At 57.4% G+C, this 81,053-nt stretch carries 69 protein-coding genes; 25 read left to right on the top strand and 44 right to left on the bottom strand.

Features of this window, described 5'->3' with window-relative positions; all coding sequences use genetic code 11:
- Positions 1-75: 75 nt before the first annotated feature.
- From HMPREF3143_RS14360 to HMPREF3143_RS14345, 4 genes are all read right to left on the bottom strand, one after another.
- Positions 76-777 (bottom strand): DnaA inactivator Hda, encoded by a 702-nt coding sequence (locus HMPREF3143_RS14360; RefSeq protein WP_166792068.1) that lies wholly within the window; start codon positions 775-777, stop codon positions 76-78.
- Between the two features lie 95 nt (positions 778-872).
- Positions 873-2,162: a uracil permease gene (uraA, locus tag HMPREF3143_RS14355; protein ID WP_023294266.1), complete on the bottom strand. Its 1,290-nt coding sequence runs from the start codon at positions 2,160-2,162 to the stop codon at positions 873-875.
- Between the two features lie 86 nt (positions 2,163-2,248).
- Positions 2,249-2,875, bottom strand: a complete 627-nt coding sequence (upp, locus tag HMPREF3143_RS14350; RefSeq protein ID WP_008501641.1) for a uracil phosphoribosyltransferase — start codon at positions 2,873-2,875, stop codon at positions 2,249-2,251.
- 214 nt (positions 2,876-3,089) lie between these two features.
- Positions 3,090-4,520 (bottom strand): 6-phospho-beta-glucosidase, encoded by a 1,431-nt coding sequence (locus HMPREF3143_RS14345; protein WP_025912791.1) that lies wholly within the window; start codon positions 4,518-4,520, stop codon positions 3,090-3,092.
- Positions 4,521-4,786: 266 nt separating this feature from the next.
- Here HMPREF3143_RS14345 and purM point away from each other — a divergent pair, with 266 nt between their 5' ends.
- The 4 genes from purM to ppx all read left to right on the top strand — a co-directional run bounded on the left by purM (position 4,787) and on the right by ppx (position 10,269).
- Positions 4,787-5,824 (top strand): phosphoribosylformylglycinamidine cyclo-ligase, encoded by a 1,038-nt coding sequence (gene purM, locus HMPREF3143_RS14340; RefSeq protein ID WP_008501643.1) that lies wholly within the window; start codon positions 4,787-4,789, stop codon positions 5,822-5,824.
- Positions 5,821-6,462, top strand: a complete 642-nt coding sequence (gene purN, locus HMPREF3143_RS14335; RefSeq protein ID WP_023344654.1) for a phosphoribosylglycinamide formyltransferase — start codon at positions 5,821-5,823, stop codon at positions 6,460-6,462. Before purM ends, purN begins: the two co-directional genes overlap by 4 nt.
- Positions 6,463-6,666: 204 nt before the next feature.
- A complete protein-coding gene (gene ppk1 / locus HMPREF3143_RS14330) occupies positions 6,667-8,727 on the top strand; it encodes a polyphosphate kinase 1 (RefSeq protein WP_008501645.1) in 2,061 nt (686 codons plus the stop codon).
- Between the two features lie 3 nt (positions 8,728-8,730).
- Entirely contained in the window at positions 8,731-10,269 is a 1,539-nt protein-coding gene (ppx, locus tag HMPREF3143_RS14325) for an exopolyphosphatase (protein ID WP_008501646.1), read from the top strand.
- A gap of 4 nt (positions 10,270-10,273) precedes the next feature.
- On the opposite strand, the gene HMPREF3143_RS14320 is transcribed toward ppx, so the two are convergent.
- A complete protein-coding gene (locus HMPREF3143_RS14320; protein WP_070533469.1) occupies positions 10,274-12,514 on the bottom strand; it encodes an EAL domain-containing protein in 2,241 nt (746 codons plus the stop codon).
- A gap of 352 nt (positions 12,515-12,866) precedes the next feature.
- Here HMPREF3143_RS14320 and HMPREF3143_RS14315 point away from each other — a divergent pair, with 352 nt between their 5' ends.
- Positions 12,867-13,055, top strand: coding sequence for a YfgG family protein (locus HMPREF3143_RS14315; RefSeq protein ID WP_021241815.1), 189 nt, complete (start codon positions 12,867-12,869; stop codon positions 13,053-13,055).
- Here HMPREF3143_RS14315 and HMPREF3143_RS14310 read toward each other — a convergent pair.
- The gene (locus HMPREF3143_RS14310; protein ID WP_023344657.1) at positions 13,052-13,942 is read right to left on the bottom strand and encodes a LysR family transcriptional regulator; all 891 of its coding nucleotides are present in this window, start codon (positions 13,940-13,942) and stop codon (positions 13,052-13,054) included. The genes HMPREF3143_RS14315 and HMPREF3143_RS14310 overlap by 4 nt on opposite strands.
- 97 nt (positions 13,943-14,039) lie before the next feature.
- On the opposite strand from HMPREF3143_RS14310, the gene HMPREF3143_RS14305 reads away from it, so the two are divergent.
- From HMPREF3143_RS14305 to HMPREF3143_RS14295, 3 genes are read left to right on the top strand one after another with little or no spacing between them, the layout of a single operon-like run.
- Complete coding sequence (locus HMPREF3143_RS14305) at positions 14,040-15,269, top strand: MFS transporter (RefSeq protein WP_070533467.1); 1,230 nt, start codon at positions 14,040-14,042, stop codon at positions 15,267-15,269.
- Positions 15,270-15,318: 49 nt separating this feature from the next.
- A complete protein-coding gene (locus tag HMPREF3143_RS14300) occupies positions 15,319-15,786 on the top strand; it encodes a DUF6130 family protein (protein ID WP_070533465.1) in 468 nt (155 codons plus the stop codon).
- 11 nt (positions 15,787-15,797) lie between these two features.
- Positions 15,798-16,541 (top strand): alpha/beta fold hydrolase, encoded by a 744-nt coding sequence (locus HMPREF3143_RS14295; RefSeq protein ID WP_070533463.1) that lies wholly within the window; start codon positions 15,798-15,800, stop codon positions 16,539-16,541.
- A 55-nt stretch (positions 16,542-16,596) separates the two neighbouring features.
- On the opposite strand, the gene iolB is transcribed toward HMPREF3143_RS14295, so the two are convergent.
- The 10 genes from iolB to HMPREF3143_RS14245 all read right to left on the bottom strand — a co-directional run bounded on the left by iolB (position 16,597) and on the right by HMPREF3143_RS14245 (position 29,728).
- Positions 16,597-17,421 (bottom strand): 5-deoxy-glucuronate isomerase, encoded by an 825-nt coding sequence (iolB, locus tag HMPREF3143_RS14290; protein ID WP_044597829.1) that lies wholly within the window; start codon positions 17,419-17,421, stop codon positions 16,597-16,599.
- A gap of 9 nt (positions 17,422-17,430) precedes the next feature.
- Positions 17,431-18,321: a myo-inosose-2 dehydratase gene (gene iolE / locus HMPREF3143_RS14285; RefSeq protein WP_021241820.1), complete on the bottom strand. Its 891-nt coding sequence runs from the start codon at positions 18,319-18,321 to the stop codon at positions 17,431-17,433.
- Positions 18,322-18,332: 11 nt separating this feature from the next.
- Entirely contained in the window at positions 18,333-20,237 is a 1,905-nt protein-coding gene (gene iolC / locus HMPREF3143_RS14280; RefSeq protein ID WP_070533461.1) for a bifunctional 5-dehydro-2-deoxygluconokinase/5-dehydro-2-deoxyphosphogluconate aldolase, read from the bottom strand.
- A gap of 12 nt (positions 20,238-20,249) precedes the next feature.
- Entirely contained in the window at positions 20,250-21,383 is a 1,134-nt protein-coding gene (locus HMPREF3143_RS14275) for a Gfo/Idh/MocA family protein (RefSeq protein WP_070533459.1), read from the bottom strand.
- 8 nt (positions 21,384-21,391) lie between these two features.
- Positions 21,392-22,420: an ABC transporter permease gene (locus tag HMPREF3143_RS14270; protein ID WP_070533456.1), complete on the bottom strand. Its 1,029-nt coding sequence runs from the start codon at positions 22,418-22,420 to the stop codon at positions 21,392-21,394.
- 11 nt (positions 22,421-22,431) lie between these two features.
- Positions 22,432-23,979 (bottom strand): sugar ABC transporter ATP-binding protein, encoded by a 1,548-nt coding sequence (locus tag HMPREF3143_RS14265; protein ID WP_025912800.1) that lies wholly within the window; start codon positions 23,977-23,979, stop codon positions 22,432-22,434.
- 54 nt (positions 23,980-24,033) lie between these two features.
- Entirely contained in the window at positions 24,034-24,963 is a 930-nt protein-coding gene (locus tag HMPREF3143_RS14260; RefSeq protein ID WP_008502118.1) for a sugar ABC transporter substrate-binding protein, read from the bottom strand.
- 31 nt (positions 24,964-24,994) lie between these two features.
- The gene (iolG, locus tag HMPREF3143_RS14255) at positions 24,995-25,981 is read right to left on the bottom strand and encodes an inositol 2-dehydrogenase (RefSeq protein WP_023294280.1); all 987 of its coding nucleotides are present in this window, start codon (positions 25,979-25,981) and stop codon (positions 24,995-24,997) included.
- Positions 25,982-26,285: 304 nt separating this feature from the next.
- Positions 26,286-28,211, bottom strand: a complete 1,926-nt coding sequence (gene iolD, locus HMPREF3143_RS14250; RefSeq protein ID WP_070533454.1) for a 3D-(3,5/4)-trihydroxycyclohexane-1,2-dione acylhydrolase (decyclizing) — start codon at positions 28,209-28,211, stop codon at positions 26,286-26,288.
- 11 nt (positions 28,212-28,222) lie between these two features.
- Positions 28,223-29,728, bottom strand: a complete 1,506-nt coding sequence (locus HMPREF3143_RS14245) for a CoA-acylating methylmalonate-semialdehyde dehydrogenase (RefSeq protein ID WP_070533452.1) — start codon at positions 29,726-29,728, stop codon at positions 28,223-28,225.
- 291 nt (positions 29,729-30,019) lie between these two features.
- Here HMPREF3143_RS14245 and HMPREF3143_RS14240 point away from each other — a divergent pair, with 291 nt between their 5' ends.
- From HMPREF3143_RS14240 to HMPREF3143_RS14235, 3 genes are all read left to right on the top strand, one after another.
- Positions 30,020-30,853: a MurR/RpiR family transcriptional regulator gene (locus HMPREF3143_RS14240; RefSeq protein ID WP_013098260.1), complete on the top strand. Its 834-nt coding sequence runs from the start codon at positions 30,020-30,022 to the stop codon at positions 30,851-30,853.
- 433 nt (positions 30,854-31,286) lie between these two features.
- The gene (locus HMPREF3143_RS24940; protein WP_071882571.1) at positions 31,287-31,802 is read left to right on the top strand and encodes a DUF2778 domain-containing protein; all 516 of its coding nucleotides are present in this window, start codon (positions 31,287-31,289) and stop codon (positions 31,800-31,802) included.
- A 242-nt stretch (positions 31,803-32,044) separates the two neighbouring features.
- Positions 32,045-32,536: an Hcp family type VI secretion system effector gene (locus tag HMPREF3143_RS14235; RefSeq protein WP_044597822.1), complete on the top strand. Its 492-nt coding sequence runs from the start codon at positions 32,045-32,047 to the stop codon at positions 32,534-32,536.
- 267 nt (positions 32,537-32,803) lie between these two features.
- Here the strand turns inward: HMPREF3143_RS14235 and HMPREF3143_RS14230 are convergent, their stop codons facing one another.
- The 4 genes from HMPREF3143_RS14230 to HMPREF3143_RS14215 form a co-directional block, all read right to left on the bottom strand.
- Positions 32,804-33,985: a macro domain-containing protein gene (locus HMPREF3143_RS14230; protein WP_070533450.1), complete on the bottom strand. Its 1,182-nt coding sequence runs from the start codon at positions 33,983-33,985 to the stop codon at positions 32,804-32,806.
- The gene (locus HMPREF3143_RS14225) at positions 33,985-35,328 is read right to left on the bottom strand and encodes a DarT ssDNA thymidine ADP-ribosyltransferase family protein (RefSeq protein ID WP_070533448.1); all 1,344 of its coding nucleotides are present in this window, start codon (positions 35,326-35,328) and stop codon (positions 33,985-33,987) included. Before HMPREF3143_RS14225 ends, HMPREF3143_RS14230 begins: the two co-directional genes overlap by 1 nt.
- Positions 35,329-35,370: 42 nt before the next feature.
- Positions 35,371-35,550, bottom strand: coding sequence for a hypothetical protein (locus HMPREF3143_RS14220; protein ID WP_070533446.1), 180 nt, complete (start codon positions 35,548-35,550; stop codon positions 35,371-35,373).
- Positions 35,551-35,964: 414 nt separating this feature from the next.
- On the bottom strand, positions 35,965-36,339 hold the full coding sequence (locus tag HMPREF3143_RS14215) for a plasmid mobilization protein (RefSeq protein ID WP_070533444.1): 375 nt from the start codon (positions 36,337-36,339) through the stop codon (positions 35,965-35,967).
- Between the two features lie 414 nt (positions 36,340-36,753).
- On the opposite strand from HMPREF3143_RS14215, the gene HMPREF3143_RS14210 reads away from it, so the two are divergent.
- The 7 genes from HMPREF3143_RS14210 to HMPREF3143_RS14180 all read left to right on the top strand — a co-directional run bounded on the left by HMPREF3143_RS14210 (position 36,754) and on the right by HMPREF3143_RS14180 (position 40,721).
- Positions 36,754-36,996 (top strand): TraK family protein, encoded by a 243-nt coding sequence (locus HMPREF3143_RS14210; RefSeq protein WP_016943286.1) that lies wholly within the window; start codon positions 36,754-36,756, stop codon positions 36,994-36,996.
- 82 nt (positions 36,997-37,078) lie between these two features.
- On the top strand, positions 37,079-37,297 hold the full coding sequence (locus HMPREF3143_RS14205) for a TraC family protein (RefSeq protein WP_070533442.1): 219 nt from the start codon (positions 37,079-37,081) through the stop codon (positions 37,295-37,297).
- A gap of 2 nt (positions 37,298-37,299) precedes the next feature.
- Positions 37,300-37,524 (top strand): hypothetical protein, encoded by a 225-nt coding sequence (locus HMPREF3143_RS14200; RefSeq protein WP_070533440.1) that lies wholly within the window; start codon positions 37,300-37,302, stop codon positions 37,522-37,524.
- Positions 37,525-37,793: 269 nt separating this feature from the next.
- Positions 37,794-38,588, top strand: coding sequence for a P-type conjugative transfer protein TrbJ (gene trbJ / locus HMPREF3143_RS14195; RefSeq protein WP_070533438.1), 795 nt, complete (start codon positions 37,794-37,796; stop codon positions 38,586-38,588).
- Positions 38,589-38,590: 2 nt separating this feature from the next.
- Complete coding sequence (locus HMPREF3143_RS14190; RefSeq protein ID WP_032437099.1) at positions 38,591-38,776, top strand: hypothetical protein; 186 nt, start codon at positions 38,591-38,593, stop codon at positions 38,774-38,776.
- A gap of 2 nt (positions 38,777-38,778) precedes the next feature.
- On the top strand, positions 38,779-40,398 hold the full coding sequence (gene trbL, locus HMPREF3143_RS14185) for a P-type conjugative transfer protein TrbL (protein ID WP_070533436.1): 1,620 nt from the start codon (positions 38,779-38,781) through the stop codon (positions 40,396-40,398).
- Positions 40,399-40,400: 2 nt separating this feature from the next.
- A complete protein-coding gene (locus HMPREF3143_RS14180) occupies positions 40,401-40,721 on the top strand; it encodes a hypothetical protein (RefSeq protein WP_016941857.1) in 321 nt (106 codons plus the stop codon).
- Between the two features lie 492 nt (positions 40,722-41,213).
- Here HMPREF3143_RS14180 and HMPREF3143_RS14175 read toward each other — a convergent pair whose 3' ends face one another.
- The 6 genes from HMPREF3143_RS14175 to guaB all read right to left on the bottom strand — a co-directional run bounded on the left by HMPREF3143_RS14175 (position 41,214) and on the right by guaB (position 47,982).
- Positions 41,214-41,966, bottom strand: coding sequence for an ABC transporter ATPase (locus tag HMPREF3143_RS14175; protein ID WP_070533434.1), 753 nt, complete (start codon positions 41,964-41,966; stop codon positions 41,214-41,216).
- Positions 41,953-42,834, bottom strand: a complete 882-nt coding sequence (locus HMPREF3143_RS14170; protein WP_070533432.1) for a helicase RepA family protein — start codon at positions 42,832-42,834, stop codon at positions 41,953-41,955. The genes HMPREF3143_RS14175 and HMPREF3143_RS14170 overlap by 14 nt, the downstream gene beginning before the upstream one ends.
- Positions 42,835-42,837: 3 nt before the next feature.
- The gene (locus HMPREF3143_RS14165; RefSeq protein WP_016941854.1) at positions 42,838-43,068 is read right to left on the bottom strand and encodes a helix-turn-helix transcriptional regulator; all 231 of its coding nucleotides are present in this window, start codon (positions 43,066-43,068) and stop codon (positions 42,838-42,840) included.
- Between the two features lie 285 nt (positions 43,069-43,353).
- Positions 43,354-44,562, bottom strand: a complete 1,209-nt coding sequence (locus tag HMPREF3143_RS14160) for a tyrosine-type recombinase/integrase (protein WP_016941853.1) — start codon at positions 44,560-44,562, stop codon at positions 43,354-43,356.
- A 308-nt stretch (positions 44,563-44,870) separates the two neighbouring features.
- On the bottom strand, positions 44,871-46,448 hold the full coding sequence (gene guaA, locus HMPREF3143_RS14155; protein WP_008502126.1) for a glutamine-hydrolyzing GMP synthase: 1,578 nt from the start codon (positions 46,446-46,448) through the stop codon (positions 44,871-44,873).
- 67 nt (positions 46,449-46,515) lie between these two features.
- The gene (guaB, locus tag HMPREF3143_RS14150) at positions 46,516-47,982 is read right to left on the bottom strand and encodes an IMP dehydrogenase (RefSeq protein ID WP_008502128.1); all 1,467 of its coding nucleotides are present in this window, start codon (positions 47,980-47,982) and stop codon (positions 46,516-46,518) included.
- 158 nt (positions 47,983-48,140) lie between these two features.
- On the opposite strand from guaB, the gene xseA reads away from it, so the two are divergent.
- The 3 genes from xseA to HMPREF3143_RS14135 are packed head-to-tail and all read left to right on the top strand — an operon-like array spanning position 48,141 to position 50,943.
- On the top strand, positions 48,141-49,514 hold the full coding sequence (xseA, locus tag HMPREF3143_RS14145; protein ID WP_070533430.1) for an exodeoxyribonuclease VII large subunit: 1,374 nt from the start codon (positions 48,141-48,143) through the stop codon (positions 49,512-49,514).
- A gap of 58 nt (positions 49,515-49,572) precedes the next feature.
- The gene (locus HMPREF3143_RS14140; RefSeq protein ID WP_070533428.1) at positions 49,573-50,592 is read left to right on the top strand and encodes a M4 family metallopeptidase; all 1,020 of its coding nucleotides are present in this window, start codon (positions 49,573-49,575) and stop codon (positions 50,590-50,592) included.
- Entirely contained in the window at positions 50,593-50,943 is a 351-nt protein-coding gene (locus HMPREF3143_RS14135) for a protealysin inhibitor emfourin (RefSeq protein ID WP_023617312.1), read from the top strand.
- Here HMPREF3143_RS14135 and HMPREF3143_RS14130 read toward each other — a convergent pair.
- The 17 genes from HMPREF3143_RS14130 to HMPREF3143_RS14050 form a co-directional block, all read right to left on the bottom strand.
- A complete protein-coding gene (locus HMPREF3143_RS14130; protein WP_025912814.1) occupies positions 50,940-51,161 on the bottom strand; it encodes a zinc ribbon domain-containing protein in 222 nt (73 codons plus the stop codon). The genes HMPREF3143_RS14135 and HMPREF3143_RS14130 overlap by 4 nt on opposite strands.
- 50 nt (positions 51,162-51,211) lie before the next feature.
- A complete protein-coding gene (locus HMPREF3143_RS14125; RefSeq protein WP_070533426.1) occupies positions 51,212-52,246 on the bottom strand; it encodes a Gfo/Idh/MocA family oxidoreductase in 1,035 nt (344 codons plus the stop codon).
- 57 nt (positions 52,247-52,303) lie between these two features.
- Positions 52,304-53,848 (bottom strand): peptide MFS transporter, encoded by a 1,545-nt coding sequence (locus tag HMPREF3143_RS14120; RefSeq protein ID WP_070533424.1) that lies wholly within the window; start codon positions 53,846-53,848, stop codon positions 52,304-52,306.
- Between the two features lie 300 nt (positions 53,849-54,148).
- Positions 54,149-55,624 (bottom strand): ribosome biogenesis GTPase Der, encoded by a 1,476-nt coding sequence (gene der, locus HMPREF3143_RS14115; RefSeq protein WP_008502134.1) that lies wholly within the window; start codon positions 55,622-55,624, stop codon positions 54,149-54,151.
- A 112-nt stretch (positions 55,625-55,736) separates the two neighbouring features.
- Positions 55,737-56,915 carry an outer membrane protein assembly factor BamB gene (bamB, locus tag HMPREF3143_RS14110; protein ID WP_008502135.1) on the bottom strand — a complete coding sequence of 393 codons (1,179 nt, stop codon included), beginning with the start codon at positions 56,913-56,915 and terminating at the stop codon, positions 55,737-55,739.
- A 10-nt stretch (positions 56,916-56,925) separates the two neighbouring features.
- On the bottom strand, positions 56,926-57,546 hold the full coding sequence (locus tag HMPREF3143_RS14105) for a YfgM family protein (RefSeq protein ID WP_008502136.1): 621 nt from the start codon (positions 57,544-57,546) through the stop codon (positions 56,926-56,928).
- Positions 57,547-57,559: 13 nt separating this feature from the next.
- Positions 57,560-58,834 (bottom strand): histidine--tRNA ligase, encoded by a 1,275-nt coding sequence (gene hisS / locus HMPREF3143_RS14100; protein WP_070533422.1) that lies wholly within the window; start codon positions 58,832-58,834, stop codon positions 57,560-57,562.
- A gap of 80 nt (positions 58,835-58,914) precedes the next feature.
- Positions 58,915-60,033, bottom strand: coding sequence for a flavodoxin-dependent (E)-4-hydroxy-3-methylbut-2-enyl-diphosphate synthase (gene ispG, locus HMPREF3143_RS14095; protein ID WP_008502138.1), 1,119 nt, complete (start codon positions 60,031-60,033; stop codon positions 58,915-58,917).
- A gap of 26 nt (positions 60,034-60,059) precedes the next feature.
- Complete coding sequence (gene rodZ, locus HMPREF3143_RS14090; RefSeq protein ID WP_070533420.1) at positions 60,060-61,076, bottom strand: cytoskeleton protein RodZ; 1,017 nt, start codon at positions 61,074-61,076, stop codon at positions 60,060-60,062.
- A gap of 292 nt (positions 61,077-61,368) precedes the next feature.
- Entirely contained in the window at positions 61,369-62,535 is a 1,167-nt protein-coding gene (locus HMPREF3143_RS14085) for a dual-specificity RNA methyltransferase RlmN (protein WP_014171168.1), read from the bottom strand.
- A 169-nt stretch (positions 62,536-62,704) separates the two neighbouring features.
- On the bottom strand, positions 62,705-63,136 hold the full coding sequence (gene ndk / locus HMPREF3143_RS14080) for a nucleoside-diphosphate kinase (protein WP_003860625.1): 432 nt from the start codon (positions 63,134-63,136) through the stop codon (positions 62,705-62,707).
- Between the two features lie 121 nt (positions 63,137-63,257).
- On the bottom strand, positions 63,258-64,133 hold the full coding sequence (locus tag HMPREF3143_RS14075) for a 4Fe-4S binding protein (protein ID WP_070533418.1): 876 nt from the start codon (positions 64,131-64,133) through the stop codon (positions 63,258-63,260).
- Complete coding sequence (locus tag HMPREF3143_RS14070; protein WP_039266850.1) at positions 64,133-64,921, bottom strand: dimethyl sulfoxide reductase anchor subunit family protein; 789 nt, start codon at positions 64,919-64,921, stop codon at positions 64,133-64,135. Before HMPREF3143_RS14070 ends, HMPREF3143_RS14075 begins: the two co-directional genes overlap by 1 nt.
- On the bottom strand, positions 64,914-65,543 hold the full coding sequence (locus tag HMPREF3143_RS14065) for a DMSO/selenate family reductase complex B subunit (RefSeq protein ID WP_003860631.1): 630 nt from the start codon (positions 65,541-65,543) through the stop codon (positions 64,914-64,916). Before HMPREF3143_RS14065 ends, HMPREF3143_RS14070 begins: the two co-directional genes overlap by 8 nt.
- The gene (locus HMPREF3143_RS14060) at positions 65,540-67,918 is read right to left on the bottom strand and encodes a DMSO/selenate family reductase complex A subunit (RefSeq protein ID WP_070533416.1); all 2,379 of its coding nucleotides are present in this window, start codon (positions 67,916-67,918) and stop codon (positions 65,540-65,542) included. Before HMPREF3143_RS14060 ends, HMPREF3143_RS14065 begins: the two co-directional genes overlap by 4 nt.
- An 86-nt stretch (positions 67,919-68,004) precedes the next feature.
- Positions 68,005-70,332 carry a peptidoglycan glycosyltransferase PbpC gene (pbpC, locus tag HMPREF3143_RS14055; RefSeq protein WP_044597802.1) on the bottom strand — a complete coding sequence of 776 codons (2,328 nt, stop codon included), beginning with the start codon at positions 70,330-70,332 and terminating at the stop codon, positions 68,005-68,007.
- A 1-nt stretch (position 70,333) separates the two neighbouring features.
- On the bottom strand, positions 70,334-75,286 hold the full coding sequence (locus HMPREF3143_RS14050; protein WP_070533414.1) for an alpha-2-macroglobulin family protein: 4,953 nt from the start codon (positions 75,284-75,286) through the stop codon (positions 70,334-70,336).
- A 288-nt stretch (positions 75,287-75,574) separates the two neighbouring features.
- Here HMPREF3143_RS14050 and HMPREF3143_RS14045 point away from each other — a divergent pair, with 288 nt between their 5' ends.
- The 4 genes from HMPREF3143_RS14045 to HMPREF3143_RS14030 all read left to right on the top strand — a co-directional run bounded on the left by HMPREF3143_RS14045 (position 75,575) and on the right by HMPREF3143_RS14030 (position 80,205).
- Positions 75,575-77,119 (top strand): PTS transporter subunit EIIC, encoded by a 1,545-nt coding sequence (locus HMPREF3143_RS14045; RefSeq protein ID WP_070533412.1) that lies wholly within the window; start codon positions 75,575-75,577, stop codon positions 77,117-77,119.
- A 12-nt stretch (positions 77,120-77,131) separates the two neighbouring features.
- Complete coding sequence (locus HMPREF3143_RS14040; protein ID WP_008502148.1) at positions 77,132-78,499, top strand: 6-phospho-alpha-glucosidase; 1,368 nt, start codon at positions 77,132-77,134, stop codon at positions 78,497-78,499.
- Between the two features lie 90 nt (positions 78,500-78,589).
- Positions 78,590-79,435, top strand: a complete 846-nt coding sequence (sseA, locus tag HMPREF3143_RS14035; RefSeq protein WP_070533411.1) for a 3-mercaptopyruvate sulfurtransferase — start codon at positions 78,590-78,592, stop codon at positions 79,433-79,435.
- Entirely contained in the window at positions 79,435-80,205 is a 771-nt protein-coding gene (locus HMPREF3143_RS14030) for a MurR/RpiR family transcriptional regulator (protein ID WP_021241864.1), read from the top strand. Before sseA ends, HMPREF3143_RS14030 begins: the two co-directional genes overlap by 1 nt.
- A 17-nt stretch (positions 80,206-80,222) precedes the next feature.
- On the opposite strand, the gene sseB is transcribed toward HMPREF3143_RS14030, so the two are convergent.
- A complete protein-coding gene (gene sseB / locus HMPREF3143_RS14025) occupies positions 80,223-80,999 on the bottom strand; it encodes an enhanced serine sensitivity protein SseB (protein WP_063452880.1) in 777 nt (258 codons plus the stop codon).
- Positions 81,000-81,053: the final 54 nt, after the last annotated feature.

Raw genomic sequence — 81,053 nt, 5'->3', positions numbered from 1 at the left:
CCGGTGGCGCTGCGCTTACCGGGCCTACGGGTGCCATATGTAGGCCGGGTAAGGCGCAGCCGGCACCCGGCACAACTATAGCTTCAGAATATCTTTCACAAACGGAATGGTCAGCTTGCGCTGGGCGGTAATCGAGGCACGATCGAGCTGATCCAGCGTGTCGAACAGCGTGCGCATTTCGCGGTCCAGCCGCTTCAGCAGGAAACGGCCCACGTCTTCCGGCAGCTCAAACCCACGCTGCTTTGCACGCAGCTGTAGCGCCTGAAGCTTATCTTCATCCGACAGCGGCTGGAGCTTGTAGATTTGTCCCCAGTCCAGGCGAGACGCCAGATCCGGCAGGCCCAGATTCAGCTGTCGTGGTGGGCGATCGCCAGTGATCAGCAGTCGGGTTTTGCCCGATTCCAGAATGCGGTTGTAGAGGTTAAAGATCGCCATTTCCCACGGCTCATCCCCCGCCACGCATTCGATGTTATCGATGCAGACCAGGGAAAGATGTTCCATCCCCTCCAGCACCTCAGGCACGAACCAGGTTCGTTTATCCAGCGGCACATAGCCTACCGCATCACCGCGCGCCGAAAGCTCCGCACAGGCGGCATGCAGCAGATGGCTGCGCCCCGCACCTTCGCGTGACCAGATATAGATGTATCCGCTGTGTTCCTGACGCAGCACGTTTTGCAGTGCAGCCAGTAAAGAGGGGTTATCACCCGGCCAGAAACTTGCAAACGTTTCGTCGTCAGGGAGATAGAGTGGCAGAGAGAGCTGTGCCGGTCCGTTCAGAAGTACCTCAACCAGATCTGACATAAAATCGGCATGGACTTTAACACGGAACCTGCAAGGAGAGAACCGGGCGGATCGTCCGCCCGGTTAAAGGATCACTGTGACGCTTTTTCGCTTTCGTCAGCGTCCAGCACCACCTCTTCCGGGCGGATCACGGAGATCAGCTTGAAAATGAGGCTCAGGCCCACGCCGACGATGGTCGCCAGCGCCATGCCTTTCAGCTCGGCCGCCCCGATGTGCACCTTCGCGCCGCTCACGCCGATAATCAGGATCACCGACGTCAGGATCAGGTTCTGCGCTTTGCTGTAATCCACTTTGGATTCAATCAGCACGCGAATACCGGAGGCACCGATTACCCCGTACAGCAGCAGAGACACGCCGCCCATCACCGGCACCGGGATGATCTGAATCGCTGCCGCCAGCTTGCCGACGCAGGAGAGCAGAATGGCGATGATCGCCGCGCCGCCGATAACCCAGGTACTGTAGACGCGGGTAATCGCCATCACGCCGATATTTTCACCGTAGGTGGTGTTTGGCGTAGATCCAAAGAAACCGGAAATGATGGTGGAGAAACCGTTCGCAAACATGGAACGGTGCAGGCCCGGGTCGCGGATCAGGTCACGTTTGACAATGTTTGCCGTCACCACCAGGTGGCCGACGTGCTCTGCAATCACCACCAGCGCTGCAGGCAGAATGGTGAAAATCGCAAACCATTCGAAGCGCGGCGTATAGAAGGTAGGCAGCGCGAACCAGTGCGCCTGCGCAATCGGGGTGGTATCCACCACGCCCATCATAAAGGAGAGCGCATAGCCCGCCAGCACGCCGATCAGGATCGGGATAATCGCCATAAAGCCGCGGAACAGCACGGAACCAAAGACCGTTACGCCCAGCGTCACCAGCGAGATGATAATGGTTTTGGAATCCGGCGACTGGCCGTCTGCTGGCAGCAGGCCGGCCATGTTCGCCGCCACGCCCGCCAGCTCAAGACCGATGACGGCCACGATGGCGCCCATCGCCGCAGGGGGGAACATCACGTCCAGCCAGCCGGTACCGGCTTTCTTCACGATGAAGGAGACCAGGCAGAACAGCACGCCACACATGATAAAGCCGCCCAGCGCGACCTCATAGCCCAGCGGCAGCAACAATAACACCGGAGAGATAAAGGCGAAGCTCGACCCGAGATATGCCGGGATTTTGCCTTTACAGATAAAGAGATACAGCAGCGTACCGATGCCGTTGAACAGCAGTACGGTAGCCGGGTTAATGTGGAACAGGATTGGCACCAGCACGGTTGCGCCAAACATGGCGAACAGGTGCTGCAAACTAAGCGGGATAGTCTGTAAAAGCGGCGGTCTTTCACTCACCCCGATAGCACGGCGCGTCATAGTGTTTTCCTCTGAGTAGTATCGTTGTTGGTGTTTTATTCAAAAAAAAGCCGACTATCAAAGTCGGCTTATTTATCGTTATTCGATTATTTCGTACCAAAGATCTTATCGCCGGCATCGCCGAGCCCCGGGATGATGTACCCGTGCTCGTTCAGGCCCTGGTCGATAGAGGCGGTATACAGCTCAACGTCCGGGTGCGCTTTTTCCAGTGCCGCGATCCCTTCCGGTGCCGCAACCAGCACCAGCACTTTAATGCTGCTGCAGCCCGCTTTTTTCAGCAGGTCGATAGTGGCAATCATTGAACCGCCGGTTGCCAGCATCGGGTCAACCACCAGCGCCATACGCTCGTCGATGTTGGACACCAGCTTCTGGAAGTAAGGAACTGGCTCGAGGGTTTCTTCGTTACGGTAGATCCCCACCACGCTGATGCGCGCGCTTGGCACATGCTCCAGCACGCCTTCCATCATGCCGAGACCGGCACGCAGGATTGGCACAACGGTAATTTTCTTACCTTTGATCTGCTCAACCTGCACCGGGCCGTTCCAGCCTTCGATGGTGACTTTTTCTGTCTCCAGATCGGAGGTCGCTTCGTAAGTCAGCAGGCTGCCGACTTCAGAGGCCAGTTCGCGAAAACGCTTCGTGCTGATGTCATGCTCACGCATCAGGCCCAACTTGTGTTTAACGAGTGGGTGTTTCACTTCCACAATCTTCATTCTCTTTCTCCTCTGAATGGCATCCGCAAAAAAATCGCGGGATTATACCGCTTTTTTCGGATTGCGCCATACCCATGTTGCTTGACAGGGATCAAGCAAAGACAAAAAACCGGAGACAGGTCTCCGGCTTAAGTGCGAGGTTTTGCCCGGTGGCGCTACGCTTACGCGGGCCTACGTGTAGTGTAGGTCGGGTAAGCGTTGCGCCACCCGACAATTACAGGTTATCGCCGTTGCTCGCAATCACCTGCTTATACCAGTCGAACGACTTTTTCTTGCTGCGGTTCAGCGTGCCGTTGCCTTCATTGTCTTTATCGACAAAGATAAAGCCGTAGCGTTTTTTCATTTCACCGGTACCGGCAGACACCAGGTCGATACAGCCCCACGGGGTATAGCCCATCAGATCGACGCCATCCTCCACCACCGCTTTTTTCATCTCGCGGATGTGGGCGGCCAGGTAGTCAATGCGGTACTGGTCGTTCACCGTGCCGTCGCTCTCCTGCACGTCGATTGCGCCAAAGCCGTTTTCAACGATAAACAGCGGCAGCTGGTAGTGATCCCAGAACCAGTTGAGGGAGTAGCGCAGCCCCACCGGGTCAATCTGCCACCCCCAGTCGGATTTCTGCACGTACGGGTTGGAGACCAGGCTCTTGCTTTCGTCATAGTCCAGCTGCGGGTTGTCCGCCGTCGCCTTGGTGGCGAAGGACATATAATAGCTAAACCCGATGTAATCCACGCAGCCCTGCGTCAGCGCGACTTTATCCTCTTCGGTGATATCCAGCGCGAAGCCGCGACGTTCAAAGTAGTTGAGCAGATGCTGCGGATACTTGCCGCGCACATGGACGTCGGTGAACCAGTAGCGGCGGTGCATGGCGTTCATCGCCATCATCATGTCGTCCGGCGCGCAGGTCAGCGGGTAGATGGGGCACATGGCAATCATGCAGCCGATCTGCAGGGACGGGTTAATCTCGCGCCCCGCCCTCACCGCCAGGGCGCTGGCCACCAGTTCATAGTGCGCGGCCTGGAACATCACCGGCTCACGATCTTCACCCGGCGCGTACTTCAGCCCGGAGTTGGTAAACGGCGCAAAATCTTCATGGAAGTTGGCCTGGTTGTTGATCTCGTTAAAGGTCATCCAGTACTTCACTTTATGCTGATAGCGCTGGAAAACCACTTTCGCAAAACGAACGAAGAAGTCGATCAGCTTACGGTTGCGCCAGCCGCCGTATTCCGTGACCAGGTGGAAAGGCATCTCGAAGTGGGAAAGCGTAATCACCGGTTCGATGCCGTACTTCAGGCACTCGTCGAACAGATCGTCATAGAATTTCAGACCGGCCTCGTTCGGCTCAAGCTCGTCACCTTTCGGAAAGATACGCGTCCAGGCGATGGAGGTACGGAAGCATTTGAACCCCATCTCGGCAAAGAGTTTGATGTCTTCTTTATAGCGGTGGTAGAAATCGATGGCTTCATGGTTAGGGTAATTTTTCCCCTCAAGCACGCCGTTGGTGATTTCGCGCGGTACGCCGTGCGCGCCCGCCGTCATCACATCGGCAACGCTAACGCCCTTGCCGCCCTCTTTCCAGCCGCCCTCAAGCTGATGCGCCGCAACGGCACCACCCCACAGAAAATCTGCTTTAAATCCTGACATTTGCTTTCCCTCATTCTGCGTTATTTTCTGCAAAAACAATTACAGAAACCGGTTTCAGTTCGATGATGTGCAAAGGGGATAGCCGTTGCAAGCAGAACGCCGAAACCGGTTTCATTTTCGTGAACAGAGTCAAGTTTGTCGCCCTGCCTAAGCCAGAGAGAAAAAAAGATCCCCGCACCGAGAATAGGCTCGCAAACGTTTGCCTGGACTGTTAGAATTGCGCCGATTTTTCTTACTAGCTATGCAATCGCGTGGGGACTTGAGCCGTGACCAACAAAACTTCTCTCAGCTACAAAGATGCCGGTGTTGATATTGACGCAGGTAATGCGCTGGTTGACCGAATCAAAGGTGTGGTGAAAAAAACCCGCCGCCCGGAAGTGATGGGTGGTCTGGGTGGATTCGGCGCACTGTGCGCGCTGCCGCAAAAATATCGTGAACCTGTTCTGGTCTCGGGTACTGACGGTGTAGGCACCAAGCTGCGCCTGGCGATGGATTTAAAACGTCACGACACGATCGGTATCGATCTGGTCGCGATGTGTGTGAATGACCTGGTGGTTCAGGGCGCAGAGCCGCTGTTCTTCCTCGATTACTACGCGACCGGCAAACTGGACGTGGATACCGCGGCCAGCGTCATTAACGGTATCGCCGAAGGCTGTCTGCAGTCCGGCTGTGCGCTGGTCGGCGGCGAAACCGCTGAAATGCCGGGTATGTATCACGGCGAAGATTATGACGTCGCGGGCTTCTGCGTCGGCGTAGTAGAAAAATCAGAAATTATCGACGGCAGCAAAGTGGCGGATGGTGACGTGCTGATCGCACTGGCTTCCAGCGGCCCACACTCCAACGGCTACTCTCTGGTGCGTAAAATTCTCGAAGTGAGCGGCTGCGACCCGCTGACCACCGAGCTTGACGGTAAACCGCTGGCAGACCACCTGCTGGCGCCAACCCGCATCTACGTGAAAAACGTGCTGGAACTGATTGAGAACGTTGACGTGCACGCTATCGCCCACCTGACCGGCGGCGGCTTCTGGGAGAACATCCCGCGCGTGCTGCCGGACAACACCCAGGCCGTAATCGACGAATCCTCATGGCAGTGGCCAGCGGTCTTTAACTGGCTGCAGACCGCAGGCAACGTGAGCTCTCACGAAATGTACCGCACCTTTAACTGCGGCGTGGGCATGGTTATCGCCCTGCCGGCAAGCGAAGCGGATAAAGCGGTTAAACTGCTGACCGAAAAAGGTGAAAACGCGTGGAAAATCGGTACGATTAAAGCCTCCGATTCCGAACAGCGTGTGGTCATTGAATGAAAAATATCGTGGTGCTCATTTCCGGCAACGGAAGCAATTTGCAGGCCATCATAGACGCCTGCAAACAGAAGAAAATCAACGGCACCATTCGGGCAGTATTCAGCAACAAGGCCGACGCGTTCGGCCTTGAGCGCGCGCGGGAAGCGAACATTCCCGCGCACGCGCTGGAAGCCAGCCAGTTCGCCGGGCGTGAAGCCTTTGACCGCGAGCTGGTGCAGGAGATTGACGCCTACGCGCCTGACGTGGTGGTGCTGGCGGGCTATATGCGCATCCTGAGCCCGGCTTTTGTCGCACACTACGCCGGACGTCTGCTGAATATTCACCCTTCTCTTCTGCCGAAATATCCCGGCCTGCACACCCATCGTCAGGTTCTGGAAAACGGCGATGAGGAGCACGGCACCTCCGTGCATTTCGTGACCGACGAGCTGGACGGCGGTCCGGTGATCCTGCAGGCCAAAGTCCCGGTCTTTGCCGGCGACAGCGAAGAAGATGTGACCGAACGCGTGCAGACCCAGGAACACGCCATTTACCCGCTGGTGGTAAGCTGGTTTGTCGACGGGCGCCTCGAAATGCGCGACGGCGCTGCCTGGCTGGATGGCGTGAAGTTACCCCCGCAGGGCCATGCGGCGGAAGAGTAGTTTGTTATGTCGGGTGGCGCCGCGCTTACCCGACATCTACCTTGCATTACCCGATATTCCCTTCTCCAACCTTCTAAATTCCCCAACAAAAAAAATAACTGTCATACTTTTCTGGCACTGTTGGACATATCGTGGAAATGCTCGCCATAATAAGGACGAGACGGATTTACCACGTCCTGTGATTGAACTGGAGAGTGAGCTGTAATGGGTCAGGAAAAGTTATATATCGAGAAAGAGCTAAGCTGGTTAGCATTTAACGAACGTGTACTCCAGGAAGCGGCTGACAAAAGTAACCCGCTGATCGAACGCATGCGTTTTTTGGGCATCTATTCCAACAACCTGGATGAGTTCTACAAGGTTCGCTTTGCCGAGCTGAAAAGACGGATCATCATCAGTGAAGAACAGGGCTTAAACTCTCACTCGCGGCATCTGCTGGGCAAAATCCAGTCCCGCGTGTTGAAAGCCGATCAGGAATTTGACGGCCTGTATAACGAACTGCTGCTGGAGATGGCGCGCAATCAAATCTTCCTGATTAACGAACGTCAGCTTTCCGTTAACCAACAAAACTGGCTGCGCCACTATTTTAAACAGTACCTGCGCCAGCACATTACCCCGATTCTCATCAACCGCGAAACCGATCTGGTGCAGTTCCTGAAAGATGACTACACCTATCTGGCCGTAGAAATTATTCGCGGTGAATCCATTCGCTACGCGCTGCTGGAGATCCCGTCCGACAAGGTCCCGCGCTTCGTGAACCTGCCGCCGGAAACCCCGCGCAGACGTAAGCCGATGATCCTGCTGGATAACATCCTGCGCTACTGTCTCGACGACATTTTCAAAGGCTTCTTCGATTACGATGCGTTAAACGCCTACTCGATGAAGATGACCCGTGACGCCGAATATGACCTGGTGCACGAGATGGAGGCCAGCCTGATGGAGCTGATGTCCTCCAGCCTGAAACAACGCCTGACGGCCGAGCCGGTGCGCTTTGTTTATCAGCGCGATATGCCGGACGCCATGGTAGAAATGCTGCGCGAGAAGCTGACCATTTCGCGCTATGACTCCATCGTGCCGGGCGGCCGTTACCACAACTTTAAAGACTTCATTGGCTTCCCGAACGTCGGCAAGGCCAATCTGGTGAACAAGCCGCTGCCGCGCCTGCGCCATCTGTGGTTTGATAAATTCCGCAACGGGTTCGACGCCATTCGCGAGCGCGATGTTCTGCTCTACTATCCGTATCACACGTTTGAACACGTGCTGGAGCTGCTGCGACAGGCCTCGTTCGACCCGAGCGTGCTGGCGATCAAAATCAACATCTACCGCGTGGCAAAAGATTCCCGCATCATCGATGCGATGATCCACGCCGCGCACAACGGCAAAAAAGTGACCGTGGTGGTTGAGCTGCAGGCGCGCTTCGACGAAGAGGCGAACATTCACTGGGCGCGCCGTCTGACGGAAGCGGGCGTGCACGTGATCTTCTCCGCGCCGGGTCTGAAAATTCACGCCAAGCTGTTCCTGATCTCCCGTAAAGAGGGCGACGACGTGGTGCGCTATGCTCACATCGGCACCGGTAACTTCAACGAAAAAACCGCCCGTATTTATACCGACTACTCGCTGCTGACCGCCGATGCGCGCATCACCAACGAGGTACGCCGGGTCTTTAACTTCATTGAGAACCCGTACCGCCCTGTCAGCTTCGACTATCTGCTGGTCTCGCCGCAGAACTCGCGCCGTCTGCTGTACGATATGATTGATAAAGAGATTGCCAATGCCCAGAAAGGGCTGTCGTCCGGCATCACCCTGAAGCTTAACAATCTGGTCGACAAAGGACTGGTGGACAGGCTGTACGCCGCGTCCAGCTCTGGCGTACCGGTTAACCTGCTGATCCGCGGCATGTGCTCGCTGATCCCGGAACTGGAAGGCATCAGCGATAATATTCGGGTGATCAGCATTGTTGACCGTTACCTGGAACACGATCGGGTCTATATTTTCGATAATGCAGGCGACAAACAGGTCTATCTCTCTTCGGCAGACTGGATGACGCGCAATATTGACTACCGAATTGAAGTCGCAACCCCGCTGCTGGATCCGCGTCTGAAACAGCGTATTCTCGACATTATAGAGATCCTGTTCAGCGATACGGTGAAGGCGCGCTATATCGACAAAGAACTCAGTAACCGCTATGTACCGCGCGGCAACCGCCGTAAAGTGCGGTCGCAACTGGCGATTTACGACTATATCAAATCACTCGAGCAACCCGATTAACCTATGCCGATAAATGATAAGACCCCACGCCCGCAGGAATTCGCCGCGGTCGATCTTGGCTCTAACAGTTTCCACATGGTCATCGCCCGTGAGGTGGATGGCGCGCTGCAGATCATCGGTCGTCTGAAGCAGCGCGTACACCTGGCCGATGGCCTTGATGAACGCAGCATGCTCAGCGAAGAGGCGATGGAGCGCGGGTTAAACTGCCTGTCGCTGTTTGCTGAACGCCTGCAGGGCTTCTCGCCCTCCAGCGTATGCATCGTGGGCACCCACACCCTGCGTCAGGCGCTGAACGCGCCAGAGTTTCTCAAGCGGGCCGAAAAGGTGATCCCCTACCCGATTGAGATCATCTCCGGTAACGAGGAAGCGCGTCTGATCTTCATGGGCGTCGAGCACACCCAGCCGGAAAAAGGGCGCAAGCTGGTGATCGACATCGGCGGCGGTTCTACGGAGCTTGTGATCGGCGAAGACTTTGAGCCTCGCCTGGTGGAAAGCCGCCGCATGGGCTGCGTCAGCTTCGCGCAGATGTATTTCCCGGGCGGCACCATCACCCGCGAGAACTTCCAGCGTGCACGTATGGCGGCTGTCCAGAAGCTGGAAAACCTGGCCTGGCAGTACCGCATTCAGGGCTGGAACGTGGCGCTGGGCGCGTCGGGCACCATCAAGGCGGCGCATGAAGTGCTGCTGGCAATGGGTGAAAAAGATGGGTTCATCACGCCCGAACGCCTGACGCTGCTGACCGACGAAGTGCTGAAGCATAAAAGTTTTGACGCCTTAAGCCTGCCGGGGCTTTCCGACGAGCGTAAGGCGGTCTTCGTGCCGGGGCTGGCCATTCTCTGCGGCGTGTTTGATGCGCTGGCCATTAAAGAGCTGCGCCTGTCCGACGGCGCGCTGCGCGAAGGCGTGCTGTACGAAATGGAAGGCCGCTTCCGCCATCAGGATATTCGCAGCCGCACCGCACAAAGCCTTGCCAACCAGTACAACATCGACCGCGAGCAGGCGAAGCGCGTGCTGGACACCACGGTGCAGATGTATGAACAGTGGGAAGAGCAGAATCCGAAGCTGGCGCACCCGCAGCTTGCCGCGCTGCTGAAATGGGCCGCGATGCTGCACGAGGTGGGGCTGAACATCAACCATAGCGGGATGCACCGCCATTCGGCCTATATTTTGCAAAACAGCGATCTGCCAGGCTTCAACCAGGAGCAGCAAACCATGATGGCGACCCTGGTGCGCTATCACCGCAAAGCCATCAAGCTCGACGACCTGCCGCGCTTCACGCTGTTTAAGAAAAAGCAGTTCCTGCCGCTCATTCAGCTGCTGCGTCTGGGCGTGCTGCTCAATAACCAGCGTCAGGCGACCACCACGCCGCCCACGCTGAAGCTGAAAACCGACGACCATCACTGGACGCTGAGCTTCCCGCACGACTGGTTCAGCCAGAACGCGCTGGTCCTGCTGGACCTGGAAAAGGAGCAGCAGTACTGGGAAGCGGTCACCGGCTGGCTGCTCAAAATCGAGGAAGAGAGCGCCGACGTCGCCGCGTAACGGTTCAGGCGTCCGCGCAGGACGCCTCTGTTTCCAGCAGTGACTCAAGCGGTGCCGGTCTGCCAATCAGATAGCCCTGCACATAATCAATACCTAGCGCGTGAACCGCGCTACGTATCTCTTCGGTCTCGACATATTCCGCCACCACCAGCATCTTCTTCATGCGCGCCAGATGGCAGATAGACGCCACAATCTGATAATCCAGGCTGTTGTTGACGATATTGCGGATGAAGTCGCCGTCGATTTTAAGAATATCCGCGTCCACGCTTTTTAGCCGCGCGTAGCTTGCATAGCCGGTACCAAAATCATCAATCGCAATGCGTACCCCCATTTTCTGCAGCTGACTGAGGATATGCAGCGCCTGCTCGGGGTTGCAGAAGTTGCTGCACTCCGTCACTTCAAAGATCAGCTGCCACGGCTCAATAGCGTATTTCGCCAGCACGCGGCTCACCTCAAGCGGGAACTGCACCCGGCACACTGTTGAAGGCGCCAGATTAATAGCAAAGCGCTGGCCGGGCAGTCTTTCCCGATGCGCGGCCAGGAAGCGCAGCGTATGCTCAAGCACCCACAGATCCACCCGGGAGGACAAACCAAACTCCTGCGCGACGGGCAGGAACTGATCGGGGGAGATCAGTATCCCATTGGTATCCGGCATCCGCAGCAGGACTTCGTGATAGCAATCGCCACGCAGGCCGCGAACGGGTTGAACCAGCAGGATGAATTCGTCGTTGTCGAGCGCCTTCTGCAGGCGGCTCATCATCGCGACATTATCCTTCAGGCTGCGCTGCAAATGGACGGCACCGCGCTGCTGAAGATTTTCCGGGTGATTAGAGGAGAGTGACAGATCGGCCACCACCGCCAGCTCCCCCAGCACCAGATAAAGATGGTTAACCGGGGACCGGACATAGCAGTAGCTTACGCCAACCTGCGGCTGCAGCGGCATGCCGTCCCAGACAAAGCGGAACTGCTTGATATGCTCGTCCAGGGCGTCAATCCGCTGCTGGTGCGATTCCGCGTTGAGCCGCACCGCCATGTCATACCCGGTGAGGTGATAGGCCTGCTCATTGGGCTGGAGCGTAGCGTTAACCCACTGCGCCAGCTGCTGTTTGTACTGAATACGCAGCTGCACGCCGTAATTTCGGCCCAAAATTTCCAGCTCCGGAATGCGCAGCAGGCAGAGCGCCGACCACGGATTCTTCGCCAGATCGCGCGACAGCGCCCGCAGGTTAGGCATATGGACAACCGGATCGAGCAGTGCCAGCCTGCGGGCGTGTTTGTTCACTGCGCGCTGCCGGGTCGCCAGCATCGACATATAAATCACCACAAACGAAAAGACCAGGTAACTGGAAGAGGTGATCGCCAGCTGAATATCGTACCCCGCGTTCACTGGGATATAGCGGTAAAAATAGTGAATGGACACCAGCAGTATCGGGGTCCAGATCAGCGAAATCAGCTTATAGCCAAAACGCATCGCGCCCCAGAGCATCACCGGCATCAGCAGCGACAGGGTATAGTTAGTGGTGAAGATGGAGCTGTTTTCATTTATCGGGAGCAGCAGCAGCGACAGCAGCCCGCCAAGCGCAATCGCCCACAGCAAAAACTCCGCGGCCGTCACCTTTTTATCTATCTGGAAACGGATCTGCGAGAGAAGACTTTTGATATACCGCGGATGACGAATCAGGCGGATCAGCAGATAGCTCAACGGCACGCCCGTCAGCCCGCTGACCAGCAGCGCCTGGTAGTTAATGAGCGTACGAATGTTAAGAGGGTTCAACCCCGCGAGGCTCTGGCGACTCTCATACACGCCCAGATACACCGCAAACTGAAACAGCACCAGAAACAGCGTCGCGGGGCAGATGACCTGCCAGAAGATGCGCTGCGCCATCAGCCGGATGTCGCCGTACGCCGTCATATTGCGTCTGGGCGCAAACACCCGGTAGCCGCCCCAGCTGAGGACTAAAGGGACAATAAAATGGAGCACCCCGGCAACCGTTTCGAACATCCCGACCGACGGGTAATAGCGGATAAACAGCGACAACACGATCCCGGGAAGGGCTTCCAGGCCAAAGAACATCATCAGCGAGAGCAAAAAGGAGAGCGGTAAATAATAAAGCGCCGCGATACCGTCCCCCAGCTGCGTGAACGTATTTGCCACGCTCAGCACGGGAAGCAAAACCACCGGTAATAGTAGCGGCAATGCCCACCAACGGTATTTATTGTTTTTCAGAAAAGCGAAAATCTTCATAGATGCCCGGTTAAACCCCTTTTTCTCCAGAGGGAAGATAAAGACAGGCATCCAACCTGACCTGGCGCCACCCCGCGACGTGCAGAGTGAACAGTGTGGAGGAGGGATTTTAAATATCAGAGCCGGGAATCCGTTGACTTAAATCAAACTATTTCACGCAAATAAGCCTTGCAGAAGAATTTTGTGAAATAATTTTCTTCATATTATCAATATGGTAAATGCAATTATTAATTTCAATAACAATAGTTAATGCAAACGTTGACGGTTATTTACACATCACAGAATTGACCCCATCTTCCCGCTGTGCCTTAATATCCTTATCGCCCGGGAGGGCTTATCCAGGAAAAACAGAGTGAGTCAGGTCACGCGTATGCGCAAACGACATCGATTTAACACCCGAATGACCCGCATCATACTGCTTATCAGTTTCCTGTTTTTCTTTGGCCGCTTCGTTTACTCTTCGATTGGCGCCTGGTACCACCATCAGGACAAAACCCAGTCACAGCAATCCAGCCTGACCGTCGACACCGCTGACCGCTAACCCCCCAAAGGATGTTGTACGAGCCGAATAAGGGCCGCGATCCCTTTGCTGAGGATTTTATCCTGCCGCATCACCACCGCCAGCTGCCGCTGCAGCATGGGCGTCAGCGACATCACGCACAGCCCCTCGCGATCGGCATCCTGTTCTACCGCCATTCTCGGTACGATGCTGTAGCCCAGCCCCGCGCGAACCATGCGTTTGATCGCCTCGATGCTGCCAAGCTGCATCACCGGCGCCATCGCTACCCCATGGGCGGCAAACCAGCCATCGATCAGCGCCCGGGTCCCGCTGCCTGTCTCAAAGGCGATCAGCGGCTGGGCATGGAGCGCCTCCGGGGTTAACTCCCTGAAAGCGTCCTGCTGCTCCCTTGAGGCGATAAAGACAAACTCTTCGTCCATCACCGGCATGACGTCCAGCGCTCTGCCGCTCACCGGCAGCGTCACCAGCCCCATATCGAGACGGTTCTCTTCAATGGCCCTGACGATGTCGAGGGTGTTGCCCGTCGTGACTCCCACGCTCAGGAGCGGATAGTCGCGGCGTAGCTGCTCCAGCAGCGGCGGCAGAAGATGAATGCAGGCCGTCGCCCCCGTGCCAAGGGTAATGGTGCCGCTCACGTCGTGGCTAAACGCATTCACGGCCCGGATGGCGTCATCCACCACCTGCTGAATACGCTCCCCGTGCGCCAGCAAGGTTTCTCCGGCAGCCGTCGCCTTAATCCCTCGCCCGGTACGCTCCACCAGCCGCGTTTGCAGAAACTGCTCCAGCTGGCGTATTTGCAGGCTGACGGCGGGCTGGGAGAGGCCCAGAACGTCCGCTGCTGCTGAAAAGCTGCCGCGCTGGTGAACCAGGCGGAAGGTGGCGAGATAGCCCAGATTAAGCGTCGTCATTCAAAGTTTCTCTTATACCGCGCATAAGGTTGCAGCCCTGCCAGCACAATACCGCGCCCGTTATGCTCAGGACAACTGCATAACGGAATGAAAACTCATGGAAACCTCTGCCCTTCCTCGTCGCCTCGCCCTCACCGCCGGGTGTAATCAACTCATCAACTGGGGGATTTCATTTTATATGCTCGGCACCTTTGCGCGGGCCATTTCAGCCGACCGAGGATGGTCGTCACCGCAGATTTACCTCGGCCTGACGCTGGCGATGCTGGTGATGGCGGCGGTATCTCCTTTTGTCGCCCGCCTGCTGGCACGCTTTGGCGGTCAAAAAGTGGTGATGGTCGGAACGCTGCTGATCGCCGCAAGCTGCGCAGAAATGGCGTATACCCGGACGCTTTATGGCTGGTACGGCGCCTGGATTGTCGCCGGCACTGGGATGCGCCTGTCGCTGTACGATGCGCTGTTCGCCGCGCTGGTCAACCTCTACGGGCAGCAGGCGCGAAGAACGATCTCACGCGTCACGCTGGCGGGCGGGCTGGCCTCCGCCGTCTTCTGGCCGCTGGGCGATGGCCTGCTTCACATCATGAGCTGGCAGGACGCGTTACGCATTTATGCCCTGCTTGGCCTGCTGAGCGCAGTACTGATCCGCACGCTTCCCCGGCAGCGGCTGACGGAAAATACGAAGGCCATCGCGCCGCCCCTGCGCAACGAGCGGCGTAACGCCTGGCTTTATGCGGCCTTCATCGCCCTTATCACCTTTGTCTCTAACGGCACCTCCACCCATCTGCCGGAGTTTATTGCCCACTTTGGCCTGCCGGTCGCCATCGGCATGCTGTGGGGGATCGGCCAGACGGGCGCGCGCTCGCTGGAGGTGCTGGCAGGTGGCCGCTTAACCCCCTTCAAACTTACGCTTTTTACCGCTCTTGCTATGCCGCTGTGTTTTCTTGTGGGAATAAGCAGCGCCCTGTTTGTCTGGTGCGCGGCCGGGTTTGTGCTGGGCTACGGCGCCATCAACGGACTGGTCACCATAGTAAAAGCCACGCTGCCACTGGAGCTGTTTAGCGCGGAAAGCTATGCCCGCCGCACGGGCATGCTGCTTATCCCGGGCCAGCTGATGGCCGCAGCCGCACCGTTTGCCTATGCGTGGCTGAACAAAACGCTGGGGATCGCGGGTGCAATGGGAGTGTCGACGGGGTTAACGCTGGTGATTGCCGGGCTGGCGATAGCGATCGTGCGCCGTCCCGGGAGGCAAACTGTATCGCACTGTATCCCGCGCGACGCGCTGACAAACGGGTACAAAACGCCCCCTCCGGCAAATATCTCCGATACATAAAAATGGTTTTCTTTCCCTGTCGTCATTCAGAACCGATGAGGAGAGAACCATGATTCGTCGTTACGCAATTTTACCCCTGCTCGTCCTGGCCTCTGTAACAAATGCCCAGGCCACGCCGCTGGACAACCTGAGCGCCGCGGACGTTAACGGCCCCGCCGCCGTTGCCCCGCTGGCGCAGCCGCAACCGCCTGCAAAACTGATCGTCGATCCGCCGCTTTCCGGGCCGCTGAGTAAAGGCGCGGTGTTTATCCAGTACCGTGCCGAAAACCTGCGCATCGAGCCGGTATTCGGACCTGAAGCGCTCAAGGTCACCCCGCGCATCGGGCACATTCACGTGGTGGTGGATGACGCGCCGTGGCACTGGGCTGACGCCAGCGGAGAGCCGGTGATTCTGGTGGGACTCCCCGCCGGTAAACACAAGGTGACGATTATTCTGGCCGATCCGACGCACAAGCCGCTCGACCACAAAACCATCGAATTCACCGTACCGCCTCATGCGGCGGTCCACCATTTTTAAGGAGTCTGAAGATGAAAGCACTGACTGTACTGACGGCAGGCCTGCTGGCGCTTTCCGCCAGCGCCTCTGCGCAGAGCAAAACCAGCGTCGTGCTGGTGCACGGCGCGTTTGCCGACGGCAGCAGCTGGAATAAGGTGATTACCCTGTTGCAGAAACAGCACGCAGAGGTCATTGCCGTCCAGCTGCCGCTCACGTCGCTTAACGATGACGTTGCGGCCACAAAGCGGGCCATCGCCCGCGCCCAGGGGGATGTCGTGCTGGTGGGTCACTCCTGGGGCGGCACCGTGATTAGCGAAGCGGGCAACGATGCGCGGGTGAAATCGCTGGTGTATGTGGCGGCGTTCGCGCCGGATGCCGGCCAGTCGACGGCGGACCTCGCGGGAAGCTACCCGCCGCCGCCGGGCAGCGCGGCCATCGCCAAAACGGCGGACGGCTATTTATATCTGCCAACGAACGCCGTCAGGAAGGATTTCGCGCCGGACGTGAAGCCCGAGGAACAAACTGCAATCGCGGCCACGCAGGGGCCAATTAAGGCCGATGCGTTTGGTGAAAAGGTGACCCACGCGGCGTGGCATGTTAAGCCGAGCTGGTTTGTGGTCAGCAAAAATGACCGAATGATCAACCCCGATCTTGAACGGGCGATGGCGAAGACGATCCATGCGAAAACCACCGAGGTCTCCGCGAGCCACGTGTCGATGGTGAGCCAGCCGGAGGCTATCGCCCGGACGATTGAGCAGGCGATTGAAGCAAAATAGTATTTTGTAAATTGTAGGCCGGGTAAGCGCAGCGCCACCCGGCAAAAAAATAGCCTCAGTGCCCGCCATCCGCGGGATAATCCCGATTAATCCACGCGTGGTCCTCTTCCCAGGTGAACATCCATTTGCGCACCGGCCCGGCCATCACGTTGAGGTAGTAGCTGTCATACCCGGCCATCGTCGCCACCGGGTGGTATCCCTTCGGCACCATGACCACGTCACGGTTATAGACCGCCATACACTCATCCAGCGCTCTGTCGTCGGTGTAAACCCGCTGCATGCAGAACCCCTGCTCCGGGTTGAGGCGATGGTAGTAGGTCTCCTCCAGGTAAGTCTCCCGGGGCGGGTTATCCGTGTCGTGCTTGTGGCTCGGATACGAGCTGGTGCAGCCCTCGTTGGTCCAGACCTCCACCACCAGCAGGCTGTCGGCGGGCTTATCTTCCGGCAGAATGTTGTGCACGTAGCGCTGGTTGTGGCCCTTGCCGCGCGCTTCAGCGTCGATATCCTGCGGCGCAATCAGCCGCGTCGGATACGTGCCCTTGCCGGGGGCGGCGCAGACCGCCAGCTCGAGCCTCGTCAGCGCCTTCACCTGCACCGTCTCCTGCGGGGTAACGTACACCGCCCACGGCTTGATGCGCTCGAACGGGCTCATCCGCTCGCCGATGTCGTTAAACTGCGCGGAAGGCGTGCTGATGGAGGCGCGCCCGGCGACCAGCACCAGGCAACGCTCTTCGCTGACGGCGGGCAGCGTCAGCTGCTGCCCCTCCTGCAGCTCATACGCCTCAAAGCCGACGTATCCCCACCCTGCGCGTTCCGGCGTGACGGACTGGGTCCGCCCCTCCGCGTTCGGCTGTTGCCAGCGTGATAACAGACGTGACATGTCACCTCCTCAAATCAGTCCGGCGTCGCGCGCCAGACGGCTCAGGTTGTTATACCCCAGACGGGCGTAGGTCAGCGGATGGGCAACCGCCGGGTCCTGCTCCGCCTCCACCACCAGCCAGCCGTGATAGTCCTGCGCCTTCAGCAGCCGCATGATCGGCGGGTAATCCACGCAGCCGTCGCCCGGCACCGTAAACACGCCGCTCAGTACCGCATCAAGGAAGCTGGTTTTACGGTTTTTCACGTCCGCCAGCACGTCGGCACGCACGTCTTTGCAGTGAACGTGGTTGATACGCGACGCCCAGCGCTGCGCCACCGCCAGCGGATCGGCCCCGGCAAAGGTCAGGTGGCCGGTGTCCAGCAGCAACCCAACCTCTTCGCCGGTATGGGTCATCAGGTTGTCCACGTCGTCAGCGGACTCAATCACCGTCCCCATATGGTGGTGATAGGCAATCTGCACGCCCTGCTGTTGCGTATAGCGGGCAAATTCCGTGAGCTTCTCGCCATACTCCTTCCAGCGTGCCTGCGGGAAACGCGGGCGCAGATGTACCGGGGTCTGCTGCTCGCCGTGAATGCAGCCGCTCACTTCCGCAAACACCAGCACCTTTGCCCCCAGCTCGCGCAGCAGCGTCAGGTGGGACTGCACGGCGGCGATCTCCTCCTCCACGCTGCGCTCCAGCAGTCGGCCGGAGTACCAGCCGGAGACCAGCTGCAGGTCATGGCGCTGCAGGATGGGGCCAAGCAGCCGCGCTTCGCGCGGGAATTTATTACCCAGTTCGAAACCGGCAAAACCGGCCTCTTTCCCTTCACTCAGGCAGGTCTCCAGCGGAGTCTCTGCGCCGAGAGAAGGCAGATCGTCGTTCGTCCACGTCAGCGGGTTAATGCCCAGTTGTACACTCATTGTCGTCTCCATTATGCGTGTCCGCGCTCGCGCCACCAGGCGATAAGCTGCAGGTAGTTGTCCCGGATGCGCGCCACCAGCTGCGCATCGTCAATATCGTGCTTCAGCCACGCGCGGGAGGCATCGCCGAACAGCGTGCGCCCTACGGCGAAGCCTTTTACTACCGTCTGCCCCGCTGCGGCCCTGAAGTCGGCACGCAGCTGTTCTGCCGGGGCGTCCAGGCCGAGGATCACCACCCCGCGGCAGTGCGGGTCCCGGCGTTCGATAATCTCGCTCAGCGCCGTCCAGCCCTCGGCGGAAAGCGGCGGCAGCTTCCACCAGTCGGGATAAATGCCAAGGTTGTAGAAGCGGGAGATGGCGCGCAGGTAGAGCTCGTCGCTGCGCGGCATGGTCGCAGGCAGGATCACCTCCAGCAGCAGCTCGTGCCCGGACCGGCAGCAGGCGTGGTACACCTCGGCGATTTTCTGCTCCTGCTCCAGGCGCAGGCCGTGGGCGTCTTCCGGATGGAAAAAGACCAGGCACTTCACCACGTGCTCCTGCGGCCAGCTGATAAGCTGGGTGCCGATGTTGCCGTGCTCCATCTCCAGCGGCCGGGAGCCCGGCAGCTCAATGGGGCGACCAATCCACCACCCCTCGCCGGTGATGGCGTTCAGCGCGTCCTGTCCAAAGGTGCCGTCGCACAGCAGGCCCGCTTTGCCCTCCAGCCCGGCCCGGCTCGCCGCCTCGCGGCTGGCCTGCAGGATCAGCTGCTTGAGCGCCGGAATACGTTTGAGCGACGCGCCGCACTGCAGCGCCATATCCTCAAGCTGGCTGCGGTGGTCGAACGCCATTACGCACAGCTCCGGCCATTCGCGGCGACGGGTGGTCACCCGGTGCAGATGGTTCAGACGCGGGTCGAGATCCGGGCGCGGCACATCCGCAGCGCGAGAGAGATAGTCATCCAGCTCGATTTTGCTCGGCATCGCCGGGGCGCAGCCGTGGCGCGAGACCACCAGCGCGCCGCAGGCGTTGGCATAGCGACACGCCTGCTCCCAGCCCTCGTCGTTCAGGTAGCCGCGCAGCAGGCCGGACATAAACGCATCCCCCGCGCCGAGGACGTTCAGCACCTCCACGCGCACGCCGGTCACCGTCAGGCCGTCGTCCAGCCGGGGCGGAATGGCGTCGGTATAAACCGAGCAGCCGAGGGCGCCGCGCTTGCAGACCAGCGTGGCCTGACTCACCGCACGCACCTGCCCCAGCGCCTGCAGGGTCTCCGTGCTGCCGCCCGCGATATGGAACTCCTCCTCGGTGCCGACAATGACGTCGAAGAGGTGCAGCACCTCCTGCAGCTCGCGGGTAACCTTATCCGCGGCGATAAAGCGCGTTTCGCCGTCGCCTAAGGAGGTCAGCCCCCACAGCACCGGACGGTAGTCGATGTCCAGCACCGTGCGCACGCCGTGACGGCGGGCATAGCCCAGCGCCGTCAGCACCGCATCGCGGGTCTGAAGATGAGAAAGGTGAGTCCCGGTGATGGCAAGACACCGTGCGGAGGCAATGTAGCTTTCGTCCACATCGCTGGCCGTAATGGCCATATCCGCGCAGTTATCGCGATAAAAAATCAGAGGAAAGGTGTCCCGGTCTTTAATGCCGAGTAGCACCAGCGCCGTGAGGCGGTCTTTATCGGTAATCAGATGGCTGGTATCGCAGCCCACCTGATTTAGCTCTTCGCGCAGGAAGCGGCCCATATGTTCATCGCCCACGCGCGCCAGCATTGACGAGCGCAGCCCCTGGCGCGCGGTGCCGTACGCCACGTTGCCGGACGAGCCGCCGAGGTATTTGGCGAAGCTCGACACATCCTCCAGACGGGCACCAATCTGCTGACTGTAGAGGTCTACCGCCACGCGGCCCATGCATATCACATCAAACTGCTTTTCCACGTTGATACCTCATCAGACAATGTCGTTCACGTTCAGCCAGCGGCCTTCCCGGTGCGAGAGCGCGATCGCGTCCAGCACGCGCGACACCTTCCAGCCCTCTTCGAAGTCCGGCCACATCGGCGCGTCGGCGGCAATCCCGTCCACCAGGTCGCGCACCTCCACCGTTTTTTGATCGTTAAAACCAATCCCATGGCCTGCGCCCATGCAGAACGCGGCGTAGTCCGGGTGTGCCGGGCCGACGAGCAGGGTGCGAAACCCCTGACGGTTTACCGGATCGTCATGCAGATAGAGCTTCAGCTCCGCCATGCGCTCCTGGGTGAAGCTGATGGCGCCTTTGGTCCCGGTGATGACGTACGACAGCCCCATCTTGCGGCCGCAGGCGACGCGGGAGGTTTCAATCACGCCCTGCGCACCGCCCGCAAAACGCACCATCGCGTGGGCCTGGTCCTCGTTTTCGACGGCAATCATCTCTGACGATCCGGCCTTGGCCGGGCGTTCAGGGACCACGATCTTCAGGTCGCCGCAGACCTGCTCGATATCCCCCACCAGGTACTGGGCCATGTTGACGATATGCGCCGCGAGGTCGCCCAGCGCCCCCAGCCCGGCGGTCTCTTTGAAGCAGTGCCAGTGAATGGGCGACAGCGGGTCGGCCATATAGTCTTCGTTGTGGGTGCCGTAGAAGTGGATCACCTCGCCAATCTCGCCGCGGGCAATAATCTCCTTCGCCAGCTGCGCCGTCGGGTTCTTCATGTAGTTGAACCCCACCAGCGTTTTCACCCCGGCCCGCTTCGCGGCGTCGACCATCTCGCGCGCGTCATGGGCGTTCAGCGCCAGCGGCTTCTCCGAGTAGACGTGCTTGCCGTGGCGGATCGCCTCCAGCGCCATCTCTTTATGCAGGTGGTTGGGTGAGCAAATATCCACCACGTCAATCGCCGGGTCGGCCACCAGCGCCCGCCAGTCGCCGGTGGAGCGGTTGAAGCCAAACGCCTGCGCGCGCGCTGCCGCCAGCTCCGGCGTGACTTCCGCTACCATCTCGCGCACCAGCCTGCCCCGCAGGTTGAACACCGTCGGAGCCTGGGCATAGGCGATAGCGTGTGCCTTGCCGATATACCCGGTGCCAATCAATCCAATACGAACCTCTTTCATCGTGATCCTCACAGTGCGCCGCGACGGCTCTTGGCGTAGGTGTCGAACGCCACCGCCAGAACGATAATTAACCCGGTGATAATCTGCTGGTAGTAGGCCGAGACGTTCATCAGCACCAGGCCGTTAATCAGAATCCCCATGATGATGGAGCCGATAATGGTGCCGCCGATGCGCCCGTAGCCGCCCATCAGCGAGGTGCCGCCAATCACCACCGAGGCGATGACGCGCAGCTCAAAGGAGATCCCGGCCACCGCCTCGGCGCTCCCCAGACGCGCGCTCAGAATGAAGCCCGCCAGCCCCGCCAGGCAGCCAATCAGCACGTAGACGCTGACCAGCACGCGCTTGACGTTGACCCCCGCCAGGCGCGCCGCCTCCGGGTTGCCGCCGATGGCGTAAACGAAGCGCCCCCAGCGGGTTTTATGCAGCGCCAGATAGCCGCCGAGGGCGACGATGGCGAAGATCCAGATCGGAATGGAGATGCCGAGCAGCTCCCCGCGCCCCCACCAGCGGTAGCCCTGATCGAAACCGGCGATCGGCGCGCCGTCGTTGATCACCAGCGTCAGGCCGCGCCAGATGGTCATCCCGCCGAGGGTGACGATGAACGGCGGCAGGCGCAGGCGGGTCACGCCCAGACCGTGCAGGAAGCCAATCGCCGTGCCCATCGCCAGACAAATCCCCAGCCCAATCAGCCAGCTCATGCCGCCCCAGGCGTTCGGGTCGACGGTGGTGAAGTTGTCGCCCTTAATCACGTACGCCGCGCTCATGGCGCACACCGCCAGAATGGAGCCCACGGAGAGGTCAATCCCGGCGGTCAGGATGACGAAGGTCATCCCCACGGCCATGATCCCGTAGATGGAGACTTCGGTCAGGATGTTGAAAATATTGCGTTCAGAGAAAAAGTTGCTGTTCTGCGACTGGAAGAAGATCAGCAGCAGGATCATGAAAATCAGCACCCCGAAGCGCTCGAAGAAGGCGATGGGATCGATGCGTCCGGCGCGTTTGACCGGGGCCTGCGTTTTAGAAATCATCTGCGTCATGAGAAACTCCGTTATGCCGCGTTCAGGGCATTGTGGTTGATGGCCATCATCGTCATCAGCCGTTCTTCGTTAGCGTCGTCACCGTGGATCTCGCCGGTCACTCGCCCTTCGCTCAGGGTAATGATCCGGTCTGACACCGCCATCACTTCAGGCAGATCGGAGGAGATCACGATCACCGCCACGCCCTTTTTTGCCATGTCAAACAGCACCTGGTGCACTTCCGATTTGGTCCCCACGTCGATGCCGCGCGTCGGCTCGTCGACGATCAGCACCCGCGGGTTGAGCGCCATGCAGCGCGCGAGGATCACTTTTTGCTGGTTACCGCCGGAGAGCTTGCGAACCTCCTGCGCGCTGTTGACCATTTTGATCTGCAGCGCCTTGCGGTAGGACTCGATCAGGTCGTCCTCTTTGCGGGTATTCACGAACCAGCGCCACTGCAGCAGCGAGGAGAGGCAGGAGAGCGACAGGTTGTCGCGAATGGACAGCCCCAGCACCGCCCCCTCTTTTTTGCGGTCTTCCGGCACCAGCGCCACGCCCTGGTCGAGGGCATACAGCGGGTCGCGCGGCTGGTAGGGCACGCCGTCCAGCTCAAAGCTGCCCGAGGTAAACGCGTCTGCGCCAAACAGGCAGCGGGCCACCTCGGTGCGCCCGGCGCCCACCAGTCCGGCAATGCCTAAGACCTCCCCGGCGTGGACGTGGAAGCTGATGTCGTGCAGGGCGATGCCGTGCGGATCCAGCGGCGGCTTTTCGCGGCTCAGCCCCTTCACCGCCAGGCGGACGGGTTTGTCCTCATGATGCGTTTCGCTGGCGGGACGGCGGTTAAAGGCCACGTCGCGCCCGACCATCAGGCGGATCAGCTGTTCGACGTTGGTCTCCGCCACCGCGCCGGTGCCGGTGAAACGGCCGTCCTGGAAAACGGTGAAGCGGTCGCAGAGCTGGAAAACCTCGTGCAGGCGGTGGGTGACATAGATAATGCTCACGCCGCGGTTTTTAAGCTCGCGCACCACGCGGTGCAGGCTTTCCACCTCGCTGTCGCTCAGCGCGGCGGACGGTTCGTCCATAATGATTAGCCGGGCGTTGAGGGTCAGCGCCCGGGCGATCTCCACCATCTGCTGCTGGGCCACGCTCAGACGGGCGACCGGCGTGGTAGGCGCAACGTTCAGCTGCAGATAGTCGAGAATGACCTGCGCCTCCTGGTTTACCGCCTTTTCGTCGACGATCAGGTTACGTTTACGCGGCTCGCGTCCGAGAAACATGTTTTCCGCGACGGTCATGTTGGGCAGCAGGTTGAATTCCTGATAGATGGTGATAATGCCCTTGTTCTGGCGCTCCACCGGGGAGTCGTCCACCGGCAGCGTTTCGCCGTTGAACCAGATATCCCCGCGGGTTTGCGGCTGCGCCCCCGCGAGCGCCTTCAGCAGCGTGGATTTACCCGCCCCGTTTTCCCCCAGCAGGGCGTGGATCTCGCCCGCGCCGACGGTCAGCTGGGCGCTGCTTAACGCCCAGACGCCGGAAAAGCTTTTTGCCAGGTCGGTCACTTTCAGTAAGGGTTGCGACATCGGTCTGCTCCTCCTTTAGAGTGAGCCGCCGCGCCAGCGACGGCTGCGGATAAATCAGTTACCGGCCTCACCGATACGCTCAGCCTGCTGCAGGTTCTCTTTGGTGATCAGCGTCGGCGGGTAGTCGGCCCCGGTGATGGCTTTTTTCTCGCGCACGTTGGCCACCAGCTGGCTCATCGCCGTCTGCACCGCAAAGCCCGGACGCTGGTCCGCCGTCACCGCCAGCCAGCCGTCGCGCACGCGGGCCAGCGCTTCCGGTACCGCGTCAAAGCCGGTGACCAGAATTTCGCCCGGCTTCACGCCCTGGCTCTGCAGGGCTTCGATCGCCCCCAGCGCCATGTCGTCGTTGGCGGAGAGGATCACCTGAGGACGTTTCGGCAGCGAGGGCAGCACGCTTTCCACGATGCGCATCCCTTCAGAACGCATCCAGTTGCCGGTCTGATCGGCGACGATCTTGTACTTATCGCCACCCGCCTTCAGGCTGTCGCGGATCCCTTTGGTGCGTTCGATGTTGGAGGAGGAGCCCGGCTGGCCGGTCAGCAGAATGATTTCCGCCCCGTCGGGAAATTTGGTTTTCACAAAATCGCCAATCGCCTGACCGCCCTTGTAGTTGTTGGCGCCAAAGTGCGGCACCTTCTTCTGGCTGTCGACGGAGCGGTCAAGGGTGACCACCGGCAGCTTCGCATCCTGAATTTCATCCACCGCGCTGGAGACCGCGTTCACGTCGTTCGGGGAGACGATAAAGCCCTGCGCGCCGCGGGTGATGGCGTTTTCCAGGTCAGCCACCTGCTTCGGTGAACTGCCCTGCCCGTCCAGCACCTGAAGCTTCACGCCCATCTCTTTTGCGGCTTTTACCGCCGTGCGCTGCATGTGAACTTCAAACGGCATGGCCAGGTTTGGCGTACTGAACACAATTTGCTCGTTTTCGGCGAGGGCGGCCCCGGACGTCATGGCGATGAGGGCGGCTACGATCAGTTTTTTCATTATTATGTCTCTCTGTGTAGGGTGGTTGTGTTTAGAGGACGATCTCGCGCTGGCTGCGCAGCGATTCCAGCGCTTTATCCGCGAGGTACAGCGCACGTTCACCATCATCGCCGCTGCAGTCAGGCACCGCTTCGCCGCGCAGGACCGCAACAAAGTGTTCCCATTCCGCGGCGTAAGCGGATTTGTAGCGCTGCAGGAAGAAGTGTTCCGGCAGCGCGCTGGTGCAGCCCTGTTTGCCGTAGTGCTGCACCTGGTTTTCAAGAATGTTGCCCGCGCAAAGCAGCCCTTCGGAGCCGTGCAGTTCCAGGCGCTGGTCGTAGCCGTAAGATGAACGGCGGCTGTTAACGATGGTCGCCATCGCGCCGGAGGCATATTTCAGAACGATAAACGCGGTATCGATGTCGCCTGCCTCGCCAATCGCCGGATCGACCAGGTTGCTGCCCTGGGCATACACCGACACCGGCTCTTCGCCCATGATGAAGCGGGCCATGTCAAAATCGTGAATGGTCATATCGCGGAACATGCCGCCGGAGACGCGCACGTACTCCGCGGGCGGCGGAGACGGATCGCGGGAGATGATGAGCAGCGATTCCGGCTTGCCGATTCGCCCGGCCTGCGCGTCGGTTTTCACGCGGCGGAACTGCGGGTCAAAGCGGCGGTTAAAGCCGATAAACAGCGGCACGTCGTACTCTTTGACCACCTTCAGGCAGTCGCGCACGCGGGCGAGGTCGAGGTGTACCGGCTTTTCACAGAAGATGGCCTTGCCGTGGCGGGCGGCCATTTCAATCAGGTCCGCGTGGGTATCGGTGGCAGAGGCGATCAGCACGGCGTGAACGTTAGGGTCGGTCATCGCTTCATCCAGGCTCTGCTGGCGGGCCTGATACTGCGTGGCGAGGCGGGTGGCAAATTCCTGATTCGGGTCAACCACGGACCAGAGCGTGGTCGCGCCGTGGCTGGCGATGTTAGCTGCATGTACCTGGCCAATTCGGCCAGCGCCCAGTAAAGCAATGTTAAACATAACGGCTCCCGGTGTTGGTGAATGCTGTGAACTAACGACTCTATAAATAAAACATTTATTTCATTTTTATAAATAGTGAAAATTATGTTTTTGAGTGCGGGTTAACACTTTTGAGATGAATGAGATAAATTTTGTTATCAATCTCACAACACAGATGAACGTGCGGCAACTCCCCTCACCCCGGCCCTCTCCCTCAGGGAGAGGGAGTAAAAAACCACACCGAGCCGTCCCCTCTCCCTGAGGGAGAGGGTTAGGATGAGGGGAAAACAAAAATGAAATGAAAATTTCGTTACTTCGGGAAAACTCAATACTGACGGGCTTTTTTCACCTGCGACTGCGTTTGCTCCGCGGCCTCACGCACGGCAGACGACTCTGCCACCTGCGCATCACCGGTTCGCCACCATGAGGCGTAGTCGTGGGTCATGGTCTTCGGCAGCACCTTGATGTCCAGCAGCGTCGGGCCAGGATGGGCGCGGGCCGCCTCCAGCGCCGCCAGCAGGCTTTGCTCATCGTTCACCCGCCACGCGCGGCAGCCGTAGCTCTCCGCATTTTGCGCAAAATCGACCTTCACCAGCGGACCGTCAAGCCGTCCGGTTTCCGGGTTGCGATGGCGGTTTTCCGTGCCAAAGCTGCCCATGCCGTGCCCCATCTGCAGGTTGTTAATGCAGCCGAAGCTGGCGTTATCAAACAGCAGAACGGTGACCTTAATGCCCTCCTGAACGGCGGTTTGCAGCTCGGAGTGCAGCATCATGTAGGAGCCATCCCCCACCATGGCGTATACCGGCTGCTGGGGCCGGGCAAGCTTCGCGCCGAGGGCCGCCGCAATCTCATAGCCCATGCAGGAGTAGCCGTACTCCAGGTGATAGCTGTCCGGCGTTTTGACCTGCCAGAGGCGCTGCAAATCGCCCGGCAGCGAACCGGCCGCCCCCACCACGATGGCGTTATCTTCAATATGCTGGTTGATCAGCCCCAGCACCCGCGTCTGGGTCAGGCGGGTGTTGAGCGTCTCGCCGTACTCCGCCAGCTGCGCGTCCAGGTGCCCCGCCACTTCGGGCGCGTCGTCCGGACGCCACTGGCGATCCCACAGGCGACGGCACTCGTCGCGCCAGGCGGATTTCGCCTCAGCGATCGCCTCTCCCCAGCCGCTGCGGTAATCACCAAGCGCGTGGGTCAATGCCTCGAGCCCGGTTTGAGCGTCGGCAATCAGCGCCGTGGCGTCCAGCTTCAGGGCGTCAAACTCGGCCACGTTCAGCAGCAGGAATTCCACGTCCGGATGGGAAAAGAGCGCCTTGGAGCCGGTGGTAAAGTCGGTCAGGCGCGTGCCGATGCCGATCACCAGGTCGGCCTGCGGGGCGAGCTGGTTGGCCGCCATCCCGCCCGTCACCCCTACGCCACCGAGGTTAAGTGGGTGGTCACTTACCAGCGCCCCCTTTCCGGCCTGGGTTTCGGCAAACGGCAGCTGCAGCGTCTCGACAAAGTCGCGAAACGCCTCATGTGCGCCGGAATAGCGCACCCCGCCGCCGCACACCACCAGCGGGCGACGCTTGCGGGCAATCAGCGCCCGCGCCTGCGCCAGACGCTGCGGATCGGGGGGACGACGCTCGATGTGGTGCACGCGACGCGCGAAGAAGCTCAGCGGGTAATCCCACGCTTCCCCCTGCACGTCCTGCGGGAGGCAAATCGTCACCGCACCGGTATCTGCCGGGTCAGTAAGCGTTCGCATCGCGCTGAGCATCGCGCTCATGAGTTGCTCCGGGCGGTTAATGCGGTCCCAGTAGCGGGAGACCGGACGGAAGCAGTCGTTGGTGCTGATGCTCAGATCGTGATACTGCTCGATCTGCTGCAGCACAGGGTCCGGCTGGCGGCTGGCGTAGATATCGCCCGGCAGCAGCAGCAGCGGGATGCGGTTCGCCGTGGCGGTTGCCGCGGCCGTGACCATATTGGCGGCGCCCGGCCCGACGGAGGAGGTGACGGCAAAGATGCGCTGACGGCGGTGCTGTTTGGCAAATCCCGTCGCCATATGGGCGATGCCCTGCTCGTTGCAGCCCTGCATCACCTGCAGATGACCGGGATCCTGCTCCAGCGCCTGGCCGATACCCAGCACGTTGCCGTGCCCAAAGATGGTGGCGACGCCCTCCACGAAGGGCGTCTCGTGGCCATCCACGCTAATGTACTGTTGATTCAGGAACCGGACCAGCGCCTGGGCCATGGTCATACGTTCGGTTTGCATAACGCCTCCTGTCAGCCCAGCGTCGGCATGGAGAACGCAGCGCCTGTCTCCTGCTGCATTTCCGGCCAGCGCGCGGTGATGGTTTTCATTCGGGTGTAGAAGCGCACGCCGTCGTTGCCGTGGACGTTGAGCGCGCCGAAGATGGAACGCTTCCAGCCGCCGAAGCTGTGGAACGCCATCGGCACCGGGATCGGCACGTTGACCCCCACCATGCCCGCCTGCACCTCTTCGCAGAAGCGGCGCGCGCAGCCGCCGTCGCGGGTGAAGATTGCCGAGCCATTACCATATTCATGGCGGTTAATCAGGTCCACCGCGCTGGCGTAATCTGCTACGCGCACCACAGAAAGCACCGGACCAAAAATCTCTTCTTTATAGATGGTCATCTCCGGGGTGACGTTATCGAACAGCGTCGGCCCGACGAAGTAGCCCTGCTCGTGGCCCTTCACGCTGAAGCCGCGACCGTCCACGCGAAGCGTCGCCCCCTGTGCTTCTCCGCTGTCGATGTAGCCCAGCACCTTGCTGCGGTGCAAGGAGGAGATGAGCGGCCCCATTTCGTTTTCCGGCGTCTGGTCGAGCCCCGGCCCGACGCGCAGCGCGGCAATCTGTTTTTCCAGCCGGGCGCAGAGGTCATCGGCGGTGTTATCCCCCACCGCCAGCACCACCGAGAGCGCCCTGCAGCGCTCGCCCGCCGCGCCGTAGGCCGCGCCCATGATGGCGTTGGTCGCCATCTCCATGTCGGCATCCGGCATTAAAATGCAGTGGTTTTTCGCACCGCCAAGCGCCTGGCAGCGCTTACCGTGGGCGGACGCGGTCTGGTAAATGTATTCGGCAATCGGCGTGGAGCCGACAAAGCTCACCGCCTGCACGCGCGGGTCGGTCAGGAGCACGTCAACGGACTCTTTATCGCCCTGCACCACGTTGAAGACGCCGTCCGGCAAGCCGGCCTCTTTCAGCAGCTGCGCCAGCGCGAGCGCGAGCGAAGGGTCTTTTTCCGACGGCTTCAGCACGAAGGTATTCCCGGTCGCCAGCGCAATCGGGAACATCCACATCGGCACCATCGCCGGGAAGTTAAACGGCGTGATCCCGGCGCAGACGCCGAGCGGCTGCATCAGCGAGTGGCTGTCAACGCCGGTCCCGACGTTCGCCGAGTGTTCGCCCTTTTGCAGATGCGGAATACCGCAGGCAAACTCCACCACTTCCAGGCCGCGGGTCAGCTCGCCCACCGCGTCGGAGAAGACCTTGCCGTGCTCTTCGCTGATGAGGCGGGCCAGGCGATCCATGTTCTCTTCCAGCAGCGCCTTGAAGCGGAACATCACGCGCGCGCGCTTAAGCGGAGCATGACGCGCCCACGCCGGAAACGCCTGCTGCGCGGCGGCAATCGCCTGCTCTGTTTCCTGTGCCGTACTCATCACCACCTGGCGGATCTGCTCGCCGGTGGCCGGGTTGAAGATCGCCTGAACGCGCTGGCCTGAACCGGTGACACATTCGCCGTGAATAAAATTCGCTACCGTCTCCATCCTTAACCTCTCGCTGTTGATACGTGACTTGACCTGAACACTGTGTACTGAACACTATATATGAAACAAATATTCCATTTTAAGTTGAAATAAAATAAATGATGATTATTGTGATCAAGGATGGATTTTTATGTTAACAGCCAGCACCACTGACGCCGCGTGCGCTATTAAGGGTTTTCGGGCGAGGAAATGACTGAATCTTCTGTTTCATTTTTGCTGCCAGATGGATGGCCGACATTTAAAAGACGCGGTTTTGCGTTTAGAATCATATGACTGTATTTGGGGGATAACATGACGACAGCAACCAGCCTGAACGAACTGCAGCAGCAAATCCGCGATCGCTACGATAGCCTGAGCAAGAGGCTGCAGCAGGTCTCCCGCTACGTGCTGGACAACACCAACAGCGTGGCCTTTGATACGGTTGCCGTTATTGCCGAGCGCGCCGACGTGCCGCCCTCGACGCTGATCCGCTTTGCCAACGCCTTTGACTTCACCGGCTTCAACGAAATGAAACAGCTGTTTCGCATGAACCTGGTTGAGGAGACCGCCAGCTACAGCGACCGCGCCCGGCTGTTCCGCGAGATGGAGAGCGAGGCCGTGCCGGAAACGCCGCTCGATATCCTGCAGGAGTTTGCCCGTTCAAACGCGCAGGCGCTGCAGCAGCTGGCCGCCCGAGCCGAGCCGGAGATGCTGGAGCGCGCGGTACAGCTGCTGGCCGACGCCGACACCATCTACATCGCCGGACTGCGTCGATCCTTTAGCGTCGCCGCGTACCTCACCTATGCTCTGAGCCATCTGGAGTGCCGCCCTATCCTGCTCGACGGCATGGGCGGGATGCTGCGCGAGCAAATCAGCCGCATTAAGGCACGCGACATCGTGGTGTCGATCAGCTTCTCGCCGTACGCGGAAGAGACGGTGATGGTCAGCGAAACCGCCGCCAGCGTTGGCGCGCGGCAGATTGTGATTACGGACAGCCAGATCAGCCCGCTGGCGACGTTCAGCGATCTCTGCTTTGTGGTGAAAGAGGCGCAGGTGGATGCGTTTCGGTCTCAGTCGGCGACGCTGTGCCTGGTGCAATCGCTGGTGGTGGCGCTGGCGTATAGATTGGGGGAAGGAGAAAAATAAGAATTCATTCGCCATAAAGTCTGCACCGATATTTACATGTGAAGGTTTAATGCCATATTAGCGACGCTAGTTCAATATGGCTTATCCATGACATATCGACATTTGATAATTCCCTGATATGTTTTCTTTAACGAGTGCTTCATTTTTCGGCGACTGTGGGTGATGGCGTTATATAAAGTGTACACGACCGTTTTTTGAGACGGTGGATGTCTTTCACATTTTAATCTGGCCGTTCGCACATTTCGAATAGTCTCTCCCGAAAGGATCCACTCTTCGGTGCAACCATTTATTTGATATAGATCTACTTTGTAAAACGTCACAACCACTTTCGGATCCAATAGATTTAAATAAGCATCTTTTGTATGGTTTACTTTTGATACCTGCACTATTTGCAGATAAGATTAATAAGTATCCATACAAGAAAGGATGACTCATGGCTTTACATGGAAAGTTTACAATAAATGATGCAGACTACTCGCCACTTGCATTTGATGGTATTGGTGTATTTATGGCATTTTCTGGTAACGGTGCATACAGGAACAAAGGAGCTTGTGGAATTATTCCAAACGTTGGACCGTTACCAAAAGGTAAATATTATATAGTAGACAGGCCTAAAGGGAGTATGGCTAACAGGTTTAGAGCCTGGGGAGTCGATACATATAAAAGCATTTTTAGTTATCATGTTGACCATTCTGAATGGTTTGCTTTGTTTCGCGATGATGGAAATGTAGATGATTCGACATTTTACGAAAGCGTAGCCAGAGGCGGATTCAGGCTACATCCTGGTCAGGTTTCAGAAGGGTGTATAACTTTACCAAGCCAATCAGATTACAATAGATTAAGAGACGCACTATTAAGAACAAAAAAAGAAAAGATCAAAGGCATTGATTTAGAATCCTATGGAACAATTGAGGTGATTATTGGTGGTTATCAGAAAACTTGCCATTAGAACGACTCTTTTCATCGGAATATTCGCTATCGTGTCATGGTTAGATGTTGGTTACTTAACTGAACACCCATTAATAAGTAACGAAACAGCTATTAGAATTTCCTATTTGTTAAGCAACAACCCAGCACCCGAAGATATTTACTACAGTTATGATTATGCATTAATTGCATTTAACGTACTTATCTCTCTCTTCTTAAACATTGTAACAATGAAGTTATTTAAATTAACAAGGAGTAAATAAAATGCCTATCCCTCCCTATCTGTGGCTTAAAGATGACGGCGGTGCATCAATCAAAGGTTCTGTAGATGTTCAGGATCGTGAAGGCTCTATCGAGGTAATCAGTATGGGTCATGGTGTTAATCTTCCCGTTGATACAGCCAATGGAAAGATAACCGGAACACGTCAACATTCAGCTTTTAATTTTGAAAAAGAAATTGATAGTTCCAGTCCCTATCTCTACAAAGCAGCAGCCACTGGACAAACATTAAAAAGTGCAGAAGTACGGTTTTATCATATCAATGATGCTGGCCAGGAGGTGTGCTATTACACCGTATTAATGGAAAATGTAAAAATAACGGGTGTTAATTGTGGTGTGCCCAACGTTAAACTATCAGGTAATGATAAGTTAAATCATATGGAATCCATCTCAATGCAATATGAAAAAATCACATGGCGTATTGTGGATGGAAATATCCAATTCTCTGATTCGTGGTACGAGAGGCCAACTGCATAAATTTCTGTCACATTCTGTGCCACATTGCCTTCCAGAAGCTATGCTCTTCGTTGCTAACCACTTCAAGAGTATCAAAAACAAAAAAGCCCGCAGTGACGCGGGCTTAGCTCTATTTTACTGCTTTTAAGTGCAGACTATTGCCAGACGCGAAATCATTCCCACTCAATTATTACAACCCATAAAAAACCAATAAAAATCAGCGATTTATTAATCACGCACCATAAAGTACCATGACCGATACCATGCTAGAATTTGGCTAAGCTGAGATCAAGCAGAGTTCGCCCCCCCCTCCTCAACCGCATCAGACTTGTGAATATTATCCGCGAAAATGCTTGTTAGGGGCATATCAAAGTCAAATCCTTTTGCCCGAATGTCTAATACCGCCTTTATATCCTCTGGTGAGCTGATTTCAGAAACGTAGTAATACGCATCTACAGATATCCGTTTGAGTTGACTCTTATATTTTTCCAACCAAGCAAGCTTGCTAGCGAAAAACACTACCTTCTCAGAAAGACACATCCTCGCAAAAACAGAAGGTATAAATTCTTTCTTATCGAAGGCAACTACTGGATTACCAATCGAGAGAAGATTAGGATTTTCTTTACGCTTTGATAATGATACTTTTTTTATGGACTCGTAGATTCCGGATGGTAGAACACACCCGCAAATTAAACCTTGGGTCGAAAGTTCAAGCGCGAGTTTTTTTTCAAAGGCTGTCCCTCCCAACAAAATACTGCACTTCTCGAGAACGCAAAATTCAATAAACTTCCGTATAGCATTTATCTCGCTTAAGTCAGGCTTGCTGCTGCACACAACTGAAAAATCGTATCTAAATTTATTTTGCTGTTTTGGATAGTAATATACATCCTTCTTGGTGTAGATGCGCAACTTTTCCGGGTATGCGTCCGACGCATATTTAACAACCCCAGCCCCAACCGAACCAAGCAGTTGCTCATAGTCTGGCTCCGAAGCTTTGACATTGCCCGCTTTCACTGAATCGAAAGGCTCAAAGACATATATATGCGCTGGAGAGTTTTTTAGCTTCTCAGCAATCATGGATCGGACCCTGTCCCAGTCCAAACCACCATGACCACAGCCTAGGGCCGGAAGAGTTACTACTTTTCCACTCTTATCTTCAAGATACTTAGAAAGCCATTCCAACCCATCATCAATATAATGATACTCAGATGGATTCTTCCAATGATTTTTTGTTGGAAAATTTATGATCTCGATGTCTTTCGAGATCATATCCTTTTGCAACCAAACGGAAGGCAGGCCGGGGCGAATAATGCCCGAACGACACTTTTCAGCATAGTCATCGAACATTTCAGGAAATCTTTTCTTAAATGCGAGCGCCACACCTGCACCCATCACACCAACACAGTTGACTGTATTGATCATAATATCCGCATCAAAATCGAAAAAATCTCCGGAAACAAACTCTATCATTAAATATTACCTTGCAATTTTTGAAGAGCCTCAACTCTGAGGGCATCGATTCCAGCAGAGACTTGCATCAACCAAATTTGATTTAACGCACCAATATCAGCCTTGCTCAAAGCCACCAACATAGTGATATCTTCAGGACAAGTAATTATATCGAACAACTGACTTTTGTCCCGACCTTTAGCAACGATCTCACCCAGTAGGTCATCATACGTCACCAGCATTATAATTTTTCGGACTATATCTGGTGGCAGAATAGGCAGATCCTCAGTCAAAATTCTTTTCAACATAGGCAGGGATTTTTTGGGATGTTCACCATCAGCCTTATTCATAAAGCTATTGGGCCAGCGTGTTTTGGGCCCTTTGCCTATATCGTGGAGATAAGCTGCAAGCTCCAAGACTTCACGATGGATTGGGTCCAACTGAATATATTCGGGTGAGTTCAACACCAGACCCGCAACACGTCGAGAATGAGCGCCAACATCTTCGCGATGTGGCCCGTAGTTCGCGCCGAGACCATCGATATCTCCTAGCTCTCTGATGGCCCCGAAGTTAGCGCGAATAGCACGCAATGCGTCACTTAAGGTCTGGAATCTCGGCATCACCTGACGCTGAAATGAGACCACATGAGAAACAGCCTCATCTACAAAACGCTTGAGGAAAAAAGGCCCTGTAACCAAAGAAGCATTCCAATTACCAGGCTCTAGATAATAATGCTCCCCTCCCGCCTCAACAATGTTCGGCGGAACAACCCCTTTGTTCTGAAAAATTTGTCTAACACAGTCAGATACGCTGCGATTAAATGTAACTATCTGATTAATTTCAGACAATGGGACATGATCTGGTAACAAAAGCTCTGCCATTTTGCGGTGCTTCTGAGCATCGTCGTCATATCCCCACCGACCGTTATCGATAGTTTGCCAATCTAGTTGGTCGAGCTGATCAGACTGATGATTTCCAGAAAAGAAAGCTGGGGGAACGTCCGTATTTGCAGACGCGTTTGTGTAATAGGCCCCAGCTCTTGTTTCCATGAGCAAAACCGACACGGAAAGGTAAATGATGAACTGCTGATCTACGTTCTTCTTATAGAGCACCGCCTGCTGCATAGGCGTTTTCTTTGCGAAATAGAATGGTACATAATCATGAACACACCGCCCGTTGGCTCCAGGCACCTGCATAAGCGCCCGACGCCTCTGTATTCCTTCCTCAGCGACGTTAACGTGCAGAATGCCGCGAGCAATTTTCTGATTGGTCGAAAAAATACCGTGATCAATTATTGATTCGAGATTTTGTATCGATGTGAAATGATATGCATTGCGAGCCCTATGGTGTACAGGAACTGCCATGTTTCCCCCCTTGATTAAACTATTGATAGAACAATACTAAAATCATTGTCCTTGATATTTTTCTGGAATTATTATGAGCTGCCGACGCAGAATATCAATCTCTCCTTGTTCTCCGTCACGCAAAACATCCTCAGCAAGTTTGATCGCGTATTCTGGATCAGAGTCAAACGCCTCCGCCATAACTTCATCGTGGCCTCGATCTCTCTTATCTTGTTTTTTCATTTAAGCCTCGACAATGCTTACCGATTCGCATTTTGAGTTGTGCAATCCAAGTCTATACCAAATCACATGATTTGCTTCTCGATCTCCATCACCAAGCGGTACAGGCAATCATTCGTGCTCGGGCTTCAACCACCACAAATCTTGCCCTGAAAGCCTCACGGCTCACCTTGACCACAGCCGTCATCCGCCTCATCAGTTCCAACACCGATGAATCGAGGTCGCAGCACTGCGTGCCTCAACATAGGTGTGCTGCCAACCAATGCTTCCGTAGATCCGTGCAACATGCTGCAGAACGAACCTTCGATGCGTTGGCTAGCCACCTATCAATCCAACATCAGGCGCTCGATTAGATGCATCGATACGGCATAACTGTGAAGCTGAACTTTGCTCTGTCTTAGATGACACGTTCAGCAGTCATCTTACGACGCGTGGCATGATGGAAAGCACCTCGCTCTGCAATTTGTGAAATTCATTCATCATCGCTTCCACATCCATTGGACTTGCGCCTTGTCCACGCTTCTCCGCGAGCCAAAGTTTCAGCAGTCCGGCCACCCGGCCAGGGTCGCCATTGCCCTTGGCCAAGTCGGCAACTGCTAGCAAGTCAACCATGGATCGAATATGGCTGTTACGACCGACAGCCGGCAGGTAGGCGGACAACGACAAACCGGACTGAGCAGCCCGGTCGGCCAGCTCGGCCTTTTCGTCGTTGTTCACCCATACCTCTATTCGTTGGCCTCGGGGTCGGGTTCCTCGGCCCTTCCCTTTCGGTTTCTGTTCTTCGTCACTCATCAGTGCCCCTTTTCCATCGCGCCCGATGGCGCGGATTGGTGTCGTTGTCTTGCCCGGCTTGCGCCTCCTTTTGGTGCCCGTGGCTCCTTTGTCGCGGCAGCGACTGTCAGCCTCGCAGAGCAGGATGCCGTCGAGCCGCAGGCGAGTAAGGGGCGGTGGTGGAGGCCCTAGCTGCGTAGCAGCGTAGGCCTACAACACACATCTTGCCGTACTGCTCAGTGCAATTTTAGGCAATTTAACGCTAATGGCCAGCTTCGCTAACATCAGTTGCGTTCATTTTCCTATAATTGCGCTAGTTTTCCTTAAATCGCGCAACGTCGCGTTATTACGAGCGCAGAATTGCGTAAAATTGCGCTAATTTTCTTTGCTTGGATATACTGGTTTGGACCGAACGTCGAGAACGGAGAAAGGCACATGACCGACCATCAAAATGCAAATACTGAACGTCGCCCTCAACGCCGTGGCCGCGCATCGTTCGTAGCGGTACTGGATGAGGTGCGGAAGGAGCACGAACGCGGGGTACCGCTGGTATGGATTTATGAGGCATTCGCGGACCGGCTCGAAATGGGATACACCCAGTTCACCAAATACGTCACACGATACATCAAGCAAGGTCAGCCAATCCTCGCTCCCTACAAGCACGACGGGAAGCGATGATCCTGTTATGGCCAAACATGCCGACGGTCGTTAGAATGCAATTACATTCAACGGCGTAAAGCCAAAATGGCACCAAAGAGGAATGGATAAATTGGCCAGAAAGACACTTTTAGAGCGGCGAGCTGATGCGCTTTCGGAGCTTGAAACGGCAAAGGCAAGGCTGGCAAAACTTGACAATGAAGCAGCAGAAAGAATCGGAAGAATTGCAATAAAGTCAGGATTGGTTAATCTTGAGCTTACGGACGATCAAGTCCGAGAGGAATTCGACAAAATCGTGGAAAGGATCAGCAAGGGGAATTGATCATGAAGACAGCTCACCGCATCAGCGCATTGGCCAATCAACTCAACGAACTGCAAGCCTGCCTCGGTCGAGCCAGTGGACGGCCTAGCAAGAGCGTTATGGAAGCCCAGCGCATAGCGGCCGAGCTGGCTTCTTCACTCGAAGATTGGCACCTTGAAACGCTACACATCCCTGAACCGGAGCGTGACCTTTATCGCGCACAGAATCCCTATTACGCTACCCACTGACGCCGCGCACCGCCTTATCAAAAGCTCACTTCGGTGGGCTTTTTTTTGTCCGCAAAACGTATCAAACCGGACAGCCGAGCCCCTTTCACGCGTCAAGAAAAACGCGATCAAAATCATAGTGTTGAGAAACAATCTCTTGAAGATTGACGGACGGTTTACGGACATAAATCATTGAATTTTATGCGGATACCAGATTATCCGCATATTTAAAACTGCCCCATATCGGTCAATAATCAAACCTCGACATGTGACAAAACGAGGTATTCGGTATGGAAATTGAATCGCAAAAATCGCCGATTTCGTCAGCTCGAAAATTCGGTCGAGGCGCGGCGCTAGCTCTGGCAATGGCAAGCACAGGCCTTGGTGTAAGTCTCTACCTGGCACCTGCCCCGGCTTACGCCATCTACTGCTCGAACTGCTCGACGTTCTATCAGCAGATGTTCGAGTACGCCGAAGCGGTCAACACGCAGCTGAACACTGCCCAGCAACTGGCAACGCAGATTCAGCAGTATCAAAACATGGTCACGCAGGGTCTGAGTTTGCCCAACTCCATGTTCGGCAGTATCGCGGCCGACCTGCAAAGCGTGGCGAATATCTACACGAAGTCGCAGGCCTTGGGCCGCCAAATCCAGAACATGGATTCGCAGTTCAACACGCAGTTTCCCGGCTTCGAGTCCTACCTGAATCAAGCCGCGAACTCGGCGGAAGCCCCGGCGCGGGATCGTTATCAGAAGTGGTCAGAGCAGGGGCGCGACAACGTGAAGGCGGCGATGGAAGCGGCGAACCTCAATACCGGCACTTTCGAGTCTGAGGACGCGCAGCTTGCCCGCATGGTTTCCCGTTCGCAGTCGGCCGCTGGCCGGATGCAGGCGATTCAGGCGGGCAACGAAATAGCCTCGCAGAACGTGCAGCAACTGCAAAAGCTGCGCGATCTGGTAGCCACGCAAATCAACATGCAGGGCAACTACATGGCCCAGCAAGGCGACCGGAGGGCCGCTAGCGAAGCCGCCGAACAACAATTCGAAGCTCGGAAGAATAACTGGGGACCTTCGGAGGACTTCTAATCATGTTGATATCTAAGACTTTTATCGCTGTGCTGTGCATCGCTTCTGCTCTTGGTGGTGCTGTTGTGTCCGGTGTCTTTGTTTCCGTCAGCACCAATTGCGCGACTGCTGAACGGCCTATGCCGACAGATGCCGATAAAAACTTCGAAGCCCGGAAAAACAACTGGGGTCCATCTGAGGATTTCTAACTATGCAACGTTCAGCACTACTCGCACTCATCGGTGCGGTGCTCTTGCTTTCGGCCGGCACTGCTGCGGCAGCAGGAGATATAACTCAAGGCAATGAAATGAATGGGCTTTTGCGGATGCTCTATGACGCCGCAAGTGAATGGTCGCCACGACTACAGGGCTATGCACTCACATTGCTGGCTTCCCTTGCACTAATCCAATTGGTGTGGACGTTCATGCCTTTAGTCATGAAACAAGCTGACTTCGGCGAAATCGTCGGCGAGTTGATCCGCTTCTTCATGGCTATCGGCTTTTTCTACGCGATCATTGAGAATTCCGTTCCTTGGGCGACAGCTGTAGTAGACAGTTTTCGCGAAGCAGCGGGCACGGCTAGCGGTTTGGGCCGTGCGCTTCAGCCGGGCGATATGTTCGCGGTCGCCGTCGATTTCTCGCGCACCATCGTAGAGGGAATCTCAGTTTTCTCTCCGGGTAAAGCGGTCCTCATCGCGCTTGTTGGCTGTTTGGTTTTACTGTGCTTCGCCTTCATCGCGGCATTCATGTTTGTGACGCTTGTAGAGTCATACGTCATCATCAACGCCTCCGTGCTGTTCTTCGGCTTTGGTGGTTCGCAATGGACACGCGACTTTGCAATTGCTCCGCTCCGCTTCGTTATCGCAGTAGGTGCCAAGCTGTTCGTCCTAACGTTGATCGTAGGAATTATCGTCACGTCGGCGAAGTCTTGGTTAGCAGCGTATACCAACGACGAAGCGTCTCTGATGACATTGGCGGGCTTGGCTCTGGTATGCGCATACCTGACTAAGACTATTCCCGAATTGATCGGCGGGATGATTAGCGGCACGTCGATGGGCGGCGGATCAGCCATTGGTGGCATGGCGGCTGCCGGTGCGGCCGGTGCGGCGGCGGCGATCGCAACCATCGCCACGGCCGGTGCGGCGGCTCCGGCTGCTGCCGGTGCTCTTGGCGCGGCCGGGAGTGGTAGTGCAGCGGGGGCAGGTGCGGCGGGTGCCGGTGGGCTTGGCGGCGGCGGTCTGGCGGCCGCGATCAATTCCAGCTTTGCCGGTGGTAGTGCGCCCGCCGCAGCCGCATCAGGTGGCGGGGCGGCCTCTGGCCTCGGCGCAAGCACTGGCGGTCAAGCGGCGGCCAAGGGCGCGTCGTCGGCAGGTGCCAGAGTGGGCGGCAGCGGCGCACCACAAACGCCGGGCGCAGCGCCACAGCAGCCTAACAGCGGCGTACAGCAGGCCGCCAAGCAGGCCGGGAAGTCCGCGCAGGTCAATGACGACAAAGACCCGCAAGCGACACCAAAAGGGGGAGTTGTCAGCTCCGGCAACGCACTTTCCCAAGCGGCCAATGGTGGCGCAAAGATGCTCGGCGTGATGGCCTCGATGGCAGTGCCGGGCATGGAGAACGCGCACGGCTTGTCTCTTGGCGCAGGATCTGCGCCACCTGTTCCCGACGATACCAGTTCGGCCACTCCAGCCAATGGAGCGGAATCTGCCGCGGAACCTACACAAGCGGAATTTAACGTCATCCGTCCGGCCTCGGACAACAGCTCTACTCCCGACCGCCTCGCCTCGCTCAACGTGCCGGGCATGACCTCGAATAACGACCAACCGGAGAAATAACCATGATGGACATTCTGATGTTCGCTGGATTCGTAGTACTCGCCTCGACTTTCGCCATCGGCATGTGGGCGCTCGGCCGGTGGCTGCGTAGCAAGGGCTACGGACCACAGCTCGATAGGCTGGATCGCCAATACACGGCCTTGCAGCTTCGAGTAAGCCCGCTCGCCTTGTCGGCTTCCTACCGCATGTTTTCCGGGGCGCAGGCTCTGAATCGACTACCTTTGCTGGGCAGCAAGAATAACGCCGCCTTGAACCAGCAAGTTTTGATGGCCATCCAAGCCGCGCAGGAAGCCCAGAGGCAAGAGAAGCGCGACAATCGCTGATCGCTGGCCAGCCTCACAGACAACCCCGCCTAAGTGCGGGGTTTTGTTTGCCTGCCGCGCTCCCTCCGTCTATTACACACCCTGTAAGGCCCTGTGCTGCGCTCTGAGCAATTTTCTCGGATAGCCGCACCCAAACCCCATCACCGCACCCTTAAAAAGCGTTTTTGGCGGCTCCTACGGCCTTCTGGTGGGGCGCGATGGGTCATTCGCCCCCAAGCCTTTCCTTTTGGTGTCTATTCAGATGCCGCAGACGGCACGATGCACCAGGTGCTCGAGGTGGTGTGTGTTCGACGGAGCGAACCGCCCTTCCTTTGGTGTCTAACGGCCGTAGGCCGACTGGCAAGGCCGAACCGCGCCAAAGCGCGGGCTGTGCCGCGCAGGAACTGAATATCCTGAATATCCTGATAACTCCGGGCGGGTGTGCCACGTTTCGGGCGGCTGTGCCACGCTACCGGGCGGCTGTGCCACGCCATCGGGCGGGTGTGCCACGCTTCAGGTGTTGCAAGCGCCGTTTTTCTTGATGCGGTCGCCGTCGAGCACAAGCCCAATTTCCCGTAACTCTTGAGTCTCCTCCTTGAGCCTTCGTCTCGCATCGCGCATGGCTTGGCTTGAGGCCTGTCCGGCAACCGCCACGATAACGGTGTCAAGATACCAACCGCCTGTCGGTTCTACTTTGTGGCTCAAAACGTGCCGCGCTACCGCTTGGCTAATGCCATGCTGCAGGCGGGCAATGGGGGCTGGGTCGTAGTACAGACTCAAGTCATGCTCAAGCAGCATCACCAGCGCTACGCCAAGGCGCACCCGCCATAGATTCCGTTCTCCCCCCGTTAGGGGATCAGGCCGTGTCATGGGCGATGGGATAACGTGATCAATCAATCCCCCGATTATTGGGAAATCGAATTGTGGCGTCTCAATTGTGATCGTCGCCGCTCGCAGCTCGGCCAACAGCTTTTCGATCTGCGCAAAGCTGTAGCGGCTGTCGGAAAGTGTTTTTCTCACCCGAGCGGGGTCTACCAGAAGCTCTACGCCACCATCAGAGACAGGGCGCCGACGTTCTGCGCAGTACAGGACCGCTTCCACAATATCGGCGTGCCTCTGGCCTAGCCTGCCTGCCACGCGGCAGCGGCCAAATGATGTATCTGTCCAATCACCTTCGCGCAATCGCGGGCGCTGGCTAGGCTGATAGAGCATTACCCGCGCCTGTGCGCTAGTACTGGTGGGGGTCACGGCATTACCACCGCTCATCGTCGCCTCCATTGACGATGTGCAGAGTGCTCTCCTTCTTCGTCGTCGCTAAGAGTTCCACTGGCACAAGGACGCCGCCGTCGTGGCGCTTGTACCATTGATCGAGCGGGGTGGCGTCGTAGTTCTGTTTGCTAACACCAAAGCGAACAAAAAAGCCTCTTCGTTCGTTGCCGATGGGCTGACGGTCATAGGCGCGGTCGCTGAGGCTCTTGGCCTCGTCCGCGGTCATCTTAGCGACGAAGCCGCACCAGCGGGCATTGTCGATTAAGGCGGATGCTCCTCGTGCTGCCTGCTGTTGATCCGTCTGCCCATCGCGGGCGCTGCCCTTGCTGACATGATGCAGGTACAGGACGGACGCCCCAGTGCTTACCGCGACGTACTCCAGCGTGGCGACAAGTCGTGCCATGTCGCCGTTGCTATTCTCGTCCCGATCGTGAATCCGGCTCAGGGTGTCCAGTACGATCAACCGGGCACCGGCGCAAAATTCAATGATGCGGACAAGGTGCCGCTCATCCATCACGTTCAAGCGCTTACCCATGATCGGCTCAAGGGTGAGGTTCTCCGCGATGGCTTCACGTGCCTGCTGATTCAGGTGCTGACCGATGGCATGGATACGGCGCTCCAGTGCGACTTCTGGGTCTTCCCCAGCGAAATAGACCACACGGCCAGCGCACGCGGGGGCAAGCCCTACAAGATCGCCACCGGCAACGCTGCACGCGATGGCCATTGCGGCTTCCAGCGCCCAGAAGCTCTTGCCTGTGGCTCCGGGAGCCACTAACGCTCCTACTGTCTTTGCGAGGAAGCCCGGCCAAATAAAGTCTAGTGTGGGCGGTTCGTTCTCGAACGCTGCCCGTAAGTCAATCGCCACAATTCAGGCCCCCATTCCGGGACGAGGGGCCGAGCCGGAATGTTTGCACGCATCAATCCATGCCTCGACCTCGGCTAAATCCCACACGACCTTGCGACTACTAAGTGCGATGCGCTGAGGGAATTTTCCCTGCTTTTCAAAGTTGTAGATCGTGCGCTCGCACAGTGGAATCATCTCCAGCAGCTGCTTTTTGCTAATGAGAACTTTACTCGCTCTCCTTAATTCTCTTTCCACACCGAATACCTCGTTTTGTCATCGTCCGAGGTTTAATTATTGCTACACAATGCCGGTGTTTTCCAGCATTAATGGGCTATTTTCTCGTTTAAAATCAATGTGTTAACCGTCCGACAAACGTATAGTTTCGGGACAGAGATATTCGCCCAATCTCTTGTTTTTCAGGAAGTTTTCTTAAGGAAATTTAGGAGAGAAAGACTGTCCAACAAACGTCTATTTCGGGACAAAAAAAATGCCCACCAAAGTGGGCATTTCGCGACAAAATGCAGGTCTCAAGGCTCCGAATCAGTCCTTGAGGCGGGGCTTCCTGATTGTCCACTCATCGATCATGTCCGCCCAATCCTGAAGCATTGCCCGGCGCTGATCGCGGTACTCGGCCTTGTTGTAGACGGCGCGAACCCCCTTCTGTTCGTGCGCAAGGCACTTCTCGATCCAGTCAGTGTTATAGCCCGCCTCATGTAGAAGCGTGCTGGCTGTGCGCCGCAGGTCGTGCGGTCCGAACTTGCCAAGCGACTGCCCTTCCTTCTGGGCCAGACGATAGGTCAGCGTGAGCACCTGATTGAGCGTGGCGCTGCTCATCGGCAAGTCCGAGTCATAGCGCGATGGCAGCACGTACTCCGAGCCGCCCGCGAAGGTTTTCAGAGCTATGAAAATGTCGAGCGCCTGCCTAGACAGGAACACCAAATGGGGGTTGCGGCGCTTCATCCGCTCCTTGGGGATTGTCCAAAGCGCTTCGGTGAAATTGATCTCGCTCCACGTTGCGTTAGTCAGTTCGCTTTTGCGTACCATCGTCAGCAACAGCAGCTTGGCGGCCGCCCGAATGGAAGGCGTGGTGCCAATGCGCTCCATGTACTGGTACATCAAGCCGATTTCATCGGGCGTCAGTGCTCGATCTCGCGGCTCGAACTTGGCGATGGTCGAGGGGCGCACCAGATCGGCCGGGTTCTCGACCTTCTGGCCGCGCTCGATGGCCCAGCGGTAGACCTGCAAGACGATCTCTCGCGAATGCACCGCTGTTGCCGGTGCGCCTCGTTCTACGATGGCGTCTGTCAGCGCTCGCAAGTCCTCATGGGTAATCTCTACCAGTTTTTGGTTGCCAAATTTCGGCTTTAACTCGCGTTCGTAGACCGAGCGGCGCATGTCTCGGGTATTGGGCGCCATCTGATAGCCGCGCAACCATTTCTCGGCCCACGCGCCGAATGTCTCTGCATCCTTGACGCGGGCTTTGTCCCGCGCCTTCTCCTTGGCTGGAGATTTCCCTGCGGCGATCATCTTCTTGGCTTCGCCCAGCCGTTCGCGGGCTTCCGCTAGCGTGATCCCTCCGACACCGTAACGGCCGAAGGTGATGGTCTCCTGCCTGCCGTGGATCGAGTAGTTGTAGCGGAATGAAATCGAACCCGCAGGCGTGATGGCCACGTAGAGGCCGTCACGGTCATTCACTTTATAGAGCTTGTCCTTTGGCTTGAGGTTGCGCAGCTTGGTATCAGTCAGCATGGTCGGGTTGGATTTCCTCTCAAAAATACCATGCTCAAAAAGCCCCACATACCCCCAAAAAACTTCTTTCAGGACAAAGTGTTACATAAATTCGATACCATGAACACCCCATCATAGGCGGCATGGTATCGAGTGCCGAACATGGCATCAGGTTCAAATCGTACCATCTACCATGCCATAGAAACGGGGTGCTTGGCGATGCATAAATTTGCCAGACAGTGCTACGCCAAGAACGAAAAAAGCCCGCAATTACGCGGGCTTAGGGGTGTTTTAATGCTCTTTGGTGCCAGTCTATGCCGGACGCGGGATCATTCCCACTCAATCGTAGCCGGTGGCTTACCGCTGATGTCATACACCACGCGTGAAATGCCGTTCACTTCGTTGATGATGCGGTTAGACACACGGCCCAGGAAGTCATACGGCAGGTGCGCCCAGTGCGCAGTCATAAAGTCGATGGTTTCCACCGCACGCAGGGAAACAACCCAGTCGTACTTACGGCCATCGCCCATTACGCCGACGGAGCGAACCGGCAGGAACACGGTGAACGCCTGGCTTACCTTGTTATACAGGTCAGCTTTGTGCAGCTCTTCGATGAAGATCGCGTCCGCGCGACGCAGCAGGTCGCAGTACTCTTTCTTCACTTCGCCCAGCACGCGCACGCCCAGACCCGGGCCCGGGAACGGGTGACGGTAGAGCATGTCGTACGGCAGACCCAGTTCCAAACCGATCTTACGCACTTCGTCTTTGAACAGCTCGCGCAGCGGTTCAACCAGGCCCATCTTCATCTCTTTCGGCAGGCCGCCCACGTTGTGGTGAGATTTGATGACGTGTGCTTTACCGGTGGCGGAAGCCGCAGACTCGATCACGTCAGGGTAGATGGTGCCCTGCGCCAGCCACTTCACGTCGTCCAGCTTCAGCGCTTCTTCGTCGAACACTTCCACGAACACGCGGCCGATGATCTTACGTTTTGCTTCCGGATCGTTCTCGCCTTTCAGCGCGTCCAGGAAGCGCTGCTCGCCTTCCACGTGAACGATGTTCAGACCGAAGTGGTCACCAAACATGTCCATAACCTGCTGGGCTTCGTTCAGACGCAGCAGACCGTTGTCCACGAAGACGCAGGTCAGGTTTTTGCCGATGGCACGGTGCAGCAGCATCGCGGTGACGGAGGAGTCCACGCCGCCGGAGAGGCCGAGGATCACTTTGTCATCGCCAACCTGCTGGCGGATACGCTCAACGGCGTCGTCGATGATTTTTGCCGGGGTCCACAGGGCTTCACACTGGCAGATGTCACGCACGAAGCGCTCCAGCATGCGCATACCCTGACGGGTGTGGGTCACTTCCGGGTGGAACTGCACGCCGTAGAAGCGTTTTTCTTCGTTCGCCATGATGGCAAACGGGCAGCTCTCGGTGCTGGCAACGGTCACGAAGTCAGACGGGATAGCGGTGACTTTGTCGCCGTGGCTCATCCACACGTCCAGCAGCGGTTTGCCGTCTGCGGTCAGGGAGTCTTCGATACCGCGCACCAGCGCGCTGTCGTTAACCACTTCAACCTGCGCATAGCCGAACTCGCGCTCGCTGGAGCCTTCTACGTGGCCGCCCAGCTGCATTGCCATGGTCTGCATACCGTAGCAAACGCCGAATACCGGCACGCCAGCTTCGAATACGTACTGCGGCGCGCGCGGGCTGTTTTCTTCGGTGGTGCTTTCCGGGCCGCCGGACAGGATGATGCCGCTTGGATTGAATTCGCGAATCTGTGCTTCCGTGACATCCCACGCCCACAGTTCACAGTAAACGCCCAGTTCACGCACGCGACGCGCCACCAGCTGAGTGTACTGAGAACCAAAGTCCAGGATGAGAATGCGATGTTTATGAATGTTTTCCGTCATTGAAGCTAATTCCGAGGCAAGTGAAACAAAAACAGAGCGCCCGGCAGAAGCCGGGCGCGGAAATTAATCAGGAGCCCAGACGGTAGTTCGGGGACTCTTTGGTGATCGTCACGTCGTGAACGTGGCTCTCCTGGATACCCGCACCGCTGATGCGTACGAATTCCGCTTTAGTACGCAGCAGGTCAATGGTACCACAGCCGGTCAGACCCATACAGGAGCGCAGGCCGCCCATCTGCTGGTGAATGATCTCTTTCAGACGGCCTTTATAGGCAACGCGACCTTCGATACCTTCCGGCACCAGTTTGTCAGCGGCGTTATCGGTCTGGAAGTAACGGTCAGAGGAACCTTTGGACATCGCGCCCAGGGAACCCATACCGCGGTAAGATTTGTAAGAACGGCCCTGGTAGAGTTCGATTTCACCCGGGGATTCTTCGGTACCGGCCAGCATAGAGCCAACCATCACCGCCGCTGCGCCCGCAGCGATCGCTTTCGCGATGTCGCCAGAGAAGCGGATACCGCCGTCAGCGATGACCGGAATACCGGTGCCTTCCAGCGCTTCAACTGCGTCAGACACGGCGGTGATCTGCGGAACGCCCACGCCGGTCACGATACGCGTGGTACAGATAGAGCCAGGGCCGATACCCACTTTCACCGCGCTGCAGCCAGCGTCAGCCAGCGCGCGAGCGCCTGCGCCAGTGGCTACGTTACCGCCGATGATCTGCAGGTCAGGGTATTTGGCACGGGTATCACGGATACGCTGCAGAACGCCTTCAGAGTGGCCGTGAGAGGAGTCAATCAGCAGGACGTCAACGCCCGCGGCAACCAGCGCGTCAACGCGCTCTTCGTTACCGGCACCTGCGCCAACCGCAGCGCCTACGCGCAGACGGCCATGCTCGTCTTTACAGGCGTTAGGCTTACGTTCTGCTTTCTGGAAATCTTTAACGGTGATCATGCCGCGCAGGTGGAAGTTGCTATCAACAACCAGCGCTTTTTCAACGCGTTTTTCGTGCATTTTTGCCAGCACCACGTCGCGGGTTTCACCTTCGCGAACGGTAACCAGACGCTCTTTTGGCGTCATGTACACGCTGACAGGCTGGTTCAGGTCAGTCACGAAACGCACGTCACGACCGGTAATAATACCAACCAGCTCGTTCTCTTCGGTCACCACCGGGTAACCGGCGAAGCCGTTACGCTCGGTCAGGGCTTTCACTTCGTGCAGGGTGGTGGTTGGCAGAACGGTCTGTGGATCGGACACGATGCCGGATTCATGTTTCTTCACGCGGCGAACTTCTTCCGCCTGACGTTCGATAGACATGTTTTTGTGAATAAAGCCAATGCCACCTTCCTGTGCCAGGGCAATTGCCAGGCGCGCTTCAGTCACGGTGTCCATTGCCGCAGAGAGCATAGGAATGTTCAGGCGAATGGTTTTCGTCAACTGCGTGCTGAGATCGGCAGTATTCGGCAGAACGGTGGAATGAGCGGGAACGAGGAGGACGTCGTCAAACGTCAGTGCTTCTTTAGCGATACGTAGCATGGGCAATATCTCTGACCTGGGTGGTTAAATATTGCCGTGGCATTATACAGAGCGTAACCGATTGCATCTACACTTTTTTATAAAAAAGCTTGCGATTGCCTCTCAGCAGGTTACTATCGACTGAATAACTTGCTGATTTAGAATTTGATCCCGCTCACATGTTATCCTCTCAATCCCCCTCAATTTATACCGTCAGCCGCCTGAATCAGACGGTGCGTTTGCTGCTTGAGCAGGAAATGGGGCAGGTCTGGATCAGCGGTGAAATCTCTAACTTCACGCAGCCCTCCTCCGGCCACTGGTACTTTACGCTAAAAGACGATACCGCCCAGGTGCGCTGTGCGATGTTCCGCAACAGCAACCGCCGCGTGACGTTCCGTCCACAGCACGGCCAGCAGGTTCTGGTGCGCGCCAATATCACCCTCTATGAGCCGCGCGGTGATTATCAGATTATCGTCGAGAGCATGCAGCCTGCGGGCGAAGGTCTGCTGCAGCAGAAGTACGAACAGTTAAAGGCTAAGCTCTCGGAAGAGGGACTTTTCGACCAGCAGTTCAAAAAGCCGCTGCCCTCGCCTGCCCACTGCGTGGGGGTCATCACCTCGAAAACCGGTGCGGCACTGCACGATATTTTGCACGTTCTGAAGCGTCGCGACCCTTCCCTGCCCGTCATTATCTACCCGACCGCCGTGCAGGGTGACGATGCGCCGGGGCAGATTGTGCGCGCCATAGCGCTGGCGAACGCGCGTCAGGAGTGCGACGTCTTAATCGTCGGGCGCGGCGGCGGCTCGCTGGAAGACTTGTGGAGCTTTAACGACGAGCGCGTGGCGCGGGCAATCTTTGCCAGCCTTATCCCCGTGGTGAGCGCCGTCGGCCACGAAACGGACGTGACGATCGCCGATTTTGTCGCGGATCTCCGCGCGCCGACGCCGTCCGCGGCGGCGGAAGTGGTCAGCCGCAACCAGCTGGAGCTGCTGCGTCAGATCCAGAGCGGCCAGCAGCGTCTGGAGATGGCGATGGACTACTACCTCGCCAACCGGACCCGGCGCTTTACCCAGCTTCATCACCGTCTACAGCAGCAGCACCCGCAGCTGCGCCTGGCGCGTCAGCAGACCGTACTGGAGCGCCTGCGCCAGCGCATGAACGTGGCGATGGACACCCAGATCAAGCGCGCGGTGTCGCGCCAGCAGCGCGTGACGCAGCGTCTGAACCAGCAGAACCCGCAGCCGAAAATTTATCGTGCGCAAACGCGGATTCAGCAGCTTGAGTACCGTCTGGCGGAAACTCTCCGCGCGCGACTGAGCGCCACCCGGGAACGCTTTGGCAATGCGGTGACCCACCTTGAAGCGGTCAGCCCCCTCTCCACGCTGGCGCGCGGCTATAGCGTGACGACGGCAACGGACGGCAAGGTGCTGAAGCAAACCAAACAGGTGAGTACCGGTGATGTGCTGACGACGCGTCTGTCAGACGGCTGGGTAGAAAGCGAAGTGAAATCAATTAAACCGGTGAAAAAGACCCGTCAGCGTAAAACCGGATAATTCTTCGCCGGTTACTTACTATACTGCTGCTATTCCCTTTTTTCATAAGGAGAGCAGCATGCCCCATCTTCATAGCGTTATTCCCCCATATATTCTTCGCCGTATTATCGAAAGCGGTTCCGAACCGCAGCAGCGCTGTGCCCGCCAGACCTTAACCCACGTCCAGACGCTGATGGCACATATGCCGGGCAAACCTGCCGCGCCGCACGTGAATAAAGCCGGACAGCTGGAGCGGGACATTTACGATGCGAAGCAAACTCAGGAGCTGCCGGGCACGCAGGTGCGTTATGAAGGTCAGCCGTCGAACGGCGACGTGGCGGTGGATGAAGCGTACGAGTTTTTGGGTATTACCCATGATTTCTTCTGGAAGGAATATCAGCGCGATTCGCTCGATAACAAAGGGCTTATTTTAACCGGCACCGTTCACTACGGTCGGGAATATCAGAACGCCTTCTGGAACGGTCAGCAGATGGTATTTGGCGACGGCGACGGGGAAATATTTAACCGCTTTACCATCGCCATAGACGTCGTGGCGCATGAGCTGAGCCACGGCGTGACCGAGACCGAAGCCGGGCTTATCTACTTTGAGCAGTCCGGCGCGCTGAACGAGTCGCTGTCGGACGTATTTGGCTCGCTGGTGAAGCAGTACCGTCTGAAGCAAACCGCCGATAAAGCGGACTGGCTGATTGGTGAAGGGCTGCTGGCAAAAGGCATCAACGGCAAAGGGCTGCGCTCGATGTCTGAACCGGGCACCGCCTACAACGATCCGCTGCTCGGCAAAGACCCGCAGCCTGCACACATGAAGGATTTCATCAAAACGCGTGAGGATAACGGCGGCGTGCACTTGAACTCCGGCATCCCCAACCGGGCATTTTATCTGGCCGCGACGGCGATTGGCGGCTACGCCTGGGAAAAAGCGGGTTATGCCTGGTACGACACGGTTTGCGATCGCAATCTGGCGCAGGATGCAGATTTTGAGGCCTTCGCAAAACTGACGATAGCGCACGGAGAGAAACGCTCCGGCGGCGACGTTGGGGCGGCCATAAAACAAGCCTGGGAACAGGTGGGAGTGTTGTAAATGCAGGTTCCGGAACTGACGGATGACGCCGTGGTTGAGCTGGCCCGGGAAGGCGGCGTCGCTTATATTCCCAAGCTGAGCGGCCAGCGCACCATCGCGCTCTCCTCGCTCAATGAGGCCCAGCGCCAGCGCCTGGTCAGCATCCTGGAGCAGGCCTTTCCGCGCGGTCAGCCGCCGGGACAGGCCTCGTCACCCGGCAGCGGCGACCAGCGCTATTTCCGCATCCAGATTATCTGGACCGGGCAAAATCAGGCGCACTATGCCGATATCATCGTGCTGGTGCCGGAGCAGGAGGCACCCGAGTCGCTGGTCGAGCTGTGGCAGAAAGGCGAAGGCTGCGTGTGCGATTAACCTTCGGCCCGAACAAACTCCACGCGTTTTTTGGAGATAAGGCCGTGGCCGTTCTGGCAGAAGTAGTCCACCGCCCCGCAGGCTTTTAAGACCTGGAGTGGCTGATGGCACTCCGGGCAGCGGGCTTCAAGCGCAATATCCTTATTACAGCTCTCGCAATGCGCCACCCCGTTCTGGGGCTCAAGCGGTGCCTGGCAATCCGGGCAGGTAATCGTCATGGTGACTCCTTAAAAGCATTCTGGTCTGCAATAATTTTACCACGTCGCGTTCAGTGCGGGCCACGCAGCTGTTGCTGCAAGGTCAGCAGCAGCTCAACCTCCTCGATTCGGCGACGCGTCGTGCGGCTCACCTCGTGCGGATCCCGTTCAAAAAGACTGTTGGTGCCCAGAATGTGCCCGGCAAGACAGTGCTCGTAGAGTGTCCCGGGAATATGCCAGCGCTGAATATCCTTACCCTCAATCAGCTCAAGCACATCCTCCGCGCCGCGCCGGTCGTGGCTGATGATGCGCCCGTCGCGCAAACAGAGCCGTAATCCTTTTTGCCCGCCCGCGGGTCCCGCGTATTTGTTAAGCCAGATATCCGCCGGCACGCCGCTGATGCGGCCCTGAAGATGCGCCTCGCCCTCCGACGTGGTCAGGTCGCCTTTTGCAATAGCGCGGCCCAGGCGGTCTTTAGCCGTGACGACCTGCAGGGTCATATCATCACTTCCGCCCAGATAACGCACCGTTTCGCGCAGCATCGCCAGCACGTGCGTACCGATATCCAGAATCACGCCGTCCGGGTGGCGAAGCGTACGCGCGTCCGGCTCGCCGGTGGCAAAGTTAAGCGCGATGGGTTCCCCTGCGGCGTTAACTCCGCTCGGCTCCTGCAAAAAGCCGTCTATTTTGACGATGTCAGAGACGCTGCCAACCAGCGACCGCTTTACCGTTTCGATGCGCGCCATCCAGTGATCGAGCGCCAGCACGCGGGAAGCAGCGTCGGGGTTTGCCAGCAGCGCGTTGAGCTTTTCGATTTGGGGAAGCGTGGCGACGATCGGTTTTTCAATCACAATCCGCGGAACGGCCGAGGCTATGGCCTGTTCCAGCACCTCGAGGTGGTGCAGCGATGCGGTGGTAATAAAGAGAGTATCAAGCGGTACGGCGAGAAGTTCCGTAAGCGAAGCGCAGCGCGTGACGCCTTCAGGCTGCCTGGTGGGGAGAACATCAAATCCAAAACAATGAACAGTGTGACCAAAAAGGCGACGTAACGCGGGCAGATACGCGGTTTCCACGACCGCACCAAGACCGACAAATCCTAACTGCATAGTTTCACCTCAGGGAATCGATGCCGGGGCATAACGCCGCCCCGGCAAGCCCGAGGTTTATGAGGCGTTAGCAGCCGGTTTAGTCTGCGCATTTTCCAGCATGCGACGTACCGGAACAATGAGGACGATCAGTACCGAGGCACAAATCAGCAGCGCGACGGAGCAGCGCGCAAAGAGATCCGGCAGCATATCCAGCTGGTCGGCCTTCACGTGGCCGCCAATCAGACCCGCCGCCAGGTTACCCAGCGCGCTCGCACAGAACCACAGCCCCATCATCTGGCCGCGCATTCTCTCCGGCGCCAGCAGCGTCATGGTCGCCAGGCCAATCGGGCTGAGACACAGCTCGCCGAGCGTCAGCATCAGGATACTGCCCACCAGCCAGAACGGCGATACGCCCGCTCCACCGCTGCTCAGCACGTTCTGTGCCGCCAGCATCATCAGGCCAAAGCCCGCTGCGGCACACAGGATACCGATAACAAACTTGGTGATGCTGCTCGGACGAATGTTCATGCTCGCCAGCTTCGGCCACGCCCAGCTGAACACCGGTGCCAGCAGGATGATGAACAGGGCGTTGATTGACTGGAACCACACCGCCGGGATTTCGAAATCGCCGATCATGCGGTTAGTGTAGTCGTTGGCAAACAGGTTGAACGAGGTTGGCTTCTGCTCGAACGCGGACCAGAAGAACGCCGCGGAGATCAGCAGAATAAAGCAGACCAGCAGTCTGGCGCGCTCTTTACGGTTCAGTCCTGCAAAAACAAACAGATAAATAAAGTAGAGGGCAACGGATGCCGCAATCACGTAGACCAGCACGCTGGCTACCGCGACCGGATTAATCACAATCACGCCCTGCGCAATCAGCGTCACGATCGTTGCCACGCCTGCCGCCAGCGCCAGCAGCCAGGCGCCCACGCCGTTACGCTTCACCACCGGGCTGTTCCAGGTGGAGTCGAGACCGACTTCGCCGTCATAGCGTTTCATGGCCGGAACGGCAAACACGCGGAAGATAATCAGCGCCACCAGCATCCCGATACCGCCAATGCCAAAGCCCCAGTGCCAGCCGTGGGTTTTAATCAGCCAGCCGGAAATCAGCGGCGCGATGAACGAGCCCATGTTGATACCCATATAGAACAGCGAGAAGCCGCCGTCGCGACGCGCGTCGCCTTTTTTATAAAGGGTACCGACCATTACCGAGATACAGGTCTTAAACAGCCCGGAGCCGAGCACGATGAACATCAGGCCGATAAAGAACAGGTTATTGCCCATGATGGCCGAGAGCGCAATCGACAGGTGACCGAGCGCAATCAGGATCGAACCGTACCAGACGGCTCTCTGCTGGCCGAGCCAGTTATCCGCCAGCCAGCCGCCCGGCAGCGCGGCCAGGTACATGGTGCCGGCAAAGATACCGACAATCGCCGAGGCGTTTTCACGCGCCAGGCCCATCCCGCCGTCATAGACGGTGGCGGCCATAAACAAGATCAGTAACGGACGAATGCCGTAAAACGAGAAACGCTCCCACATCTCGGTGAAGAACAGCGAACCGAGCGGATACGGGTGGCCGAAGAACGTTCGGCTTTCTTTTTGATTAACAGAGGATTGCATAATTCTCCCGAAAGGTATGTCGTCGTGCTTGTAAACACCAGCATGTACGCCGGCCAGTTACGTATCTGGCCGATTTTTTACATGCGGCGAAAAGTTGGTTAACCATTTGATAACCAGGCGCTAGTTTTGTCTAGTACCGGACCCTGGACTTTAAGATGAAAATTCGACGATTGTCTACTTTCTTAGATTTAAACTTGGTTAAAAGTGAATAGTGATTGACTTCACACAGAGAAAACCGGCGGTATGAATGGGCAAAAAAAAGCCCGCGATAGTCGCGGGCTTTCGTGCGTTCAGCAAAGCTTATTTGCTTTTCTTAATGTGCTTAATCAGACGCTTACGCTTGCGCATCTGGTTCGGCGTCAGGGTGTTGCGCTTGTTGGCGAACGGGTTTTCCCCTTCCTTGAACTGGATACGGATAGGCGTGCCCATCACGTCCAGCGACTTACGGAAGTAGTTCATCAGATAGCGCTTGTAGGAATCCGGCAGGTCTTTCACCTGGTTGCCGTGGATCACCACGATTGGCGGGTTATAACCACCGGCGTGGGCGTATTTCAGCTTCACGCGACGGCCGCGCACCAGCGGCGGCTGATGGTCTTCCGCAGCCATATTCATGATACGGGTCAGCATGGCGGTGCTCTGACGACGGGTGGAGCTGTCGTACGCTTCGCGCACGGATTCGAACAGGTTACCCACGCCGCTGCCGTGCAGCGCAGAGATGAAGTGTACGCGAGCAAAGTCGATAAAGCCCAGACGGAAGTCGAGGGTCTCTTTCACCTGCTCACGCACTTCATTGCTCAGGCCATCCCATTTGTTGACCACGATAACCAGTGAGCGCCCACTATTGAGGATAAAGCCGAGCAGAGAGAGGTCCTGATCGGAGATCCCTTCACGCGCGTCGATAACCAGCAGCACGACGTTGGCATCTTCAATCGCCTGCAGGGTTTTGATAACGGAGAATTTTTCCACCACATCGGTGATTTTCCCGCGCTTACGCACCCCGGCGGTGTCGATGAGGACATACTCACGCTCATCGCGCTGCATCGGGATGTAGATACTGTCGCGGGTGGTGCCCGGCATATCGTAAACGACCACGCGCTCTTCACCCAGAATACGGTTAGTAAGTGTAGACTTACCTACGTTTGGACGACCTACGATGGCCAGCTTGATCGGCAGATCCTGCGGGTTGAAGTCGTCTTCAGGCTCTTCTTCTTCGCCCGCTTCGCCGTCTTCAAACTGCGCCCAGTATTCCGCGTCTTCGTCCACCTCTTCCGGCGGGTTCACTTCGTCAACCCACGGCAGCAGAACGGTTTCCAGCAGGCTGGTGACGCCACGGCCATGCGATGCCGCAATAGGGTAGATCTCACCCAGACCCAGTGACCAGAAATCTGCGATGGCCTGATCGGCATCGATGCCGTCGGTTTTGTTCGCCACCAGGAAGGTTGGCTTTTCGCGTGAACGCAGGTGTTTAGCGATAGCGGAGTCCGCCGGCATCAGGCCAGCGCGCGCGTCCACCATGAACAGCACCACGTCCGCTTCTTCAATCGCCAGCAGCGACTGTTCCGCCATGCGGGTTTCCACGCCGTCTTCTGTGCCGTCAATACCACCGGTATCAATACAGATGAACTCGCGTCCTTCCACCTCTGCACGACCGTACTTACGGTCACGCGTCAGCCCCGGGAAATCCGCAACCAGCGCATCACGGGTGCGTGTTAAACGGTTAAAAAGAGTGGATTTTCCAACGTTAGGGCGCCCGACAAGCGCGACCACAGGTACCATGTTTGAAGCCTCATAAAATTCAAAATAACGTCGCTTTCGCGGCGTTTTTAAAAATGTCAAAACGGCTCCTGAGTGAACAGGAGCCGTTTAGTATACTACAACCGCCGGGTAATTAACGCGTGATCGCGTACAGCGTGCCGTCTTTTGCCTGAATCAGCAGTTTGCCGTCGGCCACGACCGGGTCGGTCAGGAAACCAGAGCTGTCGACTTTTTGCTGTGCAACAAAGCGGCCATTATCCGGATCGATCCAGTGCATATACCCTTCGCTGTCGCCCACAACCAGGCTACCGTTGTACAGCGCTGGCGCAGTCAGCAGACGGTGCAGCAGATCGCTTTGCGTCCACAGCGTCACGCCGCCTTCGGTGCTCAGGGCCAGCAGACGGTCGTTCTGGTCAACCATATAGATGCGGTTACCTTCAACGATGAAATCATTCACCGAGCCCAGCTCACGTTTCCACATGATCTGGCCGCTGCGCAGATCCAGCGCGGTCAGGTTGCCGTTGTAGGCCAGCGCGTAAACCACACCGTTAACGATGACCGGCGTTGTGTCCACGTCGCTCAGACGGTCAATTTCCGTTGAGCCAGTGGCCTGAGAGATACGCTGCTGCCAGATCATCTGGCCCTGCTGCATCAGCACGGCGCTTACGCGACCGTTGTCGCCGCCGACAATGGCAGCACCAAATGCGGTAGCCGGGGCAGATTCGCCACGCAGAGAGAGCGCAGGCATATCCAGGTTAACGGTCCATTTCACCAGGCCGTCCGCTTCGTTCAGCGCCTGCAGCTGGCCGTTGCTGGTATGAATCAGCACCAGGCCATCGCTCACCACCGGACGAGAGAGGGATTCACCCGCCACGGTCGTTTGCCAGGCAATGGAACCGTCGCTGCTGTTCAGGGCATAAACCTGCGCTTTTTCGCTGCCCACGTAGACGTGGCCACCGGCAACGGTCAGGCCGCCAGACAGCAGTGCAGGCTTACGGGAGAACCAGCCGTCTTTTTCCGCCAGGTTAACGGACCACACTTCTTTTCCGTCATCCGCGTTCACCGCTTTTACGGTACCTTTGCGATCGGCCGCATAGACAACGCTGTCTGCATACGCAGGATGAAGGTTGGAATAGAAATCACCAATCCCATTGCCCACGGAGACATCCCACGCGGTGGATGGGGTAAACTGGTTTTCAACCGTCGGCAGTGGGGACATTTTCACAACGTCTTCTTCGCCACTGAACAGTGAACAACCACTCAATAACGTAACAGAAAGCAGTCCTGGCAGAAGTAATTTACGCAATTGCATCGGGTCCCTCTCAGACGGACAAATTATTTATTTTCATCTGCATCATTTCGCTCAGCGCAGGTGAGGCATTGCTCTCTACGCCAGCTTGCCACGCTTTACGCGCGCCCGCTTTGTCACCTTTGCTCAGCAGTGCTTCACCGCGCAGATCGGCAACGATGGCAGCAAAACCTTCGCCTTTGATGGTATCGAGCGTTTTCAGCGCATCGTCAGCTTTTTTCTGCTGAACCTGAATACGTGCCAGGCGCAGATTGATCACCGCTTTCAGATTTTCATCACTGGCGGCAGCAAGGCCCTGAGACAGCTGAGCAACGGCTTTATCCAGTTCGTTCTTATCAACGTACTGCTGAGCCACTTCCAGCGCAGCCAGTGCACCGTAGGTGTTTTTGTTGTCAGCTGCAAATTTTTCTGCCGCCGTCAGCGTTTGCGGCTGATCGGCACGAATTGCGCTCACGGTATTTTCATAGGACAGGGACGCGCCGCGCGCGGAATCCGCCTGATGATTGTTCCAGTAACGCCAGCCTACCAGCGCACCGACACCTAAAATAACCCCAACAACCAGCGCTTTGCCGTTTTCAGCAAAGAAGCGTTTAATCGCGTCGACCTGATCGTGTTCGTTCTCGTAAATTTCCACGCAGTCCTTCTCCTTAGCCCAATAGAGTGCGCAAGTGCGCCGCAACGCCGTCCTGCGTTACCGTTGTCTGCTCACCAGAGCGCAGGTCTTTCACCACCACTTCGCCGTTGGCCACTTCGGACTCACCCAGCCCCAGTGCGATACTTGCGCCCCACTTATCGGCACGAGCAAACTGTTTTTTGAAGTTGCCGCCGCCATGGTTGGTCATCAGCTTAACGCCCGGCAGCGCATCGCGCACGCGTTCGGCAAGCTGCATTGCCGCAGACTGCGTTTCCGCGCCTGAGGCCACCAGGTATATATCGACAACGGAATCTGCTTTAAATTCCGGATTAACTGCCTGAACCAGCAAAACAAGTCGCTCAAGACCCATCGCGAAGCCAACCGCAGGCGCAGCGCGACCGCCAAGTTGCTCAACCAGACCGTCATAACGGCCGCCCGCGCACACGGTGCCCTGAGAGCCGAGGCTGGTGGTGACCCACTCAAACACGGTACGGTTGTAGTAGTCCAGACCGCGCACCAGACGCTGGTTTACGGTATAGGCGATACCCGCCGCTTCAAGCAGCGTGCACAGGCCCGCGAAGTGTTCGCGCGACTCGTCGTCCAGGTAATCACCCAGCGCAGGCGCATCGTTCAGCAGTGCCTGAACATCGGCGTTTTTGGAATCCAGAACGCGCAGCGGGTTGCTGTACATGCGACGTTTGCAGTCTTCGTCCAGCTTCTCTTTATGCTGTTCCAGGAACGCCACCAGCGCATCGCGGTAGTTCGCACGCGCTTCCAGAGAACCGATAGAGTTCAGCTCAAGGGAAACGTGATCGGCGATACCGAGCGCACGCCACCAGCGGGCGGTCAGCATAATCAGTTCAGCGTCGATGTCCGGGCCCTGCAGGCCAAAGACTTCCACACCCAGCTGATTGAACTGGCGATAACGCCCTTTCTGCGGACGTTCGTGGCGGAACATCGGGCCGATATACCACAGACGCTGCTCCTGATTGTACAGAAGACCATGTTCGATGCCGGCGCGTACGCAGCCCGCCGTCCCTTCCGGACGCAGGGTCAGGCTGTCGCCGTTGCGGTCCTCAAAGGTGTACATCTCTTTTTCAACCACGTCGGTCACTTCACCGATCGCGCGTTTGAATAACGGGGTCTGCTCTACAATCGGCAAACGAATTTCGCTGTAACCGTAGCTGCCGAGCACCTGCTTCAGCGTGCCTTCAATGCGCTGCCAGATGGCGGTTTCGCCAGGCAGATAATCGTTCATGCCGCGGATGGCTTGAATGTTTTTTGCCACGTTTATTCTCTTTCTATATACAAAAAAAACCCAAAGAATGGGTTCAATCATACATGGGAAGCTCACGGCTTCCCATCACGTTATTTTTCAACCTGCTGAACGTTGATACGCTGTGTCTCGTCCATCATGGCGGCTTTGGCGCGGATGCGGGCTTCAAGCTGGTCGATCATGTCACTATTATCCAGACGATCTTTTCGAACGCCATCTTCATAGAGACCACTTTTCTTGTTACCGCCGGTCACGCCCAGGGTTGACACCAGGGCTTCACCCGGACCGTTCACCACGCAGCCGATGATGGAGACGTCCATCGGGGTGATAATGTCTTCCAGACGTTGCTCCAGGGCATTCACCGTACCGATCACATCGAACTCCTGACGTGAACAGGTTGGGCAGGCAATGAAGTTGATCCCACGCGCGCGAATACGCAGTGATTTCAGAATATCGAAGCCGACCTTGATCTCTTCGACAGGATCCGCCGCCAGCGAGACGCGCAGGGTGTCACCGATCCCTTCAGAGAGCAGCAGCCCCAGACCGATCGCGGATTTTACCGAGCCGCTACGCAGGCCGCCCGCTTCGGTGATCCCGAGGTGCAGAGGCTGATCGATCTGCTTTGCCAGCAGGCGATAAGATTCTACGGCCAGGAACACGTCGGACGCTTTTACGCTGACTTTGAACTGATCGAAGTTAAGGCGATCGAGATGATCGACGTGACGCATCGCGGATTCGAGCAGCGCCTGCGGCGTAGGCTCACCGTATTTTTCCTGCAGATCTTTTTCCAGGGAACCGGCGTTAACGCCGATACGGATAGGAATATTTTTATCGCGGGCGCAGTCCACGACCATGCGGATACGCTCTTCGTTACCGATGTTGCCCGGGTTAATACGCAGGCAATCGACGCCGTACTCGGCCACTTTCAGTGCGATGCGGTAGTCGAAGTGAATATCCGCCACCAGCGGAACGCTGACCTGCTGTTTGATCAGTTTGAACGCCTCAGCCGCATCCATGGTCGGGACGGAGACGCGAACAATATCCGCGCCGACACGTTCTAATGCTTTGATTTGATTGACCGTCGCTTCCACATCGGTGGTGCGCGTATTGGTCATCGACTGAACGGCGATAGGTGCCCCATCGCCGATTGGCACATTCCCAACGTAAATCCGTTTCGATTTTCTACGTTGAATCGGAGCCTGGTTATGCATGAAAAATCTCCCGCGTTGCCCGTCTGTTACTGTGCTGCTGATTGTTCGGCATTAACGGTAAGACGTGCAACCTGGTTAGTTCTGATAAAGCGGCTCAGGTCGACAGGTTTTCCTTGATACTGGATCTGTACCGCTGCCGGAGCGCCGATTTTAAGTTTATAAGGCGCCTGGCCCGTTAGGTTTAACGTGCCATCTTTGCGCTGCAGGCCGCTGAACAGTTTTTTACCTGTCGCGTCAGTCACTTCCAGCCAGCAGTCGGCGCTGAAGTTCATTACCAGCGCGTTAGGATCGGCTGCGGGTGTCGCCGTACCCGCCGGGCTGGTTGGCAGAGACGCTGCGGTATTGTCTGCAGGCTGAGTAGCCGCAGGCGCGTTCGCCGCAGTATCAACATTCGCCTGAGAAGGGGCAACCACCGCGTTTTGATCCTGAGCCTGAGGCGCAGCGGTGTTAGCCGTTGCTGCCGGAGCCTGCGCAGCATTGGTCGCTGTCGCATCTGGCGCTGCGGTCTGTGGCTCGCTGGAAGTCGCTGCACCGTCGGTATTCAGCGGCACGCTCTGGGCGTTATCCGTTCCGGCCTGGTTGAGTTCGGCGGAGGATTGATCGGCCATAGTGGTGATCTCTTCCTGCTGCGCCTTGTGGTTTTGCCACCACCACGCACCGGTCAGACCGACCACCACAAACAGCACCAGCCAGGTAAAGCTCATCAGCCAGCCATCACGTTTTTTACGACGTTTCCCCAGGGAGAAGGTCTGCATCGGCGCAACTTTTGCTACACGGACCGGCGCCTGCTTCTCCATCATTGGCAGTAATTCGTTTTCGGGGATGTGCACCAGTTTTGCGTAAGAGCGGATATAACCGCGCAAGAACGTTGAAGCCAGATCGGCGGGTGCCTTATCTTCTTCAATATCGCGAACCGTGGAAACCTTCAGGCACAAGCGTTCTGCGACGGCTTGCTGGCTGAGTCCGAGTTGTTCACGGGCGTTGCGAAGACGAACGCCAGTGGAGAGTGCTTCATGTTGGTCGTGAGTGGCTTCAGTATTCATTCGCTACAACTACTGGTACGTGAAAAAAAGGGTTCAGGCGCCGGTGAGTCACAATGCCACCCGCACCGCGAAACTTCTGGTCAGTTAACCTTGAACACAGAGTATAAGACTGTCAGCCCGGAGATGACAGTACAGCCCTGCCCGTACGGCTAAACTGTTGTTACGTCGTTACATACTGCCCGAAAGTCGGATGAAACGCACCGTAATTATTGATCAGTCTTCACGAATCTGACTGATTATTCAGTAAGGTTATGTCTCACGGCGCAGATAATGCGCCGTGAGTGCATAATAATCAAACAGCTTTAACCGCGATCGTCTCGCCCTGCATGCGTTTACGCAGGGTACGCTTGGTACGGTCAATAACATCACCAGCCAGCTGTCCACATGCGGCATCAATATCATCACCACGCGTTTTACGCACGATGGTGGTGAAACCATACTCCATCAGCACCTTGGAGAAACGGTCGATACGGCTGTTCGAGCTACGGCCATACGGCGCGCCCGGGAACGGGTTCCACGGGATCAGGTTGATTTTACATGGCGTATCTTTCAGCAGTTCAGCCAGCTGATGCGCATGTTCGGTACCGTCGTTGACGTGGTCCAGCATCACGTACTCGATGGTGACGCGACCCTGGTTGGCGTTGGATTTCTCCAGATAGCGACGTACGGCAGCGAGGAAGGTTTCGATATTGTACTTTTTGTTGATTGGCACAATTTCGTCACGAATTTCATCGTTTGGCGCGTGCAGGGAGATCGCCAGCGCGACGTCAATCATATCGCCGAGCTTGTCCAGCGCAGGCACAACGCCTGAGGTCGACAGCGTGACGCGACGCTTGGACAGACCAAACCCGAAGTCATCCAGCATGATTTCCATCGCCGGAACGACGTTGGTCAGGTTCAGCAGCGGTTCACCCATCCCCATCATCACCACGTTGGTGATTGGGCGAGTGCCGGTCACTTTTGCCGCGCCGACGATTTTCGCAGCACGCCAGACCTGGCCGATAATTTCTGAAACACGCAGGTTACGGTTAAAGCCTTGCTGCGCGGTTGAGCAGAATTTGCACTCCAGCGCACAGCCAACCTGGGAGGAGACACACAGCGTCGCGCGGTCTTCTTCCGGAATGTAGACGGTTTCAACGCGCTGATCGCCCACCGCAATCGCCCATTTGATGGTGCCATCTGCGGAGCGCTGCTCTTCCACCACTTCCGGGGCGCGGATTTCAGCCACTTCTTTGAGCTTATTGCGCAGGACCTTGTTGATGTCAGTCATGTCATCAAAATTGTCGCTGCAGTAATGGTACATCCACTTCATGACCTGATCGGCACGAAATGGCTTTTCGCCCATCTCTTTGAAGAACTCGCGCATCTGCTGACGGTTCAGATCCAGCAGGTTGATTTTTCCATTTTTATTGGGAACCGCAGGAATGGCGACTTCGGAGGTATTCACTAATTCAGACATAATATTTACCGGCCTCGTTGTTACACGTTATGGCCCATGGAGGGTTGAATAGAAACGCCCCGGAAAGCGGTCTGCTCGTCCGGGGCGTTGCATTGTACAAAGTCTGGCGCAGGGATGCCACGTCTGGACGCGGCATTTACGAAAATAATGTGTAAACGAAACCGTTAAATTAACGGGTACGTGGACACACTTCGCCTTCTGCGAAGAAGAAAGCGATTTCGCGTGCAGCAGATTCAACAGAGTCAGAACCGTGGGTACCGTTCTCGGTGAAGCTGTCAGCGTAGTCAGCGCGCAGAGTACCTGCCAGCGCGTTGTCCGGGTTGGTTGCGCCCAGCAGGTCGCGGTGACGCTGTACGGCGTTTTCGCCTTCCAGTACGGATACCACGATTGGACCGGAGGTCATGAACTCCACCAGGCCGTCAAAGAATGGGCGACCTTCGTGCTCAGCGTAGAAGCCGCGAGCCTGCTCAACGGTCAGGTGCAGCATTTTGGTACCAACAATTTTGAACCCTGCAGATTCAAAGCGAGCGAAGATGCTGCCAATAACGTTTTTTGCCACCGCGTTTGGTTTGATGATGGAAAAAGTACGTTCAATAGCCATGATAACCTCTGTCAATGTTCTGTTGTTTTGCATACCTGAGTATGGTGTGGCGCGGATTATAAAGAGCTATAGCGCTATTGCCTATGGTTCTGCATAACATTTTTTTAAAATGAGACGAAGATTAGCAACAGTCCGGGTTTCGCATATCGTGTTGATGGTGAAAACAGAGCGGACACTGCTTTTCATCAGGCGTAAATGACCAGAGATGACGGTGGCACGTCAGGCAAACGGCTTCATATGCCAGTATGGCCACGTTTTTCGCCGTTCCTTCTGTTTGCGTCACTTTTATCGCCGCATGCTGGCATACCGCTTCGCAGCCGCCGCAACCGGTACAACGTCCGGTTTCGACGACCAGTTCAGCGTTCTCAAACCGAATCGCGTTTTCCGTACAACTCCGCCAGCACGCGCCGCACAATACGCACGTTCCGGCGTCGAGAGCTATCTCTGCCTCACTAACCCCAGAAAACGCTCTGCGCAGTTCACGCTGACCGGGCACGACGCTACAGGTCCGGACATCCTCACGGGGAACGTGCATCAGCGCACGGCGGGCGATATTAACCTCGTTGACGGGTAAAAGTTTAAACGCCCATGCCGCTTCACCGCGTCGACGAAGCACAAGATTAAGCCGGGCAATCGCTAGCAGCCAGTCAGGATACTGCTCCACGTCCATACTGATAAAACGAACATGGTGCTGTGCATGCCAGAGCAGCAGTTCATTCACATCCGGCGCACGTTCAGTAAAAGGCCCGACAAGCGTATCGCCACACAAAAAGCGTTTTCGCGGCGTGATGCCGGTGATGGCCTCAGTGGGGCAAACAAACAGGCAGTCACCGCATTCAATACAGCGGTTCTCATCAACCGAGATATCTGCGTCCGTAAAAGAAAAAGCCTGCACGGGACAAACGTCAGCGCAGGCACAACAGGAAGCATGGCGAAAACGGCGACGGACGCACGCATGCGTCACGTCCATCGCCGGGCCAAACGTTAATCTGCCCATCAGCCAATACTGAAGAAAACGAAGCGCAGCATCAGCTCACCCGCAATCAGCAAGGCGCTGCCCAGCAGCATCGTGCCTCGCGCCGCTTTTAACCCGCCTGCAGCAAAGCACAGCATACCCACGACAGACACACACCAGCTCAGCAGATGCACGGTGCGCAGTTGTTGCAGCATCTGTAACGGCGCATGAGGGAACGTCACCACGGTGTTGTCCATAGCCGAGATGTCGGCCAGCCAGACGGGCTGCATCACCAGACGCACAAGCACCAGCAGCGTGATAATGACCACCGCCGCACGCAGAGTAGCCCGGGAACGCATCCCAACCGCCATGCAGGCTGAACCAATAATGCCCACCGAGCCGATAAACAGCACCAGCGTGTTGATATGCTGCCACGTCACCACGGACGCATGCATGTAGATCTGCGCCATGCAGAACACATCCACCAGCCCGACAAGGCCCGCCGCCGCCAGAAGCAGCTTCCAGCCTGGCTTTTTGGCGAACATCAGCAGCGTCGCGAGCCCCAGCGCCGCCAGGTAAAGGCTGGCAAAGATAATCTCACGGCTCAGCCAGGAGCTGGAGACATGGCGCAGCGCGTTGAGAGCATTGAGCGGATAGCCCATGTGCAGCGCCGAGGCGAGCAATCCGAGGCTTGCGAGCACAAACGCCCCGGCAGCAGGCAGAAGCGCGCTACGCTGCAAAACATGCGCCCCCCCGAACGCCAGCCAGAGCGTCACGCCTACCGAGCCCTGCAGGAACAGCGTAAAAATCAGCAGCGGTAACTCATGCATGGCGTTTGCCCTCTTTCTCTGCACCCTGATGCGCTTTGATCACCAGATTCGGTTTTGTGATGGAAGAATCAGGCAAGCCTTTCACGTCACAGACCGCACCATACTTCGCCCGCAGTTCATCAATCGGCCCGAATTTAATCGCTTCGAGTGGACAGGTTGCCACACAGACGGGCTGCTCCCCCTTCGCCTGGAGATCCACGCAGAAATCGCATTTTGACATTTGCCCGGTCTGCTCGTTGAGCTGTGGCGCGCCGTAGGGGCATGACCACGCACAGTAGCCGCAGCCGACGCACTTATCTGTATCAACGCGCACAATGCCGTCTCCCGGACGCTTGTGCATCGCCGTGGTCGGACAGTTTTTAGTGCAGATGGGGTCTGCACAGTGGTTACAGGAAATAGAGAGCGTGTAGGCAAACACATTGTTGCTGACGCCGCCCTGCCCGGTGGGGATGAAATTCCCGCCGTTGACTTCGTACACGCGACGGAAACGGCGTCCGACCTCAAGGTTGTTTTTATCTTTGCATGCCACCTGGCAGGCTTTACACCCTGAGCAGCGTGAAGAGTCGATATAAAAGCCCAGCTGTTTGTCGCTCACCGGCGCGTAGTGTTTAAACTGACTCATGCTTTTGCCACCTCCACCAGCATGGTTTGATGTGAATTCCCTTTCGCAAGCGCGGTAATACGAGCCGAACTGAGCACGTTCGCGCAGCCGCCTTTATCAATGCCCTTCTCATCCGGCTGCCACCAGGCACCTGCCTGCATGGCTACCACGCCAGGAATGATGCGCGGCGTAACCTCCGCCGGGATCTCACAAATGCCGCGTGCGTTATGGATACGCACGGTATCTCCCTGCGCAATGCCGCGCTTCTGCGCGTCCTGAGGGTTAATCCACAGCTTTTGCTGCTGCGCCTCAATCAGCCACGGGTTGGCGTACTGGGTAGAGTTGGCGCGGTTTTTCCCTTTCCAGGTGATCAGCTGCAGCGGGAAGGTTTTCGCCAGTTCGTCTTCCGGCCCTTCGTGGGCAGGCACGTAGTGCGACAGCGCCGGAATTTCCGGGTGCTGCATGTCGTACAGACGCTTCGAGAAGATCTCAATTTTTCCGGACGGCGTCGGGAACGGATGATTTTGCGGGTCGCGAATGTTGTCTTCAAAAGCAACGTACGGCGCGCTTTTGAAGAGATGCTGACGCGTCTTTTGTAACGTCGCGAAGTCCGGCAGGTTTTCATCTGGCATGGAGAGCCGCGTCTGCTCCCAGATGTGCTCAATCCACGCCTTTTCGTCACGCCCTTCGCTGAATGCCGGTTCGACGCCAAGCTTAGCAGCGACCTCCCGCAGCCAGTCGTAGTCTGAACGGCGCTCAAATTCAGGCTCAATCAGCTTTTCGGACAGGATCAGATAGCTTGCAGTACCCCAGGTTTCGCCGATATTCCAGCGTTCCATAAAGCTGGTTTCCGGCAGGAGAAGATCGGCGTATCGGGCGCTCGGCGTCATAAACAGATCGCTCGCGACGATAAACTGGATTTTCGACTCGTCTTCCAGCACGCGGGTTGCCTGATGAAGATCCGGGTTCTGGTTAGCCAGATAATTGCCCGCCAGCGAGAAGAGGATGCGGATATTGCTGTCCAGCTTTTCGGCATCCTTCAGGCCGACTTCCGCCGTTACCTTAGAGGCATCGTCGGCGGCCTGCACCCAGTTCATCACCGATATTTTGGCTTTCACCGGGTTATCCGGCATCTCCGGGCCTGCGGCAAATTTACGGTTAGCACAGCCGCCGTAGCCAGCCGCCCAGCCGCCTTTCACCCCAACGTTACCCGTCAGCGTGGCCAGTATCGTCGAGCCGCGCGCGGTGCGCTCGCCGCAGTTATGGCGCTGCGGTCCCCAGCCCTGGATCAGCGCGGCGGGCTTCGTCGTGGCATAATCGCGCGCCAGCTGACGAATGGTTTGCGCAGGCACGTGGGTGATCTTCTCTGCCCACTCAGGCGTTTTCGCCACGCCATCTTTTGCCCCGTTCAGGTAAGCCATCAGGGATTCATTGGCCGGAACGCCTTCCGGCATAGCGTCTTCATCAAAGCCCAGGGTATAGCGCAGAATAAAGTCGCGATCGTGCAAGTTCTCCGTGACGATCACGTACATCATGGCGTCCATCAGGGCGTTATCGGTTGTTGGCAGCAGCGGGATCCACTGGTCAGCAAGGGAGGACACCGTATCTGAATAGCGCGGATCGACAACGATGAAGCGGGTGCCGTTTTGCTTCATCTTCTGGAAGAAGTAGTTGCTGTGACCAAAAATCGTTTCCGTCGGGTTATGTCCCCAGAGGATGACCAGTTTGGTGTCCAGTAACGTGTCCAGCGAGCTGCCGCTGGCGGCGGTACCGTAGGTATAGGGCGTTGCCGCTGCGGTGTTGCCCATACTGACCGAGTGATAGCTTTCGAGATAGCCACCCGTTAAATTAAGCAGACGACGAACCATTTTATCGCCGGAGAACGTTCCTCCCGAAACTGCGGTGCCAACATGCACATAGCGCGAAGCAGCACCGTATTTTTGCGTAATGGTTTTTAATTGATTCGCAATAAGCGTTGTAGCTTCATCCCAGGTAATACGTTCGAATTTTCCTTCGCCACGTTTACCCACGCGTTTCATTGGATATTTAAGCCGATCGGGATGATAAACAAATTTCCGATACTCGCGTCCGCGAACGCAGGCGCGCATCACCGGCATTTGAAGATCCAGTTCATTATCCGGACGCGTAGAGATGCGTGTGACCACGCCGTCGCTGACGTGCGCCCGAATATCGCATTTCCCGCCACAGTCAAAGGTGCTGCAGGTTTGAATGACTTTATCTTCGGGTTCGTTCACTGCCGCAGGCATTGTCGCCGCCTGCGCTTTTCCGCCTTTTACCACAAACGGCAGAGCGGCAAGCGCGGACCCGGCCTGAATAAAGTGACGCCGGGAGAGAGCGGGATTAAGACTCTCTCTCAGTTTATTATTTTTTTTCATTGCTCGTTCCTTCAAATAAAAACGCATTCTCGTTTTTTTGCAGAACCGAACATTGATAATTATCAAGCTAACCCTTCTGGATTATTTTAATAAGCCATTTCGAAATTCACCGTCGCTATTTGACCGTTTTCATCCATTACCATTAATTGATATTCACCCGGCAAATATAATTTCAGTGAATATTTATATTCATGTCCCTCTAAAGGCTCGCCATTTAAAAACCACCATCGCTGCCCTTCTCCACCGCTGGTTGAGAGAGAAAGCGTTATAGTTGTCTCACCCGGAAGACGCTTGATGACGGCCCCCTCTCTAACCCCTGACAGCATAAGCGGCGCGATATTGCTGTTATCCAGAGGCGGGCAAACTGTTGATGCTGCCGGGAGACGCGCCGCCCTTTTTTCCGCAGCGGGCAGCCACGGCTCCAGCGGCAGCGGCCAGACATCCAGGACTTTTTCAGTAGCATCCGGGCAATCTGCGGCCACGCGTTTGCCGGTTTTATCCAGCCAGACCGGGAAACGAATGCCGCGTATGCCCTCCTGTTCAGGGAGAAGCAGCGTGGGCGGTTCACTCCCTTCCAGCAGCCAGGTCGACAGGCGACGTCGACAGTTTTCACTGCCTTCCGGTAGCGACTGGCCGCCCGGCCAGCAGATCACGCCCCGCCCGACGCTCTCCGGACGCGGATCGCGCGGCAGGCGGGCTTCGTCTACCGTTGAACGTGACTGAAGCAGATTATTGACCTGGTTTAACAGCGGAACCGCGCTGGCAAACCCAAACTGTCCCGCCACGGGCGTGCCGTCCGGTCGTCCGGTCCAGATGCCCATCACATAACGGGCATTCAGACCGATGGCCCAGGCATCACGGTACCCGTAGCTGGTGCCGGTTTTCCACGCCAGCGGCGCAATCTGTGGCAGCGCATTATCCGGCAGCGGCTGCGCTTCATTGGCCAGAATACGGCGAATAATCCACGCCGAGCCTGGCGATAACAGCGGGCGTTCAGTCAGCGGATCGCCCGGCTGTAACCGCAGCCTTCCCGCCTTACCGTGTCGGGCAAAGGCACTATAGGCCGCAGCGATATCTGCCAGCCGCGCGCCCGCCCCGCCGAGGATCAGAGACAAATTCGGCTGTGCCCCCGCAGGCAGGCTCAGCGGCAAGCCTGCGTTGCTCAGCATCCCGGCAAATCGTTTTGGACCGTAGGCTTCCAGCACCTGAACGGCCGGCAGGTTGAGGGAGCGTACCAGCGCTTCACTCATGCTGACCGGTCCATGGAACCCGCTGTCAAAATTCCCGGGACGATAATCACCGGTTTTTCGGGGAACGTCCTGAAGCAGCGAGGCGGGATGGATCAGGCCATCGTCCAGCGCCATGCCGTAGATAAAGGGTTTTAAGACCGATCCTGGGGATCGGATCGCATTGACCATATCCACATGGCTAAAACGCGTGTCATCGTTGATATCCACCGACCCAACCCAACCGCGCACTTTCATATCGGTATGATCGACCACGATCATCGCCAGCGAGCTGCGTGCCGGCAGGCGGGATTTCCAGTTCATCGCCAGCTCTTCCAGCTGCCGCTGCAGTCCGGCATCTAGCGTGGTGACAATTTTCGTGTCGCGACTTTTACCGAGCATCATGCGTGCAAAGAGCGGCGCCAGCTGCGGCATCTGCCGGGGCGCCAGCCATACTGATTCCTCACGGGACTCTTTGACCTGCTTTGCGGACCAGACGCCCTGCGTCGCCATGCGGTCGAGCACTTTATTGCGCGCCGCTTCGGCCCGTTCAGGCCAGCGGTCCGGGCGTAATCGACTCGGTGCCTGCGGCAGCACCGCCAGCAGCGCCGCGTCGGAATAGCTGAGCTGCGACGGCGGCTTGCCCAGATACGTCCAGCTTGCCGCTCCCACGCCCTGCAGCGTACCGCCAAAGGGGGCGCGATTGAGATAGAGCGTCAGGATTTCGCGTTTGGAAAGATGCCACTCCAGCTGCATGGCACGCCAGAGCTGGCGAATTTTGCCGCCAAAGGTGCGCGGATGCGGGTCCAGCAGTCGCGCGACCTGCATGGTGAGCGTGCTTCCGCCAGAGATGACTTTCCCGGAACTGAGATCCTGCCAGGCGGCGCGCAGGACAGAGAGCGGGTTTACGCCGGGGTGATCCCAGAACCAGCGATCTTCGTACTGGATCAGCGCCTCAAGATAACGGGGAGAGACCTCTTCGATCGTCACCGGATAGCGCCAGATCCCGTCGCTATCGGCAAAACGCCAGAGCGGCGTGCCCTTCTCATCCACCACCACCCGTGCGGGGTTAACCTCTTTCAGCGGCAACGGCCACAGGCGATCGGCGACGAAAATCAGCCCCCCTAAAACGAGAAGCGCTCCCGCCAGCCACAGCCAGCGGGAGCGTGTCAGACGTGCCATTCGCATATTACGGAACAACAATCAGCGGGCCGCTGGCCGCACCCGTTGCCCGCCACTGCGGAACGTACATAGACTCCACCATCGGCACCGGGACCTGGTAGGTTCCCGGCGTCACGGCGCGCGCCAGATAAACCAGCGTGACCGGCTGACCTTCATTTACCGGCACGGCCGCCACAAAGCGGTCGTCGCGGAATTCCATATGCTGAATGTCCGCCTGCTGCATCTGGCTGAGCAGGTTCTGCACCTCACTGCCGCTGTCCTGCAGGCTGGCGCTGCTGCTTGCCAGGTTCTGGTTTTCCAGCTCCAGCCCCGCAGGCAGGAGATCTACCACCAGCGCGTCCGGCACGTTCTGGCTGGCTTTAACTTCCAGCCACACCAGCACCAGCTCGCCGCTCTTCAGCGAAGAGAGTGATTTCGTACTGCCGTCGGTTGCCAGGATATGACGTTCGACCTGCAACACGTTCGCGCTCGGCTGAGGAGCATAGTCAGGATAACCGGTGCTATTAAGGCGTACCCACAGCGGTGAAGTGCCGGTATTGGTGACCTGCAGCGCGCCAAGCTGGTCGCCGCTCACGTTTTGTACCTGCGCTTTATCGCCACCTGATGCGGAATCTGACAGGGAGGTTTTCGCCTGCCATGCACCGGACAGAGTTTGCAGCGAACGTCCGGCCAGGAACAGCGCGTTGCTCTCCTGAGTGGACAACCAGCGCTGGCTGAAGGCCTGTTCAGAAAGAGCATTCAGCAGCGTATTTTGCGCATCCGGCAGAAGTTTGTACTCCTCCAGCAGGGAGAGCATCAGCGCGTTATCGCGAAGCTGGCTGCCGTAATCGGCCATCCAGGTTTTGCTGTCGTTGCGCGGCGTTTTTAGCGCAAGATCCAGCGCCTGCTGGCTGCGCGGGGCATCGCCCATCAGCCTGAGCGCCATGCCCAGCTGCATCAGCGGCAGGCCGGACGCCGCCTGAGCGTGACGATCCCAGATTTCACGCAGCGCGCCCAGCGGCGCTTTTTGCTGACGAGCCAGCACCAGCGCGGCATAGGCCTGAACGGCAAATTTACTGGCCTGAGTATCATCGCTATAGCGAATGGACATCATGCCCGGGTCCTGCAGGTAGCGCAGCAGACGGCTATTGGCGTTATTCACCGCATCGGCAGGCACGCTATAGCCCTGCTCGCCCGCCCGCACCAGGAAGTCGGCCACGTAGGCCGTCAGCCAGTACTCTTCCAGACCGTTTTTATCCCACAGCGCGAACCCGCCGTCTTCACGCTGCATCTGCAGCAGACGGGAAATACCGATATCAATGGCGGCACGGCGTTTATCGTCCGTATCACCTTTGATGCCAAGCGCCGTCAGTTGCGCCGCGTTGGTGTAGAGCGACGGGAACAGGCCGCTGGTGGTCTGCTCCAGGCAGCCATACGGATAAGCCTGCAGTTCGCGAATATAGCGCGCCAGGTTGAGCGGTGGTTTGCCGCTCAGCAGCAGTTGCCCCTGCAGGGTGGCAGGAGAGAAACCGTTACTGTGCTGCGCCGGTGCGGTCCAGGATTCGCCAGGGTTGAGCATGGCACCGGTATTCACCGTCTGTGCCGGGAATGCCGGACGCACGCCGATTTTCCAGCTCTTCTGCTGTGGTGCAAAGGTCTCGCCCGGAAGCTGCAGGCCGGTAACCTGTGCTGTTACCTCTCCGTCACCATACCCCTCCAGCGCACGCACCGGAATAAACAGGGTGGTCCGCGCCCCCGGAGGCAGCTGCACCGGCTGCGGCTGTCCACCTTCCAGCGACAGTTTGCCTGTCGCGGTCAGGGCAACGTTCAGCGTTTGCGGCTGGTCGGTCAGGTTGGTGAGATCCAGCGTCAGGCGTGAGGTGTCTCCACTTGCCAGGAAGCGCGGCGTGTTGAGCTCGGTAATAACCGGTGCGGCCACCACAACCTTGCTTTCGCTGCTGCCGAAATCGTCTTCTGTCCAGGCCTGCGCCATCAGACGCAGTTCGCCGTTGAAATCACCAATCGGCAGCGTAATCGTGCCTTCCCCGTTGGCATCCAGCGTAACCGGCTGTGCCTGTTGGGCAATGATGGTGACGTGGTTCACCGGCGGTTTGCCGCCGCGCTTCAGTTCATCCCCATCGCCACCGAAGCGCAGCGCGGCCAGACGGCCCTGCCCTTCAATGACCTGGCCGTATATATCGTAGATATCCGCGCCGTAACGCTTCTGGCCAAAGAAAGCCTGCCACGGATCCGGCGTGACGTAATCGGTAATGTTCAGCACGCCGCTGTCCACCGCCGAGACCAGCACGTTCACCTTCTGCGGCACGGCCCCCTCTTTCACGCTGGCTTTCACCTTCACCGAGAGCGTCTGGTTTGGACGCATTTTCTGCGGGTTATCGAGCGCAATATTCAGACGGCGATTTTCATCGCCCATCGGCAGATGCAGCAGACCGACCGCACGTTTCGGCGTGGCGGATTTGGATTTATCTCCGGGACGTACCACCAGCGTACTCAGGTAGAGGTCGTGACGCTTCCAGGCCTTGTCGACCGGGATAGCGAGATCCAGTCCGTTTGCCGGTACGTCGATCTCTTTCCACCACAGCGGCCCTTCGCTGGACTCGATCATCGCATAGCCCTTGCCTGCGGCCGGCGCGGCGATGTGCAGTTGGATGGTGTCGCCTGGCTGATAAGCTGGCTTATCCAGTTTCAGCGTCACGCGGTCAGGGCGCGCGGCTCCGGTGCCATCGCTGTTATCCTGCCAGCTGTAGCCTGCCCAGAAGCGCACGCTGCTGACCATTTCATCAGGCGCTTTGACTTCCAGACGATAAGAGCCCCACTCTACCGGGAAGGTAACTTTACCCGTTTCATCGGCCTTAAGCGTCAGCTCCTGCTCGCCTTCGACCAGGTCTTTCTGATCGAACTGAGACTGCCAGCCTTCGCTCTCAGACCAGTTCCAGAAGTAGTCACGACGCTCGCGAATCAGACGAACCTGTAACCCGGAAACGGCCTTTTTGGCTCCGCTGGCATCGGCATACACGATGTCGAAACTGGCGTTGCCGTTCTCATCAACAATCGGCTGGTTGACGGTCGTATCGGTGCGGTAGTCGTAAACGGCTTTACTGGCGAACTGAGGGCGAATACCCGGCAGCTCATCCGCCGGCCAGATAGCCTGCTCAGCGCGACGCGTCACCGGACGACCGCCCGACTCCAGCAGGCTGGCCTGCAGGATCAACTGCAGCGGAGAGTGCACGTCTTTCCACTGGCTTTCGGTAGAAACCTGCCCACGCCCCTGCTCGTCCAGCGTAAGCTGAACTTCATCCAGGCTGCGGCTCAGGTTCTCTTCGGCGATATCACCAAACTGGAAGCCCGGCAGCGCGGCCACCGCGTCACGCAGCGGACGCAGGAAGAGCTGGCCCTGCAGAGAGTTACCGTTGGCCGGTGCGCCATACAGGTAATAGCCGACCACGTTAAAGTCGACGTTATCCTGCGGTGAAACCGGCGTTTTTTGTCCGCTCAGGTTGAGCGCCATGCGCTCTGGCATGAAGTCTTCGACGTGGAAGTCCCACAGGCGCTGCAGGTTATCGCCCGTGTTGGCGCGAATATGCCACATGCCGGTCTGCGCCCCGCTGTCCAGCGGGTAGTTGAATCGGTAGAGACCGTTTTCAGGCTGAACAACGATCGAGCGAGCCACCTGACCGTCAGGGCGCAGCACGTCAAGCTTCACGGGCTGATCGGGAAGCGGCTTACCGTCACTGTCGCGCAGCAGGCCGTTGAGGATCACCGTTTCACCCGGGCGATAGAGATCGCGTGGGCCAAACATGAAGAACTGCTTGCTGTAGCCCGGACTCCCGGCGATATCAAACTCCGCCAGGTCGAGGGCCGGTAGCTTGAGGTCAAGCAGCGTGGTCTGGCCGTCTTTACTGGCCAGAATCAGGGCAGCCTCTTTGTCGGTCTCAAGCTTTGCGTGGCCATCGCCGTCGCTTTTCGCTTCGGCAAGGGTCTGCCCTTTGTCATTCAGCAGGGTGACGGCGACGCCAGACTGCGCCGCACCGTTCTCCAGACTCTGGGTGAAGATGTCCAGGCGGTTATGATAACGGTGAGCGGACAGGCCAATATCGCTTAAGGTAAAGAGCGTTGCGGCGTTGCTGTAGTTATAGTGCCCGGCCTGGTTCATGACCGCGATGTAAACCCCAGACTGCTGGAGCGGTTTAATATCCTTCAGGGGCAACAGCAATTTTTCGCGCGTGTTGCGCGCCGGATTAAGATCGAAGCGACCGGTGTAAACCAGCTCCGCCATCTTTAGCAGGTTGTCGGATTCCCAGTTGGTGAGGGAGTTGCGGTATTCCCACTGGCTGACAAAAGAGGCCAGCGATTCCGGCTTCACGCGGTAGAAATTGACGTCCACGTTGTTGACGTTAAGCGCCATCACCGGCAACCCTTCCACCACCTTGCCCGGCAGCAGCGAGCCGCGGCTGGCAAACCCGACGGTAGGCTCGACGTCCCGGGTGGTGAGGGCTTTTTCATAATCAATGCCGAACGTCGCCTTATTCAGCGCCTGCAGGCCCCGTTCAACGGTGACGACCAGGTTGCGGTTGGGCTCCAGATGACGCAGGCGAAGCTCTTTCAGGTTAGGCGCAAGTTCCCACGCCCCGTCAACTTTGCCGCTTTTTTTGTCCACGACATGCACGGTTTTCGCGAAATCCTGATCGGGATTCAGCGGAACCGAGTATGTCAGCACCAGCGTGGCGGCACCGTCGAGCTGAACTTCAGAAGCATCCAGCAGGGTCAGCGCTTTTCCCTGACTCTGGGCGGCTAGCTTAGCCAGCGTTTCAGCATTTGGCTTTTCCGCGGCTTTTGGTGTGGATGCAGTGGATGCCGCGGGAGCCGCAGCCTGAGGTTTATCGTCGCTGTTATCACAGCCGACAAGCGTAAACGTGGTAAGCAGCGCAAGAGAGAGCGCGGCTAAGCGAAACGGTTTCATCCTTTGTCCCTGGCCCAGAGGGGGCCTGTTGGTCGTCGTCCGGATAAGTATTATCCGCAAGTTTCATTAATTCAAAAAGTCCAATTTTAGAATCTGGAAAGCGCCTCGCAGAATGGCATCACGCCGCTACGCCGTGATGGAACCGCGATCACAGCGCATAACGTCACATGTTACCTTTCACGTCATTTGTTTTTAAAACAAGAGGATAGCTGGATAAGCGTCCCTGAAGGCTGCTAGTTTTATAACCATGACGCACCCCGAGTGCGCGGTTCAAAAAGAGAGAAAGCCATGAAACGAGCCGTGAACGCCCTACAAAATTTCGGAAAATCATTGTACGGACCGGTGCTTATCTTACCGATCGTCGGTCTGTTTATCGCCTTTGGTAACGTGCTGGGTAACGGTAATCTCGCCGAGTACCTGCCGTTTCTCGGTCATCCGCTGATTCAGCATCTTGGTCAGTTGATCGCAAAATCTGCCGTGTCGGTGCTGGTTAACCTGGCGCTGGTGTTTGCCGTCGGTATTCCGATTGGCCTGGCAACGCGCGATAAAGGCTATGCCGCGCTGATTGGCCTGGTCACCTTTGTCGTATTCATCAACGCCATGAACGTCACGCTGCAGCTGCAGGGCGCGCTGGCGCCAGCGGCGCAGATGAAAGCGGCCGGACAGACGATGGTACTGGGCGTGCAGGTGCTGGAGATGGGGGTCTTTGCCGGGATACTGACCGGAGCGCTTTCCGGCTATCTGTACAACAAATACTCCGGCGTACAGTTTAACGGCGCGATGGCGATTTACTCCGGCCACTGTTTTGTCGCCATCGTCATGCTCCCCGTCTCCATGCTGCTCGGCGTGGTGATGAGTGAGCTTTGGCCCTTTGCCCAGCACGGCATCAGCGCCCTGGCGCTGGCCATCAAAGGTTCCGGGCCGTTTGGCGTGGCCATCTACGGTTTCCTGGAACGCATTCTGGTCCCCACCGGCCTGCACCATCTGGTTTATACGCCGTTCCTCTATACCGAGCTGGGCGGCACGCAGGAGGTATGCGGCGCAACCTATCAGGGCGCGCGCAATATCTACTTTGCCGAGATAGCCTGCCCGGACGTGAAGCAGCTCAGCAGCACCGTGGTGTGGGATGCCCGCGGCATCAGCAAAATGTTTGGCCTGCCTGCCGCGGCGCTGGCGATGTATATGACCGCCAGGCCAGAGCGTAAAGCGGCGGCGAAAGCGATTCTGATCCCGGCGGCACTGACTTCGCTGCTGGTCGGCGTGACCGAGCCGATTGAATTCTCCTTCCTGTTTGTCGCCCCGCTGCTGTTCGTGGTGCACGCGGTGCTGACCGGCATCGGCATGATGCTGTTCTCGCAGCTGGGCGTTCACGCCATCGGCGCCAACGGGATTATCGACTTCATCCTTTACAACCTGCCGCTCGGCACGGCCAAGTCCAACTGGCCGATGTACATCGTTGTCGGGCTGATCATGTTCGCCCTCTACTTTGTGGTATTCCGCTTCCTGATCCTGCGCTTCAACATGAAAACGCCGGGCCGTGAAGATGAGGACCAGGAGACGCGCCTCTACAGCAAGCAGGAGTACCAGGCGAAGGGCAATAACGACGGTCTGGGCGAGTCCATCGTGGTGGGGCTGGGCGGTCGGGAAAATATTGAAGTGGTGGACAACTGCTACACCCGCTTGCGCGTCACGGTGAAGGACGTCGCCATTATCGACGAGCCGCGCCTGAAGGCGACTGGCGCGAAAGGGATTATCAAACAAGGTAACAACGTTCAGGTGGTCTACGGGCTGCATGTCAAAAAAATGCGAGAAGCCGTTGAGACGTTTCTCTGAAAGGAGCTAAAGATGTTAACACCCCCATTCATTCTGTCGATTGCCGGCGGCGGCAGCACCTACACGCCGGGCATTGTGAAAAGCCTGATGGTGCGCCTGCAGGATTTCCCGCTGGCCGAAATTCGCCTGTACGATATCGACGAGGCGCGCCAGAACACCATTGCGCCGGTCGTCGAGAAGGTCATTCGCGACCACAGTCAGCGCATCACATTTACCGTCACCAGTGACCCGGAAGTGGCCTTTAGCGGCGCGCATTTTGTCTTCGCCCAGATGCGCGTCGGCCAGTACAAAATGCGTGAGCAGGATGAGAAGATCCCGCTGCGTCACGGCGTGGTGGGCCAGGAAACCTGCGGCCCCGGCGGGCTGGCTTACGGCCTGCGCACGATCCTGCCGATGGTGGAGCTTATCGATCTGGTCGATCGCTACGCGCATGAGAAAGCCTGGATCGTGAACTACTCCAACCCGGCGGCGATCGTCGCGGAAGGCGTGCGCCGCCTGCGCCCGAACGCAAGGGTGCTGAACATCTGCGATATGCCGGTTGCCGCGATGCGCAATATGGGCGCCATTCTGGGCGTGGATCGTCATAAACTGGAAGTGGACTACTTCGGCCTGAACCACTTCGGCTGGTTTACCCGCGTGCTGGTGGACGGCGAAGACAAGCTCCCGGCGCTGCGTAAGCATATCGCGAAGTTTGGCCTGCTGACGGAAGATGCGGCTAAAACCGATCCGCAGCATTCCGATCCGTCATGGGTGAAAACCTGGCGCAATATCAAACCGATCATGGACAACTTCCCCGAGTATCTGCCGAACCCGTATCTGCAGTATTACCTGATGCCAAACCAGATTGTGGCGCATCAGAACCCGGACTATACCCGCGCCAACGAAGTGATGAACGGGCGCGAGAAAAAGCTGTTCGCCGCCGCCGAAGAATATCAGCGCACCGGAATTTTACCGGATGCCTTCCACGTGGGCGTCCACGGTGAATTTATCGTTGACGTCGCCTGTTCGCTGGCGTTCAACCTGCGAAGCCGCCATCTGGTGATGGTGGAAAACCGCGGGGCGATTACCAACCTGCCGTACGATGCGGTGGTGGAAGTTCCCGCTTATATCACCGCCGAAGGCCCGGAACCGATTCGCGTCGGCCAGGTGCCGCTGTTCCATCAGACCCTTTTGCAACAGCAGCTCGCGTCTGAACAGCTGCTGGTGGAGGCGACTATCGAAGGCAGCTATGAAAAAGCGTTGCAGGCATTTACCCTGAACCGCACCGTGCCGACCATGGAACATGCAAAAGCGATTCTGGATGAGATGATTGAGGCCAACCGCGACTACTGGCCAGCGCTGCAAAAAGCCTGGCAGGACGGCGAACCGGTGAAAAAATAGGGGCTTGCTCGCGAGTTGAACGTGGTTTGCTTGTCGGTGTCAGAAAAAACACCGACAATCCTTTTTTACGGAAAAGAATGGAGGCAACCCATGTCCACCTCATATTTTGTCGCCGCCGACTGGCTGATTGAGCACGGCGACGATCCGGAAGTGCAGATTATCGACGCGCGTATGGCCCCTCCGGGACAAGAGCATCGTGACGTGCCCGGTGAATACCGTGCCGGGCATCTGCCGGGTGCGGTATTTTTTGATATTGAAGCCCTCTCCGATCACACCTCTCCCCTGCCGCACATGCTGCCGCGCCCGGAAGCGTTTTCCGTGGCGATGCGCGAGCTGGGCATCAGCAAAGACAAACACCTCGTTGTCTATGATGAAGGTAACCTCTTCTCGGCGCCGCGCGCGTGGTGGATGCTGAAAAACTTCGGCGTGGAAAAAGTCTCGATTCTTGCCGGCGGGCTGGCGGGCTGGAAGCGCGACGAGCTGCCGCTTCAGCAGGGTGACGTCACGCTGCCGGAAGGCGAATTCGATGCGACCTTTGACGCCCACGTGGTAAAACGCCTGACCGACGTGCTGGTCGTGAGCCATGAAAAAACGGCGCAAATCGTCGATGCCCGTCCTGCTCCGCGCTTTAATGCCGAAGCGGATGAACCGCGTCCGGGGCTGAAGCGTGGACATATTCCGGGCGCGCTGAACGTGCCGTGGGGCGACCTGGTGTTTGAGGGCGAGCTGAAAACCACCGACGAGCTGCGCGCCATTTTTGAACGTCAGGGCGTGGATTTGCATCGTCCGATTATCGCCAGCTGCGGTTCCGGCGTAACGGCCTGCATGGTCATTCTGGCGCTCGCCACGCTCGGCGTAAGCAACGTCACGCTCTACGACGGCGCCTGGAGCGAATGGGGCGCGCGTGACGACCTGCCGGTTGAACCCGCGAAATAATGGATAACCGCCTGGCCACGCTGTTAACGCGCGGGGCGTCATTGACCCGCGCGGAGTATCGCGTCCTCGCACACCTCACGGAGCATCCGCTGCTGGTGGGCAATATCACGGTTCGCGAGCTGGCACAGGCGACGTTCGTTTCTACCGCCACCATCATGCGGCTGTGCCAGAAGCTGGGGTTCAGCGGCTTTAGCGAATTCATCTGGCACTGCAAGCAGCTGCTCTCCGACACGCCGCATATTGCCGCTCAGGCGCAGTCGCGTCCTGAACTCCCGGTGCTGTTTAACCAGTTTATCGCCAACTATCAGCACACCTTTCAGTGGGTTACCCAGGACAAACGCCAGCAGTTTTCCGACCTGCTGCGCCAGAAAGAGAGCTTCTTTCTCTACGGGGCCGGGTTTTCTTATCTGTTTGCGGAGTACCTGACCAAGAAGCTACAGGTAATGGGCAAAACGGCGTTTATCTCCGGACCGGGCGACAGCCGGAACATTTTTCTCAGCAATGCCGCCCGCTATCAGGTGTTTATTGCCGTCTCGCGCAGCGGCGAAACGGAGCAGGTGCTGGATAAAGCGCGGATAGCCAAAAACGTCGGCATGACGATCGTCGCGTTTACCCGCGCCTCGGCCAACACGCTGGCGGAGATGGCCGACGTGCACTTTGCGCTCTATGACGAAGCGGTGCACTTTGCCGCCGAAGCCGCAGGGGTGACGTCGTTTGAGTCGAATCTGGTGCTGCTGATGGATTTACTGCTGCTGGAAGCAACGGGGTGATATTCACCCCGCTGTCATCAGATGATGCGGTTAGTTTTGAGATCGCGCAGGAAGCCGCCCCAGCGACGCTCATAGAACGGCGTAATGTGCTCGGTAATAAAGTGGCTGATGCCCTTCTCACCGTTTTTCACCTGGCAGATATCAATTGGTTCATCGCCCGGTAGCGTGTCGGTCGCCACGCTGCCCGCTGCCTGAACGATCTCGTCGAAATCGCCATCGGCTTCAATACCGATCAACAGCACCGGCTTTTCGTCCGCGCGCTCTTTAATGGAGCAGAGAAACGCGCGCCTGACGGGCTTGAGCGTTTTGAACAGCGTCGTCAGGGAATCAATCATCTGCGCGGGCGGCTCGGCCACTTCAGAGAGCAGCAGCGTTTCGCCCCCTTCCAGCACTTCCTGCGTGCTGAGCGGGTTGCCCTCTTCGCCAATCAGGTGGCTGATTTCACGTGGCGTAAACTCTTTCCCGGTCGGCAGCTTCGCGTTCAGGAACAGCGTCTGGCCCAGCGTCATTTCAAACAGGGTACGCACCGGCATCACCACGAACGCCTGTTCATCTTCTACCGCTTTCTGCAGCGCTTCCAGCGAGGTGAAGAACGGGATCACCGACGTGCCGTCGTCTTTCTCCCAGTGCAGCAGATCCAGCGCGCTGTCTTCTACGACCTGTTCACCTTCAGCCGCAGCGCCCGGCACCCAGACGGTGGATTCCAGCAGCGTGCGGAAAAAGGCCGGACGGTGGGCGGGCTCGGTCGCCGCCTGCTCCAGCAGGGTTTCTAATTCGTTTTTGGTATCTGACATAGTTTGGCTACTTCAAAAAACGCCGGGTGGCGCTTCGCTTATCCGGCCTACAAA

The organism is Enterobacter sp. HMSC16D10, from assembly GCF_001807145.1.
GTDB lineage: Bacteria > Pseudomonadota > Gammaproteobacteria > Enterobacterales > Enterobacteriaceae > Enterobacter > Enterobacter roggenkampii.
The sequence above is the reverse complement of the archived record's forward strand: the minus strand, read 5'-3'. Positions and strand labels throughout refer to the sequence as shown.

Bases quoted from the DNA above. Each gene is read 5' to 3' on its own strand.
- uraA (WP_023294266.1), bottom strand. From the start codon at position 2,162: ATGACGCGCCGTGCTATCGGGGTGAGTGAAAGACCGCCGCTTTTACAG.
- upp (WP_008501641.1), bottom strand. From the start codon at position 2,875: ATGAAGATTGTGGAAGTGAAACACCCACTCGTTAAACACAAGTTGGGC.
- HMPREF3143_RS14345 (WP_025912791.1), bottom strand. From the start codon at position 4,520: ATGTCAGGATTTAAAGCAGATTTTCTGTGGGGTGGTGCCGTTGCGGCG.
- purN (WP_023344654.1), top strand. From the start codon at position 5,821: ATGAAAAATATCGTGGTGCTCATTTCCGGCAACGGAAGCAATTTGCAG.
- ppk1 (WP_008501645.1), top strand. From the start codon at position 6,667: ATGGGTCAGGAAAAGTTATATATCGAGAAAGAGCTAAGCTGGTTAGCA.
- ppx (WP_008501646.1), top strand. From the start codon at position 8,731: ATGCCGATAAATGATAAGACCCCACGCCCGCAGGAATTCGCCGCGGTC.
- HMPREF3143_RS14320 (WP_070533469.1), bottom strand. From the start codon at position 12,514: ATGAAGATTTTCGCTTTTCTGAAAAACAATAAATACCGTTGGTGGGCA.
- HMPREF3143_RS14310 (WP_023344657.1), bottom strand. From the start codon at position 13,942: ATGACGACGCTTAATCTGGGCTATCTCGCCACCTTCCGCCTGGTTCAC.
- HMPREF3143_RS14305 (WP_070533467.1), top strand. From the start codon at position 14,040: ATGGAAACCTCTGCCCTTCCTCGTCGCCTCGCCCTCACCGCCGGGTGT.
- HMPREF3143_RS14300 (WP_070533465.1), top strand. From the start codon at position 15,319: ATGATTCGTCGTTACGCAATTTTACCCCTGCTCGTCCTGGCCTCTGTA.
- HMPREF3143_RS14295 (WP_070533463.1), top strand. From the start codon at position 15,798: ATGAAAGCACTGACTGTACTGACGGCAGGCCTGCTGGCGCTTTCCGCC.
- iolB (WP_044597829.1), bottom strand. From the start codon at position 17,421: ATGTCACGTCTGTTATCACGCTGGCAACAGCCGAACGCGGAGGGGCGG.
- iolE (WP_021241820.1), bottom strand. From the start codon at position 18,321: ATGAGTGTACAACTGGGCATTAACCCGCTGACGTGGACGAACGACGAT.
- HMPREF3143_RS14275 (WP_070533459.1), bottom strand. From the start codon at position 21,383: ATGAAAGAGGTTCGTATTGGATTGATTGGCACCGGGTATATCGGCAAG.
- HMPREF3143_RS14270 (WP_070533456.1), bottom strand. From the start codon at position 22,420: ATGACGCAGATGATTTCTAAAACGCAGGCCCCGGTCAAACGCGCCGGA.
- HMPREF3143_RS14265 (WP_025912800.1), bottom strand. From the start codon at position 23,979: ATGTCGCAACCCTTACTGAAAGTGACCGACCTGGCAAAAAGCTTTTCC.
- HMPREF3143_RS14260 (WP_008502118.1), bottom strand. From the start codon at position 24,963: ATGAAAAAACTGATCGTAGCCGCCCTCATCGCCATGACGTCCGGGGCC.
- iolG (WP_023294280.1), bottom strand. From the start codon at position 25,981: ATGTTTAACATTGCTTTACTGGGCGCTGGCCGAATTGGCCAGGTACAT.
- iolD (WP_070533454.1), bottom strand. From the start codon at position 28,211: ATGCAAACCGAACGTATGACCATGGCCCAGGCGCTGGTCCGGTTCCTG.
- HMPREF3143_RS14245 (WP_070533452.1), bottom strand. From the start codon at position 29,728: ATGGAGACGGTAGCGAATTTTATTCACGGCGAATGTGTCACCGGTTCA.
- HMPREF3143_RS14240 (WP_013098260.1), top strand. From the start codon at position 30,020: ATGACGACAGCAACCAGCCTGAACGAACTGCAGCAGCAAATCCGCGAT.
- HMPREF3143_RS24940 (WP_071882571.1), top strand. From the start codon at position 31,287: ATGGCTTTACATGGAAAGTTTACAATAAATGATGCAGACTACTCGCCA.
- HMPREF3143_RS14235 (WP_044597822.1), top strand. From the start codon at position 32,045: ATGCCTATCCCTCCCTATCTGTGGCTTAAAGATGACGGCGGTGCATCA.
- HMPREF3143_RS14230 (WP_070533450.1), bottom strand. From the start codon at position 33,985: ATGATAGAGTTTGTTTCCGGAGATTTTTTCGATTTTGATGCGGATATT.
- HMPREF3143_RS14225 (WP_070533448.1), bottom strand. From the start codon at position 35,328: ATGGCAGTTCCTGTACACCATAGGGCTCGCAATGCATATCATTTCACA.
- HMPREF3143_RS14220 (WP_070533446.1), bottom strand. From the start codon at position 35,550: ATGAAAAAACAAGATAAGAGAGATCGAGGCCACGATGAAGTTATGGCG.
- HMPREF3143_RS14215 (WP_070533444.1), bottom strand. From the start codon at position 36,339: ATGAGTGACGAAGAACAGAAACCGAAAGGGAAGGGCCGAGGAACCCGA.
- HMPREF3143_RS14210 (WP_016943286.1), top strand. From the start codon at position 36,754: ATGACCGACCATCAAAATGCAAATACTGAACGTCGCCCTCAACGCCGT.
- HMPREF3143_RS14205 (WP_070533442.1), top strand. From the start codon at position 37,079: ATGGATAAATTGGCCAGAAAGACACTTTTAGAGCGGCGAGCTGATGCG.
- HMPREF3143_RS14200 (WP_070533440.1), top strand. From the start codon at position 37,300: ATGAAGACAGCTCACCGCATCAGCGCATTGGCCAATCAACTCAACGAA.
- trbJ (WP_070533438.1), top strand. From the start codon at position 37,794: ATGGAAATTGAATCGCAAAAATCGCCGATTTCGTCAGCTCGAAAATTC.
- HMPREF3143_RS14190 (WP_032437099.1), top strand. From the start codon at position 38,591: ATGTTGATATCTAAGACTTTTATCGCTGTGCTGTGCATCGCTTCTGCT.
- trbL (WP_070533436.1), top strand. From the start codon at position 38,779: ATGCAACGTTCAGCACTACTCGCACTCATCGGTGCGGTGCTCTTGCTT.
- HMPREF3143_RS14180 (WP_016941857.1), top strand. From the start codon at position 40,401: ATGATGGACATTCTGATGTTCGCTGGATTCGTAGTACTCGCCTCGACT.
- HMPREF3143_RS14175 (WP_070533434.1), bottom strand. From the start codon at position 41,966: ATGAGCGGTGGTAATGCCGTGACCCCCACCAGTACTAGCGCACAGGCG.
- HMPREF3143_RS14160 (WP_016941853.1), bottom strand. From the start codon at position 44,562: ATGCTGACTGATACCAAGCTGCGCAACCTCAAGCCAAAGGACAAGCTC.
- guaA (WP_008502126.1), bottom strand. From the start codon at position 46,448: ATGACGGAAAACATTCATAAACATCGCATTCTCATCCTGGACTTTGGT.
- guaB (WP_008502128.1), bottom strand. From the start codon at position 47,982: ATGCTACGTATCGCTAAAGAAGCACTGACGTTTGACGACGTCCTCCTC.
- xseA (WP_070533430.1), top strand. From the start codon at position 48,141: ATGTTATCCTCTCAATCCCCCTCAATTTATACCGTCAGCCGCCTGAAT.
- HMPREF3143_RS14140 (WP_070533428.1), top strand. From the start codon at position 49,573: ATGCCCCATCTTCATAGCGTTATTCCCCCATATATTCTTCGCCGTATT.
- HMPREF3143_RS14135 (WP_023617312.1), top strand. From the start codon at position 50,593: ATGCAGGTTCCGGAACTGACGGATGACGCCGTGGTTGAGCTGGCCCGG.
- HMPREF3143_RS14130 (WP_025912814.1), bottom strand. From the start codon at position 51,161: ATGACGATTACCTGCCCGGATTGCCAGGCACCGCTTGAGCCCCAGAAC.
- HMPREF3143_RS14125 (WP_070533426.1), bottom strand. From the start codon at position 52,246: ATGCAGTTAGGATTTGTCGGTCTTGGTGCGGTCGTGGAAACCGCGTAT.
- HMPREF3143_RS14120 (WP_070533424.1), bottom strand. From the start codon at position 53,848: ATGCAATCCTCTGTTAATCAAAAAGAAAGCCGAACGTTCTTCGGCCAC.
- der (WP_008502134.1), bottom strand. From the start codon at position 55,624: ATGGTACCTGTGGTCGCGCTTGTCGGGCGCCCTAACGTTGGAAAATCC.
- bamB (WP_008502135.1), bottom strand. From the start codon at position 56,915: ATGCAATTGCGTAAATTACTTCTGCCAGGACTGCTTTCTGTTACGTTA.
- ispG (WP_008502138.1), bottom strand. From the start codon at position 60,033: ATGCATAACCAGGCTCCGATTCAACGTAGAAAATCGAAACGGATTTAC.
- rodZ (WP_070533420.1), bottom strand. From the start codon at position 61,076: ATGAATACTGAAGCCACTCACGACCAACATGAAGCACTCTCCACTGGC.
- HMPREF3143_RS14085 (WP_014171168.1), bottom strand. From the start codon at position 62,535: ATGTCTGAATTAGTGAATACCTCCGAAGTCGCCATTCCTGCGGTTCCC.
- ndk (WP_003860625.1), bottom strand. From the start codon at position 63,136: ATGGCTATTGAACGTACTTTTTCCATCATCAAACCAAACGCGGTGGCA.
- HMPREF3143_RS14075 (WP_070533418.1), bottom strand. From the start codon at position 64,133: ATGGGCAGATTAACGTTTGGCCCGGCGATGGACGTGACGCATGCGTGC.
- HMPREF3143_RS14070 (WP_039266850.1), bottom strand. From the start codon at position 64,921: ATGCATGAGTTACCGCTGCTGATTTTTACGCTGTTCCTGCAGGGCTCG.
- HMPREF3143_RS14065 (WP_003860631.1), bottom strand. From the start codon at position 65,543: ATGAGTCAGTTTAAACACTACGCGCCGGTGAGCGACAAACAGCTGGGC.
- HMPREF3143_RS14060 (WP_070533416.1), bottom strand. From the start codon at position 67,918: ATGAAAAAAAATAATAAACTGAGAGAGAGTCTTAATCCCGCTCTCTCC.
- pbpC (WP_044597802.1), bottom strand. From the start codon at position 70,332: ATGCGAATGGCACGTCTGACACGCTCCCGCTGGCTGTGGCTGGCGGGA.
- HMPREF3143_RS14050 (WP_070533414.1), bottom strand. From the start codon at position 75,286: ATGAAACCGTTTCGCTTAGCCGCGCTCTCTCTTGCGCTGCTTACCACG.
- HMPREF3143_RS14045 (WP_070533412.1), top strand. From the start codon at position 75,575: ATGAAACGAGCCGTGAACGCCCTACAAAATTTCGGAAAATCATTGTAC.
- HMPREF3143_RS14040 (WP_008502148.1), top strand. From the start codon at position 77,132: ATGTTAACACCCCCATTCATTCTGTCGATTGCCGGCGGCGGCAGCACC.
- sseA (WP_070533411.1), top strand. From the start codon at position 78,590: ATGTCCACCTCATATTTTGTCGCCGCCGACTGGCTGATTGAGCACGGC.
- HMPREF3143_RS14030 (WP_021241864.1), top strand. From the start codon at position 79,435: ATGGATAACCGCCTGGCCACGCTGTTAACGCGCGGGGCGTCATTGACC.
- sseB (WP_063452880.1), bottom strand. From the start codon at position 80,999: ATGTCAGATACCAAAAACGAATTAGAAACCCTGCTGGAGCAGGCGGCG.